General features: G+C 33.8%; 89 protein-coding genes and 3 tRNA genes. 35 read left to right on the top strand and 57 right to left on the bottom strand.

Annotation, left to right across the window (positions count from 1 at the left end; all coding sequences use genetic code 11):
* Positions 1 to 190: 190 nt before the first annotated feature.
* The 3 genes from dnaB to HBB17_RS11770 all read right to left on the bottom strand — a co-directional run bounded on the left by dnaB (position 191) and on the right by HBB17_RS11770 (position 4,178).
* Entirely contained in the window at positions 191 to 1,522 is a 1,332-nt protein-coding gene (gene dnaB, locus HBB17_RS11780; RefSeq protein ID WP_167957693.1) for a replicative DNA helicase, read from the bottom strand.
* Between the two features lie 151 nt (positions 1,523 to 1,673).
* The gene (rplI, locus tag HBB17_RS11775; protein ID WP_167957692.1) at positions 1,674 to 2,120 is read right to left on the bottom strand and encodes a 50S ribosomal protein L9; all 447 of its coding nucleotides are present in this window, start codon (positions 2,118 to 2,120) and stop codon (positions 1,674 to 1,676) included.
* Positions 2,121 to 4,178: a DHH family phosphoesterase gene (locus tag HBB17_RS11770; RefSeq protein ID WP_167957691.1), complete on the bottom strand. Its 2,058-nt coding sequence runs from the start codon at positions 4,176 to 4,178 to the stop codon at positions 2,121 to 2,123.
* Positions 4,179 to 4,636: 458 nt separating this feature from the next.
* Here HBB17_RS11770 and HBB17_RS11765 point away from each other — a divergent pair, with 458 nt between their 5' ends.
* A complete protein-coding gene (locus HBB17_RS11765; protein ID WP_167957690.1) occupies positions 4,637 to 4,840 on the top strand; it encodes a cold-shock protein in 204 nt (67 codons plus the stop codon).
* A gap of 230 nt (positions 4,841 to 5,070) precedes the next feature.
* On the opposite strand, the gene pulA is transcribed toward HBB17_RS11765, so the two are convergent.
* Both pulA and HBB17_RS11755 read right to left on the bottom strand, forming a co-directional pair.
* Complete coding sequence (pulA, locus tag HBB17_RS11760) at positions 5,071 to 7,029, bottom strand: type I pullulanase (protein WP_167957689.1); 1,959 nt, start codon at positions 7,027 to 7,029, stop codon at positions 5,071 to 5,073.
* 344 nt (positions 7,030 to 7,373) lie between these two features.
* Positions 7,374 to 8,576, bottom strand: a complete 1,203-nt coding sequence (locus HBB17_RS11755; RefSeq protein WP_167957688.1) for a hypothetical protein — start codon at positions 8,574 to 8,576, stop codon at positions 7,374 to 7,376.
* A 411-nt stretch (positions 8,577 to 8,987) separates the two neighbouring features.
* Here HBB17_RS11755 and HBB17_RS11750 point away from each other — a divergent pair, with 411 nt between their 5' ends.
* Both HBB17_RS11750 and HBB17_RS11745 read left to right on the top strand, forming a co-directional pair.
* On the top strand, positions 8,988 to 9,185 hold the full coding sequence (locus HBB17_RS11750) for a helix-turn-helix transcriptional regulator (protein ID WP_167957687.1): 198 nt from the start codon (positions 8,988 to 8,990) through the stop codon (positions 9,183 to 9,185).
* A gap of 2 nt (positions 9,186 to 9,187) precedes the next feature.
* On the top strand, positions 9,188 to 9,619 hold the full coding sequence (locus tag HBB17_RS11745; RefSeq protein ID WP_167957686.1) for a DUF6442 family protein: 432 nt from the start codon (positions 9,188 to 9,190) through the stop codon (positions 9,617 to 9,619).
* A gap of 143 nt (positions 9,620 to 9,762) precedes the next feature.
* Here HBB17_RS11745 and rpsR read toward each other — a convergent pair whose 3' ends face one another.
* The 4 genes from rpsR to HBB17_RS11725 all read right to left on the bottom strand — a co-directional run bounded on the left by rpsR (position 9,763) and on the right by HBB17_RS11725 (position 11,218).
* Positions 9,763 to 10,038: a 30S ribosomal protein S18 gene (rpsR, locus tag HBB17_RS11740; RefSeq protein ID WP_167957685.1), complete on the bottom strand. Its 276-nt coding sequence runs from the start codon at positions 10,036 to 10,038 to the stop codon at positions 9,763 to 9,765.
* A gap of 69 nt (positions 10,039 to 10,107) precedes the next feature.
* Entirely contained in the window at positions 10,108 to 10,548 is a 441-nt protein-coding gene (locus HBB17_RS11735) for a single-stranded DNA-binding protein (protein WP_167957684.1), read from the bottom strand.
* Between the two features lie 18 nt (positions 10,549 to 10,566).
* Positions 10,567 to 10,854 (bottom strand): 30S ribosomal protein S6, encoded by a 288-nt coding sequence (gene rpsF / locus HBB17_RS11730; RefSeq protein ID WP_167957683.1) that lies wholly within the window; start codon positions 10,852 to 10,854, stop codon positions 10,567 to 10,569.
* A gap of 166 nt (positions 10,855 to 11,020) precedes the next feature.
* Complete coding sequence (locus tag HBB17_RS11725; protein WP_167957682.1) at positions 11,021 to 11,218, bottom strand: DUF951 domain-containing protein; 198 nt, start codon at positions 11,216 to 11,218, stop codon at positions 11,021 to 11,023.
* A gap of 319 nt (positions 11,219 to 11,537) precedes the next feature.
* On the opposite strand from HBB17_RS11725, the gene trhA reads away from it, so the two are divergent.
* Together trhA and HBB17_RS11715 are read left to right on the top strand one after the other, a co-directional pair.
* A complete protein-coding gene (gene trhA / locus HBB17_RS11720; protein WP_167957681.1) occupies positions 11,538 to 12,197 on the top strand; it encodes a PAQR family membrane homeostasis protein TrhA in 660 nt (219 codons plus the stop codon).
* A 92-nt stretch (positions 12,198 to 12,289) separates the two neighbouring features.
* A complete protein-coding gene (locus tag HBB17_RS11715; protein WP_207717344.1) occupies positions 12,290 to 13,291 on the top strand; it encodes an Ig-like domain-containing protein in 1,002 nt (333 codons plus the stop codon).
* 76 nt (positions 13,292 to 13,367) lie between these two features.
* Here the strand turns inward: HBB17_RS11715 and HBB17_RS11710 are convergent, their stop codons facing one another.
* Positions 13,368 to 14,549 (bottom strand): pre-peptidase C-terminal domain-containing protein, encoded by a 1,182-nt coding sequence (locus tag HBB17_RS11710; protein ID WP_167957680.1) that lies wholly within the window; start codon positions 14,547 to 14,549, stop codon positions 13,368 to 13,370.
* A gap of 678 nt (positions 14,550 to 15,227) precedes the next feature.
* Between HBB17_RS11710 and HBB17_RS11705 the strand changes: the two genes are divergently transcribed.
* Positions 15,228 to 16,127 (top strand): phosphatase PAP2 family protein, encoded by a 900-nt coding sequence (locus tag HBB17_RS11705; protein WP_167957679.1) that lies wholly within the window; start codon positions 15,228 to 15,230, stop codon positions 16,125 to 16,127.
* Between the two features lie 101 nt (positions 16,128 to 16,228).
* Here the strand turns inward: HBB17_RS11705 and HBB17_RS11700 are convergent, their stop codons facing one another.
* The 9 genes from HBB17_RS11700 to HBB17_RS11660 all read right to left on the bottom strand — a co-directional run bounded on the left by HBB17_RS11700 (position 16,229) and on the right by HBB17_RS11660 (position 26,823).
* Positions 16,229 to 17,032, bottom strand: a complete 804-nt coding sequence (locus tag HBB17_RS11700; RefSeq protein ID WP_167957678.1) for a M23 family metallopeptidase — start codon at positions 17,030 to 17,032, stop codon at positions 16,229 to 16,231.
* Positions 17,033 to 17,152: 120 nt separating this feature from the next.
* Positions 17,153 to 18,094, bottom strand: coding sequence for a SpoIID/LytB domain-containing protein (locus HBB17_RS11695; protein ID WP_167957677.1), 942 nt, complete (start codon positions 18,092 to 18,094; stop codon positions 17,153 to 17,155).
* 359 nt (positions 18,095 to 18,453) lie between these two features.
* A complete protein-coding gene (gene recR, locus HBB17_RS11690; protein ID WP_167957698.1) occupies positions 18,454 to 19,050 on the bottom strand; it encodes a recombination mediator RecR in 597 nt (198 codons plus the stop codon).
* Between the two features lie 171 nt (positions 19,051 to 19,221).
* A complete protein-coding gene (locus tag HBB17_RS11685; protein ID WP_167957676.1) occupies positions 19,222 to 19,575 on the bottom strand; it encodes a YbaB/EbfC family nucleoid-associated protein in 354 nt (117 codons plus the stop codon).
* A 74-nt stretch (positions 19,576 to 19,649) separates the two neighbouring features.
* Complete coding sequence (gene dnaX, locus HBB17_RS11680; protein WP_167957675.1) at positions 19,650 to 21,236, bottom strand: DNA polymerase III subunit gamma/tau; 1,587 nt, start codon at positions 21,234 to 21,236, stop codon at positions 19,650 to 19,652.
* Between the two features lie 209 nt (positions 21,237 to 21,445).
* On the bottom strand, positions 21,446 to 22,525 hold the full coding sequence (locus HBB17_RS11675) for a 6-phosphofructokinase (protein ID WP_167957674.1): 1,080 nt from the start codon (positions 22,523 to 22,525) through the stop codon (positions 21,446 to 21,448).
* Positions 22,526 to 22,660: 135 nt separating this feature from the next.
* Positions 22,661 to 23,725: a PTS transporter subunit IIC gene (locus HBB17_RS11670; RefSeq protein WP_167957673.1), complete on the bottom strand. Its 1,065-nt coding sequence runs from the start codon at positions 23,723 to 23,725 to the stop codon at positions 22,661 to 22,663.
* 141 nt (positions 23,726 to 23,866) lie between these two features.
* Positions 23,867 to 24,400, bottom strand: coding sequence for a transcription repressor NadR (locus HBB17_RS11665; RefSeq protein ID WP_167957672.1), 534 nt, complete (start codon positions 24,398 to 24,400; stop codon positions 23,867 to 23,869).
* A gap of 188 nt (positions 24,401 to 24,588) precedes the next feature.
* Positions 24,589 to 26,823: an ABC transporter substrate-binding protein gene (locus HBB17_RS11660; protein ID WP_167957671.1), complete on the bottom strand. Its 2,235-nt coding sequence runs from the start codon at positions 26,821 to 26,823 to the stop codon at positions 24,589 to 24,591.
* A 202-nt stretch (positions 26,824 to 27,025) separates the two neighbouring features.
* Here HBB17_RS11660 and HBB17_RS11655 point away from each other — a divergent pair, with 202 nt between their 5' ends.
* The 3 genes from HBB17_RS11655 to HBB17_RS11645 all read left to right on the top strand — a co-directional run bounded on the left by HBB17_RS11655 (position 27,026) and on the right by HBB17_RS11645 (position 29,397).
* Positions 27,026 to 27,706, top strand: coding sequence for a response regulator transcription factor (locus HBB17_RS11655; protein WP_167957670.1), 681 nt, complete (start codon positions 27,026 to 27,028; stop codon positions 27,704 to 27,706).
* Entirely contained in the window at positions 27,700 to 29,007 is a 1,308-nt protein-coding gene (locus tag HBB17_RS11650; protein ID WP_167957669.1) for a sensor histidine kinase, read from the top strand. Before HBB17_RS11655 ends, HBB17_RS11650 begins: the two co-directional genes overlap by 7 nt.
* A gap of 120 nt (positions 29,008 to 29,127) precedes the next feature.
* Positions 29,128 to 29,397: a hypothetical protein gene (locus HBB17_RS11645; protein WP_167957668.1), complete on the top strand. Its 270-nt coding sequence runs from the start codon at positions 29,128 to 29,130 to the stop codon at positions 29,395 to 29,397.
* A 125-nt stretch (positions 29,398 to 29,522) separates the two neighbouring features.
* On the opposite strand, the gene HBB17_RS11640 is transcribed toward HBB17_RS11645, so the two are convergent.
* The 8 genes from HBB17_RS11640 to HBB17_RS11605 all read right to left on the bottom strand — a co-directional run bounded on the left by HBB17_RS11640 (position 29,523) and on the right by HBB17_RS11605 (position 38,086).
* A complete protein-coding gene (locus tag HBB17_RS11640; protein WP_207717346.1) occupies positions 29,523 to 30,329 on the bottom strand; it encodes a metal ABC transporter permease in 807 nt (268 codons plus the stop codon).
* Positions 30,329 to 31,036, bottom strand: coding sequence for a metal ABC transporter ATP-binding protein (locus HBB17_RS11635; RefSeq protein WP_167957666.1), 708 nt, complete (start codon positions 31,034 to 31,036; stop codon positions 30,329 to 30,331). Before HBB17_RS11635 ends, HBB17_RS11640 begins: the two co-directional genes overlap by 1 nt.
* A 1-nt stretch (position 31,037) precedes the next feature.
* Positions 31,038 to 32,048 (bottom strand): metal ABC transporter substrate-binding protein, encoded by a 1,011-nt coding sequence (locus tag HBB17_RS11630; protein WP_167957665.1) that lies wholly within the window; start codon positions 32,046 to 32,048, stop codon positions 31,038 to 31,040.
* 2 nt (positions 32,049 to 32,050) lie between these two features.
* Complete coding sequence (locus HBB17_RS11625; RefSeq protein WP_167957664.1) at positions 32,051 to 32,473, bottom strand: Fur family transcriptional regulator; 423 nt, start codon at positions 32,471 to 32,473, stop codon at positions 32,051 to 32,053.
* Positions 32,474 to 32,652: 179 nt separating this feature from the next.
* Positions 32,653 to 33,993 (bottom strand): MATE family efflux transporter, encoded by a 1,341-nt coding sequence (locus tag HBB17_RS11620; RefSeq protein ID WP_167957663.1) that lies wholly within the window; start codon positions 33,991 to 33,993, stop codon positions 32,653 to 32,655.
* 362 nt (positions 33,994 to 34,355) lie between these two features.
* The gene (locus tag HBB17_RS11615) at positions 34,356 to 35,705 is read right to left on the bottom strand and encodes a glucose-6-phosphate isomerase (protein WP_167957662.1); all 1,350 of its coding nucleotides are present in this window, start codon (positions 35,703 to 35,705) and stop codon (positions 34,356 to 34,358) included.
* 231 nt (positions 35,706 to 35,936) lie between these two features.
* Entirely contained in the window at positions 35,937 to 37,295 is a 1,359-nt protein-coding gene (locus tag HBB17_RS11610) for a hypothetical protein (RefSeq protein ID WP_167957661.1), read from the bottom strand.
* Positions 37,296 to 37,390: 95 nt separating this feature from the next.
* Complete coding sequence (locus HBB17_RS11605) at positions 37,391 to 38,086, bottom strand: 5'-methylthioadenosine/adenosylhomocysteine nucleosidase (RefSeq protein ID WP_167957660.1); 696 nt, start codon at positions 38,084 to 38,086, stop codon at positions 37,391 to 37,393.
* Between the two features lie 154 nt (positions 38,087 to 38,240).
* Here HBB17_RS11605 and HBB17_RS11600 point away from each other — a divergent pair, with 154 nt between their 5' ends.
* The 3 genes from HBB17_RS11600 (at position 38,241) to HBB17_RS11590 (ending at position 40,536) form a co-directional block, all read left to right on the top strand.
* Positions 38,241 to 38,483 carry a TIGR03905 family TSCPD domain-containing protein gene (locus HBB17_RS11600; protein WP_167957659.1) on the top strand — a complete coding sequence of 81 codons (243 nt, stop codon included), beginning with the start codon at positions 38,241 to 38,243 and terminating at the stop codon, positions 38,481 to 38,483.
* Complete coding sequence (locus HBB17_RS11595) at positions 38,484 to 39,383, top strand: radical SAM/SPASM domain-containing protein (RefSeq protein WP_167957658.1); 900 nt, start codon at positions 38,484 to 38,486, stop codon at positions 39,381 to 39,383.
* Between the two features lie 79 nt (positions 39,384 to 39,462).
* Positions 39,463 to 40,536 (top strand): undecaprenyldiphospho-muramoylpentapeptide beta-N-acetylglucosaminyltransferase, encoded by a 1,074-nt coding sequence (locus tag HBB17_RS11590; protein ID WP_167957657.1) that lies wholly within the window; start codon positions 39,463 to 39,465, stop codon positions 40,534 to 40,536.
* 74 nt (positions 40,537 to 40,610) lie between these two features.
* Here the strand turns inward: HBB17_RS11590 and HBB17_RS11585 are convergent, their stop codons facing one another.
* The gene (locus HBB17_RS11585; protein WP_167957656.1) at positions 40,611 to 41,027 is read right to left on the bottom strand and encodes an HIT family protein; all 417 of its coding nucleotides are present in this window, start codon (positions 41,025 to 41,027) and stop codon (positions 40,611 to 40,613) included.
* 541 nt (positions 41,028 to 41,568) lie between these two features.
* On the opposite strand from HBB17_RS11585, the gene HBB17_RS11580 reads away from it, so the two are divergent.
* Entirely contained in the window at positions 41,569 to 42,336 is a 768-nt protein-coding gene (locus HBB17_RS11580; protein WP_167957655.1) for a sensor histidine kinase, read from the top strand.
* A 315-nt stretch (positions 42,337 to 42,651) separates the two neighbouring features.
* Here HBB17_RS11580 and HBB17_RS11575 read toward each other — a convergent pair whose 3' ends face one another.
* Positions 42,652 to 43,635, bottom strand: coding sequence for an SCP2 sterol-binding domain-containing protein (locus HBB17_RS11575; RefSeq protein ID WP_167957654.1), 984 nt, complete (start codon positions 43,633 to 43,635; stop codon positions 42,652 to 42,654).
* Positions 43,636 to 43,702: 67 nt separating this feature from the next.
* Complete coding sequence (locus HBB17_RS11570; protein WP_167957653.1) at positions 43,703 to 44,737, bottom strand: rhomboid family intramembrane serine protease; 1,035 nt, start codon at positions 44,735 to 44,737, stop codon at positions 43,703 to 43,705.
* A gap of 294 nt (positions 44,738 to 45,031) precedes the next feature.
* Between HBB17_RS11570 and HBB17_RS11565 the strand changes: the two genes are divergently transcribed.
* Positions 45,032 to 45,556: a cob(I)yrinic acid a,c-diamide adenosyltransferase gene (locus tag HBB17_RS11565; protein ID WP_167957652.1), complete on the top strand. Its 525-nt coding sequence runs from the start codon at positions 45,032 to 45,034 to the stop codon at positions 45,554 to 45,556.
* A gap of 84 nt (positions 45,557 to 45,640) precedes the next feature.
* Here the strand turns inward: HBB17_RS11565 and yfcE are convergent, their stop codons facing one another.
* The 5 genes from yfcE to HBB17_RS11540 form a co-directional block, all read right to left on the bottom strand.
* Entirely contained in the window at positions 45,641 to 46,192 is a 552-nt protein-coding gene (gene yfcE / locus HBB17_RS11560; protein WP_167957651.1) for a phosphodiesterase, read from the bottom strand.
* A gap of 15 nt (positions 46,193 to 46,207) precedes the next feature.
* Complete coding sequence (locus HBB17_RS11555; RefSeq protein WP_167957650.1) at positions 46,208 to 47,950, bottom strand: restriction endonuclease FokI C-terminal domain-containing protein; 1,743 nt, start codon at positions 47,948 to 47,950, stop codon at positions 46,208 to 46,210.
* Positions 47,947 to 49,953 (bottom strand): Dam family site-specific DNA-(adenine-N6)-methyltransferase, encoded by a 2,007-nt coding sequence (locus tag HBB17_RS11550; RefSeq protein WP_167957649.1) that lies wholly within the window; start codon positions 49,951 to 49,953, stop codon positions 47,947 to 47,949. Before HBB17_RS11550 ends, HBB17_RS11555 begins: the two co-directional genes overlap by 4 nt.
* 84 nt (positions 49,954 to 50,037) lie before the next feature.
* Entirely contained in the window at positions 50,038 to 51,018 is a 981-nt protein-coding gene (locus tag HBB17_RS11545) for an L-lactate dehydrogenase (RefSeq protein WP_330588212.1), read from the bottom strand.
* Between the two features lie 370 nt (positions 51,019 to 51,388).
* A tRNA-Lys gene (locus HBB17_RS11540) sits at positions 51,389 to 51,461 on the bottom strand.
* 219 nt (positions 51,462 to 51,680) lie between these two features.
* On the opposite strand from HBB17_RS11540, the gene HBB17_RS11535 reads away from it, so the two are divergent.
* Complete coding sequence (locus tag HBB17_RS11535) at positions 51,681 to 52,922, top strand: AI-2E family transporter (protein ID WP_167957648.1); 1,242 nt, start codon at positions 51,681 to 51,683, stop codon at positions 52,920 to 52,922.
* 174 nt (positions 52,923 to 53,096) lie between these two features.
* Here the strand turns inward: HBB17_RS11535 and trxA are convergent, their stop codons facing one another.
* Genes trxA through trmB form a run of 3 tightly spaced genes read right to left on the bottom strand, consistent with a single transcriptional unit; the run spans position 53,097 to position 54,305 of the window.
* On the bottom strand, positions 53,097 to 53,414 hold the full coding sequence (gene trxA / locus HBB17_RS11530; protein WP_167957647.1) for a thioredoxin: 318 nt from the start codon (positions 53,412 to 53,414) through the stop codon (positions 53,097 to 53,099).
* Positions 53,415 to 53,428: 14 nt separating this feature from the next.
* The gene (locus tag HBB17_RS11525; protein ID WP_167957646.1) at positions 53,429 to 53,623 is read right to left on the bottom strand and encodes a hypothetical protein; all 195 of its coding nucleotides are present in this window, start codon (positions 53,621 to 53,623) and stop codon (positions 53,429 to 53,431) included.
* A 40-nt stretch (positions 53,624 to 53,663) separates the two neighbouring features.
* Positions 53,664 to 54,305, bottom strand: coding sequence for a tRNA (guanosine(46)-N7)-methyltransferase TrmB (trmB, locus tag HBB17_RS11520; RefSeq protein WP_167957645.1), 642 nt, complete (start codon positions 54,303 to 54,305; stop codon positions 53,664 to 53,666).
* A gap of 504 nt (positions 54,306 to 54,809) precedes the next feature.
* Here trmB and HBB17_RS11515 point away from each other — a divergent pair.
* From HBB17_RS11515 to HBB17_RS11470, 10 genes are all read left to right on the top strand, one after another.
* Positions 54,810 to 55,121 (top strand): hypothetical protein, encoded by a 312-nt coding sequence (locus tag HBB17_RS11515; RefSeq protein WP_167957644.1) that lies wholly within the window; start codon positions 54,810 to 54,812, stop codon positions 55,119 to 55,121.
* Positions 55,122 to 55,125: 4 nt separating this feature from the next.
* A complete protein-coding gene (locus HBB17_RS11510; protein WP_167957643.1) occupies positions 55,126 to 56,160 on the top strand; it encodes a V0D/AC39 family V-type ATPase subunit in 1,035 nt (344 codons plus the stop codon).
* Between the two features lie 19 nt (positions 56,161 to 56,179).
* Complete coding sequence (locus tag HBB17_RS11505; protein WP_167957642.1) at positions 56,180 to 58,096, top strand: V-type ATP synthase subunit I; 1,917 nt, start codon at positions 56,180 to 56,182, stop codon at positions 58,094 to 58,096.
* A gap of 102 nt (positions 58,097 to 58,198) precedes the next feature.
* The gene (locus HBB17_RS11500; protein WP_167957641.1) at positions 58,199 to 58,621 is read left to right on the top strand and encodes an ATP synthase subunit C; all 423 of its coding nucleotides are present in this window, start codon (positions 58,199 to 58,201) and stop codon (positions 58,619 to 58,621) included.
* A gap of 75 nt (positions 58,622 to 58,696) precedes the next feature.
* Positions 58,697 to 59,005, top strand: coding sequence for a V-type ATP synthase subunit F (locus HBB17_RS11495; protein ID WP_167957640.1), 309 nt, complete (start codon positions 58,697 to 58,699; stop codon positions 59,003 to 59,005).
* A gap of 32 nt (positions 59,006 to 59,037) precedes the next feature.
* On the top strand, positions 59,038 to 59,604 hold the full coding sequence (locus HBB17_RS11490; protein ID WP_167957639.1) for a V-type ATP synthase subunit E: 567 nt from the start codon (positions 59,038 to 59,040) through the stop codon (positions 59,602 to 59,604).
* 84 nt (positions 59,605 to 59,688) lie between these two features.
* Positions 59,689 to 61,455, top strand: coding sequence for a V-type ATP synthase subunit A (locus HBB17_RS11485; RefSeq protein ID WP_167957638.1), 1,767 nt, complete (start codon positions 59,689 to 59,691; stop codon positions 61,453 to 61,455).
* Between the two features lie 14 nt (positions 61,456 to 61,469).
* On the top strand, positions 61,470 to 62,876 hold the full coding sequence (locus tag HBB17_RS11480; protein ID WP_167957637.1) for a V-type ATP synthase subunit B: 1,407 nt from the start codon (positions 61,470 to 61,472) through the stop codon (positions 62,874 to 62,876).
* 14 nt (positions 62,877 to 62,890) lie between these two features.
* The gene (locus HBB17_RS11475) at positions 62,891 to 63,526 is read left to right on the top strand and encodes a V-type ATP synthase subunit D (RefSeq protein ID WP_167957636.1); all 636 of its coding nucleotides are present in this window, start codon (positions 62,891 to 62,893) and stop codon (positions 63,524 to 63,526) included.
* A 532-nt stretch (positions 63,527 to 64,058) separates the two neighbouring features.
* A complete protein-coding gene (locus HBB17_RS11470; protein ID WP_167957635.1) occupies positions 64,059 to 65,567 on the top strand; it encodes a D-alanyl-D-alanine carboxypeptidase family protein in 1,509 nt (502 codons plus the stop codon).
* A gap of 83 nt (positions 65,568 to 65,650) precedes the next feature.
* Here HBB17_RS11470 and HBB17_RS11465 read toward each other — a convergent pair whose 3' ends face one another.
* From HBB17_RS11465 to HBB17_RS11420, 10 genes are all read right to left on the bottom strand, one after another.
* Positions 65,651 to 66,613 (bottom strand): 3'-5' exonuclease, encoded by a 963-nt coding sequence (locus HBB17_RS11465; RefSeq protein ID WP_167957634.1) that lies wholly within the window; start codon positions 66,611 to 66,613, stop codon positions 65,651 to 65,653.
* Between the two features lie 42 nt (positions 66,614 to 66,655).
* Positions 66,656 to 67,048 carry a hypothetical protein gene (locus HBB17_RS11460; RefSeq protein ID WP_167957633.1) on the bottom strand — a complete coding sequence of 131 codons (393 nt, stop codon included), beginning with the start codon at positions 67,046 to 67,048 and terminating at the stop codon, positions 66,656 to 66,658.
* 477 nt (positions 67,049 to 67,525) lie between these two features.
* Positions 67,526 to 67,599, bottom strand: a tRNA-Arg gene (locus HBB17_RS11455).
* 87 nt (positions 67,600 to 67,686) lie between these two features.
* Positions 67,687 to 68,580, bottom strand: coding sequence for a DUF3881 family protein (locus tag HBB17_RS11450; protein ID WP_167957632.1), 894 nt, complete (start codon positions 68,578 to 68,580; stop codon positions 67,687 to 67,689).
* Between the two features lie 182 nt (positions 68,581 to 68,762).
* On the bottom strand, positions 68,763 to 69,839 hold the full coding sequence (locus HBB17_RS11445) for an HD-GYP domain-containing protein (protein WP_167957631.1): 1,077 nt from the start codon (positions 69,837 to 69,839) through the stop codon (positions 68,763 to 68,765).
* 90 nt (positions 69,840 to 69,929) lie between these two features.
* A complete protein-coding gene (locus HBB17_RS11440; RefSeq protein ID WP_167957630.1) occupies positions 69,930 to 70,442 on the bottom strand; it encodes a DUF4446 family protein in 513 nt (170 codons plus the stop codon).
* A 115-nt stretch (positions 70,443 to 70,557) separates the two neighbouring features.
* Positions 70,558 to 71,475, bottom strand: coding sequence for a ParB/RepB/Spo0J family partition protein (locus HBB17_RS11435; protein ID WP_330588211.1), 918 nt, complete (start codon positions 71,473 to 71,475; stop codon positions 70,558 to 70,560).
* Complete coding sequence (locus tag HBB17_RS11430) at positions 71,475 to 72,242, bottom strand: ParA family protein (RefSeq protein ID WP_167957629.1); 768 nt, start codon at positions 72,240 to 72,242, stop codon at positions 71,475 to 71,477. The genes HBB17_RS11435 and HBB17_RS11430 overlap by 1 nt, the downstream gene beginning before the upstream one ends.
* Positions 72,243 to 73,189: 947 nt before the next feature.
* Complete coding sequence (locus tag HBB17_RS11425) at positions 73,190 to 73,834, bottom strand: response regulator (RefSeq protein ID WP_167957628.1); 645 nt, start codon at positions 73,832 to 73,834, stop codon at positions 73,190 to 73,192.
* A 107-nt stretch (positions 73,835 to 73,941) separates the two neighbouring features.
* The gene (locus tag HBB17_RS11420) at positions 73,942 to 75,003 is read right to left on the bottom strand and encodes a sensor histidine kinase (protein ID WP_167957627.1); all 1,062 of its coding nucleotides are present in this window, start codon (positions 75,001 to 75,003) and stop codon (positions 73,942 to 73,944) included.
* A gap of 509 nt (positions 75,004 to 75,512) precedes the next feature.
* Here HBB17_RS11420 and HBB17_RS11415 point away from each other — a divergent pair.
* Positions 75,513 to 76,463, top strand: coding sequence for an alpha/beta fold hydrolase (locus HBB17_RS11415; protein ID WP_167957626.1), 951 nt, complete (start codon positions 75,513 to 75,515; stop codon positions 76,461 to 76,463).
* 111 nt (positions 76,464 to 76,574) lie between these two features.
* On the opposite strand, the gene HBB17_RS11410 is transcribed toward HBB17_RS11415, so the two are convergent.
* The 9 genes from HBB17_RS11410 to rpmH all read right to left on the bottom strand — a co-directional run bounded on the left by HBB17_RS11410 (position 76,575) and on the right by rpmH (position 84,207).
* Entirely contained in the window at positions 76,575 to 77,063 is a 489-nt protein-coding gene (locus tag HBB17_RS11410) for a GNAT family N-acetyltransferase (protein WP_167957625.1), read from the bottom strand.
* A 30-nt stretch (positions 77,064 to 77,093) separates the two neighbouring features.
* Positions 77,094 to 77,813, bottom strand: a complete 720-nt coding sequence (gene rsmG / locus HBB17_RS11405; RefSeq protein ID WP_167957624.1) for a 16S rRNA (guanine(527)-N(7))-methyltransferase RsmG — start codon at positions 77,811 to 77,813, stop codon at positions 77,094 to 77,096.
* Positions 77,814 to 77,824: 11 nt separating this feature from the next.
* Positions 77,825 to 79,708, bottom strand: coding sequence for a tRNA uridine-5-carboxymethylaminomethyl(34) synthesis enzyme MnmG (gene mnmG / locus HBB17_RS11400; RefSeq protein ID WP_167957623.1), 1,884 nt, complete (start codon positions 79,706 to 79,708; stop codon positions 77,825 to 77,827).
* Positions 79,709 to 79,889: 181 nt separating this feature from the next.
* A complete protein-coding gene (gene mnmE, locus HBB17_RS11395) occupies positions 79,890 to 81,266 on the bottom strand; it encodes a tRNA uridine-5-carboxymethylaminomethyl(34) synthesis GTPase MnmE (RefSeq protein WP_207717345.1) in 1,377 nt (458 codons plus the stop codon).
* Between the two features lie 88 nt (positions 81,267 to 81,354).
* Positions 81,355 to 82,113 carry an RNA-binding cell elongation regulator Jag/EloR gene (jag, locus tag HBB17_RS11390; protein WP_167957621.1) on the bottom strand — a complete coding sequence of 253 codons (759 nt, stop codon included), beginning with the start codon at positions 82,111 to 82,113 and terminating at the stop codon, positions 81,355 to 81,357.
* 2 nt (positions 82,114 to 82,115) lie between these two features.
* A complete protein-coding gene (locus HBB17_RS11385; RefSeq protein WP_167957620.1) occupies positions 82,116 to 83,366 on the bottom strand; it encodes a YidC/Oxa1 family membrane protein insertase in 1,251 nt (416 codons plus the stop codon).
* A 19-nt stretch (positions 83,367 to 83,385) separates the two neighbouring features.
* On the bottom strand, positions 83,386 to 83,598 hold the full coding sequence (gene yidD / locus HBB17_RS11380; protein ID WP_167957619.1) for a membrane protein insertion efficiency factor YidD: 213 nt from the start codon (positions 83,596 to 83,598) through the stop codon (positions 83,386 to 83,388).
* The gene (rnpA, locus tag HBB17_RS11375) at positions 83,595 to 83,945 is read right to left on the bottom strand and encodes a ribonuclease P protein component (RefSeq protein ID WP_167957618.1); all 351 of its coding nucleotides are present in this window, start codon (positions 83,943 to 83,945) and stop codon (positions 83,595 to 83,597) included. Before rnpA ends, yidD begins: the two co-directional genes overlap by 4 nt.
* 127 nt (positions 83,946 to 84,072) lie before the next feature.
* Positions 84,073 to 84,207, bottom strand: coding sequence for a 50S ribosomal protein L34 (rpmH, locus tag HBB17_RS11370; protein ID WP_167957617.1), 135 nt, complete (start codon positions 84,205 to 84,207; stop codon positions 84,073 to 84,075).
* Positions 84,208 to 84,884: 677 nt separating this feature from the next.
* Here rpmH and dnaA point away from each other — a divergent pair.
* The 9 genes from dnaA to HBB17_RS11325 all read left to right on the top strand — a co-directional run bounded on the left by dnaA (position 84,885) and on the right by HBB17_RS11325 (position 96,300).
* Positions 84,885 to 86,249: a chromosomal replication initiator protein DnaA gene (gene dnaA / locus HBB17_RS11365; RefSeq protein ID WP_167957695.1), complete on the top strand. Its 1,365-nt coding sequence runs from the start codon at positions 84,885 to 84,887 to the stop codon at positions 86,247 to 86,249.
* 262 nt (positions 86,250 to 86,511) lie between these two features.
* On the top strand, positions 86,512 to 87,621 hold the full coding sequence (gene dnaN, locus HBB17_RS11360) for a DNA polymerase III subunit beta (protein WP_167957616.1): 1,110 nt from the start codon (positions 86,512 to 86,514) through the stop codon (positions 87,619 to 87,621).
* Between the two features lie 41 nt (positions 87,622 to 87,662).
* Positions 87,663 to 87,872 carry an RNA-binding S4 domain-containing protein gene (locus HBB17_RS11355; protein ID WP_167957615.1) on the top strand — a complete coding sequence of 70 codons (210 nt, stop codon included), beginning with the start codon at positions 87,663 to 87,665 and terminating at the stop codon, positions 87,870 to 87,872.
* 54 nt (positions 87,873 to 87,926) lie between these two features.
* Entirely contained in the window at positions 87,927 to 89,027 is a 1,101-nt protein-coding gene (gene recF / locus HBB17_RS11350; RefSeq protein WP_167957614.1) for a DNA replication/repair protein RecF, read from the top strand.
* 42 nt (positions 89,028 to 89,069) lie between these two features.
* Positions 89,070 to 90,980 carry a DNA topoisomerase (ATP-hydrolyzing) subunit B gene (gene gyrB / locus HBB17_RS11345; RefSeq protein ID WP_167957694.1) on the top strand — a complete coding sequence of 637 codons (1,911 nt, stop codon included), beginning with the start codon at positions 89,070 to 89,072 and terminating at the stop codon, positions 90,978 to 90,980.
* Positions 90,981 to 91,025: 45 nt separating this feature from the next.
* A complete protein-coding gene (gyrA, locus tag HBB17_RS11340; RefSeq protein WP_167957613.1) occupies positions 91,026 to 93,638 on the top strand; it encodes a DNA gyrase subunit A in 2,613 nt (870 codons plus the stop codon).
* Positions 93,639 to 93,787: 149 nt separating this feature from the next.
* Positions 93,788 to 94,630: a fumarate hydratase gene (locus HBB17_RS11335; RefSeq protein ID WP_167957612.1), complete on the top strand. Its 843-nt coding sequence runs from the start codon at positions 93,788 to 93,790 to the stop codon at positions 94,628 to 94,630.
* A gap of 495 nt (positions 94,631 to 95,125) precedes the next feature.
* Positions 95,126 to 95,683 carry a Fe-S-containing hydro-lyase gene (locus tag HBB17_RS11330; RefSeq protein WP_167957611.1) on the top strand — a complete coding sequence of 186 codons (558 nt, stop codon included), beginning with the start codon at positions 95,126 to 95,128 and terminating at the stop codon, positions 95,681 to 95,683.
* Positions 95,684 to 96,212: 529 nt separating this feature from the next.
* Positions 96,213 to 96,300: transfer RNA gene (locus HBB17_RS11325), tRNA-Ser, on the top strand.
* Positions 96,301 to 96,656: the final 356 nt, after the last annotated feature.

Below are 96,656 nucleotides of genomic sequence, written 5' to 3'. Positions count from 1 at the left end.
ACGAATCAAAAAATACAAAGAAAAATGGTGTGCATAAAAAATGACCATACCTCATACGAAGTATGGTCATTCAGTAAACACTCATTTTAGATATTTAACCTGTCTACTTGACAGGGGGCATATCAAATTAACATACAAGACTATTAATCTTATTAACGAATCCATACAAATAAAAATATGTCCATCCCTGCTATTGTCTCTCCAGATTTGCAAACTTTGTAAACTGTGATAACCAAGCAAGTTTTACTGTACCTGTTGGACCATTTCTCTGCTTTCCAATGATAATTTCCGATACACCTGCATCTTCTGAATCATGATTATAGTAATCATCACGATAGATAAACATAACAACATCGGCATCCTGCTCGATGGCTCCAGATTCACGTAGATCGGAGAGCATTGGTCTCTTATCTGGTCGTTGTTCTACTGCACGACTTAACTGTGATAATGCAATAACAGGCGCATTAATCTCTCTGGCAAGTGCCTTTAAGGAACGAGAAATATCTGAAATTTCCTGTTGTCTAGATTCCGCTTTCTTGCCACCTGTCATCAACTGTAAGTAGTCAATAATAACAAGTCCCAGGTTATGTTCCAGCTTATACTTTCTACACTTTGATCGTAATTCTCCAATGGAGATACCAGGGGTATCATCGATGATCAGATTGGAGTTACCTATATTCCTAGCACTCTCCACAAGTTTTACCCAGTCATCATCCTGTAGTTCACCCGTACGAATTGCCTGTGAATCAACTTTTGAGTTCATAGAGATAATACGTTTTACCAACTGATCCTTTGACATTTCCAATGAAAATATTGCAGTTGCTATATTGGATTTCACAGCTACATACTCCGCAATATTCAATACAAATGCCGTCTTACCCATAGAAGGTCTGGCTGCCACTAAGATCAAATCGGAAGGCTGTAATCCTGCCATCTTATAATCAAGATCATAAAATCCCGTTGCTATTCCTGTTACACTACCTTTATTCTTAGCAGCGGACTCAATACTTTCCAATGTTCGAATAACAATATCCTTAATACTGACAAAGTCTCCTGATGCTTTATTTTGCACAACATCAAAAACCTGTTTTTCTGTATCTTCTAGTATGACTTCAAGTTTTTCCCGATTCAAATAGCATTCGTTGGCGATTCCTTCGGTTACCTTAATCAACTTACGCAAGATTGCTTTTTCTTTTACAATATTGGCATAATATTTCACATTTGCAGAAGTTGGAACAGCCGCCATAAGATCTCGAATGAAATCTATACTACTTAATTCAGAAGGTAATTCTTTTTCTTTCATCTTTTCTTGAAGAGTAATCAAGTCTACTGGTTTTCCCTCATTAAAAAGTTCCACCATTGCATCAAATAGCAATGCATATTGATGCTGATAAAAGTCTTCTGCCGATATGATTTCAGATGCCGTGGTAATTGCGTCTTTGTCCATGATCATGGAGCCGATTACAGATTGCTCTGCCTCAATACTATGAGGAGGTACTTTTTTAATTAATGACTCATCCATGACTTTCTCCTTCTCAACTTATCTACACAAATTATATGATATAAGGGTCAAAAGGTCATGTATTTCATATTTGCTGAAACACATGACTTTAGACTCATAAAATACCTTTTAACGATCGAATGCTTATATAGATAAAGATGAATAATAAATTCTACTGTTCTGTTACCTTAACGGTTAATTCCCCAGTCACCTTATGGTGTAACTTCACTGGTACATGGAATGTTCCCATATTTCTTATTGGCTCAGCCAATTGCAATTTCTTTTTATCAATATCATATCCCAATTGTTCTTTTGCAGCAAGGGATATTTCTTTTGTTGAGATGGAACCAAATGTTCTTCCATCCTTTCCAAGTTTAATCTTAAGAACAACCACCTTTTGTTCTAATTCCTTAGCAAATGCTTGTGCTTGTTCAAGAATTTCCTTTGCTATCTTTTCTTCATTGGCTTTTTGTAATTTAAGGTCATTTATATTCTTAGGAGTTGCTTCAATTCCTAATTTTTTAGGCAAGATAAAATTCCTAGCATAACCATCGTTTACCTTAACTTTATCGCCCTTTTTTCCTAACGTCTTTACGTCTTCCAATAAAATAACTTCCATCTATAATTCTCCTTCCTGTTGCATCTGTACTAAAGTATCTTTTACTTTTTGTATTGCTTCTTCCATTGTGCAGTCACACATTTGCGCACCAGCAATGCTCATATGACCACCACCACCTAACTTTTCCATTATGATCTGTACATTGACTTCGTCAATCGAACGAGCACTGATATAGATCTTACCATTAAACTCCGTAAAAACAAAAGATGCTTTTACATTGGTTATATTCAATAGTTCATTGGAGACTTTTGCACCAATGATCGTAGGACTTTCTACGCCATGTCCAACACATTCTGTAATTGCGTAATAATCCAAAAATACTTCTACATTACTTACGGATTCCGCTTGTACCTTATATTCCATCATATCGCAACGAAATGCCTTACGGATTTTCGTTACATCCGCTCCACTTCGTTTTAAGAAAGCGGCAGCTTCAAAGGTACGCACTCCTGTTTTCGACAAGAAATTATTCGTATCAATCATAATACCTGCATACATTGCATCGGCTTCGGCTTGTTTCAAACGCAATCCTTCACCAATGTATTGCAATATCTCTGCAACCATTTCACATGTACTTGATGCATATGGTTCAATGTAGGATAATACGGCATTCTCTACCGCTTCCCCCGTTTGTCGATGATGATCTAATATGACGATCGTTTTCGTCAGATCGAGAACTTCCTTGCACTCTGTATAGTTTGGTCGATTTACATCAACAATAACCAACAATGTATTGCTATCAACCACTTCTATGCCCTGGGCACTATTTAAAAACATGTCACTCTCATAATCCGGATTATCCAAGAATCGATCCATCAATGGACGTACCGAAGTAGTCACTTCATTAATTATAATGTGTGCACGTTTATTGAGAGTTTTGGCAATACGATATATACCAATTGCGGCACCAAATGAATCCACATCTCCAATGGAGTGTCCCATAATGACCACTTTGTCTTTTGCCTCTACAAGTTCCTTTAGGGCATGTGCTTTTACCCTTGCCTTAACTCGGGTATTCTTCTCAACCTGCATGCTCTTGCCACCATAATAGAGGATCTTCTCACCCTCTTTTACAACCGCCTGATCTCCACCTCTACCTAGGGCAAGATCAATCGCTGCTCTGGCATAATCATATCCTGTCGTATAAGTATCGGCATTTACACCAAGACCCATACTCAACGTAACCGCCATATCGTTACCGATGTTGACTCCTCGTACTTCTTCAAGTAAAGAGAATTTATTACTTTGTAACTGGCTCAAGTACTTATGCTTAAACATAAAGATATATTTATCTTTTTCTAACTTCTTCACAATCGCATCTAGATTCTGCATATACTTATTAATCTTTCGATCAACAAGTGCAACTAATAAAGATCGCCGTACTTCGTCGATGGATTCCAATGCTTCTTCATAGTTATCTATATACAGCAAACCAATAACCATTCTTTGTTCCTGGTTTTCTTGAATGATTGATTTGATCTCTGTTTCATCGTACATATAAATGGCAATCAAAGAATTATCCATGTTACTGTTTTCATAATTTTCATCATACTCGTCTTCACCTTCATGAAAAGACTTAGCAATCGTTCTACGTAAAACAATACGGTAATTACGATTTTGAAATGTTACATGTAATATGGTGTCTTTATCCACATGCGGTAAATTATCTCTTGTAATCTCCGGAAATATATTCATAATGGAACGTCTAGCTGCACGTTCATTCACAATAATATCAATGAATTCATCATTTCCCCACAACAAATGACCATCAATGTCCAAGATTGCATAAGGAAGCGATAGCTCTTTTAGCAATTGTTTTTGAACTTGACCATAATCCGCAGCGAAACGTACAATTTCTCCAAAGATCGTAACCCGCTTGGAACGATATAAAAATAGTGCAACAATTATATACACTAGTACATATATACTCATCATGATTGCTGCTCTATTATCAATAAAGTATATACTTATATTCATGACTACCAGCAATGCAGATAACCAAACAGGCCATCGGAAGTATGATTTAATCATTGCAGTAAGCTTACTTTTTCTATTCATTCGAACTCCCAGCTTTCCAATTAATTCCCTCGGTTTGCTCTATTTCACAAACCAATGCCTTAGTTTCTTACATAACCCATGGCTTTTATTATATCATTATATGAAGGTGGGGTCAAAAGTTATTTTATAACCTAGATACACCCCAAAATCCTTATAGAATCTTACCTTTTGTCTGTAACTCATTTCTATTTTTTATGCACATACATTTTCACATATTACTTGACTAAATTGTGTAAATCATCTATACTTAATATGTATTTTATATGAGGTTATGATTCACATGTTTTTGTAAGTCATTAATTACTTGATGATTTACAAAAACATGTGTTTTTAATTTTCACCTAAAATATACAAAGAAATGCGTAGCACATTCCTTTGTGTGGAATTAGTCTGGAACTCAAGTAAGTTCACATATAAATTCCATCCTGCTACAAAATTTATTTTAGGAGGTATCTTTCATGAACAAGGGTACAGTTAAGTGGTTTAACTCACAAAAAGGTTATGGTTTTATTACAAATGCTGAAGGTGGAGAAGATGTTTTCGTTCATTTCTCAGGAATCGCTGGTGATGGTTTTAAATCATTAGAAGAAGGACAAGGCGTTACTTTCGATTTAGAACAAGGAAGCCGCGGAATGCAAGCTGTTAACGTTCAAATCGCTTAATTTGACGTAATAGTTCGTAATATACGAGTATAACAAAGGTGTGATATCGATTAGTTTTCTAATCTGTATCACACCTTTTTAATGAAAAGAACATCGTAAATTTTATCACAAGTTTACGATGTTCTTTTTCTCTTTTCAATTAACATCACGATTGTTATTCGCTTGTATGTTTTATGATAACCTTCTACTTAGCTCTTTATACCATGTGAAATGATAAATTTAATCTAGTATTACGCCTCTTCTTTTATTAATACCATTGCAGATATCCGTTCAACTGATACTTGATCTCCTACCATCTCAGCCAAACAGTTTACACCTGCTTTCTCTTCATTTACATATACACCATATTTTCCTTCTGGTAGTTTGATTGTCACACTTTCTTCCGATGCATTAAAGATTACATATATCTCTTTTGCTGTTTCTTGTTTTATTGGACCATGAAGTCGATATGCTACTACCTGTTCTGGTGTATCCATAAAGGTAAGGTGCTCCTGGATCTCTTTTTCTGTTTCCATACGAAGCGCTGCATGTTGTTTACGGAATGCTATTAACCCCTGATAATACTTGTACACATCCTGATAGGTTTTCTTATTCTCCCAACGTATTGCATTAACCACATCAGAAGATACATAACTATTGTGGTCATACATGCCTTCTTGCCCTTCTACTGGCTTACTTCTCAACAATTCCTCACCAGCTAAGAATAATGGAATTCCTTGTGATGTAAGAATGATTGCAGCTGATAACTTATTCATTCGAATTCGGTCTTCTTTGCTTGCATCCTTACGAGACATTGATAATTTATCCCATAGAGTAAAATTATCATGTACGGAAGTATAATTAATACATTGTCCAGGATTATGCGTCCATGCCTTAATCTCGGTTACTTGTGGATGACTGGTAGCGGCTACAATACCAAATCGAATGGCCTCTTCTAATCCTTTTTTTCCACTTACAAATCCATAATCCTCTCCATCGAATACACTACCTTTAATAGCATCACGCATATCATCGCTAAATGCACCAACACGATTCAACTGATACGTATGTGCTTTCAGAGCTTGTCTTTTCTTTGGAAGAACAGAATCCGAACCTGTCCAACCTTCCCCATAAAGCAAAATACTTGGATCGATGGCGTCAACTGCTTTTCGTATTTCATTCATTGTTTCAATATCATGTAGCGCCATAAGATCAAAGCGGAATCCATCAATATGGTACTCTTTTGCCCAATAGGTAACCGAATCAATCATAAACTTACGTACCATAGAACGTTCTGAAGCTGTTTCATTACCACAAGCAGATCCATCACTAAACACACCCTCTGCTACTCTATGATAGTATTCTGGCATAATTTTATGGAAATTAGAATTTTTATCTGCAAATGTATGATTATAAACCACATCCATAACAACTCGGATTCCATTTCGATGTAATGCTTGCACCATTTGTTTGAATTCCTTAATTCGCACCTCTCCATGATATGGATCTGTTGCATAAGATCCCTCAGGCAAATTAAAGTTTTTTGGATCGTAACCCCAGTTAAACTGTGGCGTATCTAATTTTGTTTCATCCACTGTGTGATAATCAAAAACTGGTAGTAAATGTAGATGGGTAATCCCAAGTTCCTTCATATGAGAAAGACCAGTATATTGTCCACTCTCACTCTTTGTACCTTCTTCTGCAACTCCAAGGAATTTTCCTTTATATTCTATTCCTGAATTAGAATCCATGGATAAATCTCTTACATGTAATTCATAAATAACTGCATCGGTGTCTCGGGTAAATGCTGGTCTCGTATCTGTACTCCAATCTTTGGGATTGGTTTTCTCCAAATCAATTACCATTCCTCTTTCCCCATTAACCCCAGCTGCTTTTGCGTAAGGATCAATCGTCTCATTCACCGTATCACCAATTGTAACTTCGTATGTATAATATATTCCATTCAGATCTTGCTCTACGGCTAAACTCCATACTCCATTTTCAATTGAACTCATGTTATACTGGTTGATAAAACTATCTGTATGTCCATCTTTATATAGCTTAACTTTTACATTATTAGCTGTTGGTGCCCACACCTTAAACTGTGTACACGTACTGGAGTAGATTGCACCCAAATCATTTTGGTCATAGTAGTATTTTTCATTAAACTCTTTTCCTGAATACGGATGTTGCTGGTATTTTTTATCCATTGGCGTCGTTCCTCTCCCCAATTTTTCTTATATTTCTCATGTTATATATGACTATCACTTAATATACATAATCGTCAAAAGCCATTAACACAAGCCACCATAATTATATCATAAATAAGTAAATCCGTGTATAGATATTTTCGAAATTTTTCGATAAGAAACTTATATATCATATGGTTGTTTACGTTAATATGCTCTCAAACCATTTATTTTTTGAAAATCAAAAGATTATACGTATGTACGACATTTAGAAACAACCAGATATAAGGGATCAAAGTACCTTTGACCCCTTATTAACCTACTTGACGTAAGCAGATAGTAATTTTCTTTACTACTTATTTCTTTTACAGATCAAATTTCTCTGCAATTCGTTTATTCAAATTATCATAAAAATCCTGCACATCTGTTGTTATTTCATTTTTACTTTTCACTAATAAATCTACATATTCCTGAACAATCTCTCTTGTTATTGGTGCGGTAAATGTTTCTTCCGAATCATCTCCAACATTTACCTTGTTATTATCTGTTCCCGAAGCTGTTCCATTGGTTGTGCTTCCTGTTGTATTTCCTGTTGTATTACTATTTGCTGATGAACTACCTGTGTTATTTCCTGTAGTAGCATTATTACCACTTGCTGTAGTTCCATTTGCGGAATTTCCAGTACTATTGGACATATCTGTACTTTCTACAAGTGTATCTCCATTCGTGTTACTGCTCCCATTTGCAGTAGAATTACCGCTTGTAGTTGTATTTCCATTTGAAGTTGTACTTCCATTTGTTGTATTATTATTGCTTGCTGTATTTCCATTTGTGGTGTTTGCATTAACTTGATCGTCGTCACCATCATCTACTTCGTCTGCTAAGAACTTCATATATTCATCTACAGCACGACCATCAATTCTGTTTTTTGCATCTCCTGTAAAGTATCCGCTTTCACTATTTGTCGAATCATATCCACCAACGATGGCAGCATTCATGAGTTTGCAGTATGCCTCATAGGAAGGTTGCGTGGTAATACCATCTGGGAATTCTGTAATATGCTTTTCAAAATCTTCTGCACGATCAAGTAATTCATCTAATGTAACTCCAAGTCCCTTATCACTTAAATAAGGTTTTTGCTGGTTCTCGTACATTAATTCTAAGAAGTCTTCTACCTCATCGGATACATAGTTTTTGTATGCATATAGACGGGAGTAATCTACATCTTCATAAGTATCTTCAAAACCTAAGATACCACTAACTAATTGATCTGCTTCTGACTCACTTGCATTTGTAATATTCTCATCGATAAAACCATAGACATTGTCACTGTTTGTTTCTGTTTGTAATAATGTATTGTATTGATCAACAATGCCTCCATTTTCTGTTTGATTTCCTACATTCTCTTCAACTGCATTATCACCTGCCGTATTGTCTCCTGTATTACTATCATCATTGGCAGCATTGTTATTTCCTGCATTATTATTACGACCACATGCTGTTACACCAACCATTGCAATAACCATACACAATGCAAGAAGACTTTTCTTGAAACGTTTTTTCATCATCTTTCACCTTTTTCCTTTCTCTGACGGACTGTCCTGTATCTTACAATCTGTCGACATAGTATTACTTACTTTTTGGATTATTATCCATAACTAAACTGTTTCATCGCAACATTTTTGATTACAGTATGTTGTACTTTGTTGTTGATGAAATCATTACTATCATTATCTCCACGGATTGATAAACTATTCGATTCTATGAATTGGATAGTAAATTTTTATTACGTTTCATGTAAAGTATCCTTTACATTTTTTAAAAATTGTGTATAATATAGCTATGTAAAGTAAGCTTTACATAGCTATATATTTTTAACAAATTCATTGTAATGATCAGGGGGATGTATATGAGTAGTCTTGTAACTTTGATTTAAAGATATTAATAAAATAATGAAAGGATGGTTTTAAGAAAAGGAAATGAAAAATCGCGTAGAAGAATTACGAAAGGAACACGGTCTCAAGCAAGAAGAGCTAGCTGATCTTTTGGAGGTATCTCGTCAAACCATAAGTTCTTTAGAAAAAGGACGATATAATCCCTCCATATTACTTGCTTTTAAAATCTCGCATTATTTTAACCTATCAATTGAAGATATATTCTTATATAAGGAGGATTAATTATGAATAAGAATGTAAAAAGTTTTCTTGTAACATTTGTTGGTCTAATTCTAACTATACTTGGTTTTGTTCTTGTTAAGGGCGCGGATTCAACTAAAGGTATTTTGGCTACACTACCCTATATCTGTATTGCTATTGGCTGTGGAACATGGGGTCATGGTATGGGTACTTTACTTAGAAACCGTGCTTTTAAAGGTGATCCTGCACTAGAAAAAAAGATGGAGATTGAACGCTTAGACGAACGTAATATTATGATTGCAAACGCTGCAAAAGCCAAAGGGTTTGATATCATGATTTATGTATTTGGAGCACTTATGCTTACACTAAGTCTAATGAATAAGGACCTCAATACGATTCTTTTGGTTGTTTTTGCTTATCTTTTTGTTATTGGCTATAGTATTTACTATCGTATAAAGTTTGATAAGATATTGTAACATTGGTTAAGACTCGTTACCCTCTATTACGTTTGGTAGATAGCAGCCATCTTCTTCCTTCACCATTTAGAATATTTACATTACGTAATAATTTGAAAACATAAAAACCCCCTATGCGTTTTACGTATAGGGGGTTCAACTTCTTAGTCCATTGTATATGGCATTAAAGCGATATGTCTTGCTCTCTTAATTGCAACTGTAAGAGCTCTTTGATGTTTTGCACAGTTTCCTGTGATTCTTCTAGGAAGAATTTTACCTCTTTCAGATACATATCTTTTTAATTTGTTAATATCTTTGTAATCGATACCTGCATTTGTTTTATCACTGCAGAATACACATACTTTTTTTCTTCTACGTCCGCCTCTTCTCTTCATTGGAGAATCAGCTCTATCGTTTCTATCATTCTTATTGTATGGCATAAGACAACCTCCTTATCCGGGTTTTATACATTTTCATGTATATTTTATAATTTTGACTTACACGTCCTATTAATTAAATGGTAATTCTTCATCAATACCATCTGGGATATTCATGAAGCCATCGCCAATTGCTTGGCTTGGTTCAGGTCTTGCTGCTGCTTGATGGAAGCCACCGTTTTCACTAGCTGCTGCCTTGCTTTCTGCAAATTCCTGTTCCTCTACAACAACTTCTGTTGTGTAGACTTTCTGTCCATCCTTATTCGTATAGCTACCAGTCTGTATACGTCCAGTTACCAATACTTTCGTTCCCTGTCTGTAGTACTTCTCTGCAAATTCAGCTGTTTTACCAAATGATACACAACTAATAAAATCTGCAGTCTGTTCCCCATCACGTTTAAATCTACGATCTACTGCGAGGGTATATCTTGCTATAGCCAGTGATCCTTCCCCTTGGGAATATCTCACTTCTGGATCTCTTGTAAGACGACCCATTAGGATTACTTTATTCATAAAGGAATTCCTCCTTCTTTATGCGTCTTGTCTAATGCATAAATATCTGATAACAGATTCCATGATACGAACTCTTTGTTCGATTTCTCCTGGAGTTGTTGATTCAGACTCGAATTGGATGAAGTAGTAGAATCCTTCTCTCATTTTCTGAATTTCGTAAGCTAATCTCTTCTTACCCCATTCATCAACGTTAGTAACTGTACCACCAAATCTAGTGATCATTTCTTTAACTTGTTCTACAGTTGCTACTCTAGCATCGTCTTCGATTTTTGCACTAACAACTAAGGCTAATTCATATTTGTTCATAGTTGCTTGCACCTCCTTTTGGTCTTTGGCCCTTTTCTTTTTTATTAATCTAAAAAAGAGCAAGGATTAATTAATTTTAAATATATCACAATTAGTGATTTTAGCATACTTGTACATAATATGCAAGAAAATTTTATAATAAATTCGTTTTTTTCTAGGGGTCTCCCTAATCCCGCTCTATTTCGTCTTTTTTCCTTATATTTCGTATGTTTTTTTCTACTTGTTTTCTAGGCAACATCACCTGATGACCACAGCCAACACACTTTAACCGAAAGTCCATTCCTACTCTTATAATCTCCCACTCACTACTGCCACAAGGATGTGGTTTCTTCAACTTAATAATATCACCAATATTTAAATCCATTCTGATCCCTCGACTTTTCTATAATAACCTACGAACAATTGTACTCGTATTATATCATACTGTATTTTACATTATCAACCTGCTATATTTTATATCCTTACTTTATTACTACCTATTTTTATTAGTACGTATTTTATTACTTCTTATTATTATTGTATTTTCTATTATAAAAATGTAAAAAAATACGTATTGCAATTTTTTAATCAGAGGTGTACTATACATATATCAACATGTAGTTTTGAATACTACTTGTCATTGTATCTAAGTTTCAATTTAATGCAAACTTTTCTTAACCATTATTTTATTGGAGGTATTTATTATGAACAGAATACACCTTAAAGATCCCGCTAGCGCAATTACCCATATATTTGGTTCCTCTATTGCGTTGCTTGTATCTATTCCATTACTTATTCATAGCGCTATCAAATCTGATTTGCTTCATACCATATCTTTAGCGATTTTTAGCTTTGGACTTGTGTTATTATATACTGCTAGCTCTCTTTACCATTCCATTAATGCTTCAGATACGATAAATCGGCGTCTTAAAAAATTTGACCATATGAGTATCTCTGTTTTAATTGCTGGAACGTATACTCCTATTTGTCTGATCGTACTTGGTGGACGCACAGGCTGGACATTATTCACAGTAATATGGGCTATGGCGCTTGCAGGAATCTTCTTAAAGGCTTTCTGGGTATACTGTCCAAAATGGGTTTCTTCTATAATATATATTATTATGGGTTGGATGTGTGTATTTGCTTTTCCTCAATTGTTAGCAAATCTCTCTGGAGCAGCTTTTGGATGGTTGCTAGCTGGAGGAATTATCTATACCATAGGTGGCGTCATCTACGCTTTAAAGCTACCTGTATTTAATAGCCTTCATAAGAATTTTAACTCTCATGACATCTTCCATTTGTTTTGTCTTGGAGGAAGCTTTTGCCATTTTATTCTAATGTATTACTACGTTGCCACGATGTAATTTTAGATTAGTACAAAGTACTCATTTTCATAAAAAAACATGTGTAGTATAGTAATATAGGGTCATATAATTAAAAAATGGAGGTTATTGATATGAAAAACAAGAGAAGTAAAATTTATTCTTTGTTGTTAGTACTTGTATTATGCTTAACCACTGTGTTTGCTAATACAAATACAAGCAAAGCGGCCGAGAAGGAGTATGATAATTTACTTGAAGAGTACGGAAATGCTGTAGCTGACACTGCTATTACTTACGACTTTACAGTAGACACCAATACGGATGTGTACTTTTATCTATATGCTCCTGCACTAGTTAACTGTGATATTACTGTATATGATAGTGTAGGTACTTATTATGCAGGCGGAACAATTTATAGCAGCGATTTAGTTTGGGAAGAAAGCATTAGTTCTTACTACTACGATTTAGTTTGCTCAGATATGGATTCTGGTGATTACACCGTAGAAATTAAATTCGATGCCAATACCGATTATATATTTGGTGTAGATGCTACTAAGATCCAAGCTACTATCAGTGCTTCTAAAGCAACAATTACTGCTGGATTTACAAAGAAATTAACAGTTGATAACTGTACTGGAACTGTTAAATGGACAACAAGCAAGAAAAGCGTAGCTACGGTAAGCAGTAAAGGTGTTGTTACTGGTAAGAAAGCTGGTACTGCTACAATTACAGCAACTGTTCAAGAAACAGGTCAAAAATTAACTTGTAAAGTAACCGTTAAAGAGAATGCTTATAAAGAAACAAAAGGTTCTTATAAAGATCTTTACTACGGAAACTGTGCATTACAAGTTTACAAAGCTTCTTATGCTAAAAACGGAGACCTTGTTTTAAAGGTACGTTTCATCAATTATTCTGGATATAAAGTATCTTCATTAAAGGATATGAAGATTACATTCAAGAGTGCTTCTGGTAAAACAATCGGTACATACTCAGTAAAATCTAAGAGCATGAGCGTCTCAAATCAATCTTCAAAAGATTTTACTGTTACTATTAAGAAATCAAAATTAAAGATTAAGAAAGCAGATCTTAGAAATGCTTCTTACACTACTAGTGGAACATACATCTACTACTACTAAAATAACAATAAAATAGATGCTATATAACCCCAAAACCCACTGGATTTAATCCAGTGGGTTTTTTGAATGTCTATATTTATTTCTTTGTAAACTTAATGGAATAGGTTCCAGATGTTTTCTTACTATCTTTGTATACTTTAACATAATAAGTTCCTTTTGGTAACTTGCTTGATGTGTATGTCTCAACACTGGAACTATAACTATAATCCGTTGTTGATATATATTTTGTTAATGCACCAGCAATATTAGTACCCGTTAATTCCACACAGATCTTACCAGATGATACATTTCCTTTAATGTCCATATGAATCTTTGATGCTTTTGTTAATGTAAACTTATAGTAATCATATTTTGATGTCTTATCTTCTGCAAGAACAATTCCTTTTCGTTCTTTTTTGAATGTTAATGCCTTAGCTTTTGCCTTTTTCGCTCCACTACTTTCACTTACACCTGTAATCTTACTCTTTACACGATAAAGTCCTGAGGTGGTACTTACCTTAATGTTATAAGTGGTTCCTTTCTTAACTGCAAATACAACTTTTTGGCTTGTACTTGAAGTTGATAGATAAGCATCATCCGTAATTGCTTTTTTCTTGCTATTACATAAGGTTATATATGCGTTTCCGTAAGTTTCTTGAAATTCTGCTGTTATGGTGATATAACCTGTCTTGCTTGCTTTGTATTTGTAATAGATATTCTTGCTATCATAGTTGTATGTATCATACTTATATCCGTAGCTTGTTGTATACGTATTATTCTTTATTGTACGATTTGCACCATTATACAGTTGGGATGAAAAAGTATATGTACCTGGATCAGAGAACTTAACATAATAAGTTCCTGCTTTTGTGAAGTAGGCTTCTCCTTGCTCTGCATAAACGCCTTCTGATATTACATCAGAATACGTACTAATATAAAGTTGATTTCCTACTTTCGTTGTACAGCCTTCATCGGAGAATACTCCAACATCTGCTCCACTTGTAAGGTTTGTTGCTACAATATAGTTTAAACAACCCTTTTGGTCAATTTTTAGTGGAACAACCTCGTTCTCCATTGTTGTTTGAATAACATTCGTTGTAAAATTAGCAAAATCCTCATCTGTTCCCGTTGTAATTGTTGTAGTTGTTAGTTCTGTTTTGGGATTATTCTCCGTATCTAGTATGGTCGCTGCCTTACTTATACTTTCTCCAAATAGCATAGAAACAACTAACATCACACAAATCAATGTACTCGCAAATGTTTTTCTTGATTTATTCATTCTATTCCTCTCTTTCCTTTCCGCTTAATTCATTAAGCATAAGATTCTTTCAATAGCTATCAATTATCACTATAGCAAATGTACCCCTACTTTTCAATTCGTGGGTAGTGGTAAATATGAACTAGATTCGGTTATATTTCCCATTTTGTGTGTCTATCGTATTAATTAAGAACCTATTCCTCTATCCTTCTAATCTTGTAGTTATTATTCTATTATATTAAACTCATACTTTACTCATGCAAGTTAAACCTCAGATTACACCCAATATCTCTGAAAATAGCCTATATAAAAAGGCTGTTTCAATAAAGAAACAGCCCAAATCAAAATATATGTCAAGCAACCAATTAGTCTAGTATGTCACCGAAGCAGGTGAGATGCTGTACTGCAAGAGAATGTTTTATTTATTCACCCGCATTAGCAATAAGCATTTGCACAGAATACGTGCATATGCAGTAGCAAAGAATACAATATAGTTGAGAATATATCTTCTCAACAAGTAAATAAAATCGGTTGCATATTGTCATTATGTAAAAGTTCGGTAACATTCTACCGCAAGCACAACAATACTAAATGGTATATCAGATTGAACCTTTTATTCAACCGACTCCTTTGCTATAATATAATATACGCAACAGAATCAAATATGTGATATATAATTATAACCGTATGGAGGTTTAAATGGAATTCTTAAAATTACTAGAATCAATACGTACGCCATGGTTAACTTGGTTTTTTCTCGTCTTTACCAGTTTCGGTGAAGAAACTCTTGTATTAGCCATCATCTGCTTTCTCTATTGGTGTCATAATAAACGTTTGGCTTATCGTATCTGTTTTTCCTTTTTTTCTTCAGGATTAGTTGTACAAACACTTAAAATTACATTTCGCATACCAAGACCATGGGTAAAAGATTCTTCCTTCCACGCTGTTTCTCAGGCAGTACCAACAGCTACTGGATACTCTTTTCCAAGTGGCCATACACAGTGTGCAACAGCGCTTTATAGTACCTTTGCTTGGAATACTAAGAAAAAACGTCTTCAAATTCTCTGTTTTGTAATTATAGCCGGAGTAATGATCTCTCGTATGTACTTGGGCGTTCATACACCTCAAGATGTCCTTACCTCCTTTTTCATTACCTGCATCTTCTCTTATGTAACGAATTACCTAATCAACCGTTTTCGCTTACTGGATAACAATCTTTTTATGACTGCTATTTTTTTAGTCACTATTTCCATTGGCGTAGCAATTTATTCATTGGTTTTACTTCACAATGGGACCATCGAGACTCGCTATGCTTCCGATTGCTGTAAAGCTGCTGGTGCTGGTATTGGATTTGCAATTGGCTGGTTTATTGAATCAACCTATATACGTTTTTCTGAACGAGCAACCGCTCCTTCCAAACAGGTGATTAAATTCTTAATTGGTATAGGAATTACTGTATTATTAAAGGTAGGATTAAAAGCGATCTTCGGGTCATCCATTCCAAGTGATTTTATTCGTTATAGTATGCTCGTATTATGGATCACTGTCGGTTTTCCCTATCTCTTAAAACATTATGAATCAAAATTACTTACCGAATAATGGGTAATATAACTCTGCAAATCAGGTTGTAACCATACTACCTGCTTTGTACATCAAAAAGGATTATGATACGATTTTATTTCGCATCATAATCCTTTTTCTTAACGTAATAATAACATTGGATTTACAGTATTCTCTTCTAATAATACTTCAAAAAACAGATTGGTTCCTTCTTTAATATAGTACTTTGTTGGTTCTGCGACCTTACCGATGACAGCACCTTCTTTTACCGTCTGTCCTTTTGTAATGTTAAGATTTTCATCCAATTGTCCATAGACTACTTCATAACCATCTCCAAGGGATACTGTTACTGTATTGCCTGTCTCTTCGTTATAACTAATATCCGTTACAACGCCATCTGCTGCATTAAGTACCTCGTCTCCAACTTCTGCTTGAATGATAATTGCTGGATTACACTTATACTGATCCAGTGTTTGGAAGTAGATAACACTGTTCATACTGTAATTCATGATCACATTCCCATCTACTGGCCAAAGTAATCCTTCCTCTTCATTAAATGTTAAATTCGTACCTTTTCCACTAGTAGCAACTGTTTCTGGCTGTTCTTCCTCTGCCGTACCCTCTGTTGCAACAGCATTTGATGTTGTTTCCTGTGCTTCTTCGTGAATCTCTGCATCTCCTGTTAAATCCATTGGTACATCTGCATCAATTCCTGCAACATTTTGTTCTTGGGTTCCTTCATCCGTTGCAACTTTGTTGTCATCACTGACCATATCTTCTGTTTTAGCAGTAGAGTCATTTAAATCTACAAGGTTATCTTTATTGTTACTAGTAAGCATACTTACATACACAATGCAAATGACACAAAGTGCACATATACCAGTAAGTAAAGATATATAAAAGCCTTTGGCTTTTAAAAAGTCTGGAACATTCTTTTTCTTCACATTCATCACCTCTAGCAATATTTTCACCAGAAATGCGTCTTTTATACATATGTGTTATTATTTTATAATTGTTTCTGTGTCTTTTTAATTGTTTTATCCCTCTCTATTTTCTGTGCTTTATCATTCATAGCAATCAATGGTTACTCCTGTATAATAATAAGCAAGAATCGTCTTATAGGTTTCCCCTTGTAGTGCTTTTAGATTTGCTCCAAACTGGCTTAATCCTAATCCATGCCCTTTTCCTTTGCATATAAATCGAATGGAATCTTCATAGGCTTCCACGTAAAAATTCGTACTGTTTAAACCATACTGTTTTGCAAATACCTCTCCACTAACTTCATCTTCCTTAATCTGTACCAAATCTACATAGCCATCCTCTTTGCGTTCTTTTACTAGAATCTCATCTAATATGGCTTCTTCTGAAAGATCACAATCTGGTACAAGTTTTTTTGCTAACCTAATTATCTCTTCTCTTTTAAAGCTAACAATCTGCATATAATTCTCACTCTGCACATCCGCTTTACTCTCTACCGCTTGGAGATAAGATATATTCTTTCCTATGGCTGTACTTGCACTTCTTGTCACACCAACACTTACCTCATGGAACAATGGAACAATCAACTTCCCCTCACAAAGAATCACTTGCCCATTTGTCTCTTTTACGGCCTTCTCTATATTCGCTTTATATGTAGCCTGTTCCTCCTCTTTTTTATCTAGTACACTGTCATCAGATTGATAAAGCAGACCAATCTCCTCTGCCTTTATGGTATTGGTTTGTTTTTGTTGTACGATCACATATACATAGGTCCGGATGATAACGGCTTGCGCCTTTAGTGTCTCTAAATGGTAGTTCAATGGAATATTTGCTTCCATTGCCATCATAATATAAGTATCAAGGGTACATTCTTTCTCCATAGAATCCTCTGTGATGAGAATATGTATAGCTGCATCCTTTTCTTCCATATAAAATTGATCTTTTCCAGAAAGTATATAGGTTATACAACATGGAATTAATAGAATAATGAGCAATATCACTACTAGTCCACAAGCTTTTTGTTTCATCTGCATATACTCCTTGTAAGAAAATGCTCATAGTAATATATGCAATACCACCCGTCCACGTTGCTATATATCCTGTAATTGACACTTTTTATTTTTCTTTAACAACTTTTTTATGTTTCTTTTAGTATTGTATTATGAATTTATTTTATTTCATTTTCTTTTTATGGAATGTACATACTACGGTCACAACTCCTTGCTAGAATAATACTTGCAAGAGATTTTCATACATTTGAAATACTCCCCCCCTCTCATTAACAAAAAAGAAGATGCAATCGGATATGCATCTTCTTTTTTTGTTTACCTTTCAGAGCCAGGCAAACACACCGTCTTTTCTCGACTGACTCTCCGTATCGTCCGATCTATAACTGTGTTCTACCTTCCAAAGCACGTAACAAGGTTACCTCATCAATATACTCAAGATCACCGCCAACCGGAACACCACTTGCAATCCTACTAACCCTTATTCCTGTAGGCTTGATCAGCTTACTTATATACATCGCGGTTGTTTCCCCTTCCAAACTGGAGTTGGTCGCTATAATTACTTCATCCACGTCTCCTTGTAGACGCAACATCAATTCCTTCAATTTTATATCCGATGGTCCAACTCCAAGCATAGGGGAAATGGCTCCATGAAGCACATGATAAACCCCTTCATACTTTTGTGTTTTTTCATATGCTGCTAAGTCCCTTGTATTTTCCACCACCATGATCTGTTTGTGGTTTCTCTTTTCACTTGCGCAGATTGGACAAATTTCTTTATCTGTCAAGGTAAAACAGCTTGTACAATAGCGAACATTCTCCTTGGCTTCTGTAATTGAAGCTGCCAAAGCTTGTACTTGATCTTTTGGCATATTAATGATATGAAATGCAAGACGTTGCGCCGTTTTTCCACCAACACCAGGCAATCGTGCTAACTGTTCAATTAATTTTGTTATTTGGCTACTATAATAATCCATACTTATTTCCATGCCCTTTCATAGATCTTGCGTTCTGTACAACGCACAATCGTTGTATAAAAGTCTTATCTTTCACACAGTTTTTTCTATCTAAACCAGTTCTTTAGAAAAAGGCATGACATCTCATGTTGAAATGTCTATGCCCTCTACTGTTCGTCTCTTCTTATTAACTTAGAATGGGAAACCTCCACCTAAGCCGCCTAAACCACCTGCAATGGAACTCATTGCTTGAGAAGATTCTTCTTCCATCTTACGTAATGCTTCGTTGGTTGCTGCAACGATCAAATCTTCTAGCATTTCAATATCATCAGGATCAACTACTTCTTCAGAAAGTTTAACAGATACAACTTCTTTCTTTCCTGATACTTTAACGGTAACTGCTCCACCACCTGCTGTGGCTTCCCATTCCTTACCTTCTATTTCTTTTGTCTTCTCTTCCATTTGTTTTTGCATCTTTTGCGCTTGTTTCATTAGGTTGTTCATATTGCCAGGCATTGCTCCTGGAAATCCACCTCTTTTTGCCATTCTTAATTCCTCCTATTACTTACCTGATTCCATTCATGAGACCAAGTAGTTCTGTAACGTATTGCTACGTTAGTTTAATTTTCATATTCTATATCAACATTTTTGAATATCTTTGTTAGGTCCGGAAAATCTTGTTTCTTATCATTCCCTGCTTCAATAAGCTTTGTTCGGATAACGACTTTCTTTCCAATCTTCTCTGCAATTGCCATCTCAATCGCTTCTTTTTGTCCCTCTTTATCTACATAATCCTTATCCACTTCTTCAGAGAACAGTAAAATCAACTGATTATCTGATCCTATGCTTAATTTCGCTCCAAGTAACATTGGTTTTAACGACCCATGCAGATTAGATATAATTGTTCTCCAGTTTTGTGCGACTTGTCTTACTTCCTCTGTCACCGCATTTTGTAATTCTTCTAATGATATCTTTTCCGCCTGCTCTTCCTCATTGATTTCTGACACGACTGCCTGTGGATTACTAGGTGAACCTGTAGTATTCACCACAATACCCTTCTCCAGTTTTTCTTCAATTATACTTAACCGGTCTAGGATTGAATCGTAATTTTGCTCCATCTGAGGACGACATAATTTGATAATTGCTATCTCCACTAGTACGCGTTTTTGAGATGCATACTTAACCTGATTTGCAAGGTCTGAGAAAATCCTGATATACCGCATTAATCGCTCTGCATCTATACTTTCTGCATTCTCCTTTAATTCTACCAGATTGTCGGAGGAAATATCAATAATATCTTCTGCAGCATCCGACGTTTTTACTAGTAACAGATTTCGTAGATACCAAGTAAAGTCTACAACAAACTGTCCTAGTTCTCGACCTTCTATTATGAGCCTTTCCACCAATTCCATTGCTTGCGTAACCTGACCAGCAATGATCAAACGCAGCAATGTTGAAAATACATGTGTATCAACTGCTCCTAACACATTAAGTACGTTATCATAGGTCAGCTTTTCACCAAAGTAAAATGCCATACACTGATCAAGTAAACTTAATGCATCACGAAGAGCACCATCTGCAGATTTTGCTATATAGCGGATGGCTTTTTCTTCTGCTTCTACCTGTTCCTTTTCCAGCAACTCCTTAATCCGTTCCGATATTATGTCAATGGTAATTCTTTTAAAATCATACCTTTGACATCTAGAAAGAATCGTTACTGGAATCTTATGCACTTCCGTCGTTGCTAAGATGAAGATTACATAGGAAGGCGGTTCCTCCAACGTCTTCAGCAATGCATTAAATGCTCCTGCTGAAAGCATATGAACCTCATCGATAATATATACCTTATAGCGTCCTTGTGTTGGGGAATATTGAACTTCCTCAATGATATCTCGAATATTATCCACACCATTATTGGAAGCCGCATCAATTTCAATTACATTCATGGAGTTTTGACTATTGATTGCTTTACACATGCTACACTCATTACAAGGGTTCCCATCTATGGGATTTTCACAGTTTACCGCTTTCGCCAGTATCTTGGCAATTGTCGTCTTTCCTGTTCCCCTTGTTCCACAGAATAGATAAGCATGTCCAACACGATCGGACTTAATTTGATTTCTTAATGTTTTAACAATATGATCCTGACCTTTGACATCTCCAAATTCAGTAGGCCGGAACTTTCTATAAAGGGCAGTATATGCCATACCCTGCACATCCTTTTCTAATACATAATTTCAATATGTTTCACATTCAGGTTCCTACGTATTCCTACATACTTCATGTTCTCATAATACAAAAACATAGAATCCACTTGACTCTTTTATATCTTGAAGCTAGAGTCAAATGTTACATGCGATTTTTGACCTACATCATATCATATCAAATGTATTTTAATTTTGCAAACAAGGAATGCTTAATCACCAAAATTAATACCAAGGCATTTTGCTTCTCGGATAATTGAGGATTCAGGATCCACCATTTTTAATTTACCTGCAACCTCTTCAAGTGGCACAGGAATAATTTCACCATCACGGAATCCTACCATATATCCATACTTTTCTTGTTTAATTAGTTCTGCTGCAGCTGCACCAAGACGCGTTGAGATGACCCGATCGTATGGACATGGTTCACCACCACGTTGTGTATGTCCTGGTACTGTTATTCGAATTTCCTGCCCCGTCTTTTCCTCAATTTCTTTGCCCAACTTGTATGATATAGATGGATAAGGTGAATTCTTATATTTTTGCTTTCTTTCCTTTTTTGTAAGTGCTGCATCTTCTGTGGAGATTGCTCCTTCTGCAACTGCTAAGATAGAGAATTTCTTTCCTTCTGCTGTACGTTTTTCAATTGCTGCTACTACAGAATCAATATTATATGGAATCTCTGGAATCAGAATGATATCTGCACCACCTGCTATACCTGCATGTAACGTTAACCAGCCTACTTTATGTCCCATTACTTCAACAATGAATACACGACGATGGGAGGCTGCAGTCGTATGAATACAGTCAATGGCATCTGTTGCAATGTTTACCGCACTCTGAAAACCAAAAGTAATATCCGTCCCCCATATATCGTTATCAATCGTCTTTGGTAACGTAACGATATTAAGTCCTTCTTCTCTTAAAAGATTTGCTGTTTTATGGGTTCCATTTCCTCCTAGGATTACAAGGCAATCTAATTTCATCTTTTTATAGGTTTTCTTCATTGCCTCAACTTTGTCCAAACCATTCTCATCTGGAGTACGCATATATTTGAATGGCTGTCTGGATGTCCCTATGATTGTTCCACCCTGGGTGAGGATTCCCGAAAAGTCTTTTGGTTTCATTAGTTCATAGTTTTCATAGATTAAGCCTCGATAACCTTCTAATATACCATAGATCTGTATTTCCTTTGGTCCGTAGGCTTCATATAATGATTTTGCTACACCACGCATTGTGGCATTCAAACTTTGACAATCTCCGCCACTTGTTAACAAACCTATTCTCTTCATATGCAACACTCCTTTTTGTTTACTTGTGACTAATTATACTATAGTTAGCACTTATTTACCATACTAGACGTAGAAAAGACCTATAAAACAGTATTTACCGCTTTACAGGTCTTATTCTTAATTCCATCTATCTTCTTAAACATCAAGCTTCATATCGCCCGCTTTGATATAACCTTTCTTTCTCATAAATTCTGATATACCAAGTGCTAAAATTGCTGGCAGTATAAAATGCATAACCGCAATTTTAATTAATACAACGACTGCACCTTCTGTAGCCGCCATTGTCTCATATGTGGTAAACTGACCAACCAAACCTGATGTACCCATACCAGAACCCACTGAATTATTCGTCATCTTAAATACCATTGTAGACAAAGGTCCTAAAATTGCACTTGAAATAATAGCAGGAAGCCATATAACTGGTTTTTTTACAATATTGGGAACTTGCAACATACTTGTTCCTACTCCTTGTGCCAGAAGTCCGCTCATCTTATTCTCACGGTAACTTGCTACCGCAAAACCAATCATGTTCGCACAGCATCCAACGGTAGCCGCTCCTGCAGGTAGACCACTTAATCCTAAAACTAATCCAATGGCTGCAGAACTAATTGGCAAAGTAAGAATCATACCCATAAGAACAGAAACAATGATTCCCATTAAGAATGGTTGTTGCTCTGTACCAACTTCAATCAAATGTCCTAAGCCTGTCATAAAGCTAGAGATTGGAGGTCCTACTAATAGTCCAACCAAACTTCCAGAAAAGATTGCACAAATAGGTGTAACCAAAATATCAATCTTTGTCTTTCCTGAAACAAAATGTCCCACTGCAATTCCAACCAATGCTCCGATAAAGGCTCCCAAAGGCTCTCCGGGTCCAGCTAAAGAAACAACACCATCTACAATCAACGTATCAGCAAGAATTTTACTAGCATATGCTCCAACCATTCCCGCTGTTGCAGCTGATAATACAACCAGTGGACTTTCTTTGTACTTATATGCAACACCACAACCAATACCAGCTCCTGTAAGTACGGAAGCAATAGTACCAAGAATGGTAAGTGTGTCGCCTACACTTCCCCCAATTAAAGATCCAATTTGCTTTATGATTGTTCCTACAATTAAAGTTGAAAACAATCCTAATGCCATTCCACTTAAACCATCAATAAATATTTTATTCAATATCTTTTTTAACTTATCCATATGAATCCTCCCATTCTTATGTAAATACAGATGTAAAGATTTTATTAACAGTTGTCTTGTCACCCAGTTAGTACGATACCATAGAATAAAAAAAATAGCAATGAGAAAATGCGTAAATGCTTTTCCCATTGCTACTATTCCCTATAACCTTGCAATATTATCTGGTAATAGATAACTCTTTTCCCTTAGTGCATGTTCAATCTGATCAAGAATTTCTTCACTGTCAGCTTCTACTGTATGAAGATGTAACCCATCTGTTAATTCTTTTAATGGGACGGTTTGCTTTTCCTGTACCTTCTTTACAAAGTCATACACGTCCTTACGATTCGATATAATAAGGTCCGTACGTATTTCTCCATAGATATCATGCATCACAATTACATCTAATACTTTACCACCATGATCTACGATGGTACATAATTCATCTTCAATCTGATCCGTCGTATGTTTTACCATAAAACAGCGGTTTACTTTTTTGGCCTCTTGGTAATACAGCAGGTATCCCTTTGTGGTTGATAAAATATTCTTATTAACAGCTCGTAACAAAGCAATATCTTGCACGATTACCTGTCTGCTCACTCCAAGTTGTTTTGCTAACTCTGTACCTGAGATTGGCTCATCTTTTCTATTTTTCAAGATAGAAATCAATCTCTCTCTTCTTGCTTCACCCTCCATGATGCTTCCTCAACCTTTCTGCTCAAAATATTCCTATACTGTTCTCATTCTATCTTCTAACGATTTCTTACTCTTACAGTCTTTCGCTTTCTCTATTCCTTTGTTATTCTTATTTGAAACAACTTGCTAACATTATAGATTTTTTAGCAGAAATTTTCAAGTCTGATTGGGTTAAGGCATCTTGTATACTATTCCGATAAATATATGTTTAGTTCATTTTCTATTTTTGCAGCACAATCTTCCATAGAAGATTCACTTTTTATTGACCGAATAAACTCTTCTGAAATTACGTTAAGTACCTGTTGATCAATAACTACACGGTTTTGAAATTTTTCACAGAACTTGCTTATTTCCTCTCGTTTTTCTTTTCCTATCCAGTTGATTGTAAACAGTACATACTCCCCTTTTTCATTTTGTATTTCTGTACAGCCACCCTCATTTTCTTCTTTCTCTAGATTATCTTTAATTGCTTTTGTGTTTACAGCCATACCATTGCTATAATCAATTACCTGAATATCCTCTGATAGCAAAATTTGAATAAATTCTTTTGCTACATCGGGGTATTTTGTATTTTGATTTACTCCAATTTCATTGCTACCAATATAGGATGCATCATATGTTCCAATAGATCCCTTTATCAAATCAGTAACTGCATAGATAAATGAGAAATCATAGAAGCCTTGCACTTGTCCTAATGTAATTTGACTATAATATGGAAGATCAAAAATATTTCCTACTCCTCCATGACTATATTCATCAACAATATCTACATTAGCGCATAAAGTCTTCGCTTTTTCTAAGAATGTAACTAGTTCCTGGTGATTTATTTCTTTCTTCTGTCCATCTTTTTTAATGATCTTGCTTAATTGAGTTGGTAAGAAGTTTGCTATAACATCAGAAGGTGTAATCTCTCCAAGGAATGATTTATTCCATGTTTGACTTGATGCATCTACTAAATCATCAAATGTACTACAAGCATTTACTGTATCTGTTCTCCCTGCAACATAATAAGGAGATATTCTGATAGGCACGGTGTAATAATGCCCTTCCTCTGTATAGTCATCCATAACATTTGCAAGAAGTTCTCCAGACTCAACCATTGGATTTACTATCTCTTGTAAGTCAAGTAATACACCTTTTTTAACATAAGAATCAACTGGTAATCCATCCGTGATGAGTATATCTGGCCCCTTACCTGCCAAGAGTTCTGTATTCAATGCTTTTACATAATCTTCTGTTTCTGTCGTATCGTTTGCTCCTTTTGCAACTTCCACTGCAATCATTGTATCTGGATGTTTTTTGTTGTAAACAACTGCTGCTTCTCGAAGCAATATATTATCTTCTAATGTATATACTGTTAAATTTTTATTGGGTACGGTTACCACATCCGGATCATAGACATACTTGATTAGCTGATATCCCGTGGCATCCATACGATATAGAACATAATAGTTATCTTGCGTATCTTCGTATACGTCCACGATCATGGCGGTAGGCATGTACATGGTATTGAGCTCACCTAATACCGTGGTATTCCATAATGTAGTCCCTGCTTTTTGCACATGAATTCCTTCTGTATCTACAAGGAATAGATCTCCCTCATCATTAATATTAATACATGTACTATAACTGTTAATTTTTTGCTCATATGGTATCTCTTCTGGCTTCTTATCGTAATTGTTTAAATCAAACTTATAGATTTGATCAATGCAATCTGTCTCCCAGTTTTTCCTTGTTATGTATAGTGAATTCTGATCCATTGCAATTGCTTTGATCTGTAACCCATCGCCTTGGTAAGATGCCTTCTTCTCTCCAGATTTCTGATCATAGATTATTACATCTCCACCTAATTCCGCTATGACGTCTCCATTATATAAAACGCCTACTCCCATTGGTGTATCATAGTAAGTACCCTGGTCATCCTCTATTGCTTCATTCCAACCTTCAAAATCTAGGTACGTACGCTCTTTTCCATCGGAAGACGTACATAGATATGTCAGGCCTGTATATCCATTGTACTCACTGTACGTAAGATATTCCTTTCCTTCCTGATCTAAACATATATTGTCGACTACCATTGATGGATTCTCAAGTTTCTCTTTATCCATAATCGGTATATCTTGTAACCACTGTGGTTGTTCAATCTTCCATGTGCCATCTTCACTTCTTTCATATTTCGATACACTACAAGACTCTCCTTGGTCCTCATATGCATACAGAATTGGCTGTCCTTTCTCTGATTGGACCATCTTTATAACTTCCAAATTCTTTATTTCTTCTGGAATTTCTTGTTCTTCCTCTATGTATCTTCCCTTTACCTCATTTGTCGTTTTTTTGTCTTTTTTCCCACACCCTGCTAACACAGAAGATACCACCATACTCAACACAACTAGTATACAAAGTGCTCGTTTATTCTTTCTCATACTCTCACCAAAACCTTTCTATATCCTTTGTTTCTCTATCATAAATCTCTTATCTCTAAATAACCTTAAACTCTTTCACTATCCATTTATCACCACATATGGTATCATAAAATTAAATTCGCGTGTACTGAAATGTTATAATTTCAACTAATATAACTGAATTCGTGTAGTAACACAATGTAAGAAAGGATTTGATCAAGCCATGCGTATTCTAATGATTGAAGATGATATTGAACTATGTTCTATTCTGCGAATAGAAATGGAAAAAAATCAGTTTTTCCTTGACTGTTGCCATCGTGGAGATGATGCCGACTTTTATATTAATTCCAATGCCTATGACGTTATCATTCTAGACCGAATGTTACCCGGTAAAGATGGAATTCACATACTAAAGGACCTGCGTTCCCATAATCGTTCCACTCCCGTAATCCTATTAACTGCCATGAATACCTTGTCTAATCGAGTGGAAGGACTTGATTGCGGAGCAGATGATTATCTAACCAAACCATTTGAAATTGACGAGCTCTTTGCTCGTATACGAGCCTTAGCAAGACGTTCAACCAAATTAGAGAATTCAAATATATTTACATATGGTGACATTACTTTAGATACTACCAACCTTCTATTAAAAAAGGAAGATGAACAGTGTACATTGTCCAAAAGAGAGTCAGACCTTCTTGTATTTTTTATACGAAATAAAGAAAATACGCTGGAACGGGAACTTTTATTAACGCGTGTTTGGGGAGCGGATTCCTTTGTCACGGATGGAAATCTTGATAACTTTATTCACTTTTTACGGAAACGGCTAAAAACCGTTCATAGCGCCGTTTCAATTAAAACCATTCGTGGTGTAGGATACCGTTTGGAGGATTGCTCATGCTAACAAAACTAAAAAATCGACTGGTTTTGTTTTATGGATTTAGTACAACAATTATTTTGATCATTGTAATGAGCGTTGTATGTATTATGGACATTCAACAGAAAAGACAATATGAGCAACGTTTATTTGAGTCCAATATCAATCAATTAGTGGATCAATTTACAGATAGCAATTCCATAGACTCTAGATGGTTTATACAGTTTCAAGAAAAAAATAAGTTAATGGTACAGATTGAAGATAATGATATCTCGATCCCCAATTACTTTTCCCTCCATACAAAGATTTCTACTTCAACACTCGTATCCTTGTTGCTTGAAACAGCCGAAGATCATGGCTACAATATGACTTCTAATGTACTAACCAAACAGAAATCCAGAAGTGGGATCTACACATTACGTTCTACCTTTCAGGAGTCTTATATGGGATGTATCGTTCAACTAAAATCAAACAATTCCAGACGGACACTTTATATCATTAAGGTTACTCTTCAGCCAGGTGTTACTATTCTTTCCGCTATAATTCGTTATGGGATTATTACTCTCTTCGGTTCTCTATTTCTGTTTTTATTTAGTTTTTTATTTATAAAAAAAGTTATGAAACCCCTTGAGATTGGGCAGCAAAAACAAGTAGAGTTTATAGCTGCTGCCTCACACGAACTTCGTTCTCCGCTTACTGTCATTCGTACCGGAATTACTACCATGCAGCGAACTCCCGAAGAAATTCCTTCTATTCTTCCTCATATTGAAAAAGAAAGTAGCCGAATGGGTAAATTAATTAACGATCTTTTGCTTTTAGCAGCTTCTGATTCAAAAAGTTGGTCTCTTAACATGGATTCTATTGATATGGAAACTCTATTAATTGAAGTTTATGATACATTTTGTACCTTGTATAATAACAACCGTATTCCTATTGAACTTCATCTTCCAGATGAGTCATTACCAAACATATACGGAGATCAAGATCGAATCAAACAAGTTCTTACCATACTTATGGATAATGGACTACGTTATACAGATCAGACCAAAGGACTTGCACTTATCGTATCCCTTAGTAATAAACGTACACCAACGCTTCTTCTTGATCTTATTGATTACGGTCCAGGCATACCAGATGAACAAAAACGAACTATCTTTGATCGATTTTACCAGATGGATCAATCCCGATCTGATAAAAAACATTATGGACTTGGATTAAGTATTGCCAAAGAATTAATTCAACAACATGGTGGAACAATACAAGTGTTGGATACCAAAGAGGGCGGTGCAACATTTCATATTGAACTACCTACTGTAAAGCGTAGATGAGTTAACAAAATGTTGACCATTATGAACCCGAATCGTATAATGAACGATATGACTATATGATTTGATTACCTCTCCAAGATGATTATCGAATCAATTTTTATATAGGAAAGGAGATACCACATGTTTCGTTTATGGGGGAAAATAATAACCAATAATAAGATGCAAAGAGATATCACCATTGAAGATGATGATCTTACCTTAAATCGGACGAAAAAGATCTATCATGCAATTGATTCCATATGCTATGCTTTTGATCTATCCAAACCAATCTGGTTAGATAATAATATTGAAGATTTTAAAAGACATGATAAAACCCGTTTTTATCAAGATAATTTTATTGACCACATTGATTTTGATTTTCTTGAAATACAAGTAATTGAAGAAGATTAGTAAAAAGCTCCTACAAACCTTTCATTAATACGAAAACTCCGTAATCGAAGGATTATCCTCCAATTTGGCATTGGATACACCTTCTTTTACGGAGTTTTCTACAATAAAACCGATCTGTTTCTATTCTAATGTTTTCCTATAATAGAACATACAATTAATACAGAAAGGTTTACAACAACAACACTGGCACCTACTGGTATAGAGTACTGATATGATAAAACCATTCCTAACATAAAACATAGAACGGAGATAATTGCTGAACTAATCACTACAAATCGAAAGCTTTTGAAAATTCGCATAGAACTTAATGCAGGGAAAATAATTAAACTGGAGATCAACATTGCCCCCATCATCCGCATTCCAAGTACAATTGTAATAGCCGTTAATACTGCGATCAACATATTATAGACTGAAACGTTGATTCCCGCTGCCTTTGAGAAGCTCTCATCAAAAGTTACATTAAACAATTGGTGATAGAATACTACAAATAAAATCAACACTGTTATAGATAAAAGGACACTTAACTTTACGTCTTCGTCACTCATTGCTAAAATACTACCAAACATATAACTATCCACATCTGCATTCATGCCTGTGGTTCTTGATATGACGATTACACCAATTGCTAAAGCACTACTGGATATCAAGGCAATAAGCGCATCCCCCTTAATCTTACTATTATTACTTAGTCGCAACAAAAAGAATGCGGCAACAATAACAACTGGTATGCTTAATTTCAAAGGTGCAATATTCATTGCCATAGCAATTGCCAATGCGCCAAATGATACATGGGATAATCCATCTCCAATCATAGAAAAACGTTTTAATACAAGGCTAACGCCTAATAATGCGGCACACAAGGATACCAAAACTCCAACAATAACAGCCCGTAATATAAATGGATAGGATAACATTTCTCGTATTATTTGTATCATCCTTGCTCCCCTCCTAATAATGCCTTTGCATATGGCGTATTTATGTATTCTTTGGTATTCCCAAAGAATAACACTTTTTGTCCCATTTGCATAATTTTATTGGCACTCTTTATCGCCATTCGTACATCATGTGATACCATTATAATGGTTACATGATCCCTTGTATTCAGCTCCTGGATGGTATCATATAGTTCAGCGGTAACCATAGGATCCAATCCCGTTACCGGTTCGTCCAAAACCAAAAGAGCATCTGTCGCACACAAAGCCCGTGCTAATAATACTCTCTGTTGTTGTCCACCAGATAACTCTCGGTAACTCTTATGTCGTAAATCGTAGATCTGAAAACGTTTTAAATTATCTTTTGCTCGTTGCTTTTCTTCTGCATTATAGAAAGGACGGAACCCTTTGCTCTTAATACAGCCCGAAAGTACAACTTCATAAACAGACGCTGGAAAGTCCTTCTGCGATTCCGTTTGCTGTGGTAAATAGCCGATTCTTCCCTGCGTCAATTCTTTATCAATTGTGATTCCTCCGGAATTTGGCTTAATCAGTCCCATTAATCCTTTGACCAAGGTACTTTTCCCTGAACCATTCTCGCCAACAATGCAAAGATAATCTCCCTGATCTATTGAAAAACTTGCTCCATCAACCGCAATTCTTCCATCATATTCAATTGTGATATCTTTACATTCGACAATACTCATCTTAGTTAAGAGCCTCCTTCAGATTCTCAAGATTTTGTTCCATTAAACTTAGATATGTTGCTCCATTCTTATAGTCATCAGTTGATACATTATGACAAGAATGAAGTAGCAATGTTTTTGCTCCTGTAGCCTGTGCAATGGACTCCGCAACTTTTGGATTTGCAAACTCCTCATAGAATACCACTGGTATTCCATCGTCTTTCACTTGATCGATAATTGTTGCAATGGTCTTTGCGCTCGGTTCTGTTTCAGCTGAACAAGAATCATATGCTGCAATATAATCCAATCCGTACTCCTCAAAGAAATAATGAAATGCAAATCGTCCGCCAAATACAACTTCGTTCCTTTTTGCATGCTCTACTACTTCTCGAATGTCGGCATCCAATTGCTCCAATTCTATCATATAAGCATTTCCATTATCCTCATACTCCTGTGCATGCTCTGGGTCAACTTCACTCAATGCCGTTACAATGTCTTGTACCATTATTTCTGCATTAAGTGGACTTGTCCATATATGCGGATCATAAGAATGTACATGATCGTGTTCTTCTGTTGTCTCTTCCGTTGCCTCATCATGATCATGTTCTTCCACATGCTCAGCTTCTTCATCATGATCATGATCTTCCACTTTCTCAAGTGTAACATGCTCTGATAAATCTATAATCTTTACGTCACCATCAAGACTATCTAGTATCTTGGAAACCCAAGGTTCCATTTCATCTCCTGTATAGAGAAACACATCTGCTTTATTAATTGCTATAATATCACTTGGTGCTGGTTCATACGTATGGCTCTCAACTCCTGGCTTTAGTAACATGGAAACATTAACATGATCTTTTCCAATTTGATTCGCAAAATCATACTGTGGAAACAAAGTAGTAACAACTTTTACCGCAGCCTTAGCGTCATTTTCCACAACTTCCTGCTCAGTTGAATTTTGTTTTGAGCATCCTGCTAACATGACTCCAATAATACAAACAATACTGAGTAGTCGTTTAACATTTTTTTTCATAATTAAACACCTTTCTTTTCTTTACAATCTTTGCATAATCCGTAAAATACCGTTTTTGTATTGTCGATTTCAAACCCGTGTTCTTCTAATATGTGTTGATCTGCTCCAGCAAGATATTTACACTGTACGTGTAAAAGTACACCACAATTCACGCATTTTAAGTGAAAATGGGAATGGCATTCCTTCCCTTCTCCTATAAACTGATAGCAAGCACCCATACCTTCTTCTAAGAAGTATTTCCTTAATACACCTGATTCAGTCAATTTTTCCATGTATCGATAAATCGTTGTTCGACCAATTGATATATTCTGTTCTCTAAGATGATTAAGAACTTCATCTATTGTCACATGATTTTCTCCGTGATTTTGTAAATAATGCAGGATTACCTCCCGCTGTTTTGTTTTGTATTCATTTGAAGTACCCATTTATGGAGCCTCCTTCTGACTTATGGTAAAATAATAGGGATGCAATATGAAATTAGATTTCAATTTCATATTGTATCCCTATTTATAGGAATTGTCAAATATATTTATTTTATTGCATATTTATCTCAAGAAACCAATTCCAATATAGTTTTGTACCGATTGCTCTTGCTCCTCTTGTTTTAGTCAAATTTCTTAATAACAATATGATATGCAAATGCCAATGGAATGGTTGCTGCCAACCACGCAATTGGTCCCGCTAGACATATTCCCGTAAATCCCATTACCGCTGGTAATGTAAATGCACAGATTGTTCTAGCAACCAGTTCAAACACTCCTGCCATAAACGGCATAAAACTTCTTCCAATTCCCTGTAATACATTCCGATAAACAAACAGCATATTTAACACAGGAAGGAAAATCGCAATGATTGTAAGATAAATGTTGGCACTTGATAGAACTTCATTTTGAATCGCTGCAGACTGAGCCGTATCAATGAATAACATCGTAAGTGGCTTTCCAAACAAAAGAAGAATCGCACTTGCTCCAAGTGCAAAAAGAACAGTAATAACCGAGCATTTCTTTAATCCTTCTTTTACCCGATCAATTCTACCAGCACCTAGGTTTTGCCCTGCATAATTTGCCATCGTAACACCAAATGTACCCGCTGGTTGTGTCACCAATTGTTCTACTTTACATGCCGCAGTATATGCCGCTATTTTCGTAGAACCAAATAGATTAAGTGCACTTTGTAATACCAAAACACCAATTGCGGTTACTGAAAACTGTAATGCCATCGGCAATCCAAGTTGCCAATGCTTCCACGCAAACTTTCCATTGTAAGCAAAATCTTGTTTCGTTAATTTTAGAATACTATATTTTTTCTTTGTATAAAGTAAACAGAGCAATCCTGCTACTCCCTGAGAAATAACGGTTGCCCATGCTGCCCCCGCAACTCCCATATGAAAGCTTAGGATAAATACCAAGTCTAGCACAATATTTAATATAGAAGAAACAATCAGGAAATATAGTGGTGTCTTACTATCACCAATTGCACGAAGAACACAAGCAATCATATTATAAAATACCGTACATGCGATTCCTATAAATATAATACTAATATAGGTATGTGCATCTGCCATAATATTATCTGGTGTATTCATGACTTTAAGCAATGGTTTTGCTGTCAATAAACTTAGTACAGTAAGGATGATTGTTGTGAATATACAAAGAATAATCGAGGTCCCTACGGAATGTCGTAATTCCTTCATATCCTTCGCACCATACTTCTGTGCCGTAATTACGGCAAACCCACCTGTTAACCCCATTAGAAAACCAAGTATAAGGAATGATAAGCCACCTGTTGCTCCAACAGCCGCTAAGGCATCTACTCCTATACACTTTCCAACTATAATCGTGTCCACCATGCTATATAACTGTTGAAAGATATTGCCAATCAACAGTGGTACTGAATAAGATAATATTAACCGTGTTGGACTACCGGTTGTTAGATCCTTAGCCATATTGATCCTCCTCCATAATAACTGATCACTATTTCTTGCGTGGAACACGTGTCCCAAGTTTGTCTACTCTGTCATTATACAGTATCATTTTAAAAAATCAATTCTTAATTTATGTATTTCACAAACAGTATTACATAACACATTTGCCTTGCAAATAACACAAAAATACTATAACGATTTCCGAAAAGCAAAGAATTATAATTCTAGAAAAGAAAAGCTATCATACAAATATTTTTGTAGATAGCTTTTCCTTTTATATAATAACAGATCGATTATTCAATTGTTATTCTTGTTATTTAAAATAACTTATGAATTAATTACTTTCCATACAACTCCATTTAAAATGTTAAACTAGTAAGGAATTATAATCTCTTAAGTAATTCTTCTCTTTGTGCTTCATAACCTGGTTTTCCAAGTAAAGCAAACATATTCTTCTTATAGCTTTCAACACCTGGTTGATTGAATGGATTTACACCTAAGATATATCCACTTACACCACATGCAAATTCAAAGAAGTAGAATAATTGTCCAAGATAGAATTCATTTTGTTCTGGTAAATGTACCATAAGGTTTGGTACATCACCATCTGTATGTGCTAATAAAGTACCTTTCATAGCGCTCTTATTAACAAAATCTACAGATTTTCCAGCCAAATAGTTTAATCCATCTAAATCAACATCTTCTTCTTCAATGATAATCTCACGTGAAGATTTTTCAAGATTTACAACTGTTTCGAACATTGTTCTTTGTCCATCTTGAATAAATTGTCCCATTGAGTGAAGATCTGTTGTAAGGTCTACTGCTGCTGGGAAGATACCCTTCTTGTCTTTTCCTTCACTTTCACCATATAATTGTTTCCACCATTCATTTACGTAATGAAGAGCTGGTTCATAGTTTGCAAGAATTTCAATATTCTTACCTTTTCTTAATAAGATGTTACGAACTGTTGCATATAATACAGCGTCATTTTCCTCGTATGCTGTATTCAAGCAACGTTCTCTCATGCTTGCTGCACCTTCCATTAACTTCGTAATATCCGCTCCGCTAACAGCGATTGGCAATAAACCTACTGCTGTTAATACAGAGAATCTACCACCAACATCATCTGGAACAACAAAGCTTTCAAATCCTTCTTCCGTAGCAAGGTTCTTTAACGCTCCCTTTTCCTTATCTGTTGTAGCATAAATACGTTTTGCAGCCTCTTCTTTTCCGTACTTCTCAACTAACATCTTTTTGAATACACGGAAAGCAATAGCAGGTTCCGTCGTTGTACCAGATTTACTGATAATATTTACAGAAAAATCTCTGTCTCCGATTGTTTCGATCAAATGGCTTATGTATGTGCTACTAATGTTGTTACCTACGTAATAGATTTCAGGTGTTTTTCTGATTTCTTTTGATACGGAATTATAAAAACTGTGGCGTAAAAATTCAATGGCAGCTCTTGCACCTAAATAAGATCCACCAATTCCAATAACTAATAATACATCTGAATCGTTCTGAATCTTTTGAGCTGCTGCTTGTATTCTCTTAAATTCATCTTTGTCATAATTAACAGGAAGGTCAATCCAACCTAAAAAGTCATTTCCTGCACCTGATTTACTAAGTAACTGATTTTTTGCACCCTCAGCAATGTTTTCCATCATCTTCATTTCTTCTTCAGAAATAAATTTCTTTGCAGCTGAGTAATCAAATGAAACTCTTGTTTCCATGTATAACACTCCTTTGTTAGAATTAGCGCACTAGATCGTAACGGTACTACTATACTTCTCAAGTGTACTCATAGTTACACCTATTTTAACAAATGAAGTTTATATATTCAATACAAAATGCCAATTTTTTCGTAAAGTTTAGTTACACATTATGTATTCCAATATAAAAACATGAGATCGCAACCTGGTTCGGCTGTTTTCTCATGTTTTATGAATACTAATATATATTTTCTATGCAAGAAACTCTTTTAAAATATCCTCAATAATTTTTTCTTCACTTGCTGTTCTCGTCTCATTTTTTCTTTCATAGACCTTTGGGCCACCTACCATAACATGTTCTTGCTCGCTTGGAGACCCTTCTTGGCTTGCAGCAATATTAACAAGGTCCTTGATCATAAATCTCATATCATCTTCTGCTGCCCCTTGATTACTATTTACATGATTTTCATCTTTACTGACATTGATTGAATCTTGGTTAAGATTCTTATTATCTACTTTATTCTCCTGTTTGCTTATAATTACAGGGGCATCTTCTTTCAGCAATGTATTCTCTGAATTTTTCTTTTGTTCTTGGACTACTTTATTTATGTTATTAATACGTGAATACTGCTCTTTTTCCCGTAATAGCAACTCCTTTTCCCGGTCTTTTTTGGATTTTTGTTTTTCAATATCAATATTTTTTTGATTTGCAATATTTTTCTGTTCCTGCTTAATTTCAGATAGTTTTTTCTTATTCCTCTCATTTTCTATACGAACGGGTTCCTCTGCCTTTCGTTGCTCTATACTTCTACGACTTTTTTCATACTGATCTTCCACTTCTACCTGACTTGCTTGTCCACTCTTGCTCTCTTTATTCTTTTCCTTTTTACGATCCTTTAACACCGTTGACTTGAAGTACTCCTGTCTATACTCCTCCAAAACTTCAGGTGTAAAGTTCTCCTGTTCCAAACGTACCTTTAAAAAATTCTCAAGATAATCTGTTATATTTGCTTTTAAAATACTTTTTTTTGCACCCAGATTAATAAAACTTTCCACAATTATCAACAGGCTGCTTGTAAACACCCCTGTAAAGAATGTGATTAAAATATCATTTTTTCCACAATTGCTTGCAAGTCCCAAAACCGAGCCAACAGTGCCTGCTAGAAGGCATAGAATCAAAAGTTGTCCACTAATATTTTCCCATGTGTATAAGTGAATTCCACAAATTTTATGCTTGTATACATACTTATCCACAAAACTATCCACATTATTAACACCTATCTTTAATTTATAACACGCCTCGAATTTCATTTTCATCAATTTCATTAACTTATGCTTTGTTGACCCCATATTATCAGAGGCTTTGATCAACCTTTTATATGTACCACTGACCATGATCTTTAGAATCGTTCCCAACACACACAAACCTGCCATACCATAAATAAAGATGTAATCATCATAAAGTTGCTGTACCATATCGTGAATTTCCCCTTTCGCAATTCCCATAAATTTACATTTATTATAGCTTATCTTTTGTTGTTTGAAAAGGTACTTGTCCACAAAAGTGATTGACAAATTAATCAGTTCCTCAACACCATATATTTTAACCATTTATAAAAGAACAAAAAATAGCAGAGGTCGACTTCTATATCAACCCCTGCTTAGTCCACTTGTAAAAATAATAAGTGAAAATTTCCTTCAATGCATTATAAGCTGTTAACCAACCCGCAAACAAGATTTACGCTATGCTTAATAGCTTTTGCCTCAAATTCCTGGTAATCCATCTCCGCACTATTATCTGCTTTATCAGAAATTGCACGAATAATCAAAAATGGTATCTTATTCAGATATGCAGCTTGAGCAATTGCTGCACCTTCCATCTCCGTACAAGAGCCCCCAAATTCTTTAACAAGCCATTCTTTTTTGTCGCGATCTGAGATAAACTGATCCCCACTCAAAACTCTTCCTTCAAATACTTGTATATCCGGATTAACTTCTTCGCATACTTTTTTTGCTACCGATCTTAATTTTTCATCTGCAACAAATACCGAGTTATCCATTTGAGGAATCACACCTACTTTATATCCAAAACCGGTTGCATCCATATCATGTGTAATAGCATCTGTTGACAAAACAATATCTCCAATATTGATTTCATTTTGTAAAGAGCCCGCAATTCCGGTGTTAATTACTAGATCCACACCAAACTCATCCACTAAAATCTGTGTACAAACTGCTGCATTGACCTTACCAATTCCACTACGAACAATTACAACGTTCTTACTATTCAATTTACCACTTACAAAGATCATACTTGCCTTTTGAATGGTACGATCTACTTCCATCTTATCCTTTAATTGAGAAACTTCTTGTTCCATTGCACCTATAATACCTATTTTCATCTGCTTCCTCCTAGCACTCTTCTGTTATCTATATTTAGACTTTACCATTTCTTATTATTAAATGCAAGAATATCTGAATTTCCATTGCAAAGAAGCAAAAACTACGATAGAATAATACATTAGATTATAAATATATTAAGTTAGGAGATCTTATATGATTTATAAAACATCTGGCGTTTGTAGCCAAGAAATTCATTTTGATATTGAAAACAACATCTTAAAAAACGTATCGTTTGTAGGTGGTTGTTCAGGTAACACGCAAGGAATCGCTAAGTTAGTGGAAGGCATGTCCGTTGACGAAGTGATCAACCGTCTGGATGGCTTAAAATGTGGCTATCGTCCTACCTCATGTCCAGACCAACTAGCCAAAGCTTTGAGAGCATACCAACAGAAATAATTGAAACCATTTAAGCGTATTTATATAGAGATAACAAACATATGTAATTTATCCTGTAGCTTCTGCCCAAAGACAAACCGTGCACCATCGTTTATGTCCACGAATGACTTTGAACATATCCTAACAGAAATATCACCTTTTACTGACTACGTCTATCTACACATAAAGGGAGAACCTCTGTTACACCCAGAGCTGCAGGATATTTTGTCGTTATGCAGTCAATACCATCTTCATGCCAATATTACAACCAACGGTACTATGATACAAGAAAAAGCAGCAATTTTATCTACTGCTAATGCATTACGTCAGGTCAATATCTCTCTTCATAGCTTTGAACAAGATGTAAAGATGGAGCGAAGCGATTCCGATCTTAACAAAATTAAAGAGGATCTTTATTCGTATCTAAAACCTATAACCGATTACGCCATCTATATGAGCCAGCATACCAAAGCAATTACCGCTCTCCGTCTATGGAACTTAGAAGGGGAACATACAGATACGTTTACTCATGAAAAAAACCGTTTTGTTCATTCCTTTTTAGAAGACGCTTTTCATGTTTCCATTAAACCAGAAATGATTACGCGTGGAATCGCTTTAATGGAACGTGTCTATCTAAATCAAGACCATCGGTTTCAATGGCCATCTTTATCTGTACCTGTCTTAAGTACAGAGGGCTTTTGTTATGGATTAGGAACACAAGCAGGTATATTAGTTGATGGTACTGTTGTTCCTTGTTGTTTAGATCAAGAAGGAGATGTCTCTTTAGGAAATATCTTTTCAACATCATTTTCTTCTATAATAAATGGTGAACGTGCACAATCTATATTACACGGTTTTAAGGATCATAAGATTATAGAAGAACTTTGTAAACGATGTGGTTATCGTCACCGCTTTATATAGTACCTACGTAACCACATAATGTACATCTGATAACTATTTACGCATAAAATTGCGCGTTATAAAGGATTGGAGGTTAACTATGAAACGAATTATCTTAACTGGTGGAGGTACCGCTGGTCATGTCACCCCTAATATTGCTCTTATTCCCGCATTAAAGGCCGCTGGATATGACATACAATACATTGGCTCTTATGACGGTATGGAAAGAAAGCTAATTGAAGACTTGCATATTCCATATCACGGAATATCTTCTGGAAAACTTAGACGATACTTCGATATTAAGAATTTTAGTGATCCATTCAAAGTATTAAAAGGATATCGCGAAGCTAAGAAGTTAATGAAAGAACTAAAACCTGATGTCATCTTTTCAAAGGGTGGTTTTGTTACAGTTCCTGTTGTTTTAGCTGCGAAAAAGCGCAAAGTACCTACAATCATTCACGAATCGGATATGACTCCAGGTTTAGCAAACCGAATCTGTATTCCATCTGCTACAAAAGTGTGCGCTAACTTTCCTGAGACACTTCATAACCTTCCAGAAGGTAAAGCAGTCTTAACTGGTTCTCCAATACGGAAAGAGTTATTCTCGGGTAACAAATTAAAAGGATTGGACTTCTGTGGATTTACACAAAATAAACCTGTTGTATTGATTGTTGGTGGTAGTCTTGGATCTGCCGTTGTAAATGAAGCTGTTCGTAATATATTGGATACTTTATTGGAACAATTTCAAGTTATTCATTTATGCGGGAAAGGAAAAGTGGAACAGTCCTTAGTCGGGAAACAAGGGTATGTTCAGTACGAGTATATTAAAGAAGAGTTAAGCGATCTACTTGCTTGTGCAGACCTTGTTATCTCTCGTGCTGGTGCTAATGCAATATGCGAATTACTCGCTTTAAAGAAACCAAACATTCTTGTACCGTTATCCGCTGCACAAAGCCGTGGTGATCAAATTCTCAATGCTGCTTCTTTCAAAAAGCAAGGATTTAGTTATGTTATTCAAGAAGAAGACTTAACAAAAGACACCTTATTAGAAGCAGTAAATGAAGTTTATACCCATCGCTCAAGTTATGTTGCCAAGATGAATGAAAGTAAGTTAAATGATGCGGTGGAAACAATCGTTGAATTAATTGAAGGATTAACTTCTTCTACCAAATAACGAAACATACAAAAGAGCATTGCTCCTGTTCGATTCTTACTATTTATCAAACATGAGCAATGCTCTTTTCTTACTTATATATGTTTTTTTATTCGTGCACTAAGTTGATCCAAAGGTTCTCCCTCATACTTTTCCTGAACCCATTTTACTACTACTTGATCTCCTTCATAACGAGGAATTAAGTGCATATGAAAGTGGAACACCGTTTGTCCTGCTATCTCTCCATTGTTTTGCAATAAATTCAGCCCTTCACATTGTAATTCCGTTTTCAGTGCAGTTGCAATTTTCTTTGCAACCGGTAATAATTTAGAAGCTACCGTTTCATCCAACTCATACAGATTGTCTGCATGCTTTTTGGGAATAAGGATTGTATGTCCTTTAGAAGCTGGTGATATATCCATAAAAGCCTTAAAATCATCATCTTCATATACCGTATAAGATGGAATCTCTCCTGCTGCAATTTTACAAAAAATACAGTTATCGTTCATCATTATCCCTCCATGTTTGTATTATTATGATATAAGGGTAAAAAATTATGTCCCTCACGACATTACATATTGATCTCCTGTTTATTATAACTCACACCTTTTTAATTTTAAACAGGAAGTTCCTTTTTATACATCTTGCATCAAGTACTACAGTTTTGGGTAAACCCCAAAATGAAATGTTATCACAAAATTTTTATATAATTGGCTTTTAAAAATGGACGAAAATAGTTACAATAGAACATTGATCTTATATGAGAACAGTTCCATATAAAATGTCGTACCAACTAATATATTTACATATTTTGGTAATTATTAAATTTTGCCTACCTTTTTTGTAATTAATTCTCCCTTTTCTATACATTGTATCGGAAAAAATACATGATTTTTTTTATCTTCTTCCTCTTAATATGATTTTTTTAGACACGAAAACAGTTAATACCAATTTATATACATATGATACCGTTATTATTGTCGATTGGTGTAAACAAAAATTAGTTGAAATTCTCGTTTTATGTTGGTAATATATGTAAAAGAGGTGATGATTATGTATAATGATAAGACAACAGGAATACTTTATCAACTTTGCAAACAAAACAAAGAATTTGATGAAGCAATTAAGCAAATGGAATCTCAACACCAATTTGTAGTATCTCAAATCACTCATGAGATCAGAAACCCATTAACATTGATCAGTAGTACAATTCAACTACTAGAATCACATTATCCAGAGATTGCTGAAAGTAATTTATGGGAGCAACTAACAGATGATGTTAGTGACTTAGTTTTACTATTAGATGATGTAACTGCTTACAATCACAGCACAAAACTAAATCTACAAACATGTGATTTAAATCATATGTTACAGAAACTAATTCAGGGTTTTCAAATACATACCTCAAGTCGTAACATAACCATTGAGATGATTGCCACAGAAGATACAAAACATAAATTAGTAACATTCCTTTGCGATCCGATTAAATTGAAACAAGCATTTACGAATATCATAAAGAATGCAGTTGAAGCCATGGATGAATCCGGGGTAATTCAAATCCATATATCCAATGAACTTCTATCTATGAATAACGAACAATCTTCTACAGAATATATAACCATCTCTTTTAAAAACAATGGAGAACCAATCAACTTGGATGATACACTTAATATCTTTGAGCCATTTGTCACCTACAAGCCAAATGGAACTGGTATGGGGTTGGCTGTTACACAGCAGATTATCCATGCTCATGAAGGCTATATTAAGCTACTACTTGATGAAAATTGGACAGAGTTTAAGATTTTTCTCCCAAACCGTTGATCCTATAAGAATGTTTCTGAACTCCTTATAAAATCAACTCTTTTGTACTGTCATCTCCCAAATGCAGATACAAAGCCAAAACAAATACCACAAAAAACACTATACCAATTGGAACTCCCAATCCAATTGGCCATCCGTTAAGCGACCATATGTGTCCTTCTAATTAACTCCCAATTAATTAGAAAACTAAAACCTCAAAGTACACCAACTCCCAATTGGTACTTTGAGGTTTTTTCAATTGACTTAACCTTATAGCATCTATATATCCTTATTCCCTACCAAAGACACATACTCACATAATTCGTAGGAAACGTACTAAAATACAAACATGGAATCAAAATTACGTAGTAGTTTGAAATTTCCTTTTGCAGATAGTTCACCTGTCATAAACGCTTTCTGTAACGTCGTACGTCCCTTCGTTATACTTTCCATAATACTATGGGAAGTCTTAATCTGTACATCCGTTTGATCTGCATTTCCATAATAACAATTTAATTCTTCTCCGTTAATCTCAACTATTAGAACCTTATTCTTGTCTGTAATCGTAATCTCAAAAGAACCAGAAAAGCCTTGTAATGGTTGAAATGCAGCTTTTAATTCTTTGATATAATACTCATCCGAACTATCCGTTCCTAACATTTCTTTAAATAGACTAGATAACTCCTCTATATCCTCTTTTTGTTTCTTTACATAGGTATCATCTGATACATACATTGATAATTGCTCACTTTCCTGTGGTGTCAATTCTAATGTATTATTCTTTAAGACTGTATGATTAATTGCACTGCTACTTGATGGCAACCCCTTCTGCTTTTGATTTACACATCGATAGAGCATTTCTGCTTTTTTCTCAATAATCATCTTATAGGAAGGATTTGTTTCAAATTCAACATGATCGGATACATAAGCGCACAATCCATCGCAAGGAATTCCACCAAGAACTTCCCACGCCTTAACAAGCGATAATTGGGCTTCCTGCTCGCCATATGTATTTGACATAACAACAGGCATCATATATAACTTAGCAATGTGCTCTTTATCTCCATATAACCAGCAAGCATCTAAAAACTGCTGCATATATCCGCCAATTCCCCACCATTCTAGATTTGTTGCTAAGATAATAGCATCTGCCTCTTTTAATGTTTTCGGTAGCGTTGTTATACCATTCTTATCTTCATAAAGATTATATTTGGTTACTTCAACGCGCAGTTCCCCTAATACTTCCATCAACTTATTCATTACATATATTGTAGGATCTTCAATCAATCCTCTTCCACCATAATAAATATTAACTTTCATATATGCATCCTCCTGCTTTATATTGGTTCTGTATTCTCTATCGTTACTTCAATCTTCCTTTATCATTTTATTCTTCTGTATGTTTTTTCAATTTCAAATGAAATAGCAAATATCCCAGTAGCGCTCCAGCTATAACGCCTCCTATATGTGCTGCATTATCAATTCCTTGGGACTGCAATCCATTTCCGATGGATATTACAATAAAAAATAGAAGCCTCTTAATTCCAATTTCTTTATATTCATTATGATCCATTACTATAATAGCAACGAGTGCTCCCACCACCGCAAATATGGCTCCTGACGCGCCAATGGACAAAATTGCAGGCTCTCGTAATCTATTATATCCCAGGGAAGTTAATGCCGCAACCATTCCTCCTAGAAAATACAACACGAGATATCTCTTATGTCCTAGACGTTTTTCTACTTCCATACCAACAAATGATAATACAATCATATTCCCCAATAAATGATCCAAGTCTCCATGGAGAAACATATGAGAAATTCCTCGATAATACTGGTGTCCCTGAATAAATGTTTGATAACTAATACCTCCCTGATTGATCATTGCATTATAGATGGATCTGTCAGGTGACCAATCCATAATCAAAAAAAGCAAAACATTAACAATCACCAAACTCCAAGTAATCTTTGCAGGATCCATTTTCTTTTTTATAGAAATAAACCAACTAACAATGCTAGGTTTTCTGTATCTATTACTTTCTGCTTCTAGAACATCTTCAACAAGTTTTTTGCTATTTAGAAAATCAGATGGTTGATTTTCATAAACGATCAGCTGCAATGTGGTTTCATTTATAATCCAGTACGTATCAATTCCCTGTTTTACATACGATTTCGCTTCCTCAGGATCATCTGCAATTAATAAATGTAGTACTCGTATATTCCGATATCCTTGGTTAATAAAGTTCCATTTCATCTTTGATTGTTTATTCTCATAGGCTTCTAAAGATTGATGCATTACTCGCACACAAGATACAATATATACACCTTCCTCACGAACTTGATACAACAGATTTTCCACTTGGTTGCTTTGTATCGTTATATAACCTACCTGTTCAAACGCTTGTTGCAGGACATTATTCATTTATGCACACCCTTTTCTTTCTTACTGTTGAACCAAATATAATTTGCTTCCATTCCTTAATTCTCTTTTCATAATAATCTACCTTTTCCACCTATGCAAGGTATTTATACATAACTTTATACAATTTTACAGATACTACAAAAAGATATAGATTCCCTTTTGCCCTTTTATTCCAAAGTTATTTTTTCCACTAACATATATGTTAGCCTATGCATACAATTTAAGCGTTATTTCGATATTTTACACCAAAATGTTTGCATAGGTGAATATTTATAAGTAGAAAGGAGTTCCCATATGCCAAGTTATATTCATATATATTATGGGGAAGGAAAAGGTAAGACAACCGCTGCCATAGGGCTAGCCATTCGAGCAATTGGTGCAGGAAAACAAGTATTGCTCGCTAGATTTTTAAAAACGAACTCCTCAAGTGAAATAAATGCACTTAAGCAATTACCCAACATTACCATTATTCCCACCAATACCGTTTTTGGTTACTACTATACCCTTAGTAGTGAAGAGAAAAAAAGTGCATATGCATACTATCAAAAGTTATTAGTTGATACCTGTACACTTGCGTATGAAGGACATTATGATCTTCTTATTCTTGATGAGCTTACCTACGCCTACTGTTATGAATTTATTGATCTTGACTATTTGCTTCAATTTCTTAAGAATAGACCAACGCAATTGGAGATTGTCATTACAGGAAAACATCCTTCCCCTGAGTTATTAAATCTAGCCGACTATGCTTCTGAAATAAAAAAAATACGCCATCCATATGATAAGGGCGTACTTCCTCGTGAAGGTATTGAATTATAATGGATTACACCAATGCAAAAGGACATAGGTTTCTTACGTGAAACCTATGTCCTTTTTCTCCATAAAACATAAACAAAACTCTACTTATTCTTCTATCACACTGATGTGATCAATCTCTTTACCATCAAGATTTTTAATGGTATAGATTCCATTCTCATATACCATGTAACTATTTTCATTTCCGTTCTTAGGAATGGATACAGAACCAGGATTCATATAATAATACCCTTCCACACGTTCTAGCGCTTGTACATGTGTATGACCATGTAATAGTATATCACCAGCCTTCAATTGTGGAAGATGCTCTTTATGAAATAAATGTCCATGTGTTGCAAATACCATTCGACCATCCAAATATAAGATCATAGAATCTGACAATACAGGAAACTCCAATACCATTTGATCCACTTCTGCTTCACAGTTTCCACGTACACACAGAATTTCTGCTTTTATTTCATTTAGCATTTGGATGACTTCCTTTGGTGCATACTCCTTTGGAAGATCGTTTCTTGGACCATGATATAAGAGGTCTCCAAGTAATATAAGTTTATCTGCTTTTTCTTCCTTATAACGACTTAATAATTTTTTACAATAATAAGCCGATCCGTGAATATCGGATGCAATTACTAATTTCATATGGATTCCTTTCTATTACACACTCTCAAACAGCGCTTTTTTAATACCTTCATGATCTAACTTTCCTGCCTTATAGGCATTAACCGTCAATAACAACTGTTCTATAGAGACCGCAGCACCTTTTACACTTTTATTACAGCTAATCCGCTCTATTTGATCTTGATATTTTCCTTTAAAATGCCCTGCCACAAACATAAAATAAAATTCCTGTGTTGTGTCCGAAAAATTCTTCCACCACTCATTGGGGTTTACCTTTGGATCCCTTGTTTGATTCTCTCCAATATAGCGTTCCATTTCATCTGCCTGTGATATTGGTAATGAGTATCCACCAGAGTACGCCTTCGTATCTATGATTATACCATAGCTCTCCGAGTAGGCAATCCCATCTGGTTTTCTGCTTCCTCCCAGATGTAATCCCTCAAAATCACACTCTTCTGTAAGTAGCTGCATCGTCTTTAACTCAAACAAGCGATTTTGTTTACTATCATAAGCGAGGTCTAATAACCCTAGGTATTCATGGGATAGATGTGTTAATTGATGACGTACCTCTTCCTTCTTATATTCCAGCTCTGATCTGCCCTCTAACCTGGCAGTAGGTATAATAAAATCACTTAAGCAATCCTGAAGGCAGTATCCGCTTTGTTCCTTTGTAATCTGAAGACCAATGTTAATTAAACCATTGATATCATCCTCAATACTACTTCCTTCACAGGATATTCCACTTGCATTAATCTTATTAACTAATTCCTCTAATGTTATCGTACTTTTGGCTTCTGATAAGAATTTGAGCAGATACGCTCTTCTTGAACGCAAATACTCCCGGTCACCAGCTTTTGTTGCTAACATCTCAAAACATATATTCTTACCCAATTTTTTATAGGAGCTTTTTCCTTGTATGTGGTTTAGTGCCATATACCCTTTCGTTGTAATCTGATATGCCTGGCCAATCGTAACTTGATTTATTTTCCCTTGAATAGATACATCAAAGGTCTTGGATACCATTTCAACAAGCCCAAGCTTTGATAACCATTTTGCTATCATACGAGCATATTTGTCACTAGACCCTTCCCAATCCGCTTTCATCTTACTACATTCCGTTGGATCTTCTGTAATAGCCAAGGATCGAAGGAGTACACTTTGTGGCAAACTGGTAAATCCATTCTCTCCAATAAAACCAAGTTGTTTACCAAGTTCAAACTTTGTTAAATGTGCATCCTCTTTTGCTAAAAGTGTTAGTATTCTTACCGCAGGAGGGTATGCCAAAATCGCTTTTGTTAAGATCGATATCTCTTTTGGCGATAGCGCATCATTTCCTTCCCATGCTTCTACTAACTCTCTTCCCTCCTCTGTTATTGTGAATGTGTCATCCTCATAATTATATTGAATAAAATGAAAAGCATATGCCCACCGTACAAAATTATCTGCTTGCCACTCGCCGATAAATGGTCGTATTTGCCCTTTTACTGTTGCTTGTACAATTCCATTACACCGCGAGTCTTTTCTTGGCTTAAATGCGGTTCCTACAAGCTTACTATACGGAATTCGTAAAGGTCTAGCTTGTAACGCCTGAATTAAGTCGTCTCTTCCATCTCTTTCTTCCACCAATTGAGGAAGAATCGTTTGAACCAATTTCTTATGCATTGGCGAGTTTTCATCAAATATAGCTGTTACATTACATAAACTTCTTAAATTACTTGGATCTTGTACCCAGCCAAATGCACGAAAATTAGTAGTCTCTACCGGCCATATTGTAATCATACTTGCTTGGTCTCCTTTATCTTACTACCATCAGCCACTTTGTAATTTGTGATCAGAACTTCCCTGCTGCAACCTCTGCTTGTGTTATAACTTGCATTGGAATAGTTAAAGTTCAGATCTGTCACCTCATACTTTTTACTCCACGCTTCTAATATATCATTATGCCTTCCTTTATGTTCCATGACATTTGAAACAGCAAATTTAATCCCTTTCTTATCTGCACGATCCAGATAACGATACAAGGCACGTTCTTGCGCTTCTTTCCAATCTTTAAACCCTCTGTTACCATCATTGTAAGTTCCTGTGGTAATATAGTAAGGAGGATCACAATAGATGAAGTCCCCTTCTGAAAGATTCCGCAAGGAAACTTTTGTGAAATCTTTGCTACTAAAAGTAATTTTGGAAGACTGTAAGCGATCCACAAATAGGTATAGATTTTTTCTCATATTATCAGAGAATTGACTACGATTTCTTCCAAATGGATTATTATACTCAAGGTTATTATTAAAACGGAATTGATAATTAAATGAGTAACAGGTTAGTGTATACAGATCGATCGGATTTCCTGTCTGGTTATAGTAATCACGAAACTGCTTAAATCCTTCTTCATTTTGTTTTGACAATCCGTACTTTTCAATATTTTCTTCAATTTGTCCAATAATTTTATTAATAGGCATCTTCTTAAATGTTTTATAAAGCTCTATGATTTTCCCATTAATATCGTTACACAAGATTTGTTCTGCCTGTACATTGACACTTACATTGCAACCACCACAAAATAAATCAACAAATGTATGAATCTCTTCCGGAAATAGTGGTAAAATCTGAGGCAATAATTTATACTTTCCTCCAATATAATTCAACGGACTTTTAATGTATTTACCGCTATTTAAAATTGCCTGTTTACTAAAGCGAGATTGTTCTCTTTGATCTATGTTCTGTTCTGTACCTTGATTAACACCAAATTCAGGCTTCTGTATATAAAATAAATATTCATATAAGGTACGCCCTTTTGAATTTAATTTTCCCTTATATTTTCGATATGGAATTTTCTTTAATTGATATGTCTTTGGATCACCATATCGTTTCAATATGGTCTCAATCTGATATTCATTCATTAATCCATCACTGCTATAACTCATAATAATATGCGTAAACTTTGCCTGTTTGATTAGTTGATCAAAAGCCTCTTCAACCTTTGCCTTCATACAAAACGGTGATTTCATATCCTCATAAGGGCGAATACCTGTAACCCCTTGAATCTCTGGATAGTCATACTTTGATATGGTTTCTAACAAATGATAATTGGGTGCATACTGTCTTGCATTATATGGAGGATCAATATAAAGGATATCTCCTTCTACTTTTTGAATTAGTTCCAATGCATCCTCATTATAACTATGATTCTCACGTTCATTATTCACAACTTCTAGACGAATCATCTCAAACTTCTTATATGCTCGATTATCCCACTCTTTTAGATAGGCACCATAAGTACCTGTAATATTCGAAACGTATGGAACCCCTTCCAATAGACTTGCCAGCAGATAATAATAGGTATTGTCGTTAATTAATTCTTCCCGATGCCATTTCTCGATGGTATTTCTAATAAAATCAATTCGAAGCGCATTGGAATTTGTTAAGTACATTCTTTGGCAATCATCATGGGGTGAATAATGTTTTGCAATAAAATACGTATCATCCTCATATGTTACATTAGAAATCTCCGCCTCTTCCAAATACGCAATAGGGTCTTTTATGTCCATCTCATGTAGTTTTGTAAAATCAGGAGCAAGATTATTCTCTATGGTAGCTTTTTGCATAACATAAGAGAAATGTAACATATCATTGGATGTAACCGCATACCTAGACTTAAAATAACGTGCAACAATACCCGTACCTGCAAATATATCACAGAAAGTCGTTTCGTTTCCTGTTGTGTGTTTTCCAATCATTTTATCAATTTCATCTAATAATGTAGCTTTACTTCCAATATATCTCACGTCTCTTCCTCCACATCCCAAAACATCCTTGCTGTTATTATACTGGAAATGTGATAAAAAAACAAGAACATATTTTTGGGTGTATTAAAATGACAGCTTATTGCAATACTCTCGAATAATATCTGCTGATTTCTGGAATTTTTCCATTTCCTCATCCTGCATATGAATTTCCAGTACATCTGCTACCCCTGAACGATTTAATATTGCAGGCACTCCACAGAAGATTCCTTCCTGTCCATATTCCCCTTCCAATAATGTAGATACAGGAATGATTGAATTTTCATCATTTAAAATTGCCTTAATAATTCCCACCGTTGAGGTTGCTATTCCATAATACGTAGTCCCTTTCCTATGAAGGATCTCCCAACCAGCTTTCGTTGTTTCTAAGACTAACTCATCTAAATTAACATCACCAACCAGTTCTTTATTGTCTTCAATAATGTCATAAAATGCCTTACCCCCTACCGTAACGCATGACCATGGAACCATCTGAGAGTCGCCATGTTCTCCCATTGTATAGGCATACACGCTTCTTGGATCTACATGTACCAGATCAGCAATAAAGTTTTTTAATCTGGCAGAATCTAAGGAGGTACCCGTTCCAATTACCTGATTTTTTGGCAGACCAGATAACTGATACACATAATACGCCATAATATCTACAGGGTTGGATATGACAATAAAATGTCCTTGGAACCCGCTTGCCATAATTGGCTCTACAATACTTTTAACAATCCTTGCTGAGGACTCTAACATACCTAGACGAGACCTTTCCTGGTTTTCTAGCATTGGTGCACTAGCAGTAATAACAACAATATCTGCATCCTTACAGTCCTCATATGTTCCTACTACAACCTTTGTATTACGATTAAGATACTCTATGGAGTTTTTTAAGTCCATTACCTCACCATATGCTTTTTCTCTATTAATGTCAATTAGTACAATTTCATCACAAACCCCTTGTGTTAACAGACTAAATGCCGTTGTTGATCCTACAAATCCACATCCTATGATTGCTATTTTACTTTTATTAATTGCCATATTTTTTTCCTTTCTTGTTCCCATTTTATTTTATTTTATTTTATTTTATTTTATTTCCTTATTATGTTTTACTTTCTTATTATCCTTACTATAATTTACTTCCTTATTCTGTTTCCTTATTTTCTTATCTAAAACTTGCATTTCTTTAAAAGATATCATCAATCTTATAGTTCTGCTTTCTCTTTGTCTTAGTATAACCAGTTGCATATTCTTTACTATACATAGACTAAGAAGATAGACAAAATTGATTTTCTTTGTAATGTAAATGAATACAGTAAATTAACTAGATTTCTTTATCACATTAATGCAGAACTACTTTCCTGTAACGCAAAAAAGCGCACAAAAAAAGCACCAACCCCGAAGCTCCTTCGTCTTCAAAATCGGTACTTTATAATGCGCCAACAGGGGTTCGAACCCTGGACACCCTGATTAAGAGTCAGGTGCTCTACCAGCTGAGCTATTAGCGCATTGCCTTAACGCAAGATTTATTATATATGAAGCATACACAAAATGCAAGTACTTTTTTTATTTTTTTTTAAAATTTATTATATTTGTAATTATTCCAACAATATAAACGATTTATTTCTAATATCTGCTAATTATTCAAGGCGTTTTCTATTGCCATTCTCTATTTTTACCTTTATACTAAAAATAAGAATACACTATAAGACAAGAGGAGGAAAGCCATGGAACAAGAAACAAAATTACAAGAGCAAACACAAATTGATTCCCCCGTTACAGAGTCCCCTAAGGATGATGCACATTCCCATAAATTCGAAACGAATCGGAAATATTTTATCATAAGCATCTACGCATTGGCTGTCATCGCCATTGGTACGATTATTGTTAGTATCATTGTTAACTTTTCCTATACCGTTTCAGCAGTGCAAACAATTTTTTCTGTTTTATCTCCATTTATTACTGCATTTTTTATTGCTTATATTCTGAACCCAATTGTCTTATCACTTGATCAGAAATTCTTAAAAAATGTTTTAAAGATCAAAGGAGTAAAGCTGCGAAAGATATTATCTATTCTGCTATCCTATCTAATTGTTATAGGATTGATTGCAATTTCCCTGATCTATATTATACCTGAATTGATCAATACGGTAACTGAGCTTAATGGAACTGTTACAAATATCTCCGAAAAGGCACTCTACTACCTTCAGAACTTGGAAGAGACATTTCCTTATATTGATTTTGGCGTTGTGGAAACCAAGATTAACAATGCATTGCCAGAAATTATTAGTTATGGTACAAATCTACTCTCCAATATATTCCCAACATTGATTAGTATATCCGTATCCATAATTCGTGTAATAATTAACATATTGCTTTCCATTGTAATATCTTGTTATATGCTATCTGATAAGTCAGCCTTAAAAAGAAATACAAAACGTATTGTCTATTCTTTTATTCCTGTTACGAAAGCAAACAAAATATTTGATAATGTGAAAGAATGCAACTCTATATTTAATCGTTTTATCGTTGGTAAAACAATTGATTCCCTTATTATTGGAATTCTATGTTATATATTGATGCGTATTTTACGTTTGGATTATGCTATATTATTAAGTGTAATCGTTGGAATCACCAATATGATTCCTTATTTTGGTCCATTTATAGGGGCAGTACCTGGCGTATTGATCTTTTTAGCCATTAGCCCTCTAAAAGCAATTATATTTGCTATTATGATCCTTGTTTTACAACAATTTGACGGTTTATATCTTGGACCTAAAATTCTTGGCGAGTCCACTGGTTTGAAACCACTCTGGGTTATCTTTGGAATCACTGTAGGTGGAGCATGTTGGGGTGTCCTTGGAATGTTCCTCGGTGTACCAATTACTGCAGTTATTGCACACTTGCTTGATAAAGCAATTAATGCCCGACTAGAAAAGAGAAAAATCTCTGTACCAGAAGAACCTTAGTCTTATAATAATGCACACCTACTGTTATTCATGTATGTGTGCATTTTAAATTAGAAAAAAGTGTACTTCGTACACTCTCGCGTTAATAATAAAAAAACACGTTTCCTTTTCATTAAGCTACAATATCGTAGAACTCTTAAAAAGGAAACGTGTTACATTTCTTATATATGCTTCTTATTTATTTGCTTCAATTTTTTCTTGTAATTGTGCTTTTGATATTGCACCAACTACCGTATCAACCACTTCACCATTCTTAATCAATAACATTGTTGGAATACTCATTACTTTGTACTTTGCTGCTGTTGCAGGTGAATTATCAACATTAAGTTTTCCAATCTTCGCACTGTCTTTGAAATCCTCTGCTAACTCTTCAACGATTGGAGCCATCATCTTACATGGTCCGCACCAGTCTGCATAGAAATCAACCAATACTAATTGTTCACACTTTAGAGCTTCTTTTTCAAAATTTTCGTCTGTAAATAAAAATGCCATTTTTCTACCTCCAATTATTTTTTCTTTTTTGTTGATATGGACTGTAATATCTTATCCACATCGTCCCACGATCGTTTTAGTTGCAATGACTTTCTATTTAATGATACATTTCCACTTAACGATCGTGCAATATTTGATTTTAATGATTTACCCATAGGATCACCTAATACTTTATTCTCCTCTATTATATGCAGTTTGCACCATTTCACACATAAATCCGATCAAAAGTTTTTCCTGGTCTTCCTATCCTTATCTTTCTCGGTAAGCTACTAATCGATTGATTGGTTTCCCTTCACTTACAAAGCGTTCTTCATATTCTGTCATTACATTTCCTTCAACATATTCGCTATTATGAAGATCATACGTAGAATTCTTTATCTTCCATCCTGCAACAGGAACTTCTTCTAATGAGAAATCGAATAAATCCCTGTTATCCGTTTTAAAGATAACAAAACCATCTTTTCTTAAAATCTGATCATACCTTCCAAAGAATTCTTTTGAAGTAAGTCTTCTCTTTGCATGACGATCTTTTGGCCATGGGTCAGAGAAATTCAAGTAAATCTGATCTACTTCCTCCTCATCAAAAACATCTACTATATTCTCTGCATCCATTCGTATAAAGTATAGATTTGGTATCTCTAGTTCTTCCTGCTTTTGTATTGCACGAATTAGAACACTAGAGAATTTCTCAATTCCTATATAATTAATATCTGGATTTTTCTGTGCTAGTTCAATAATAAACTTTCCTTTTCCCATGCCTACTTCTATATGAATCGGATGGTCATTTTTAAAGATTTCCTTCCACTTTCCTTTTTGCTCTTCTGGATTGTGAATAACAAACTGACAAGCTGCAATATTTTCTCTTGCACCTTTCACATTTCTTAAACGCATGATTTTTCCTCCATATAATAAAAGCAGTACCCCAATGATTACCTGCTATTATTTCATCATTTACCACCTTAGCTTGTATAAATTATAAGGTCTACCCAATAAATAGTCAAACAATTTAGTTTATAATATTTATTCAGTTTTTTGTTTAATTATATATGTTTTTCTGTTTTAATTCTTTTATGATTGAAATTTAATGATATTTAATAGAAATTTTATTTTTTTAGCGAAATTATAACAGCGTCTACTTTATTTGTTAAGTACTTTAATAAACTGTAAATTTATTTTTTTTCTTATCACATTTTTAACATTTTGCATAAAAATTAACAATTCATAACTTTATTATTGGCATTTTTCTCTCTTTTTACTATAGAAATTTTTTTTAAAAGTAGTATTATGATAGAGTGTATTTGTATTGAAAAACAATAAAAACAACGTACATTTATGTGTAGGATTGTATGTTGTTTAAAGACATTGCTACAAATAATGTGGAACAGGAGGAATCATATGGAAAAAGTAATAAACCTTTTGTATGATATTGAAGAAAAGGCAAATCGTATTATTTCTCGAACTGATGAACAAAAAAACTCCAAGCGTAGAGAAATTGACCATGAGTTATCTGAGTTTGAGACATCGCTTATGGACGAAACCAACGAAAAGATTCAACTCTTGCAAAAGCAAGCAGACCAAGAACTTGAATCAGAAAAAAAAGCCCTCATTGATGATTGTGCAAAACAAATGGACGAATTAGAGAACACTTTTACCAAGAATCATGATGCTTTAGTAGAACATGTTTTACAAAACATAATTGGGGCGTGATGGAATGGCTAATAACTTACTAACTTACAGTGGGATCACTGCCAAAGTGAAAGCCATGGAAAGTAATCTGTTTAAATCAGATGATTACAATAAAATCTGTAACCTAGAAACAATTCCAGAATTCATTAATTTTTTGAAGGCGAATCCTTCCTATGCACCAATATTTTCAGGAATTGATGAAGGTGCACTACATAGAGGAGAAATTGAACATCTTATTGTGAATTCTCTTTATGATAGTTACTCTCGTATCTATCGTTTTTGTAATCAGGAACAACGACATGCTCTTACTTTTTTATCCTTTCGCTTTGAAACAAATATTATAAAATATTGTCTGCAACATGTCTTTAATAATGAATACGAATACAAAGGCTCAAATTTCGATGTTTTCTTTTGCAAACGGCTAAAAGTGAGTTTAGAACAACTTTCTACGGCAAAATCAATTGATGAATTTATTAATTGCTTAAGAAACACCGAATATTATCCTATATTAAAAGCAATTCAGAATACAAATAATCCAACTTTATTTGATTATGAAATGCAACTTGATATCTACTACTTTACAAAAGTATGGAAATTAAAGGATAAATATTTAAAAGGTGACAGTAACAAGGCTTATACAGAAATACTTGGTAAAAAAATCGACTTGCTTAATGTTCTTTGGATTTATCGGTCCAAAAAGTACTATGATATTGAACCTTCAAAAATATACTCGTACATAATTCCAATATCATATAAATTAAAGAAGAAAGAGATTACGACTTATATTGAAAGTAATACTGTAGAAGAATTGGTTACCTTCCTTAATACAAGTTATTACGTAAGGGTAAATGGAATTACCGAAATTACATCGTTTGAGAACTTGTACAAGGTTTTGATAACAAAGGTTTATAGTACAAATAAACAGAAGTATCCAAACTCTATGGCTCCCGTCCAAAATTATCTCTACCTAAAGGAACTAGAGATTGATAAACTTACTACTGTTTTAGAGTGTATTCGTTATAAACTACAACCGAACGAAACACTTAATTATATACAATAAGGGAATGGAGGTGTAGACGGTGATTGAAAAAATGAAGTTTCTAAGTATAACAGGTCCTAAGAATGATATTGATCGTGTAGCAAATACGTATTTATCCAAATATGAAATGCATCTAGAGAACGCATTATCTGAGTTAAATACCGTTCGTGATCTAAAACCTTTCGTCGAGATGAATCCATATCGCGATCTTTTATCAAAATCAGATGAACTTGTTCAGAAAATAGATAACGATTGCACTGCTTCGCATAAATCTATGACGCCATCCGAGGCTGCAGATGTAATTGCAAATGCTTTTTCAATGTTAGAAGATCTTAACGCGCAAAAAAAAGAACTCAAAGATACCAAAACTCATTACAAGGAACTTCTTCATACAATTGAACCTTTTCGAATGCTTAACTACGATATGAAGAAGATTATGGAGTTTAAGTTTATAAAATTCCGCTTTGGTAGAATATCACACGAATTTTATAACAAGTTCTCAAAGTACGTTTATGAGAATCTAAATACCGTTTTTTATGAATGCGATAGCGATGAAGACTATGTTTGGGGAATTTACTTTGTGCCTGCTACATCTAGTGTAAAGATTGATGCCATATATGCATCCTTACACTTTGAAAGAATATTTATCCCTAATGAATATGAAGGAACTCCTGAGGAAGCGCATGAAGCTATTTCTCAAAAAATTTCCTCCATTACAAAGAATATTAAGGATCTTTCAATCGAAATAAAAAAGAAACTAGATGCCATTGGTCCTGAATTATTGTTAGCTCACAACACTTTGGTTTCTTTAACTAAGAACCATAACATAAGAAAACTTGCCGCCTGCACAAAGGAAAGTGGTGTGGATCATAACAGTGATAATCTCGTCTTCTATATTATATGTGGCTGGATGACGCTATCCGATGCCAATGCCTTTTTGAAAGAGATTGAAGGAGATTCCAATGTCTACTGTATATCAGAAGAAGTACAGGATGATATTGGAACAAAACCGCCAACAAAACTTAAGAATCCAAAAATATTCAAACCATTTGAAATGTTTATTCGGATGTATGGAGTTCCCGCATATAATGAGATTGATCCAACCTTATTTGTTGCCATTACCTACTCATTAATCTTTGGTATTATGTTTGGCGATGTTGGGCAGGGCTTATGTCTTGTAATCGGTGGTGCACTCTTCTATAAGATCAAGAAGATGAATCTTGGTGCCATTGTATCCTTAGCTGGTATCTTTTCAACAATCTTTGGTTTTATGTATGGAAGTATCTTTGGGTATGAAGACATGATTCCACATCTTTGGATGAAGCCAATGGATAATATCATGTCTATTCTGATTACTGCCATTGTATTTGGTGCATTTTTAATCATTGTAGCAATGGTTTTAAATATTATTAATGCAGTAAAATCAAAAGATTATGGGCGTCTTTTATTTGATACCAATGGTGTAGCTGGACTTTTATTCTATGGTGGCATCATGGGATGTGTTGCTTTAATCTTTACCGGTCATGCACTACCAGGAGCAATTGTCCTTGCTTTATTGTTTGGGATTCCACTTTTACTTATGTTCTTTAAAGAACCTTTAGAGAGAAAGATTGAAAAGAAAAAAGATCTGTTTCCAGATGGAAAAGGAATGTTTGTATTAACCTCATTCTTTGAACTTTTTGAAGTATTATTAAGTTATGCAAGTAATACAATCTCCTTTCTACGTGTTGGTGCCTTCGCCCTTAGCCATGGTGCAATGATGGGTGTTGTACTTATGTTTGCAGGAGCAGAAAGTGGAATTGGCAATATACCAATTATGATCATTGGTAATATATTCGTAGCTGCAATGGAAGGCTTAATCGTTGGAATTCAAGTTCTTCGTTTGGAATACTATGAGATGTTTAGCCGATTCTATCGTGGTAACGGAAAAGAATTTAAACCATATAAGAACAATTAATTATGTTTCTTCATTAACTAACCGTCATTATAATGTTGGGAAAAAATACCTTACGCCCCAAATATGATTAATTTATTATATTATTTTTAGGAGGAATCATTTATGAACTTAATTACTAGATATATCTTTGTTATTGCATTAATCTTAAGCATTTTCGTTCCATTTGGAGCATTTTTACTAAGCAAAAAGAAACAAGGTGGATTTAAAGCTGCTCTTGGATTTAACGCATTTTTCTTCTTTGGAACATTAATTCTTGCTAATATCTTAATGTTTACTGGTAATGCATCTGCTGCTACGGAAGCGGTTGCTTCTTCTTCCTCAGATGGTTGGAGATATATTGCTGCTGCTCTTTCTACTGGATTTTCTTGTATTGGTGGTGGTATTGCCGTTGCCTCTGCTGCAAGTGCTGCATTAGGTGCAATGAGCGAAGACTCTAGTATCATGGGTAAAGCATTAATCTTCGTTGCCTTAGCAGAAGGTATTGCATTATACGGACTTGTACTTTCATTTACAATGTTACCTTAATCCATTGTGGTAGTTTTACAAATCAGACCATGATTTATTCCATTACCTATCTATAATTGGAAAGGAACGATTATTATGCGGATGTATTTAATCAGCGACAACGTAGATACCTATACCGGCATGCGACTTGCCGGGGTAGATGGTGTGGTCATTCATTCAAAGAAACATTTAAAACAACAGCTTGATAAAGCAATTGCAGATAAAACAATTGGTATTATATTGATCACAGAAAAATTCAGTCGTGAGTTTCCAGAAATTGTAGACGATGTTAAACTAAATCGTCGCTTACCATTAATCATTGAGATTCCAGACCGTCATGGTACTGGTAGAAAACCAAATTTCATTACAGACTATGTAAATGAAGCAATTGGTTTAAAATTATAACTCTCCAAGTTTAGGAAAGGAGATGCTTGTTTATGACATTAGATGAGAAATTAGATAACTTTTATCAAAGTGCAATTGATGATGCAACTGCACAAAGTGTTAAGATTCTAGAATCATATGAACAAACATTGCAAAAAATGTGTGAAGAAAAGAAGGCTGCTTTATTAAAACAAGCAGAATTAAAACTTCGTACAGAATCAGAAAACTTAATTCGTGAAAAAAACAAAAACTTATCCAATGAGTCTGTTACGATCAAACGTAACATAAGTACTCGCAAACAGGAATTAGTTGATCGTTTATTCCTTGATGTAGAGAAACAACTATCTTCCTATATGAAAACAACAGAATATAAAGATTTTTTGATAAGAAAAATTAAAGAAGCTGTTGCATTTTCTAATGGAGATGACATGTTAATCTACATTAACCCAACAGATGAATCAATGAAGCAGGAACTTGAGATTGCTACTAATACTACTCTAACTGTAAGCAACATTGATTTTGTAGGTGGAATACGAAGTGTTATTTCTTCACGACATATTTTGATTGATTTTTCCTTCTCTACCAAATTGAAAGAAGAAAAAGCAAACTTTAAATTATAATTCTTAAGATTTCTTATAATACAATGCTTTATACACATGACCTATTTGTGCCATGTAATTATAGAATTAGGAGGTTGCTCCAATATGAACTTGACAGGAACGATATACGGAATTAACGGTCCTATTGTATATTTGAAAGGAAATCTTGGGTTTAAGATGTCCGAAATGGTTCTAGTTGGTAAAGAGAAACTAGTAGGCGAAGTTATTGCCCTAACCAAAGATACGACAACAATTCAAGTTTTCGAAGAAACAACTGGACTAAAACCAGGTGAAGAAGTTGTGGCTACAGGAAGTGCGATTTCTGTAACCCTGGCACCTGGTATTATTGGAAATATCTTTGACGGTATTGAACGACCATTAAAAGAAATAGCAAAACAATCTGGTGCCTTTATCTCTAGAGGTGTTAACGTTGACTCCCTTGATACAAAAAAACTATGGGATGTCCATATAACGGTCTCTGAAGGGGATAAGATTTATGGTGGAACAATTATAGCAGAAACCAGAGAAACACGTGCCATTGTACATAAATCTATGGTACCTCCAACGGTCAACGGTACGGTAATAAAAGTTGTACCTGATGGACAATATACCATCAATGACCCTCTCGTTACCATTCGTAACGACCAAGGAGAGGAACAAGAACTAACCCTTACACAGAAATGGCCAATTCGAATTCCTAGACCAACTACGAAACGTTATGCTGCCGATCGTCCATTGGTAACAGGACAAAGAATTCTTGATACCCTCTTCCCAATTGCCAAAGGTGGTACTGCTGCCATTCCTGGTGGCTTTGGTACTGGTAAAACAATGACACAGCATCAGTTAGCAAAATGGTGTGATGCAGATATTATTGTTTACATTGGTTGTGGAGAACGTGGAAATGAAATGACCGAAGTATTGGAAGACTTCTCAAAATTAGTGGATCCAAAGTCCGGAAATCCTTTGCTCGATCGTACGACTTTGATTGCCAATACTTCCAATATGCCTGTTGCTGCACGTGAAGCAAGTATCTATACAGGTATTACTCTTGCAGAGTATTATCGAGATATGGGCTATCATGTTGCAATTATGGCAGATTCTACTTCCCGTTGGGCAGAAGCACTTCGTGAGTTATCCGGCCGTCTGGAAGAAATGCCAGCAGAAGAAGGATTCCCTGCTTACTTAGCTTCTCGTCTATCTGCATTCTATGAACGTGCAGGATTTATGAGTAACTTAAATGGTACAGAAGGAAGCGTATCCATAATTGGTGCTGTTTCCCCTCAGGGTGGTGACTTCTCTGAACCAGTAACCCAGAATACCAAACGTTTTGTTCGCTGTTTCTGGGCACTTGATAAATCCCTTGCCTATGCAAGACATTTCCCAGCCATTCAATGGTTAACCAGTTATAGTGAGTATGTATCTGATCTTACTCCATGGTATACCAAGAATGTTGGTAGCAATTTTATTGATTTACGTAATCAATTAATCTCCTTACTAACACAAGAAAGTCAGTTAAATGAAATTGTAAAATTAATTGGTAGCGATGTACTTCCAGATGATCAAAAGTTAGTATTGGAAATTGCACGTGTTGTACGACTTGGATTCGTTCAACAGAATGCTTACCATCCATCTGATACCTATGTACCTCTTGAAAAACAGTTAAAGATGATGGAAACAATCATGCATTTATATGAACAGTGTAAAAAACTCATTGCTATGAATATGCCAATGACCTTACTGAAAGAAAATGACATCTTTGAAAAGATCATTTCTATCAAATATGATGTGGCAAATGATGAATTAGATAAATTCAATGATTACAAAAAAGCAATCGATGATTTCTATAATCACCTATTGGAAACAAATGCTTAAGGAGGGTTAACAAAATGTCAATTGAATATTTAGGACTCAGTGAAATCAACGGCCCCCTTATTGTATTAGAAGGAGTACAAGGTGCAGCCTATGATGAAATCGTAGAGTTAACAGTTGAAGGTAATAAACACAAACTTGGAAGAATTGTCGAAATATATGAAGACAAAGCTGTCATACAGGTGTTTGAAGGAACAGAAGAAATGTCCTTAAAGAATACCCATACAAAATTAACAGGACACCCAATGGAGATTGCTTTATCAGAAGATATCTTAGGACGTGTATTTAGTGGTATAGGCGAGCCAATTGATGGTCTTGGTCCAATTATCTCTGATGTTAAAAAAGACGTAAATGGAGAGCCTCTAAATCCTTATACAAGGGAGTATCCACGTAACTTTATTAAAACAGGTATTTCAACCATTGATTGCTTAACAACACTAATTCGTGGTCAAAAATTACCGATCTTCTCTGGAAATGGACTTCCACATGACCAGCTTGCTGCACAGATTGTTCGACAGGCTTCTCTTGGTTCTGATTCAGATGAAGAATTCGCAATTGTATTTGGTGCTATGGGCTTAAAACATGATGTTGCTGAATTCTTCCGTCGTACATTTGAGGAAAGTGGTGCCAGCTCTCATGTTGTTATGTTTTTAAACCTGGCAAATGATCCTGTAGTAGAACGATTAATTACTCCAAAAGTAGCGTTAACTGCTGCCGAATATCTTGCTTTTGAAAAAGGAATGCATATCCTCGTTGTGTTAACCGATATGACCTCCTTTGCAGAAGCAATGCGTGAGGTTTCCTCTTCCAAAGGAGAAATCCCAAGTAGAAAAGGGTATCCAGGTTACTTATATAGTGAATTAGCAACGATTTATGAACGTGCAGGTATCATTAAAGGAAGTAAGGGCTCTGTTACACAAATTCCAATCCTTACAATGCCAAATGACGATATTACTCACCCAATTCCAGACTTAACTGGATACATTACAGAAGGACAGATTGTACTAGAACGTGCCTTACACCAAAAAGCAATTTATCCACCTATCAATGTTTTACCATCTCTTTCTCGTTTAATGAAAGATGGTATCGGTGAAGGTTATACAAGAGAAGATCATCAGGATTTAGCAAACCAATTATTCTCTTCTTATGCCCGAGTTGGAGATGCAAGAGCCTTAGCAAGTGTTATTGGTGAAGATGAATTATCACCTATTGATAAAAAATACTTACAATTTGGTACTGCATTTGAAAATGAGTTTATTTCTCAAGGACTTATGGAAGACCGAAGTATTGAAGATACATTAAATCTTGGTTGGAAATTACTTGCCATACTTCCAAGGGAAGAACTTGACCGTGTGGATACCAAGATTCTTGATAAGTATTACCATACTTCTACAGCAGATGAAACTTCCTCATCAGAAGCGTAAAGGATGGTGAGTAGATGGATCCAAATACATTTCCCACCAAAGGAAATCTAATATTAGCAAAGAACTCTCTTGCTCTCTCAAGACAAGGGTTTGACCTAATGGATAAGAAACGAAATATTCTAATCCGTGAATTAATGGAATTAATTGATAAGGCAAAGAACATACAATCAGAAATTGATTCGACCTTCTCTGCCGCCTATATCGCTTTACAAAGGGCAAATATTGAAATGGGAATCAATACGGTACAGACTTTAAGTAAAACCGTACCAGAGGAACAATCCATCACAATAAAGACACGTAGTATTATGGGTACAGAGATTCCTCTTGTTGACTTTGACCACCGTACGCTTACACCTACCTATTCCTACTATGGGACGAAACTTTCATTAGATGAAGCTTGTATGCATTTTAACCGTGTAAAAGAGTTAACCATACGTTTGTCTATGGTAGAAACTTCTGCTTATCGTTTAGCGACTAATATTAAGAAGACGCAAAAACGTGCCAATGCATTAAAGAATATAACCATACCTCACTATACAACATTAGTTGTAGATATTCAAAATGCATTAGAGGAAAAGGAACGTGAAGAATTTACTCGATTAAAAGTTATAAAACGTATGAATATGGCAAAGAAACAAACACATTCATAACCCTAACAATTTAATATGGAATGAGTCATTATAAATCGGTCTATACTTATAAGTATAAAATAATTATTTAATTAGCATTTAATCAAAATCTTTTGATTGAACGTTTGATTAAATACTTTGGTTAATTGTTTTGTTTGAACGCTCTGCTTGAATGCCTCAATTAAATGTTTGACTAAATGCTTTGATTAAATGTTTTGATTGGACAGTTTGATTGAATTCTATGATTATTCATTTTGATAAATCATATCGTTTGAACGTTCTAATTAAATATTCTACTTGAATGTTTTAATAACACTTTATGTATATAATTGATACACTTATTCTGACTCATAATCAATTTAAAATACCAAGTAATTCTTTCTTAGATTACTTGGTATTTATCTATTGCCTGTCCTCCTAAAATAAACTATAATATAGGTAAATTTAGTCGTTTTATAGGGTCAAGATACGATTATGAATTGAAAAATGTGTTCTTTTGTTTTTATCGGGACATTTTTCTGAATACCAATTAAAAGAGAGGGACTACAATATTATGAAACGAATCCTAGTAACAATTCTTACAGCAGTTTACCTGCTTTCCAATATAGGAAGTACAACAGCTTCTGCTGCTGTTATTCCCCTACTTAATACCAATACAAGCTCTGCAGTAACTTCTAATTCTTCTTTAACAGATACAAACACAAATGATTCTTCTTCACAAACAAAAGAAACCAAAAAGAAAAGTACCTATAAATGGCCAAAAGGTCCTAGTAATTTAACTTCAGACGCTGCCATTCTTATGGATGCCTCCTCTGGTTTTGTATTATATGAGAAGAATGCAAATAAAGAAAACTATCCAGCTAGTATTACAAAAATTATGACCACTTTACTTGCACTGGAGAATTGCTCACTTAATGAAATTGTTACTTTTTCACACAATGCGGTCTTTAGTATTGAATCTGGAAGTACACATATAGCAAGAAAAGAAGGGGAGCAACTCACAATGGAACAATGTTTGTATGCTGTTATGCTTGCCTCTGCCAATGAAGTATCCAATGCTGTTGCTGAACACGTAGCCGGAAGCATCGATGCTTTTGCGGATATGATGAATGCCAAAGCAAAGGAACTAGGTTGCAAGAATACACACTTTGTGAATGCCAATGGATTACACAACGATAATCATTATACCTCTCCCTATGATATGGCTTTGATTTCTCAAGCAGCATTAAAGAATGATACATTCCGTAAGATTACAGCTACAAAAAGTTATGTTATACCAAAGACCAATAAATCCGATCAAGAATTTCCTATGGCAAATCATCAACAACTTTTACTTGGATATAAGTTAACCAAAAAATATGATGCATGTATTGGTGGTAAAACAGGCTATACCAATGCTGCCCGTAATACTCTTGTGTCTTTTGCAGAAAAAGATGGAATAACACTAATCTGTGTTGTAATGAAATCTACACCAACGGATCAATATAAAGATACCATACGTTTATTTGATTTTGGGTTTGATAATTACCAAGCTTATTCTGTTGAGGACGAAGATGGCTTATCAGCAACTGATAACTCTATGTTATTTACCCGATTTAACTCCATCTTAGACTCCAATTCACCACTTTTATATACGGATGCTACAAGTAGTTACATTTTACCTGTTGGTGCGGATGCTAAAGATGTAACCCAAAAGATTAATCTTTATGATCAACCCACTGTACAAAATGGAAAGAAGGTAATTGGTGATATAACGTATACTTTTGAATACAAGAATGTTGGTAAACTTGATATTTACTATACTGCTTCTGATAAACCATTATTAGAAACTGTTTCTTTAGCAAATGATAGCAATGAACAAGATTCCAAAAGTACACTAAGTTCTGCTGTTTCCTCCAAGTCTCATCAAGATATAAAACCATTTATAATAATAGGTATTCTTGTAGCTTGTGGTATTTTATATTTTATTTATTATATTGTTGTGGAGCGTCCACGCAAAAAACGAAGAAATGCCTATTTCCAAAAACGAAATTCCCGTCGTTATGATGACTTTCATTTATAAAATAGAGGCTGATGGATTACGATACCAAATATACGCATAGAAAACCCCTGCTATAAGAGTAATTATAGCAGGGGTTTTCTATTTTATAGTGCTTTTTCCTTTCCTTTTCTTTTTTCCTTTTTTCTTTTTTTAAACTCTACATAACGCTCCAATAACAAAGAGGCATCTTCCTTACTTATCTGTTTTACTACCTTTACAGCAAATACATTCTGACTGGCGGCTTTCTTAATTCGTATTTTCCCTTTAAGATAACCATGCTCTTTACAATATGCTAAACAATAATAAGTTTTGGAGTTTGTAGTAAACCATTTTATTTTTTTTGTTGCTCGTTGTTTACACTGATTACACACAATACTATTAACTTCTCTATTCACCATAACTTCTTCCTTGGTTTGAAACTCTCTGGTAATGTATTTATAATAATCATCATAATATAGATAAATTTCTTCTTCTTTGCTCTGCGGATTATGAAAATAATCAAAAGAATAATTCTTTTTGATTATTTCTAAATCCAGTCTACTAAAAATCTCAGCTGTATATCTTGCATCTACATATGCACGATGAAAAACCTCTTTCTTTTCTATTTCCATGTGATCTACTGCATACTCTAGTGTTCTAGGAACTTTATTTTGATAATAACACAATGCAAAAAGCTTTTGTACATCATAAAATGGAACAGGATGATCAATATATCCAGTAATTTTGTAGTACACGAGATTCCTTTGAAGTTCAATTAGGTCCATATTTCCCCATGTGGCAAACCGATAGTTTTTTCCGCACCACTCAAAAAACTGTTGTATCACTACATCAAATGGATCTGCTTTATTAAGATCTGCGATTTCCATATGTATGATTTCTTTTGTAATAGAATGAAACTCATTATAGATTTGTGGATGAATTAATCGTTGAAAATTATCAATTATCTCTCTCTTCTCATTTAACTTAACCGCACCAATCTCTATTATTTCAAACGGAAGCTCCTTTACTTCTGTTCCTTTCCCATAGGGACTTTGATTCCACTCCAAATCAACAACAATGTAATTCACGCACTCACCTCCCGACATCAGGTGTAGAACACTGCTATTTTTCTATTTCTTATTATTATCTTTTATTATTGCCTCCGTAAAGGACTTTTGTGCTTTTAAAAGTATTTCAACACTATTTTTTTGACGTCTTAGTAATTCTTCTTTTGTGTTCTTCATCTTTCTCTCAATCATTTCTTCAAGCTGATGATTTTGTTCCAAAAGATACAAATTATATTCTTCCTTTTTCTTATCTAATTCATGTTTAACACTATCAATAAGGAGATAAAGTGCAATTAATAATACAATACTTGTTCCAATAATAGAGATCTTATCCGTTCTCCATTCTAGAAAAGCGTATACTTCAATTAGTACAGTTAATGTAAAAAACATAATATAAAAAGGTAATCCAAACTTATTCTTCTTCATCGTATCACCATCTTTCGTTATTATTGACATTTCTATAAACCATATACATAACCATGATTTTCTTCCATGTTGTATATGTTAATAGTTTTATATATAGTATACTTCTTATTTTAGGTCCACTACTTCCTTTTTAATCTATTGCTTTTAATTTAGCCTACTGCCTTTATTTTAGTCCACTAATTTTAGTCTACTGTTTTTATTTTAGTCTACTACTTCTATTTTAGTCTACTGTTTTTATTTTAGTCTACTACTTTTATTTTAGTCTACTATTCTTTTTGCCTAGTGTATTATATCATCTACTAAACATTACATCGTCTCGTGTATTATATAACGTTTAGTGCTCTGTTATACAGATATACATATCAACTATTCTAACTGATCCTTTTCACTCAATATGTTTCGATCACGTGCTAATTATACGACACAATAGATGTATCTATTCATTTTATTATACATTTATAATACTATAAAGGGTTCCGACCAATTTGATCGAAACCCTTATTAATTTGCACCTAACTGGATTCGAACCAGCGGCCTACCGCTTAGGAGGCGGTCGCTCTATCCTACTGAGCTATAGATGCAGATACTCATTAACATTAAAATTATAACTATAATATCCACTAAAGTCAAGAATAATACAACTATTTACTCAATACGAACTTTATCGTTTATTCTATAAAAGTAACCAATCCTTGTAACCATATGTTTCCCTTAAAACGCATTCCTGGCTCAGGATTTCCCACTAAGTCAACCTCATTAATACATATTTCAAATACAATGTCGTTACATTCAATCATAAGATTGTATATGTATTCCTTTGTATAAAAATTCTGTACTTTTTTTACTTCTAATATATTGGCCAGAACAGTATAATTGTCTGATTCTGAACCATATGGAATAAAGCTTGATTCTACGATAGAATATATATCCTCATTGCGCACTCTTCTTGAAACCATCGCATATAAATCAATATCATCAATTGTTAAACTATCGATAGCCTCTTGGTTGCCCTTCTTTGCTTCAGCTAATAACTGTGTTCGTTGTTTTGTATCAGTAGCAATATTTATGTTGATATTTGAATTTTTTTTATTACCTAACAAAACTTTACCTTCTGTTGATAACCCTGATAAGATAACCGGAACAATCCTATTATTCCATCTATTATTCCATCTATTTTTCCCATTGCAATCAATGTAATCAATGACATTTTGTAAATAGAAAATCAAAGATACTCCTATACGAAAATCATCACACATTCCTGTATAAGCATCTGTATCGACTCTCTTGTTAATCGCTACTTCTTCTCTTATACTCACAACTTGACCAGTAAAATAGGGATAATAATGTTCTAAATGGAAGAACCCCTTTTCATCATACTCTCCTCTTACTGAGATCCCAATTCTTTCTGCAAACTCTTTATCTAATTCTGCTGCAATAACATTCTTTTTTTCACTTGTTACATACTTGTCTGTAGGTTGTGCCATGACCATACCAAGAATCTGTTCCAGTTCTTCTCTTGAATCTATATTACTAAACCCCACGGATCTTAAATAGCTATGCATGATCGAAACACCACCTTTACTAAAATTTTAGCCACTTTATATTGTTATAACACTATTCCTACCATTTGTCTAGTTAAATACAAAAAAACTGTTATAAATATCTATGTCTATACATTCTTATACATTTACTTAATGGAATACATAAACAATAGATGATTTATAACAGTTATAAGTATTTAATCTTATATGTCCTTTGTGTCTTCTATAAATAGTGTTAATTCCTTTGTTAAATCAAGTTCAATCCACTTATCATAATATCTACCTGTTCTATCCATGATTAGTCGGATTACAGGACGAGTCGGACATTTTGTATTCTGTCGGAGAACAATTGCAATGTCTTTGTCACTAGTAATAACTGTACTTCCAGTTGGATAGGCAGCAACAGATTCATTAAATATTTTTACTATTTCATAATCAAATTTTACACCACTCTGGCTTATTATATAGTCAATGGCTTTATATACTTTCATTTTTTCTCCATGTAAACCATATACTAGATGATCAAATTCATCACATACACCAACAATTTTACTACCTATTTTAATTTTATTTCCTACAAGATGAAATGGATACCCACTTCCATCTATTCTTTCATGATGCGACAAGATAATGTCTTTTGCTACTGCTGATAGCCAAGTTTCTTTCTCGACAGAAGTATAACCGTAGATTACGTGTTTTTTCATTTCTTTAACTTTTATTTCGTCTTTATAGATTGATTCATATGTTTCATTATGAACATCAAAATTAAGATAATTAAAGCCAATATCATGAAGTAAACTTCCTACTGCAATATCCCTAACTTTATCTTGTGACAACTTTAGCTTTAATGCAATTAGTACGGATAAAGCACACACATTAACTGAATGAGAATAAGCAACTTCATTCTTTTTTCTGACACCCGATATATTAAACATTACTTCTGGCTCATTCAGTATATCAAAAATTATCTCATCAGCAACAACTTTTAACTTTTCCAATTCTGAATTATCACTAAAAAAATATTTTTCAATTGTCTCTTTAACAGTTTCCTGACACTGTTCCTTTATTTTCATTTCCGTTAATTCGTCGACTTTTATACCCATTGCTAATTCATCTTTTATGAATACATTAGTAATACCCAACTCAATTAATTTACTAATATATTCTTTTTTTATAACTGTTCCTTCTGACATTAGTATAATTCCAGAAGCAGTAAGAATATCTTTTGCTAGTATCTCATTTCCTTTTAGCACATTTACATTAACACTTCTCATCGCCATATTAGAATTCTTTATTTTTACCATTTAATCACCCTAATACTATTTTGTACTATTTGCAGCTTTATTACAATACTACAATAGCACTATCCTTTATGCATGTATACTCTTACTTTCAATTGCTTCTTTTAATGCAGTCTTCTCTTCTTCTGATAGTATAACAAATGATTCTCCGTTAATTATCTCTTTTACATACGTATAACAACCTTCTCTGCTGCTATGCATTGAATTAATTAGAAATCCATTGTTATCCTCTGTTAACAAAGCCAATACAAAGCTTAACTTACCGCCCATTTCACTAAATGCATCATATTTTACTATTCCTATTTTTTGATATACAAATTTAAGCGTACTATTAATCTTTGTGATTTGATTTTTTACTTCTTGTGTAGTTGTTTGCAAGCTACTTATTTCATCAAATCTTTTATGGATTTCATCTTCCAAACTTTCTCCACTTTTACTTGACATAAAACTTCTGTACTTTTTCTTTAATGAATGTACTTTACATAACAAAATAATACATATAATACTAACTATTAGTGCAACTCCCATTGTACCAAGCAGTACATACCCTATATCAATACCTAAACTATCGAATACTTCCATTTCCTATACCAAGACATCTATATGGCATTATGTGCATGATAGTGTCACAAGCTATATGAAAATCATAGCTCGTTTTTATCCTTTCTTATTTATTTGCATAATTGTATTATTATATCTAGTTCTGCTTTTGTCTTATTGTCTGAAACAATTCAACTATTCTTTCCAGCTCTTCCTTTGAGTAATATTCAATTTCAATTTTACCTTTGTCTTCTGTTTTCTGTTTTACTTGTACTTTGCTACCGATAATTTCTTTGATTTTTTCTTCAATATTTTTATAGATAAATTCATACTTATTATCTTTTTCTTTTTTATCTTCTTTTACTGGATCTAGTAATTTTTTTACTAGTTTTTCTGTTTCACGTACACTTAGCTTTTCATCAAATATTTTCAAAGCAACTTGATGTTGTAAATCACCATCTTCCAGTGTAATAAGAGCTCTAGCATGTCCACTTGATATCATATCATCGATTAACATTTGTTGTACTCGATCATCTAGTTTTAACAAACGCATAGAGTTTGCAATAGCTGTTCTACTTTTTGATACACGTTCAGCAACCTCATCTTGCTTTAATTTGTATTCATTAATTAATTTTTGAAAAGCTATTGCTTCTTCGATTGGATTAAGATCTTCACGTTGTATATTTTCTATTAACGCAATTTCAACAATTTCCTGTGAACTATAATCTTTTATAATTGCAGGAACTTCCTTTAGGCCCGCAACTTTTGCTGCTCTCCATCTTCGCTCACCTGCAATAATTTCAAAGTACTTATCTCTCTTTTGCAAAATTAATGGTTGAATAACTCCATAAATCTTTATAGAATCCGCGAGTTCTTGTATTGTGTCTTCATTAAAATTTTTTCGCGGTTGAGATTTATTTGGTTCAATCTGATTAATGTTTATTAATGTTTCACGTGAAACATTTTCTTCTGTCGTTTTCTTTTTTTCATCTTGTTTTGGTTCTTTTGGTTTTGTAACTTTTTTGGGAATCATGGAATCTAACCCTTTACCAAGTCCTCTACTACTTGCCGACACTAATTCTCACCTCTTTCTATAACTTCTAGTGCTAACTCTCTATATCCATCTGCGCCTGCAGACTTTGGATCATATAGGTTTATTGGTTTACCATGGCTAGGTGCTTCCGCAAGACGAACATTTCTTGGAATAATCGACTTATAGATGTTTTGATTCAAATTCTCTTTTACATTTTCAACAACTTGTAAAGATAAGTTTGTTCTCGCATCATACATTGTAAATACAACACCTTCAATTTCAAGTTCAGGATTCAATCTTTCCTTAACCAAATTGATTGTATGTATTAGCTGGGTTAACCCCTCCAACGCATAGTATTCACATTGAATTGGAACTAGTACAGTATTTGCAGTTGTCATAGCATTTACAGTTAACGTATTGAGCGAAGGAGGACAGTCAATTATTATAAAATCATATGAATCTTTAATTTTATCAATATATGATTTTAGAATATATTCTTTGTCATTTATTCCAATTAGCTCTATTTCTGCTCCTGCTAAATTAACATTGGAAGGTAGTACATATAAATTATCACATACACTTGGTATAATGCAGTCCTCTAATTCGCAACTACCAATCATTAATTCATAAACGGTATACTCTAAATCATTTTTATCTATACCTAGTCCGCTGGATGTATTTCCTTGTGGATCAATATCAATTGTTAGAACTTTTTTTCCTTGCTCCGCTAAACAAGCAGATAAATTAATAGCGGTTGTAGTTTTACCAACTCCACCTTTTTGATTAGCAACTGCTATTATTCTTCCCATTTTACCACCTCCATATTGTGTATAAATACGAGTCAGTTCTCTTATTAATAATAAGAGCACATTCTTGATTTATACAACATTCACTTTACTTAGATTACTTTGCAATGTTAATACTAGTTACTTAAATAAACTATAATAGATTATTGTAGTTATTAACAAACGTTTACTATTATACCTAGTATTCTTGTCGAATAACCATACTAATTATAGCATTTTTGCATTTACTAATCAACTAACATAAATAAAATGTTTCACGTGAAACATTTTATTATAATACTTTTATTTTGTTGATTTGGTTACTTCTCATTTAAATTTATTAGATAAGTAATTAATATACATTTTCCTTTGTAATAATCGACATAATAAGTTACATAAAAACGATTAATAGAATATGTAAAAAAACTATGTGTTATTTAATGTACTTGTCTATGTGATAAAGCATTAATTAAACTATGTATATATCTACGTAATTAGCTATTTATTAAACTATGTATTAATCTACGTGATTAACTATTTATTAAACTATGTATTAAATAATCTATTAACTATTTATTATAAGATTATATAATTAAAAGCATGCAAAAAAAAGTAATCGAACGCGTGATAAAAAAATGCACTATTTTTACCTTTTATACTAAAATAGTATTTTCAGTTTTTTCAAGAGGAAATAAATAAGATTTTTCAATTAAAAAGATTGTATATATTGATAAGAATTTTTTGAAATTTTTAACTAAGTATTAACTGGTAATTCTTTTATATTATCATATGGCTATCTTGTTAGTCTTTATTTGCTTGAATATGATTCTATCATTAACTACTTCGAAGTTCCTGTTACAGAGCACTGTTACAAATCTCTGTAAATATAATAATATAAATATAGAATTGTTATCATAGATCTATATTCGCTTAATTCTTATAATAACAATCCTATACTCTTTATCGTTTAATTAAAATAAATCAACCAAATTATTCTTTATTGCAAATACTGCTGCCTGAGTACGATCAAACACTTCAATTTTTCTAAAAATGTTTGATACATGATTCTTCACCGTCTTTTCACTGATCGATAACTTATAAGCAATTTCTTTATTAAATAACCCTTCTGCTAATAATTTTAACACTTCAATCTCTCGTTTTGTCAAATCATTAAGAACAGCGTTTTCTTCCTGAATGCTTATCTTTTCATTTAATAATGGTGCTAAATTTGGTTGAATATAAGTTTCCCCTTCATATATTGTGAAGATTGCTTTTTTTAATACATCCGAGTCAGAATCCTTTAAAACATAACCATTTATACCAATTTCAACAGCCTTTGCTAAGTACTCAATTTCATTATGTATTGTTAATATGAGTACTTTCACTTTAATTTCTTGTTCTTTTAATTTTTGAAGCATTTGTAAGCCATTCATGACAGGCATGTTAATATCCAAAAGTACAACATCTGGATTTGTAGTTTTAATTAACTCAATACCATCCTCTCCATTTCCCGCTTCTCCAATGACTTTTATATCTCCATCTAACTCTAGTAACTGCTTAATTCCTTCTCTAACTAACGAGTGGTCATCAATTATAATAATATTTACAGGTTCCATACTGTGCGCTCTCCTTTTTAATCGATTGTATAATTAGGAATTTATGTGTTATATGTAATTCTATAATATGTAAGTAGATCAGCTTGTTATGAAACACGCAGTTCCTTTTATTTTATTGGTACACATACACTAATCTTCGTTCCTGTTCCTACCTCTGAAGTAATATCTAATTTTCCTGACAAAAGTCCTACCCGCTCTTTCATCATAGATAAACCAAAACCACACATACTTTGGTTGATTCGATATTGTTCTCCAACAGAATTATTTTGGCTAAACCCACAGCCGTTATCTTCAATCACTAAGTCAATTGTATTTTCGTTATAAATTAAATTGATTTGTATTATTGTAGCTTTGGCATGTTTCAATGCGTTATTACATGCCTCTTGGATTATTCGAAATAAGGTCAGATCAATAATATCCGACTGAATACTTCTTTCATTTTCAACGTTTAATTCTACTTTTATTCTGTTACTATCAATGAACTGCTTAATATATCTCTTAACAGTAATAACCAATCCCAAATCCTCCAATGACATTGGTCGAAGATCATATATTATATTTCGCATATCATTAATTGTTGACTTTATCGTTTGTATCATTGTTTGTAATTCAAGTTTCGCCCTTATAGGATCTAAGTCCACTAACTTTGTACATAGTTCGGTCTTATGGACTAAGTTGGTTAAATTTTGTACTGTTGTATCATGTAATTCCCTTGCGATTCTCTTTCTTTCGATTTCTTGTGTTTCAAGAAGCTTTAATCCATCTACATCACCACTACATTTTGTTTGATTGGTTGCTTCCTGTTCTTCTTCTTTTCTCTGTACGTACTTTGCTATAACAGACATTTTCTTTTCCTTATCTGATATTTTATCATATGCTACTTGCAGTTGTTCTTCTCTCTGCTGCCAAATTAATAACTCATTTCTCATTTTATTCTCTTCATTACTGTTTACATGATTATTAACAGTAAAGATATCTTTTGTTTTTTCACATTCATTTTTCTCTATAGCTGCAATATCTTTTTGTAATATATCAATGTTAGACTGGATTTCATTAATTTCATCAATATTTTTCTTTTTTTCCATTCTTGCTTCCATTAATAAAAAGTCAGCTATTTCAATAAGAGGACTATTACTCAATGCATTATGATCTTGATTATTATAATTCACTATATTACCTCACTTTATTGCTTGCCATAATTATTCTTAAAATAAAAATAAAATACTTTTTATACTACTATAATATAACAAAATTCGAAATTATTAAAGAAATTTTTTACGGAATCTTTATTTTTATTTCAGATTGTTAATTTTTCGACAATTCAGTATTTATTTAAAGCATTTTATCACTAGAAACTTTCTTTTAGAAATACAAAAATGCATTGTAAGTCTATTAAAATTAGCATATAATATAAATTATAGAAATGAAAAATAAATTTTTATATTAGCAAATTATTTTAATAATATCTTTTTGTTATAGAATATTATAGTATTATTTGTTTTTTTATTACATTTTAAAAATGACTTTTATACTTATTATCATTAACTTGTATTCTTTTTTTATTAATGGTTTAGTTTCCTTATTTCCATTACAGTTATAAAGTAATACTTGTTATAGTTATGTTATTTTATCACAATTATAGATATCATAATGATCTTTAGAGAAAGAGGGATATTCGTTGAAAAAAAACAAGAAAGTTTCCATCGCACTCTTTACAACTGCTGCTGTTGCTGCTTTTACAATATTTATTAATAAGCTAACATTTTATTTAGCAGCGAAGCAAGATAAATTATATTTACCAAATAGCAACTATTATGAATGGCGCTTTGGAAAAATATATTTCACAAAACACGGACAAGGTGAGCCTGTACTGCTCGTTCATGATTTAGATGCCAGCCAATCTAGTTACGAATTCAAGACTCTCATATCCAGACTTGAAAAGAATTATACCGTATACACCATTGATCTTATTGGTTTTGGAAAGTCAGACAAACCTAAAATTACGTATACGAACTTTTTATTTGTTCAACTACTATCTGATTTTATTCAACATGTTGTTAAACAGAAAGTAAATTTAATATGTGTTGGAAAATCAACAACAATAGGATTAACTGTATGTAATTACAATCCTACAATTATTAATAAACTTCTCTTTATTAATGCACCAAGTATAACTACTTTAAATAAAATACCGCAACAAAAGCAACGTTTGTTGAAGAAACTATATGATTCTTATATTATAGGAAATCTATTATATAACATTACCTATAGTAAAAAATCTCTTGCTTCTAATTTGGAAAATCAAGTTTGGACATCTTCATCTATAACAAAGAATTATATTTTATCCAGAAACGAAGCTGCTCACCTTAGTGGTGAATTATCCAGATATGTTGAATCCAGTATTCGTTGTTATTATACGAATTTAAATATTATACATGCATTAAAATCAATTAATAATAGCATCTCTTTTATAACTGGTAGTGAATATGTAAACTATCAGGAAGTTTTTGATTCCTATTATGAACTAAATTCTTCAATTGAAACAAGTATAATCGAAAAAGCGAAAGGACTCCCATGGATTGAAAATCCGGAAGAACTATATCAACTAATAACAATATTTTTTTCATAGGTTAAATTAATAAAAAAACACTTCTTCGATAAGTTAAAGAACCTTATAAAGGTATTTTTTCTTATCAAGAAGTGTTTTTCTTTTAAATAAGAACAATTGGATACTATATTTTTATTTACAACACTTATGATTTGTCTTAAAACTAACAACATCCAATTTCATACATATTGCTTTTTCTTTTGCTATATGCATACAGAAGGGAATATCTTCCTTTTCTTGTACTGCATACGCTAAATCTGTTAATATACTTTTTATCTCAATAAAACCTAATTTACTAAAAAAACCTTTATTTGTAGAATCACAAATCACATTAACTGTTTCTGTATTTAGCAAGTATGCTTTTTCCACTAATAATCGTACAACAAAATCACCAATTTTCTCGTTTCTTTTCTCTTGGATAACATATATACCATCCAATAAAAATGTTTCATGTACGATTAATAAACGACCGCATGCAACTGGTATATGGTTTTCATACACTATAACATGAATTGCTTCTGTATCCATAGAGTCTTGTTGATCAAACCCACATACTTGCTTTCTTACGTTTATAACATCATTCAGTGGATCGCCAATCATCAGATATTTTCCTTCTAACATGACACTCCTTCTTTCTGCTATACAACAAAACTACTTTAATGGTTCTTTAGATGGTTTTCCAGCCATTCTAGGATATATCTTTTTTGTTTCCTTTTCTTTATGAATAATTACAAAAGATCTCTCAATATCCGTGTTTGGTAATGTTAATGGAACCACCTTTTCTATATCTGCTCCCAGAATCAATACTGCTTTTTTCGCCGCTTCCACTTCTTCTGCTATTTTACCAGATTTATAAGGTACAAAATAACCTTCTTTTTTTACAAATGGAACACAATACTCTGATAATGTACTTAAATTTGCAACTGCTCTGGATACACATAAATCAAATTTTTCACGATACGTTTTGTCTCGACCATAGTCCTCTGCTCGACCATGTATAGCACTTATTTTTTTTAAATTAAGTTGCTTTATCACTTCGTTTAAAAACTTAATACGTTTATTTAATGAATCCAATAATACAAACTCAATGTCTGGATACATAATTTTCAGTGGTATACCCGGAAAACCTGCTCCAGTTCCCAAATCCATTATTGATTTTACAGATGATAAGTCATATGCTTTTACCAAAAGTAAACTATCAACAAAATGTTTTATTACCACTTCTTCATATTCTGTAATCCCTGTTAGATTCATAAAAGAATTCCATTCTACAAGTATTTCATAATATTGAATAAATTGTTGTACCTGTAAATCTGAAATTTCTAAATCCAAACTTTGTATGGCCTGCTTTACAATATCTTCTCTATTCATACATTCTCCTATTACTTTTTAACATGATGTGCTGACAGATAAACAAGTAAAACAGATAAATCTGCAGGTGATACACCCGCTATTCTTGAAGCTTGACCAACAGAGTGTGGTTTTACTAAAGATAACTTTTGTTTTGCTTCAAGTCGTAAACTATGAACATCATCATAATCAATATCTTCAGGAATTAATTTTGATTCTAGCTTTTTAAATTGTTCCACTTGTTTTAGTTGTCTTTTTATATACCCTTCATATTTAATATTAATATTAACCTGTTGAATTACATCACGGGCTAATTCTTTTCTGTCTTTATCAATTGAAGCAATACTTTCATAGGAAAGTTCAGGACGACGTATTAATTCTGCCAAATTTGTTCCTGTCTTAAGAGGAGTACTTCCATTTGATTCAAGCATTTCTTGTACTTCCTTGGATGCTCCTATAGTTGTTTGCTCTAAACGTGCAATTTCTTCCTGAATTAATCTTTCTTTCTCAACTACTCCCTCATATCGCTCATCACTAATTAATCCAACTTGATGCCCAATTTTACTCAATCTAAGATCCGCATTATCTTGTCTTAATAACAACCGATATTCAGAACGTGAGGTCATCATACGATAAGGCTCTTTGTTTTCTTTTGTAACAAGGTCATCAATTAATACACCAATATATGATTCAGAACGATCTAAAATGATTGGTGTTTTACCTAGCACTTTAAGCCCAGCATTAATTCCTGCAATTAATCCCTGCGCTGCCGCCTCTTCATATCCCGAGCTACCGTTAAACTGTCCACCACTGAAAAGTCCTTCTATTTTCTTGAACTCCAGTGTAGATTTTAACTGATTTGGTTTAATACAATCATACTCAATTGCATATGCATTTCTTACTATCTTTGCATTTTCCAAACCAGGTACACTACGATACATCTTATATTGTACATCTTCTGGTAATGAACTTGACATTCCTCCAATATACATTTCATTCGTGTAATTTCCTTCTGGTTCAATGAATACTTGATGTCGATCTTTATCTGCAAAACGTACTACTTTATCTTCAATTGAAGGGCAGTATCTCGGACCTGTTCCTTCAATATTACCTGAGTACAATGGAGAACGATCTAGATTATCGCGAATAATTTGATGGGTTGTCTCATTAGTATAAGTTAACCAACAAGATACTTGTGGTCTTTCTAACTCTTCTGGTGTATTAGTAAAAGAGAATGGCACAATTTCTTCATCCCCTTTTTGTTCTTCCATCTTGCTAAAATCAATTGATCTCTTATCAATTCTAGCAGGTGTACCTGTTTTAAATCTCTGCATTTCTATACCAATACTTTTTAATGAATCTGTTAGATGATTCGCTGCTGATAATCCATTTGGCCCTGTGTAATTACTAACATCCCCATATATACAACGTGCGTTCAGATACGTCCCTGTTGCTAATACAACAGCTTTACATGGATATATTGCACCAGAGTAAGTCTTTACACCTTTTACCTTACCATCCTCAACCAATATTTCACAAACTTCTGCTTGTTTTACTGTTAAGTGTTCTGTACTTTCAATGACGTTTCTCATGGTTCGACTATAATCTTGTTTATCTGCCTGTGCTCTTAGTGAATGGACAGCAGGTCCCTTTGATTTATTCAACATTTTGGACTGTATAAATGTCTTGTCTATATTTTTACCCATTTCACCACCAAGGGCATCTATCTCTCTAACCAAATGACCTTTTGAGCTTCCTCCAACATTGGGGTTACAAGGCATTAACGCTATACTGTCAACGCTTACCGTAAACATTAATGTATCTAATGACATACGTGCACTTGCTAAGGCTGCTTCACAACCTGCATGACCCGCTCCAACGACAACAACATCGTAATTTTCATACGTATATGACATAATCCTTCCTCATTTCTTTCTTGCTCGACCATCCAACCTAACGGCCCCATGGATGGTCTTTGTCTTTACATTACACACAATCGTTTCATTTTGTGGTATTATTATTGATTTATTTTACAAACTTCTACTTCTAATTCTTACTTAAAAACTAATCTTAATTTGAAACTTTTATTATAACATATTATTTTCCCATACAAAATTCTTTAAATATGGTATTTACAAGATCATCATCTACCATTTCCCCTATTATATAACCTAACGTATTATACGCACTCATAAGATCTATAGAGAAGAAATCTTCCGACATACCATCCAATATACTATTCTTTACCTGAAGTAAACTTTCTTTTGCTTCTGCTATAGCGGCCTTATGTCTTACATTGGTAATATAGATTTCATCATTAAAGTTAAGTTTTCCTTCATAGAAAAGTTCCTTTATACATGTTTCAAATTCTTCTATACCAGTTCCCTCTTTGGCTGATATCTTGATCACGGTTTTATGCGTTAACTCCTCTAATTGTTCTATCGTAATCTTCATATTAAGATCGGATTTATTCAACAGAACAACACATTTTCTTTCTTTAATCAATTCCATTATTTCATAATCATTTTCATCAAAATCTCTTGAACCATCCACGACGTAAATGATTAAGTCTGCATTCATTGCATTTTCTCGAGCTTTTTTTACACCGATTTTCTCTATAACATCAGCTGTATCACGAATTCCTGCTGTATCCACAATATTTAAAGTTATTCCGTGTATGGACACCGTTTCTTCAAGTGTATCTCTTGTTGTTCCTGCAATATCGGTTACAATTGCACGATCCTCACCAAGTAGAACATTCATTAATGATGATTTTCCCGCATTTGGCTTTCCTAATATAACTGTTTTAATACCCTCTCTTAATAAACGTCCATTATCGGCAGACTCTAATAATTTATCTAAAACTGTAAGATTACTATTAACATTCATCAATAGTTCTTCAGAAAAATTTCCAATTTCAATATGCTCTGGATCATCTAGTGCTGCTTCAATAAATGCAACATTATGAATAATAGAGTCTCTTATCTCTTTTATTTTTCCTAGTACATTTCCTTTTAACTGGCTAAGAGAACTACTGAGTGCATACTCATTTTTTGCATTAATTACATCAATTACTGCTTCTGCTTGTGATAAATCAATTCTTCCATTTACAAATGCACGCTTTGTGAATTCTCCTGGTTCCGCAACTCTTGCACCATACTTTACAACTGTTTCTAATATTTTTTTCGTAACAACTACTCCACCATGACAGTCAATCTCTATTACATCTTCTCTTGTATACGTATTTGGTCCACGTAAAACCAATACCATAACTTCATCAATTGTTCTGTCACCATCCAAAATATATCCATAATGGACTGTATGACTTGGAACTTCTGATAGTTTTTTATCTCCTTTTGGAGAGGAATAGATTTTGTCTATGATATTGAACGCTTCATCTCCACTTATTCTTACAATACTGATTCCAGCATTGGTCATACCTGTGGAAATTGCCGCGATAGTATCTGTTTTCAATGTGTACACAATCCTTTCTAATGTCATAATAGGGGCTGTCGCAAAATCTTCAATTGTACGAAATGACTTTTGCTACAGCCCCTGTTTCTTATTCTTCTGTTACAGCAATTGTTTCAGCTTGTTTCGCTCCGTATCCTTTACTGTAATCTTTTTTATAATCTTTCTTGTAATCTTTTTTGTAGCTATATTCTTTATTATAACTACCTTTGTATTCTTTTGTATACTTTTTAAGTGTAATAACAACTCTTCTGTATGGTTCTTCCCCTTCACTATGGGTTTCCACATACTTATCATTCTGAAGGGCAGAGTGAATAATTCTTCTTTCAAATGGATTCATAGGCTCAAGGGATACGGAATGTTTTGTTCTTTTAACCTTATAAGCGATATTTTTAGCTAAATTTTCAAGGGTCTCTTTTCTTCTTTCCCTGTAATTCTCTGTATCAACTTTAACTTTGAGATAGCTATCACTTTCTTTATTTACTACAAGACTAACCAAGTATTGTAATGAATCAAGAGTCTGTCCTCTTTTACCGATTAAAACTCCCATATCATCACCACTGAGATCAATATTCATATAACCTTCTTCTTTGTTATAATCCACATTAATTGATACATCTAAACTCATGGCATGAAAGATTTTCTTTAAAAAGTTTATTGCTACACCTTCCATTGTCTTCTTACTACGTACTCTAATCTTAGCAGGTTTACTAAATAAACCAAGTATTCCATTTGATTCTTTTTCAAGTACTTCATATTCTACATTATCGCTTGTAGTCTCAAGTTTAATAAGCGCTTCAGTTAATGCTTCATTCACATTCTTTGCTGTAACCTCAATCCATTCATTCATGATTACTTTTCCCCCTTACCTGAGCTATTCATACCTTTCAATAAATTTGCCTTTTCAGCGATACTTCCTGCTTTATACGTTCTGTTGTCATTTGTATCTGTCTGATCTGCTTTTGAACTTGCACTGGAGTTTGCCTTTGAACTAATACTACTCTTCTTGTTTGTTACGTTGTTGTAAGCACCTGCTTTATCTCCAATGGACTTCGTCTGTTTTTTTGCAAGTTCTTGTAAGGTTGCTTCATAGTCCACATGTTTTTTCTTCTTTTTCGCTTTTTCTACGCTCTTCTCAACTAATTCATCAATATCTACTTTTTCAAAATGTTTGTTAATCGCGAATTGCTGTATGATTTGGAATACCGAACCAGCTACCCAGTATATACCTATACCAATTGGCAATGATAAACAGATAAAACCTGAGAATAAAGGCATAAATGTATTCATTGCTTTCATACTAGCAGCACCTGGCGCATTCTTGTCCATTCCATTCGCTGCTGTCATTTGTTTTGTTGAATACCATTGCGTTGCAACAGCTAAAATTGGCACGATTAATCCTGGAATAGCTTTTGATAATGGATTATCCGCGATATTCAAACCACCAACAAAGGAATTGATGTGAATAATTTTGTCTGAGTTTGATGCAATTGTATCGCTGATTCCCGGAAAAGCTTTCGCTAATTCTGACCAGTTTCCTGACGTAAACTTCGTTAATGCATCAATGATCGATTTAATGCTACTATCAGCAGACAATCCTGTTACATGTAAGTTATCTGCTAAAATAGTTGCGAAATTTGGTGTATCTTTTAATCCTGTTGCTATATTCTCATATAAATTATATATATCTCCAATATAAGCTGGAATTCTATAAATAACTTGGTATAAAGCAAATAAAATTGGTAATGTGATTAACATTGGTAAACAACCACTTGTTGGACTGGCACCGTACTTTTGATATACAGCTTGTGTTTCAAGTTGTTGTTTTCTCATGGAAATCTCATCACGTTTTCCTTTATACTTCTCCTGAATTTTCATTAGTTCTGGATTCATCTTCGATGAGATCTTAGTAAATTTTTGTTGCTTCACTGTTAATGGTATCATTAACGACTTAACAATAAATGTGAATAAAACGATACAAAGTGCAGCATTCTCAATATGAAACATACTTAAGAATTCATATATAACATTCAGAATCCATCCAAGTAAACTTGCAATTGGACCTAGTAAACCACCACTTTGTGTTAAAAATAAGTTTGTCACTTGTTATTCCTCCTCATGATTAAGGAACCGGATCATAACCACCTTTATGAAACGGGTGGCACCTTAATACTCTTTTTACAGCAAGATATGTTCCTTTAATTGCACCATACTTTTGTAATGCTTCTAATGCATACAAAGAGCAGGTAGGCGTATATATACAAGTAGGCCTTCCTTTTAAGGGTGAAATGTATTTTCTATATACTTTTATAAGAAATATTAACATTCGTTTCATGATTCATTCATCTCTTTTACGATTTTATGCAGTTTACTTAGATGATTTACTGCGCTACTTATTTCCTGATAATCTCTTCCCTTTGCTCCCGCTCTAGCTATTACAACTATGTCTAAACCACTATTAAACTTGTAATCGTTCAACCGAAAACTCTCTCTGATCAGTCTTGTTACTCGATGTCTAACAACACTGTTACCTACTTTTTTGCTAACCGATATTCCCAACCGTAATGTATTCTTTTCATTTTTTAAAACATACATAACCAAATACTTATTGGCAAATGATTTTCCATTCTTATACACATTTTGAAAATCTCTATTACTTTTCAATGATTCTGACAATTTCAAAATCCCCTATTAACAAATGTAATCTTTGTTTTCTATTCTCTGTTCTTAAACTGTTCTTTTATTCTCTATGACCTCCGACCATACCGCAAAAACCGCTCATAGAGAAAAAAGGTCACAATAATGCGACCTATGCTGATAATTTATGTCTTCCTTTTGCTCTTCTGCTAGCAAGAACTTTTCTTCCGTTAGCAGTGCTCATTCTTTTTCTGAAACCATGAACCTTAGATCTTGATCTCTTTTTTGGTTGGAATGTCATTTTCATTCTTAACACCTCCTTAGTTATACCCAACTGTTTATAGTAAGCGTATTTATTCTATTATAAGATAAATTACAATATCACGTTTATTATATTAGCATTGTTTGATTCCGTCAAGTCCTATTTACAAAAATCTTCTTTACAATTAATACAGTAAGATCAAGTTGTTCGGGTATGTTAATAAGTAATGAAGGGGAATCCATGAACCATGTATTTAGAAATACATTATTATAGTAGAAACTCATCTTAAGGTTTTGGATGGTTTTTAGATTATATCTTGTTCTCTACATCATTTTTACACAGTTATTTGGATGGTTTGTGATTTATTTGTGGAAAAACGCAACGAAACACTATATCCACACCTACCATCCAAAAAGTTATCAACATTTTGTGGATAACTTGTGGATAACTTTTTGATTTTTGGTTAATTATTTAAAAAATAACACAAAAAACATGCAAACGGCTAATATTTACGTGGATGTTTATATTTTTGATTTATTATACACAAGGATGTGAATAGATTTGGATGGTCCGTGGATAAGTCGTGGATTTTGGATGGTTGATTACTATGTTACCAAAGTTTGTCCACAACATCAACAGATTTTGTATAGATAGCCATTGAAAATTTAAGAATCTTGTTATAATATATAGTTATATGAAAATTTATAATTAGGGGGATTATGATGAAAAACATAATTCAAGAAAAATGGGACGAGATATTGATGTCTGTTAAGCTCACTCATGACATAACAGACGTTTCATTTCGTACTTGGTTAGCACCTTTAAAAGTATATGACGTTGAAGATAATTTAATTACTATATTAAGTAATCCTGATTTAGGGAAAGACGGAGTTAGTTTTATAAGTAAGAAGTATGGTATACCAATTAAAGTTGCTATTGAAGAAATAACAGGTAAGAGCTATGAAATTTCTATAGTTCTTCCAAATGAAGCAAAAAAAGTAGTTAAAACTGATGCCAGTAACCCAAATAACTCCGCTCAGAAAAACAAATATCCCTTCCTAAATCCACGTTATACTTTTGACACTTTTGTCGTAGGTACTAATAATAATCTTGCTCATGCCGCATCATTAGCTGTAGCAGAATCCCCTGCTGAAGTATATAATCCTCTATTTATCTATGGAGGCGTTGGTCTAGGAAAAACACATTTAATGCATTCAATTGCACACTTTATATTAGAACACAATCCTTCTAGTAAAGTACTTTATGTAACAAGTGAGACATTTACGAATGAGTTGATCGATGCCATTCGTAATAGAAGTGAAAACTCATCAACTGCAGAATTCCGCGAAAAATACCGGAATATTGATGTTTTGCTTATTGACGATATTCAGTTTATTATAGGTAAAGAAAGTACGCAGGAAGAGTTTTTCCATACCTTTAATACCTTACATGAATCGAAAAAACAGATCATTATTTCTTCTGATAAACCACCTAAAGATATTGAAACATTAGAAGAACGTCTACGTTCTCGTTTTGAATGGGGATTAACCGTTGATATCCAATCACCTGATTATGAAACTAGAATGGCAATTCTTAAGAAAAAAGAAGAGTTGGATGGTCTGCAGATTGATAATGAAGTTATGAAGTATATTGCTACGAATATTAAATCTAATATTCGAGAACTTGAAGGTGCTTTAACTAAAATTGTGGCTTTTTCCAGACTTGAAAAGAAAGATGTTACTGTTGAATTAGCCGAAAAAGTACTAAAAGATTTAATTTCACCAAATAATAAGAAGGAAATTACTGTAGAGTTGATCGTAGAGATGACTTCAGAACATTTTAATATATCACAAACAGATATCTATTCTACAAAGAAGAGTAAGAACATTTCTTACCCACGCCAAATTTGTATGTATTTATCTCGTAAGATGACTGAGTTATCCCTTTCTGATATCGGTAAAAAACTCGGAAACCGCGACCATACAACTGTTTTACATGGTATTGATAAGATTACAACTGACCTTGACAAAGACTCAACCTTACAGAATACAATAGAAGTATTAAGCAAGAAAATTAATCCTCAATAATTATTATCAAGTTATTAACAATCTTATGTGAATAACCTGTTATTTTTGTGTGTATTGTTTTGAATTTGAAATGACGTTGTGAATAACTTAAAATTTATACAATCTGTTTTTTAAATCTATTCACATAGTTGTTATGTTCGTAAAGTAGCTTATTTCTCATTCAAAATACACTTATCAACATTTAAACAGCCCCTATTACTAATACTACTAAGTATTTATTATTATATCTATGCATTTTATCCTGAAGGGAGTTATACACAACATGAAAATCGTTTGTCCAAAAAGTGATTTATTAAATGGAGTTAACATTGCTTTAAAAGCAGTATCAACGAAGTCCACTATGCCAATTCTTGAATGTCTTGTAATTGAAGTAACCAATGATCAAATCAAGTTAATTGCCAATGATATGGAGCTTGGTATCGAAACAATTATTAAAGGCAGCGTAGAAGAAACTGGTGTTATCGCTATTAATGCTAAAATATTTTCTGAAATAGTTCGTAAATTACCAGAGAATGATGTGACCATCCAAACGGATTCTAATTTTAAAGCTACTATTACATGTGAAAAATCTAAGTTTGAGATTTTAGGAAAATCTTCAGAAGAATTTCCTGGTTTACCAACGATAACAAAGAACAAACCAGTAATCTTATCGCAATTTACATTAAAAGAGTTGATTAGACAAACGGTATTTTCTATAGCAGATAACGAAAGCAATAAACTTATGACGGGTGAGCTTTTTGAAATTAAAAAAGACAAGTTAGAAGTAGTTTCTTTGGATGGTCACCGTATTTCAATACGTAATATTAAACTGAACCAAGAGTATGAAGATATGAAAGTGATCGTACCAGGAAAGACATTAATAGAAATTAGCAAGATTTTGTCAGGAGAAATTGCTGATGAGTTGCAAATCTATATTTCTGATAAACACATTTTATTTGAGTTTGATAACACGACTGTTTTATCTAGACTTATAGAAGGAGAATTCTATAAAATTGATCAAATGTTATCAAATGATTATGAAACAAAAGTAACGATTAATAAGAAAGAATTCTTAAGTTGTATAGATCGTGCAACTTTATTGGTAAAAGAATCTGAGAAGAAACCAATCATTGTAAACATCACAGATACTGATTTGGAATTAAAGATCAATTCCTCAATTGGATCAATGAATGAAGAAATTGATATTCGTAAAGAAGGAAAAGATATTATGATTGGATTTAATCCTAAATTCCTTATCGATGCTTTACGTGTAATTGATGATGAGGAAGTAGACATCTATTTGTTTAATCCTAAGGCACCATGTTTTATTCGGGATAAAGAGGAGAATTACGTTTATCTTATATTACCAGTTAACTTTAGTGGAGTAGCATAAGCAAACAACAAAGTAGCGCGTTGTTGCAGATAGGAGATAAGATGCAAACAATTCAACTAAGAGAAGAATATATTAAATTAGGACAAGCATTGAAAGCAGCAGGACTAGTGGATAGTGGAGTAGATGCTAAGTTCGTTGTTCAAGATGGACTAGTAAAAGTAAATAATAAAGTAGAATACCAACGTGGTAAGAAGCTAGTAGCTGGAGATGTTGTTGAGTACAATGGAGAACAGATAAAAATTACACAGTAAGTTGGCAGAGGATCCTTAAGACTATATTGTCTTACAATATAGATAGGAGTTAAAATGTTTGTTAAGTCTCTAGAACTAAGTAATTTTAGAAATTATAAAACGCTTTCTATAAATTTTAAAAATGGTACCAATATATTATATGGTGATAACGCACAGGGAAAAACCAATATACTGGAAGCAGTATATGTAGCCGGGACAACAAAATCACACAAGGGAAGTAAGGATCGAGAGATGATTCAACTGAATCAGGAAGAATCTCACATTCGTATGTTTATAGAGAAAAATCTTATTGTTCATCGTATAGACATGCATCTTAAAAAGAATAAGCCAAAAGGTGTTGCAATTGATGGAGTTCCAATAAGAAAGTCAAGCGAACTTTTTGGACTTATAAACCTTGTATTTTTCTCTCCAGAAGATCTAAGTATAATAAAAAATGGACCAAGTGATAGAAGAAGGTTTTTAGATTTTGAACTATGTCAATTAGATAAAGTATACCTGTCTGATCTGGCAAACTATAATAAAATAATTAACCAAAGAAATAATTTATTAAAACAAATTAGTTTTAAAACAGAATTATTGGAAACACTTAGTATATGGGATATGCAATTGTGTGAGTTTGGTAAGCGTATTATTGTTCGAAGAGAACAGTTTATTCAAGAACTCAATAAGATTGTATTCGATATACATAAGAGGTTATCGGGTGGAAAAGAAGAATTAATTATCAAGTACGAACCCAACGTATTAACAGAAGATATGGATTCAAAGGTAGAAAAACAACGAGAGAAAGATATATATTATAAATTAACGAGTGTTGGCCCACATAGGGATGACATCTGTTTTACTGTAAAAGATGTGGACATTCGAAAATATGGATCACAGGGGCAGCAGAGAACGGCAGCCCTTTCCTTGAAGTTAGCCGAAATTGAATTAGTTCGTCAAACGATAAAAGATGAACCAATTCTTCTTTTAGATGACGTTTTATCAGAATTAGATCGAAATAGACAAAATTATTTGTTAAATAGTATTGAAGGTATACAAACATTAATTACTTGTACAGGTTTAGAGGAGTTTGTTACAAACCGATTCCAAATAGATAAATTGTATAGAGTAGTAGAAGGAAGTGTTACTGCGGAAAACAATATAAAGGAACAATAGTTAACAGTCGATTAAATTAGGAGGATAGTTATGAGTACAGAAATGGGTACAGAGTATGGCGCTAATCAGATACAGATTCTTGAAGGATTGGAAGCTGTAAGAAAAAGACCAGGTATGTATATTGGTAGTACATCATCCAAGGGACTACATCATTTAGTATACGAAATTGTTGATAATGCAGTAGATGAAGCATTAGGTGGATACTGTAATACAATTGACGTAACAATAAACAAAGACAACTCCATAACAGTAGTTGATAACGGAAGAGGTATACCTATAGGAATTCATCCGAAAAAAGGAATTCCAGCTGTTGAAGTAGTATTTACAATATTGCATGCTGGTGGAAAATTTGGCGGTGGAGGATACAAGGTATCTGGAGGTTTGCATGGTGTAGGTGCTTCTGTAGTAAATGCATTATCCGAATGGCTGGAAGTATATATCCATACGGGAGGCAAAATCTATAACCAACGTTATGAACGTGGTAAAGTAATGCATCCACTTAAAGTAATTGGTGAAACAGATCGAACAGGTACAACCGTTACCTTCCTTCCTGATAAAGAGATTTTTGAAGAAACCGTTTATGATTATGATGTATTAAAACAACGATTACGTGAAATGGCTTTCTTAACAAAAAACTTAAAGATTATATTAAGAGATGATCGTGAAGAAGAACAATTGGTTCGTGAATTCCATTATGAAGGTGGAATTAAGGAATATGTTCACTACTTAAATCATCACAAAGATGCTTTGTATGATAGTATTATCTATTGTGAAGGAAAAAAAGATGATGTGTATGTAGAGGTTGCAATGCAGCATAATGCATCTTATACAGAAAATTGTTATAGTTTTGTTAATAACATTACAACGCCAGAAGGTGGTACACATTTGGCTGGTTTTAAAAATGCATTAACAAAGACATTTAATGATTATGCTAGATCACAGAAATATTTAAAAGATAACGAAGCAAATTTATCTGGTGAAGACATAAGAGAAGGTTTAACTGCAATTGTAAGTATTAAAATTGGTGAACCACAGTTTGAGGGACAGACGAAACAAAAATTAGGAAATAGCGAAGCAAGGGGAGCTGTTGACTCAGTTGTTAGTGAACAATTAACTTACTTCTTAGAACAAAATCCAAATGTAGCTAAGATCATTTGCGAAAAAGCGGTGTTGGCACAACGTGCCAGAGATGCTGCTAGAAGAGCTAGGGATCTAACACGAAGAAAAACAGCATTAGAAGGAATGAGTCTTCCTGGTAAATTAGCGGACTGTTCGGACAAGGATCCTAAAAATTGTGAGATTTACATCGTAGAAGGTGATTCCGCTGGTGGATCTGCTAAAACAGCAAGATCAAGAGCAACACAAGCTATATTACCATTACGTGGTAAGATATTAAACGTAGAAAAATCACGTCTCGATAAAATATTAGTAAATAATGAGATTAAAGCAATGATTACAGCATTTGGTACTGGAATATCGGATGATTTTGATATTAGTAAATTAAGGTACCATAAAATTATTATTATGACTGATGCCGATGTAGATGGTGCTCATATTAGTACATTATTGTTAACATTTTTATATCGTTTTATGCCAGAACTTATTAAACAGGGATATGTATATCTAGCTCAGCCACCACTATATAAGGTAGAAAAGAACAAGCAGACCTACTATGCTTACAGTGATGAAGAGTTAAATCGTATACTTCTTGAAATTGGCCGTGATACGAATAATAAGATCCAACGATACAAAGGACTTGGAGAGATGGATGCAGAGCAGCTATGGGAAACAACAATGGATCCAGAAAAACGAATCTTATTACGTGTTACAATAGATGAAGATACATCATCAGAAATTGATTTAACATTTACAACTCTTATGGGAGATAAAGTTGAACCAAGAAGAGATTTTATTGAAGCAAATGCTAAGTATGTTAAAAATCTAGATATATAATAGTTATTGTAAATAACGGAAAGTCACAACTATGGAGGAATACAAATGGACGAACATATCTTTGATAAAGTTCATGAGGTCGATTTAAAGAAGACCATGGAGACATCATATATAGATTATGCCATGTCAGTAATTGCCGCCAGAGCTTTACCTGATGTAAGAGATGGATTAAAGCCTGTACAAAGAAGAATACTGTATGCCATGATCGAACTAAATAATGGTCCTGATAAGCCACATCGTAAGTGTGCCCGTATTGTCGGTGATACCATGGGTAAATATCATCCTCATGGTGATAGCTCAATCTATGGAGCATTAGTAAATTTAGCACAGGAATGGTCTACTAGATATCCATTGGTAGATGGTCACGGAAACTTTGGTTCTGTGGATGGAGATGGAGCAGCAGCAATGCGTTATACAGAAGCCCGTCTTAGCAAGATATCTATGGAAATGCTGTCAGATATTAATAAAAATACTGTTGATTTTATACCAAACTTTGATGAAACGGAAAGGGAACCTGTTGTTTTACCATCACGGTTTCCAAACCTTTTGGTAAATGGTACTTCTGGTATTGCCGTAGGTATGGCTACGAATATACCACCTCATAACCTAAAAGAAGTTACCAATGCAGTAATTAAATTAATTGATAACCGTGTTCAAGAAGATCGGGATACAAGTATAGATGAGTTACTTCAAATCGTAAAAGGCCCTGATTTTCCAACGGGGGCAACCATTTTAGGAACAAGAGGAATTGAAGAAGCATATCGTACTGGCCGTGGTAAGATTCGAGTACGAGCAGTTACAGATATTGAACCAATGAACAATGGTAAACATCGTATTGTTGTTTCTGAACTTCCATACATGGTTAATAAAGCACGGTTAATTGAGAAAATCGCTGAGTTGGTTCGTGATAAGAAGATTGATGGTATTACAGAATTACGTGATGAATCCGACCGTACAGGTATGAGAATCTGTATAGAATTAAGAAAAGATGTTAATGCCAATGTCTTATTAAATCAATTGTACAAACATACGCAGTTACAAGATACATTTGGAGTAATTATGCTTGCTTTAGTGAATAATGAACCAAAGGTATTGAATCTGCATGATATGTTATACCACTATCTACGTCATCAAGAAGAAGTTGTAACTAGACGTACACAATATGACTTAAATAAAGCGGAAGAAAGAGCACATATCTTAGAAGGATTAATGATTGCTCTTGATAATATAGACGAAGTTATTAGTATTATTCGTTCTTCGAAAAATGTTTCAATTGCAAAAGAAGCATTAATAGAACGCTTTGCTCTTACAGAAGTACAAGCACAAGCAATTGTAGATATGCGATTACGTGCTTTGACAGGTTTGGAAAGAGAAAAGTTAGAAAATGAATATAAGGAATTGGAAGAAAAAATCGCAGAATATAAGGCAATTTTAGGTGATGAGAAGAAGTTACTTACGGTAATCAAAGAAGAACTTGAAATTACACGTGACAAATTCGGGGATGATCGTCGTACTTCTATTGGTTATGATGAATATGATTTATCAATGGAAGATCTTATTCCAAAAGAAAATACAGTAATTGCAATGACAAACCTTGGCTACATAAAGAGAATGACTGTTGATAATTTCAAGAGTCAGCATCGTGGTGGCAAAGGAATTAAGGGAATGCAGACCTTAGAGGATGACTTTATTATTGATTTGTTAATGACTACAACACATCACTACATTATGTTTTTTACAAACAAAGGTAGAGTATATCGTCTAAAAGCGTATGAGATCCCAGAGTCTAGTAGAACAGCAAGAGGAACAGCAATTGTAAATCTGCTTCAATTACTACCAGAAGAAAAGATAACAGCAATTATTCCGTTACGAGAATACAAAGATAATCGATATCTGTTCATGGCCACTAAGAAAGGTATTGTTAAGAAGACTACAATACGCGAGTATGAAAATATTAGAAAATCTGGTCTTCAAGCAATTAACCTTCGTGAAGATGACGAATTAATCGAAGTAAAATCAACAAATCGTAAAAAAGATATTATCTTAGTAACGAAGAATGGTATATGCATCCGCTTCAATGAAGAGGATGTTCGTCCAACAGGAAGAACATCAATGGGTGTAATTGGTATGAATCTATCGGATGATGATGAAGTCGTTGGAATGCAGCTCAATACACAGGGAAAATATTTATTATTTGTTTCAGAATACGGTATGGGTAAACGAACAGATATGGATGAGTTTACAGTACAGCATCGTGGTGGTAAAGGTGTTAAATGTTACAAAGTAACAGAGAAGACTGGAGATGTAATAGGTGTTAAAGCTGTAGATGAAGAAAATGAAATCATTATTATTACGACAGAAGGCATTGTAATACGTCTTATGGTTAATGGAATATCTGTACTTGGTAGAATTACATCAGGTGTTAAGTTAATTAATATGGATACAGATAAAGATATAACGGTAGCAAGCTTTGCAAAAGTTAAAGAAAGTGAAAATACCAACGAAGATGCGCTTATTCGTCAATTAGAAGATCAATTGCAAGAGGAAGAAAATGATTCTATTGTTGAAACGTATGAAAGTACAGAAGAAAATATGGAAGAGTTAGAAAACCAAGAGCTAGAAGACGAAGAACTCGATAATCAAACAGATCCAAATTAAGCATATATTTAAGAAAAAAGAGGACTATTGAAACATACAGTAGTCCTCTTTTTCCAAGTAATAAATTAGCAGACTTGCATAAATAATCATTCAATGGTATTGTAAAATGGATAAAACCAAAAACTAAGCAATTAGAAAGGTATAGGATCATGAGAAGTATTCATACAGATGAAATAATAAAAAACATAAAAGAAATGTGTATTGAGGCAAATTATAACTTATCCAAAGATATGGAATCGGCTATTCTACAAGCACCAAACAAAGAAGAATCACCAATTGGAAAACAGATATTAGATCAACTTAAAGAGAATATTAACATAGCGAGAGAAGAACAAATTCCAATTTGTCAAGATACAGGTATGGCAATCGTATTTATAAAAATAGGACAAGACGTACATATTGATGGCATCAATTTAGAAGATGCGATTAATGAAGGTGTTAGACAAGGATATAGAGAAGGTTATTTAAGAAAATCTGTAGTAAAAGATCCATTGATTCGTGAAAATACGAATGATAATACACCTGCTATTATACATTATGAAATCATACCTGGTGATCATATTGAAATCACGGTTGCACCAAAAGGGTTTGGAAGTGAAAATATGAGTCGTGTGTATATGTTAAAGCCAGCTGATGGTATTGAAGGGGTAAAGGCAGCAGTGCTTGAAACGGTACAATTAGCTGGACCAAATGCTTGTCCGCCAATGGTTGTAGGTGTAGGAATCGGTGGAAGTTTTGAAAAATGTACGTATTTAGCAAAAAAAGCATTAACAAGAAACTTAGAAGAACGTTCACCAATAGAATATGTAAAAGACTTAGAAGAAGAACTTTTAATAAAGATTAATAAACAAGGAATTGGACCAGCAGGGCTAGGTGGTAGAGTTACTGCATTGGGTGTAAATGTAGAAACATATCCTACACATATAGCAGGACTTCCTGTAGCAATTAATATTTGTTGTCATGTAAATAGACATGCAAATAGAGTTATATAGAGTAATGGTTATTTAATTGAATTAAAATCTAATATAAAAAGTGAGATAGACGTATTATCATACATCAGATTATTTATCTATTATATAGTACTAATTTTATTATATAGTACCAATTTTTATATATACTAATCTAATCTATATTGAAAATATATATTTTAGGCAGTCATATATTGATTGTTTAATATATTAATAGTTAATTATATTGATTGTTTATTATGTTAATCATTTATTATACTAATTGCTAATTATGAAATCGTTTATTATATTGATATATATTATAATGATCATTCATTATGTATTGCTAGTATGTATTGGTTAGTGAATTATTTGATGGCATTGCTAAGAGAATAAGTAATTGAAAGTCTACTCAAGTATTTTAAACTTCGTTTAATTTTAATTTTATATTTTACATTTTTAGAATAAGCAAAAGAATAAATGATTATGAAAGGAGACATGCGTACGTTATTTATAGAATAACTTTGCATGTAGAATAATATGACAAAACATATTAATGCACCACTAACAGAAGAAGTAGTCAACACATTATGCGCAGGAGACTATGTCTATATTACGGGTACTATCTATACAGCAAGAGATGCTGCACATAAAAGAATCTATGAAAGTTTAGAAAATGGCGAGCAGATTCCATTTGACTTAAAGAATAACATAGTTTATTACTTGGGACCGACACCTGCGAGAGAAAATAAAGTCATTGGTTCAGCGGGGCCAACTACTAGTAGTAGAATGGATAAGTATGCACCATTATTAATGGAAAATGGACTAAAAGGCATGATTGGTAAAGGAAAAAGAAGTACAGCAGTTATTGCTTCTATGAAAGAAAACGGTTGTGTTTATTTTGCAGCAGTTGGTGGAGCAGGTGCTTTATTATCAAAATGTATTACCAAGTCAACTGTTATAGCATATGATGATCTTGGTACAGAAGCAGTTCGTTGCCTTCAAGTAAAAGATTTTCCAGTAATTGTAGTAATTGATTCAAAGGGAAACAATTTATATGAGTCAGCTATTAATGAATATATACAAATTGAAAACTAGAGAATACAAAATAGAACTATGTAAGTAACAAGTAATGGTTAGTGATAAACAATATATAGAAGTATTAAAATATACTTGCATAAATATTTTCTCTTTGGTTATTCTAACTATTAACGAGATACACTATGTAAAAGGGGACAATGTGCGTACGTACATCATAGTAGATTACAAATAGTATTCAAATATAAAGTATAGCAAATATAAAGCTAAAGATATGATTTCAGACTATTAATGTACAAAATTAAGTTGTTAAATTTTTTTTTGAGAATAATCATTATGTGCTTTTTAAATATAGCCGAGGTATTTTATTATGTAGACAATGTAGTGAATGAAAGCATATTGTATTATAAACTTAAGTTGAAGTATTTAAATTAGTTTTACTTAAATCGTGTCATATGCATTTATTTCGTATATAATTCAAAAAATTAAAAAAATTATTAAAAAGGCGTTGACAAATGTTTTAAGCTTTGCTATACTAGTTCTTGCGTTCGACGCATTTAATTAAATATTGAACTTCGAGTTCAGACATGGAGAAATACTCAAGTGGCTGAAGAGGCGCCCCTGCTAAGGGTGTAGGTCGTTTGCGCGGCGCGAGGGTTCAAATCCCTCTTTCTCCGTTTAATATTAAATGCGATGTCAAAAAAAATAAAAAAAGTGTTGACAAACAAAAACGAATGTGATAAACTATTATTCGCTGACACGCCAAAAGGCGAGCGAGCAAAATAAGAACTTTGATAATTGAATAATAAAACAACCCTGAAAATTCAATCGTATCAAATGATACGAAAAACATTTTCAAATATATAGTACTTTCAGTACACAAAGTAATTTAGCTTTAAAAGCTAAAAACGGAAACAATAAGCCAGTTTGGTTAGTTGATTCTGAAAAAGATTAAACAAATTGTTTGATAAACTTAAACATGAGAGTTTGATCCTGGCTCAGGATGAACGCTGGCGGCGTGCTTAACACATGC

The organism is Anaerosporobacter faecicola (assembly GCF_012070565.1).
Lineage (GTDB): Bacteria > Bacillota > Clostridia > Lachnospirales > Lachnospiraceae > Anaerosporobacter > Anaerosporobacter faecicola.
This window is presented reverse-complemented; position numbering and strand designations above follow the sequence as displayed.

What these genes read in the sequence shown, in the direction of transcription:
- dnaX (WP_167957675.1), bottom strand. Translation starts at nt 21,236, where the DNA reads ATGGCATATACTGCCCTTTATAGAAAGTTCCGGCCTACTGAATTTGGA.
- HBB17_RS11635 (WP_167957666.1), bottom strand. Translation starts at nt 31,036, where the DNA reads ATGAGTATTGTCGAATGTAAAGATATCACAATTGAATATGATGGAAGA.
- HBB17_RS11670 (WP_167957673.1), bottom strand. Translation starts at nt 23,725, where the DNA reads ATGGATAAGTTAAAAAAGATATTGAATAAAATATTTATTGATGGTTTA.
- HBB17_RS11660 (WP_167957671.1), bottom strand. Translation starts at nt 26,823, where the DNA reads ATGAGAAAGAATAAACGAGCACTTTGTATACTAGTTGTGTTGAGTATG.
- HBB17_RS11510 (WP_167957643.1), top strand. Translation starts at nt 55,126, where the DNA reads ATGGCTAATAACTTACTAACTTACAGTGGGATCACTGCCAAAGTGAAA.
- HBB17_RS11500 (WP_167957641.1), top strand. Translation starts at nt 58,199, where the DNA reads ATGAACTTAATTACTAGATATATCTTTGTTATTGCATTAATCTTAAGC.
- mnmG (WP_167957623.1), bottom strand. Translation starts at nt 79,708, where the DNA reads ATGTCATATACGTATGAAAATTACGATGTTGTTGTCGTTGGAGCGGGT.
- yidD (WP_167957619.1), bottom strand. Translation starts at nt 83,598, where the DNA reads ATGAAACGAATGTTAATATTTCTTATAAAAGTATATAGAAAATACATT.
- rpsR (WP_167957685.1), bottom strand. Translation starts at nt 10,038, where the DNA reads ATGCCATACAATAAGAATGATAGAAACGATAGAGCTGATTCTCCAATG.
- HBB17_RS11425 (WP_167957628.1), bottom strand. Translation starts at nt 73,834, where the DNA reads ATGGAACCTGTAAATATTATTATAATTGATGACCACTCGTTAGTTAGA.
- rsmG (WP_167957624.1), bottom strand. Translation starts at nt 77,813, where the DNA reads ATGAATAGAGAAGATATTGTAAAGCAGGCCATACAAAGTTTGGATTTA.
- HBB17_RS11685 (WP_167957676.1), bottom strand. Translation starts at nt 19,575, where the DNA reads ATGGCAAAAAGAGGTGGATTTCCAGGAGCAATGCCTGGCAATATGAAC.
- HBB17_RS11565 (WP_167957652.1), top strand. Translation starts at nt 45,032, where the DNA reads ATGCCAAGTTATATTCATATATATTATGGGGAAGGAAAAGGTAAGACA.
- gyrA (WP_167957613.1), top strand. Translation starts at nt 91,026, where the DNA reads ATGGACGAACATATCTTTGATAAAGTTCATGAGGTCGATTTAAAGAAG.
- HBB17_RS11665 (WP_167957672.1), bottom strand. Translation starts at nt 24,400, where the DNA reads ATGGAGGGTGAAGCAAGAAGAGAGAGATTGATTTCTATCTTGAAAAAT.
- HBB17_RS11570 (WP_167957653.1), bottom strand. Translation starts at nt 44,737, where the DNA reads ATGAATAATGTCCTGCAACAAGCGTTTGAACAGGTAGGTTATATAACG.
- HBB17_RS11620 (WP_167957663.1), bottom strand. Translation starts at nt 33,993, where the DNA reads ATGGCTAAGGATCTAACAACCGGTAGTCCAACACGGTTAATATTATCT.
- trmB (WP_167957645.1), bottom strand. Translation starts at nt 54,305, where the DNA reads ATGCGTTTAAGAAATGTGAAAGGTGCAAGAGAAAATATTGCAGCTTGT.
- HBB17_RS11725 (WP_167957682.1), bottom strand. Translation starts at nt 11,218, where the DNA reads ATGGATTTAAATATTGGTGATATTATTAAGTTGAAGAAACCACATCCT.
- HBB17_RS11590 (WP_167957657.1), top strand. Translation starts at nt 39,463, where the DNA reads ATGAAACGAATTATCTTAACTGGTGGAGGTACCGCTGGTCATGTCACC.
- HBB17_RS11675 (WP_167957674.1), bottom strand. Translation starts at nt 22,525, where the DNA reads ATGAAGAGAATAGGTTTGTTAACAAGTGGCGGAGATTGTCAAAGTTTG.
- recR (WP_167957698.1), bottom strand. Translation starts at nt 19,050, where the DNA reads ATGGATTATTATAGTAGCCAAATAACAAAATTAATTGAACAGTTAGCA.
- HBB17_RS11615 (WP_167957662.1), bottom strand. Translation starts at nt 35,705, where the DNA reads ATGGAAACAAGAGTTTCATTTGATTACTCAGCTGCAAAGAAATTTATT.
- pulA (WP_167957689.1), bottom strand. Translation starts at nt 7,029, where the DNA reads ATGGATAAAAAATACCAGCAACATCCGTATTCAGGAAAAGAGTTTAAT.
- HBB17_RS11515 (WP_167957644.1), top strand. Translation starts at nt 54,810, where the DNA reads ATGGAAAAAGTAATAAACCTTTTGTATGATATTGAAGAAAAGGCAAAT.
- HBB17_RS11710 (WP_167957680.1), bottom strand. Translation starts at nt 14,549, where the DNA reads ATGAATAAATCAAGAAAAACATTTGCGAGTACATTGATTTGTGTGATG.
- HBB17_RS11535 (WP_167957648.1), top strand. Translation starts at nt 51,681, where the DNA reads ATGGAACAAGAAACAAAATTACAAGAGCAAACACAAATTGATTCCCCC.
- HBB17_RS11580 (WP_167957655.1), top strand. Translation starts at nt 41,569, where the DNA reads ATGTATAATGATAAGACAACAGGAATACTTTATCAACTTTGCAAACAA.
- HBB17_RS11585 (WP_167957656.1), bottom strand. Translation starts at nt 41,027, where the DNA reads ATGATGAACGATAACTGTATTTTTTGTAAAATTGCAGCAGGAGAGATT.
- dnaB (WP_167957693.1), bottom strand. Translation starts at nt 1,522, where the DNA reads ATGGATGAGTCATTAATTAAAAAAGTACCTCCTCATAGTATTGAGGCA.
- rpmH (WP_167957617.1), bottom strand. Translation starts at nt 84,207, where the DNA reads ATGAAAATGACATTCCAACCAAAAAAGAGATCAAGATCTAAGGTTCAT.
- HBB17_RS11630 (WP_167957665.1), bottom strand. Translation starts at nt 32,048, where the DNA reads ATGAAAAAAAATGTTAAACGACTACTCAGTATTGTTTGTATTATTGGA.
- HBB17_RS11445 (WP_167957631.1), bottom strand. Translation starts at nt 69,839, where the DNA reads ATGGCGATGAGAAGTGTTAATGTAAATGTGCTAAAAGGAAATGAGATA.
- HBB17_RS11655 (WP_167957670.1), top strand. Translation starts at nt 27,026, where the DNA reads ATGCGTATTCTAATGATTGAAGATGATATTGAACTATGTTCTATTCTG.
- HBB17_RS11695 (WP_167957677.1), bottom strand. Translation starts at nt 18,094, where the DNA reads ATGAAACAAAAAGCTTGTGGACTAGTAGTGATATTGCTCATTATTCTA.
- HBB17_RS11495 (WP_167957640.1), top strand. Translation starts at nt 58,697, where the DNA reads ATGCGGATGTATTTAATCAGCGACAACGTAGATACCTATACCGGCATG.
- HBB17_RS11330 (WP_167957611.1), top strand. Translation starts at nt 95,126, where the DNA reads ATGACAAAACATATTAATGCACCACTAACAGAAGAAGTAGTCAACACA.
- HBB17_RS11705 (WP_167957679.1), top strand. Translation starts at nt 15,228, where the DNA reads ATGGAATTCTTAAAATTACTAGAATCAATACGTACGCCATGGTTAACT.
- trhA (WP_167957681.1), top strand. Translation starts at nt 11,538, where the DNA reads ATGAACAGAATACACCTTAAAGATCCCGCTAGCGCAATTACCCATATA.
- HBB17_RS11770 (WP_167957691.1), bottom strand. Translation starts at nt 4,178, where the DNA reads ATGAATAGAAAAAGTAAGCTTACTGCAATGATTAAATCATACTTCCGA.
- HBB17_RS11575 (WP_167957654.1), bottom strand. Translation starts at nt 43,635, where the DNA reads ATGAAAGTTAATATTTATTATGGTGGAAGAGGATTGATTGAAGATCCT.
- HBB17_RS11745 (WP_167957686.1), top strand. Translation starts at nt 9,188, where the DNA reads ATGAATAAGAATGTAAAAAGTTTTCTTGTAACATTTGTTGGTCTAATT.
- dnaA (WP_167957695.1), top strand. Translation starts at nt 84,885, where the DNA reads ATGAAAAACATAATTCAAGAAAAATGGGACGAGATATTGATGTCTGTT.
- HBB17_RS11755 (WP_167957688.1), bottom strand. Translation starts at nt 8,576, where the DNA reads ATGATGAAAAAACGTTTCAAGAAAAGTCTTCTTGCATTGTGTATGGTT.
- HBB17_RS11715 (WP_207717344.1), top strand. Translation starts at nt 12,290, where the DNA reads ATGAAAAACAAGAGAAGTAAAATTTATTCTTTGTTGTTAGTACTTGTA.
- HBB17_RS11450 (WP_167957632.1), bottom strand. Translation starts at nt 68,580, where the DNA reads ATGCATAGCTATTTAAGATCCGTGGGGTTTAGTAATATAGATTCAAGA.
- HBB17_RS11410 (WP_167957625.1), bottom strand. Translation starts at nt 77,063, where the DNA reads ATGTTAGAAGGAAAATATCTGATGATTGGCGATCCACTGAATGATGTT.
- HBB17_RS11490 (WP_167957639.1), top strand. Translation starts at nt 59,038, where the DNA reads ATGACATTAGATGAGAAATTAGATAACTTTTATCAAAGTGCAATTGAT.
- HBB17_RS11555 (WP_167957650.1), bottom strand. Translation starts at nt 47,950, where the DNA reads ATGATTACAATATGGCCGGTAGAGACTACTAATTTTCGTGCATTTGGC.
- HBB17_RS11750 (WP_167957687.1), top strand. Translation starts at nt 8,988, where the DNA reads ATGAAAAATCGCGTAGAAGAATTACGAAAGGAACACGGTCTCAAGCAA.
- jag (WP_167957621.1), bottom strand. Translation starts at nt 82,113, where the DNA reads ATGAATGAATGGATTGAGGTTACAGCAAAGAATGTGAATGAAGCATTA.
- HBB17_RS11355 (WP_167957615.1), top strand. Translation starts at nt 87,663, where the DNA reads ATGCAAACAATTCAACTAAGAGAAGAATATATTAAATTAGGACAAGCA.
- HBB17_RS11605 (WP_167957660.1), bottom strand. Translation starts at nt 38,086, where the DNA reads ATGAAAATAGGTATTATAGGTGCAATGGAACAAGAAGTTTCTCAATTA.
- HBB17_RS11335 (WP_167957612.1), top strand. Translation starts at nt 93,788, where the DNA reads ATGAGAAGTATTCATACAGATGAAATAATAAAAAACATAAAAGAAATG.
- rplI (WP_167957692.1), bottom strand. Translation starts at nt 2,120, where the DNA reads ATGGAAGTTATTTTATTGGAAGACGTAAAGACGTTAGGAAAAAAGGGC.
- HBB17_RS11460 (WP_167957633.1), bottom strand. Translation starts at nt 67,048, where the DNA reads ATGTCAATAATAACGAAAGATGGTGATACGATGAAGAAGAATAAGTTT.
- HBB17_RS11765 (WP_167957690.1), top strand. Translation starts at nt 4,637, where the DNA reads ATGAACAAGGGTACAGTTAAGTGGTTTAACTCACAAAAAGGTTATGGT.
- HBB17_RS11475 (WP_167957636.1), top strand. Translation starts at nt 62,891, where the DNA reads ATGGATCCAAATACATTTCCCACCAAAGGAAATCTAATATTAGCAAAG.
- HBB17_RS11735 (WP_167957684.1), bottom strand. Translation starts at nt 10,548, where the DNA reads ATGAATAAAGTAATCCTAATGGGTCGTCTTACAAGAGATCCAGAAGTG.
- HBB17_RS11600 (WP_167957659.1), top strand. Translation starts at nt 38,241, where the DNA reads ATGATTTATAAAACATCTGGCGTTTGTAGCCAAGAAATTCATTTTGAT.
- rpsF (WP_167957683.1), bottom strand. Translation starts at nt 10,854, where the DNA reads ATGAACAAATATGAATTAGCCTTAGTTGTTAGTGCAAAAATCGAAGAC.
- trxA (WP_167957647.1), bottom strand. Translation starts at nt 53,414, where the DNA reads ATGGCATTTTTATTTACAGACGAAAATTTTGAAAAAGAAGCTCTAAAG.
- yfcE (WP_167957651.1), bottom strand. Translation starts at nt 46,192, where the DNA reads ATGAAATTAGTAATTGCATCCGATATTCACGGATCGGCTTATTATTGT.
- HBB17_RS11440 (WP_167957630.1), bottom strand. Translation starts at nt 70,442, where the DNA reads ATGGAAGTATTCGATAGTTTAGGTATTGATATAGGGTATGTACTGCTT.
- HBB17_RS11430 (WP_167957629.1), bottom strand. Translation starts at nt 72,242, where the DNA reads ATGGGAAGAATAATAGCAGTTGCTAATCAAAAAGGTGGAGTTGGTAAA.
- HBB17_RS11625 (WP_167957664.1), bottom strand. Translation starts at nt 32,473, where the DNA reads ATGGGTACTTCAAATGAATACAAAACAAAACAGCGGGAGGTAATCCTG.
- gyrB (WP_167957694.1), top strand. Translation starts at nt 89,070, where the DNA reads ATGGGTACAGAGTATGGCGCTAATCAGATACAGATTCTTGAAGGATTG.
- HBB17_RS11470 (WP_167957635.1), top strand. Translation starts at nt 64,059, where the DNA reads ATGAAACGAATCCTAGTAACAATTCTTACAGCAGTTTACCTGCTTTCC.
- HBB17_RS11645 (WP_167957668.1), top strand. Translation starts at nt 29,128, where the DNA reads ATGTTTCGTTTATGGGGGAAAATAATAACCAATAATAAGATGCAAAGA.
- HBB17_RS11480 (WP_167957637.1), top strand. Translation starts at nt 61,470, where the DNA reads ATGTCAATTGAATATTTAGGACTCAGTGAAATCAACGGCCCCCTTATT.
- recF (WP_167957614.1), top strand. Translation starts at nt 87,927, where the DNA reads ATGTTTGTTAAGTCTCTAGAACTAAGTAATTTTAGAAATTATAAAACG.
- HBB17_RS11545 (WP_330588212.1), bottom strand. Translation starts at nt 51,018, where the DNA reads ATGGGAACAAGAAAGGAAAAAAATATGGCAATTAATAAAAGTAAAATA.
- dnaN (WP_167957616.1), top strand. Translation starts at nt 86,512, where the DNA reads ATGAAAATCGTTTGTCCAAAAAGTGATTTATTAAATGGAGTTAACATT.
- HBB17_RS11610 (WP_167957661.1), bottom strand. Translation starts at nt 37,295, where the DNA reads ATGGTTAAAATATATGGTGTTGAGGAACTGATTAATTTGTCAATCACT.
- HBB17_RS11650 (WP_167957669.1), top strand. Translation starts at nt 27,700, where the DNA reads ATGCTAACAAAACTAAAAAATCGACTGGTTTTGTTTTATGGATTTAGT.
- HBB17_RS11485 (WP_167957638.1), top strand. Translation starts at nt 59,689, where the DNA reads ATGAACTTGACAGGAACGATATACGGAATTAACGGTCCTATTGTATAT.